The following is a 112,426-nucleotide window of genomic DNA, read 5'->3' on the forward strand; positions in this document are numbered from 1 at the left end:
TCAACGAGTCCGTCCAGCTGGGCGAACGGCTCGTCGATCAGAGTCTCAAGGGCTACGGCCTCGCGCTCTCCGATGTCACGCCGGAAGTGTGGGAAAAGCTCGTGCTCTGGACGGGCAACAAGACGCGCCAGGAAATCTTCGCGGATATCGGCCTCGGCCGTCGCGTGGCGGCGGTCATGGCGAAGCGCATCGAAGTATTGATGAACGGCATCGCCGACGACGACGAGCATTCGCATCGCGAGCATCACAACACCAATACCGCGCCGCCCGTGGTCATCACGGGCACGGAAGGCATGTCGGTGCAATTGTCGCCGTGCTGCCGCCCGATTCCCGGCGACAACATCATGGGCTACATCGGCATCGGGCTCGGCATGGCGATTCACACGACCGAATGCCGTGTCGCGCAGCGGATTCATCGGCGCGATCCGGGCCGCTGGATCGACGTCGCGTGGGCGCCGCAGCCGGGACGCCTCTTCGATGTCGCCGTGAAGGTGCTCGTGAAGAACACGAAGGGCGTATTCGCGCGCGTCGCGGCGGATATCACGTCGGCGGACGCGAATATCGTCCATATCGCAATGGATGAGGACGTGTCGCAGGAAGCGAAGCTCCTGCGCTTCGTGATCCAGGTGAGCGACCGCGTGCATCTGGCCAACGTCATGCGCCGCGTGCGCACCAATCCGGACGTGATGCGCATCGCGCGCGAGCGTCCGAGTGACGAACCGCATCACCGCAATCAGGACGGCGGCATGCGCATCGACCGCGAGCGCGCCGACTACTGACGCGGCGCGCGGGTACGCGGCGTGCATGCCTGTCGTCGTCCGACGAACAGGAGAGAGCGCCGCAATGAATACTTCCGATCTCGAAGGCTCCACGCTCGACTATTGGGTCGCGCGGGGGCTGCATGAATTCATCCGCGAGATTCACTTCACCGACAGTGGCGAGACGCTCTCCATCCGCGGCAACGACCGCGGCAAGCCCTGGGACGGCCGCTTCCTGCCCTCTACATCATGGGAGGCCGCATCGGTCGTGCTGGAGCGCGCCTGCAAGCTCGAGATGCACGATCAGGGGCGTGGCGAGGTGGTCTGCACCGTCACCTTCGGCACGGACGGCAAGCCGGTGGAAGGGCGGGGCGTGTCGCTGCGGATCGCATTGTTGCGCGCGTTCGTGCGGCATGCGTTCGGCGATACGGTCGAGGGGGAATATCTACGCCGCCCGCAGTCGCTGCTGGGCGCGCGCGCCGAGGCGATCGGGGAATCGAGCGCGGTGGCATCGGTGGAGGACGTGCCTTCGCCCGACAGGCATATCGGCGATATCAGTCCGGTGCCCCGCCCGTAGCTGGTACGCCGTGTTCGGACGCGGAAAAGCTCGATGAACCAAACAAAAAGGGCCTTCCGTGTGGAAGGCCCTTCGAAAAAATGGCGCGGCTGGCAGGATTCGAACCCACGACCCCTTGGTTCGTAGCCAAGTACTCTATCCAACTGAGCTACAGCCGCACGCAAAACGGTACTGCTTGTTACTTCCGCGCTTATGGTTAAGCGCTCGATGCTTTCGTTATTGACGCGACCGTCAAGGAGAAAACACCAAAATAGGTGGCGCGGCTGGCAGGATTCGAACCCACGACCCCTTGGTTCGTAGCCAAGTACTCTATCCAACTGAGCTACAGCCGCACGCAGAAGCGGAATTATAGCCAAGCCTGTTTTGAAATGGAAGGGGTATTGACCGAATTATCGATTTTTCTTCCACGAAAGGCATGCGAGGCGTGGTAAGTTGATGTTTCGTAAGCAAAGTACCTCTCGGAATTCGACATCGATTCGCATCATGAACAAGGCATTTGTCAAAGAGTCGGACGACACCGACGACGACCTCGAACTCGGCCATCCGGACGTCCCGGCGGGCACGAAGAACTACATCACGCCTGCGGGCCATCAGCGGCTGCGTGACGAGCTTCTGCAGCTTCTCGATACCGAGCGCCCGGAAGTGGTCAGGCTCGTCTCCTGGGCCGCATCGAACGGCGACCGCTCGGAGAACGGCGACTATATCTACGGCAAGCGGCGCCTGCGCGAGATCGACCGGCGCATCCGCTTTCTGGGCAAACGTCTGGATCTGGCGGAAGTGGTGGACAGCAGCAGGCAGGAGAACGTCGACCAGGTGTTCTTCGGCGCGACGGTGGACTACGCGGGCGACGACGGCGATGTGAAAACCGTCACGATCGTCGGCGTGGACGAGGTGGATCTGGAGCGCGGCTACGTGAGCTGGATCTCACCGGTGGCGCGGGCACTCCTGAAGGCGAAGATCGGCGATACGGTCGCGCTGCACACGCCCGCGGGCGTGCAGCAGATCGATATCCTGGACGTGCGATATCCGCATTGATCCGCGACGCTGCGCGGCAGGGACGAAAAAAAGCCGCTCCGAGGAGCGGCTTTTCTACAGCGGTACTGCCTGTGAAGCTTAGAAGCGGTGACGCATACCGACCGTCGCCGAAACCTGGTTCGAGTTCGACGACATGCCGACGCCGTTGATCACTGCACCGATAGGCAGGTTGTCCTTGTCGGTCATGTGCTGGTACTCGCCTTGCAGGTACACGTCGGTACGCTTCGACAGCGCGTACGCCGTCTGCAGGCTGACCTGGTGGAACTTCGGGCTTTCGCCGTCGATGCGGCTGTCGGTGTACGTGTAGGCACCCGCGAGCGACAGAGCCGGCGTCAGGTTGTAACGGCCGTTGACTTCGTAGTTCGTGAAGCGGACGTGACCGTCGGTCAGGTTGATGTTGCCCGCGCCTTGCGTGCCGACGTTCGTGATCGACGAAGCGTTGTCCAGCATCGTCTGCGTGAAGACGAAGCCGACCGTTGCGGGGCCGAACGCGTAGCTCAGGCCACCGCCGAAGATGCGCTGACGGCCTGCGACGAACGGCGTGTTGTCGGTCGTGATCGCGCCGGTGACGTTGTTCGTCGGCGAGCCGACGTTGTTCAGTTGCATGTACGCGGCAGCGACGTTCAACGGGCCGTAGTTGTACGACGCGCCGACGCTGTATGCGCGGTTATCCGCGAAGCCGCCTGCTTCGTTCGAGAAGCCGTACATCGCGCCCAGCTTGAAGCCGGCGTAGTTCGCGCTCGTGTACTTGACCGAGTTGTTGACGCGGAACGTGTTGTCGAGGTTGTCGTTGTCGAACGGGTGGGCGAACTGCGTGCCGCCGTATTGCGTGCCCGTCAGAGCCAGAGGCCCGAGGAAGTCGACCACGGAGTCATATTGACGACCGAGGGTCACCGAGCCGAACTGCGTGCTCGACAGACCGACGAATGCCTGACGGCCGAACTCGCGACCGCCCTGGCCGTTCGTGCCGTTCATGATGTTGAAGCCGTTCTCCAACGTGAAGATCGCCTTCAGGCCGCCGCCGAGGTCTTCAGCGCCGCGCAGGCCCCAACGGCTGCCGTTGACCGAACCGCTCGTCGCCTTCCAGTTGCTGTGGCCTTGCTGGTTATTCGTATAGGTGATGCCCGCGTCGATCAGGCCGTACAGCGTGACGCTGCTTTGCGCATGGGCGGCGGTGGCAAAAACGCCCGTCAGGGCGGCGACCATGAGAGTCTTTTTCATCTTTGTAACTCCGAGAGCAGATTGGGCCGGGGACCCAGGCTTTGAGGAAACCTCGCTCCGGCGCGCTGCGAGAGGCGCGGGCGGAGGAGCAATGCGTCAGCGGAGCGACACATTTGTTTCCGGACCAGACGAAGTGTAAAGACGGTGTTACAGACGGGACGTTCCAATTTCCGCAATAAACCATTGTTGATGCGGCAATGATCTCGCTAAAGCATATTTTTCTTTATATACAACGATTTATCGGCGAATAAAGTCGTAAGGGGAGAACTGTCAACCGAACGACGTTGCGCATGCGCGACATGAACCGGTGTGGAAATGCAACGGGAAAATCCGGAACACGGATTGTTGATGTATCTGAAATAGAAGTTTGCTGGTTTTGCAGGTAATTCATTCGAACCGCATCGCTATACTGCTGATTCTGCTTTCCGAAGCAGACTTTTTCGTTGACGGAAAAAGATCTCCAAACTTTGTCAGCGCGACTTCCCGGTCGCGCTTTTTTTTTGCGGTGTCCGTTCTAGTGGGAAGCTTTGCCTTCTTCGCCCTTCACCGGCTTGCCGTCAAGCGGCTTCCATCGCGTGCTGCCTTGCATCCTGGGCGATGACAGCAGGTTCTGCCAGCGATCGCCATGCCTCGCGGGATCGAAATCGAGCGATGTTGCGGACTCCGTCGCGGGCTTGATCGATGGCGCAGTTAGCGAGCGATTCGGTGGAGTTTAAACATCGTCACTAGCCTCGCATTACATTTAAGTCGGCGCCTGGTTTCCAGGTTGCTTAATTCCGGAGGATCGGGCAAGGCGAGTAAATTCTTGCGATTTGAATAATCCGATTGCCGGACGAATAATTTGTTTTATATTTGAATTAGAGAGACTATTTTCTTGCTGGCAGATACGATTATCAGGAAGTTGCGATCGCCTATTATTGATGCAATATGGAGTAGTTTCGCGTTCGAATCGAATGCGCGTCCGAAATGAAAATCGGGTTTTGGTGAATCGCGCTCAATTGAGTGGAGTGAATGAGGGTCTTTCGCGGCGGGCATCGCAAACGGGCCAACCCAAGCCGCGGAGACGCCTGCGCGGCGCATCGCGGCACGCGGTGGCGTGGGCTTGGATGACCGGACTGTCGCGACTCTCGGCATCGGCGCACACCCTGAAAAGCATTCTTTGTTAATCAGGGAATGCAATTACGGGTTGTCCGCTATTGCGAGTTGATCAGCTTAATGGTCCAGCGCCGGACATTCAAAAACAACCGTTCGACTTCCGAATAAAAGATTCGCGGGCGCAAAGCGCCTTGAGCATCGCCTAACGAATTCCGATGCGACATAAGCCAGCGATGCCCGGCAGCAAAAGCCCGCCGCCCTTTGCTGCGTTAGAATGGGCAATCCAGCAAATCTCCATTCCGGCCCATCGCGCCGCCTCGTTCGTCCATCCACGATGCATTCCGATCCGTCAGCCAGCTTTGCCTATCCCTCCGAACCCATCGCGTTCGTCGATCTCGAAACGACCGGCGCGACGTTCGGCGTGGACCGCATCACCGAGATCGGCATCGTGGAGATCGGTTCGTCGGGCGTGTCGCAATGGACGTCGCTCGTCAACCCGGAAAAGCGGATTCCCGCGTTCGTTCAGCAGTTGACCGGCATCACCGATGCGATGGTGCGCGATGCCCCGACGTTCGAGCAGCTCGCCTCCGGCTTGCTCGACCGAATGAATGGCCGCCTGTTCGTCGCACACAACGCGCACTTCGACCATGGCTTCCTGAAGGGCGAATTCAGACGCATGGGTCTTCGCTTCGCACCCGATGTTCTCTGCACGGTGCAGCTTTCGCGCGCGGTCTATCCATCCGAAAGCCGTCACGGCCTCGATGCGCTCGTCGCGCGGCACGCGCTCGTGCCTGCCGCGCGGCATCGCGCACTCGCCGATGCCGACCTGCTCTGGCAGTTCTGGCAGCACCTGCATCGCGCGCACGCGCCGGATGTCATGCGCGCGCATGTGGAACGCGTGACGCGCCGGTTCCAGCTCGCCGCGCACATCGATGAAGACACGATCGAGCAGATTCCCGCCGGCTGCGGCGCCTATATGTTTTATGGCGATGACGACGCGCCGCTCTACGCCGGCAGAAGCGTGCGACTGCGTCAGCGCGTGCGTTCGCATCTCGTGGGGCCGCGGCGTTCCGCGAAGGATCTACGCCTCGCCGCGCTCGTGCGCCGCGTCGAATGGAAGGCGACGTGCGGAGAAATCGGCGCGATGCTGGCCGAGGCGCAGTGGATCGCAAGTTCACGTCCGGCGCACAACCGCGCGGCGAAAACGCCTCCGGGCGATGTTCGCGGCGCGCCGTGGCCGCACGCAGGCGCGATCGCAATCGAGGAGCGCGACGAGGCTTCGGGACAACGCGCGTGGCACGTCATCGACCGCTGGTGCTATCTCGGCACGGCGGACACGCTTGCGCAGGCCGGCGCGCTGGGTGCGAACGCCGACACGCCCGCATTCGAACTGTCGACGTACCGCATTCTGAGCGAGCGTCTCGCGCGCGGACTCGCGGTGACGCCGCTCGCTGCCTCGAGGTTCGTGACCGCCGTTTAAGACAGCATCACCCGACCGCGCCGACGCCGCCCGTCGCGCAGACGTGGGACAGCGCGCGCATGAGCGGCGGGTTCATCGACGAGTTATAGCGCGTCAGATGCTTCCATCGCGCCACACTTTCAGCGAGACGAACCGGGCAGTCGTCCGCATGGCGAAGCGGCTCGACATGCGCGAGCGCCGATACGAGAGACTGTGTGAGCCGATCGAGCTTCGGACGCGTGTCCCTGGCGAGATCGGGCGGCGATTCTTCGGGCGCCGCCTTCAGCGCGCGCCAGTTGGCGAAGAGCGCGTTCTGCACGTCCTTGCTGGCATCGATCTGGTCGCGGAAAAACTGACGCGCGAACTCGGGATCGACCTGCGCGGCCGTGGCCTTTTCCTCGACGTGCTTGAGCAACGCCTCTTCGCGCGGGACGTCGGTGACCGGCTCGTGATGTGCCCACTTCCAGCGCGCGACCGGCTCCGCGAGCGCGAGCCGTTGCGAGACCAGGGCGATGAGGTTGGTGAACGCGGTGTCGTCGCCGTCAGCTTGCGCGGACGCGGGCGCGGCGAGCGCGAGCACGAGCACGCAGGCGACAGAGGCGAAGGCGAGGAGGGGAGACTTCGATCGACGGCGCATCGGTGTCCGGGAAAAAGCTCCAAGAATAGCGCACCGCACGGTCAATCCGAAACGATGGCAGCCAACTGAAGGGATCACATTCGACGGGGCGAGCCGAACCGCACGACTCGCCCGATTGCGGTCATGAACGCTGGGCGCGACGCGTCCTGGCGTGAGCCATGTGCGGACCATACGGTCCGCGTGCGCCGCGCGCGGCGGGCGTCGTTCTCACGACGACGGCGTGATCCAGCGTGTCCGCCTTATTTCGACTGCGCCGATTTGCGCTGTTCATCGAAGAACGCGCGCACGTGCTCGGGCAGTTCGGTCGCGAGAAATTCGACGGCAACCGGTTCCGGATCCGGACAATACACCTTGTCGGGCGTCGGGATTTTCGTCGGTTTCGCGTCCATGATTTCTCTCCTCTGTGACATCAACAATTGCGCCTACGGGCCGATGCGGTTTTTGCGCTGCCGCATGCGGCGGAAATACCAAATACGGTTTCCTCTGTAAATGCGTTATCGGATCGCGACCGCTCAGGCTTGAGCCATATGGCGCGCGTGACAACCAAACGCATGATCGTTCGTTCTGGGCGGGTTAAGCATGGGCAATGCTTTACCGACCCACAAATCCTTCGCTGCAAAAACTACGGTTTCATCGCTCCTTGATGGCTCTCCGGCGTGCCGCGCCCAGCCTGGCTCTGCACGAAACGCGATCATCGCGTACTTAAACTGTAGCTTTTCCTCTATGGATATAACGATACCGGGAAACCTGCGTTGACGCTCGATGGTGCAGGGCGGAAAATGGCTTGTTGTTGTATGAAACCGCACATATACGGCGAATCAGATGCGCGGCGAAGGGGAATGTGAAATTGGTGAGGGCGATTTCCGTCCGAAATCGCAAAGCTGTGTTCGATGTAAGCGATCGTTGCATCGGCGTGAACCATCCATCTCGCGGGATCGCTCATCGACTGCTGGCAGGATTGCTGTCCGAAAGAGCCAAATGCAAAAACCCGCGTCACTTTCGTGAACGCGGGTTTTTTGAATACTCGCTGGTGCCGGAAAGAGGAATCGAACCCCCGACCTTCGCATTACGAATGCGCTGCTCTACCGTCTGAGCTATTCCGGCTCCATTGTTGCTTTCGCTTAGTTCGTCAGCAACGAAGAAGTGAGATTATGCAGAGCATTCGGCATTTTGGCAATACCTGAGTCAATTTTTCTTTTCGAGATGGTAGCGGGTCACGCGATCCACTTCGCTCTTCGAGCCGAGGAACACCGCGACGCGCTGGTGCAGGCTCGTCGGCACGATATCGAGGATGCGCTCCTCGCCGTTCGTCGCAGCGCCACCGGCCTGCTCGACGATGAACGACATCGGGTTCGCTTCGTACATCAGGCGCAGCTTGCCGGGCTTCGACGGGTCGCGCTTGTCGGCCGGATACATGAAAATGCCGCCGCGGTTCAGGATGCGATGCACGTCGGCCACCATCGACGCGATCCAGCGCATGTTGAAGTCTTCCTTGCGCGCGCCGTCCTTGCCCGCGTTCAGCTCGCCGACGTAGCGCTGCACCGGCTCATACCAGTGACGCGTGTTCGACGCATTGATCGCGTACTCGCGCGTTTCGACCGGAATCTTCATGTCGCGCTGCGTGAGCACCCACGAGCCGAGTTCGCGATCAAGCGTGAAGCAGTTCACGCCGTGGCCGGTCGTCAGCACGAGCACCGTCTGCGGGCCATACACCGCATAGCCGGCCGCGACCTGCTGCGAACCCGGCTGCATGAACGCCGCTTCGCTCGGCTCGACACCGTCCGGGCAGCGCAGCACCGAGAAGATCGTGCCGATCGACACGTTCACGTCGATGTTCGACGAGCCGTCGAGCGGATCGAACGTCAGCAGGTAGTTGCCCTTCGGGTAGCGGTTCGGGATCGGGAAGATCTTTTCCATTTCTTCCGATGCCATCGCGGCGAGGTTGCCGCCCCATTCGTTGGCTTCGAGCAGAATTTCGTTCGAAAGTACGTCGAGCTTTTTCTGCACTTCACCCTGAACGTTCTCGCTGCCGGCCGAGCCGAGCGCCTCGCCCAGCGCGCCCTTGCTCACGTGATAGCTGATCTGCTTGCACGCGCGCGCGACGACTTCGATCAGGAGACGCAGGTCGGCCGGCAGATTCTGGTGTTCACGCTGCTGCTCGATCAGGTACTTCGAAAGCGTGGTGCGGCTGGAGATGGAGGACATGCTTAAGCTCCGTGAGCGTTAGACGAATGTTCACGATTCTAACCGCTCGACCCGGCTGCTCCATATGACAGCGACCGCGCGCATCCGCCATAAGCGAGAACGGCCGTCGCACGAAATCCCGCGCGACGGCCGTCGAACAGCAAAAATCCCCGACGAAACAGTGCTTAAGCGGCGAGCGCCTTCTCGACCACCTCGCGCACGTCTCGCGATTTCGCCTTCGACGCGACTTCGCTCAAAGCCGCGTGCATCTTCTCGCGGAGTTGCGGCGTGAAGCGGCGCCACAGTTCGAGCCCGCGCGCGAGACGCGCCGCGACTTGCGGATTGAGCGCGTCGAGCGCGATAACCTGCTCGGCCCAGAATGCGTAGCCGGAGCCGTCGGCGGCGTGGAATTGCGCCGGATTGCCGCTGCAGAAGCTGAAGATCAGCGAGCGGGCGCGATTCGGATTCTTGATGTTGAACGCCTGATGCTGCATCAGCTTGCGCACGATCTCGATCACCTTGCGGTCCGGCCCGCCGCGCTGCGTTGCCTGGAGCGCGAACCACTTGTCGATGACGAGCGCCTCGTTCTCGAAGCGGCGATAGAAGTCCGCCAGCGCCGCATCCGCGACGGTCGCATCCGCGCCCTTCGTCGCGCCGGCGAGCAGCAGCGCGGAGAGCGCTGCCGAGCGGTCCGTCATGTTGTTGGCGCCGTCGTACTGCGCCTGCGCGACCCTGACGGCCTCGCGCGGATCGTCGAGCTGGCTCAGATAGGCGAGGGCGAGATTCTTCAGGCCGCGTTTGCCGGCGTCTTCCGGCACCGGGCGATATTCGCCCGGCGTGCGGTTCGCTTCATAGGTTGCGAGCCACTTGTCGCGCAATTGCGACGCGAGGCGGCGGCTCATGAAGACGCGCGCCGCATGCACGGCGGCCGGATCGGACACGGTCATCTGCTCGGCGAGATAGCTTTCGGACGGCAGCATCAGCGCGAGTTCGCGGAACGCCGGCGTGAGCGTGGTGTCGTCGAGCACGCGGGCGAACGCGGCGATCACCTGATCGTCGATGGCGAGCGCGTCGCCCTGCGCGGCGCGCTCGGCGAGCGACAGCAGCTCGCGCGTGGCGAGACGCTGGCCGGCTTCCCAGCGGTTGAATGGATCGCTGTCGTGCGCGAGCAGGAACGCGAGTTCATCGTTCGTATAGTCGTATTCGACGATCACCGGCGCCGAGAAATTGCGCAACAGCGACGGCAGCGGCGTCTCGTTCACGTCGACGAAGGTGAACGATTGCTCGCGCCCGGTGAATTCGAGCACGCGCGTCGTGCCGTCCGGCTCCTTCTCGCCCTCGAGACGCAGCGGCAGATCCGCGCCGTTCTTGCCGATCAGGCCGACCGAGAACGGAATCAGGAGCGGTCCTTTCTGCGTTTCGCGCGCGGCCTCGGACGCTTCGCCGTAGCCCTGCGTGAGCGTCAGGGTATAGCGCTTGTTCGCGGCGTCGTAGTTTGCGCGCACGGAGACCCGCGGCGTGCCCGCCTGGCTGTACCAGCGCTCGAATTGCGCGAGATCGCGATGATTCGCGTCGGCGAGCGCCTGGCGGAAGTCGTCGCAGGTGACGGCCTGGCCGTCGAACCGCTGGAAGTAGAGGTCCATGCCGCGGCGGAAGCCGTCGCGGCCGAAAAGCGTCTGATACATCCGCACGACTTCCGAACCTTTCTCGTAGACGGTCATCGTGTAGAAGTTGTTGATCTCGACGTAGCTCTCGGGGCGCACCGGATGCGCCATCGGGCCGGCATCCTCGGCGAACTGCATCTGACGCAGCACGCGCACGTCCTCGATGCGCTTGGTCGCGCGCGCGGCGGCGCTCGCAGCGCCTTCGGCGTCGCCCGCGGCCATGTCGGCGGAGAATTCCTGATCGCGGAACACGGTCAGGCCTTCCTTCAGGCTCAACTGGAACCAGTCGCGGCAGGTCACGCGGTTGCCGGTCCAGTTATGGAAGTACTCATGGCCGACCACGGCCTCGATGTTCGAGAAATCCGTGTCCGTCGCGGTTTCGGGGTTCGCGAGGACATACTTCGTATTGAAGATGTTGAGGCCCTTGTTCTCCATCGCGCCCATGTTGAAATCGCTCACCGCGACGATCATGAAGCGGTCGAGATCCAGCTCCAGCCCGAAGCGCTTTTCGTCCCAGCGGATCGAGTTGATGAGCGAATCCATCGCGTGACGGGTTTTATCCAGATCATGCGGCTCGACCCAGACCTGCAGGAGCTTCTCCTTGCCCGAGCCAGACTTGATGCGCTCCTCGATGCACACCAGCTTGCCCGCGACCAGCGCGAACAGATAGCTCGGCTTTTTGAACGGGTCTTCCCATGTGGCGAAGTGACGGCCATCGGGCAGATCGCCTTCCGCGATCAGATTGCCGTTGGACAGCAGCACCGGATACGCGGTCTTGTCGGCGCGCAGCGTGACGGTGTAGGTGGCCATCACGTCGGGGCGATCGAGGAAGTAGGTGATGCGGCGAAAGCCCTCGGCCTCGCACTGCGTGAAGAAGTTGCCGCTGGAGACATAAAGTCCGGAGAGCGTCGTGTTCCCGGCCGGATCGCAGAGGCTCTCGATGCTGAGCTCGAAGACATCAGCCGGAATATTGCCGATGGACAGTCCGTTTTCATGGACACGGACATCCGCGTGCCCGACGCCGTCGATCGCCGCGCTCACGAATTCGAGCTGTTCGCCCATCAACTCGAGGCGCGATGCGTCGCCCTGGGCGTCGGGGTTGCGGCGCAGTTTCATCGTGTTCTTCACGACCGTGCGCGATGGCACGAGATCGAATTCGAGCGCGACGGAGTCGATCAGAAACGCGGGCGGCGTGTAGTCCTGGCGGCGAATCACTGCGGATGCGGTCGTGGTAGACATGGCAAGATCTTCAAAGTGAATGGGGCGGCGCGGACGCACGTCGTGGCCTTGTCGCTCGAGGCACGAATGCGGGCGCGGCATGTCGAACCATTGTACAAAACACCCGTCGATCGTGAGCGGCGCCATCGGCGGCTTTGCTGGCCGTGCGCGCGAGCGGCGCACGTGCGCGCAGCCTTCGCGCTATCTATAACTAAGAAAGGCAGTGTCCGAAGTGAGGATGACCATGAATTTCCCGATCAAAGCGCTCTTCAGATGGACGCTGGTACTGGCCGCGCTGTGGCTCGCGGGCTGCACGACCTACGTGCAGACGCAGGTGACCGCGTTCTCCGACTGGACCGGCAGCGATGCGACGCGCACCTACGCGTTCGCGCGTCAGGGCGAGCAGCAGAACAGCATCGAGCAGACGACCTACGAGACGCTCGTCGCCAACGAGCTGTCGAAGTACAACTTCCGGCAAGTCCCCGACGCGAGCGCGAACTATCAGGTGACGCTCGCCTATTCGGTGCGCGGCGATCTCGTGACCGTGCGTCAGCCGGTCTATTACGACCCCTGGCCGATGTACGGCCCCTATGGCCGTCCGTTCTGGGGGCCGTGGGGCGGCTGGGGTCCGTATGGCCCGTGGGGCCCGACGGGCTATGTCGATCAGAGCTATCCGGTGTACGTCCACGCGCTGCAGATCCGCATGACCGACCGCAAGACTGGCCGCGAAGTCTACAAGGTGATCGCGGTGAATTCGACGGGTGACGCGTCGCTCTATCAGGCGATGCCGTACCTCACGCGCAGCGCGCTCGCGAACTTCCCGCTCGGCAACGGCACGGTGCGCACGGTGACCTTGCCGGTGGACAAGGACGGCGGCGTCTCGAACGAAACGGCGGCGTCCCTCAACTCGAACGAGCGCAACGTCGCGCCCGCGCCGGCGTCCAAAACCGTGGACTGAGCGTGAAAAGAGGGCGGCTGCGCTCGTCGGAAATTATTGCCACGGCGCGCGCTCGCCGATTCGTTTCGCACCGCCGCGCAAGTTTCGAAAGCGTCCGGCGGCCTTGACTAAAAAGGGATTCATCGCCGCGGCGACGGGCCGCAATATATGCAGCTTCGATGAATTAGCGATATATTCGCGGGATGACAAAATCGTGTCCGCCCCGTCCTGAAGCCGTTCCCGAGCCCACCACATGGGATGCGCGGCTCGCCCGCCGCCTCGTCACGCCGCTGATCGGCACCCCGGTAACGCCCAATCACCTGACGACCCTGCGCCTCGTCATCGGTCTGGCCGGGGCGTACTATCTGTCGCTCGGTGAATTCTGGATGTGCACGCTCGGCGCGCTCCTCATCGCGCTGTCGAACCTCGTCGATCACACGGACGGCGAGCTCGCGCGCATCAGCGGGCAGTCGAGCAAGATCGGACACTTCTATGACCTCGCGTCCGATGCGCTCGTGACCGTGCTGCTGTTCCTCGGCATCGGCTTTTACGTGGCGGTGCATCACCCGTCGATGATCGTGCCGGCGCAATGGCTCGGCGGCATCGCGGGCGTGGCGGTCGCGCTGATTTTTTTCCTGCGCATGCGCATCGAGTCGATGGTCGGCAAGTCGGGCACGAAGCAGGCGTCGATGGCCGGATTCGAAACCGAAGACGTGTTGTATCTGCTGCCGGTCGTGACCATCCTGAACGGCATGACGCCGTTTCTAATTGCCGCGTCGATCGGCGCGCCGCTCTTCGCGGTGTATGTGGCGGTGGATTATCAGCGCGTCACCCGGCACCTGAGACAGCGCATGCAGGCGTCGCGCACAATAGACGGCAACGATTTCCAGGCGGTGAAATGAGCGATACGGCAACTCCGGACAACACGCTGACCCAGCCGGCGCAAGCTTCGGTTGCGCGCCCGTCGAAGCGCGACATCGACTCGACATTGAACGCGCGCCTCGCCGCGCTGCAAACGCCGAAGCTGCGCGACGAGTACGGTGAGCAGGGCGCGTTTCTGTACATCGAGGACTTTCTGCCGCGCGATTACACCGAGCGCCTGATCGCCGCCGTGCACGACGTGATGCCTGCCGTGAACCGCAACTATCTGCCGGGTCACAAGGCGGGCGGCAGCGTGAGCCGCCATACGCTCGACAAGCTCGCGCCGTTCATCGCCGATCTGTACCGCTCGGAAGCGCTGATCAAGTGGCTGGAGACGATCACCGGCGACAAGCTGCAACTCTCGCCCGAAGACGATCCGCATGCCTACGCGCTTTACTTCTACACGCGTCCGGGCGATCACATCGGCTGGCATTACGACACCTCGTATTACGAAGGCCGCCGCTATACGCTGCTGCTCGGCGTGATCGACGATTCCTCCTGCGCGCTCGAATACGAACTGCACACGCGCACGCCGGAGATTCCGGATCAGCCGGGCTCCGTGCAGTATCCGCCCGGCGCGTTCGTGCTGTTCGACGGCGACAAGCTGCGCCACCGCGTCACGCCGCTCGGCGAGAACGAAATGCGCGTGTCGCTCACGTTCGAGTACGTGACGAACCCCAACATGCGGCCGTTTCAGCGCTTCATCTCGAACATGAAGGACTCGATCGCTTATTTCGGCTTCAGGCAGGTCTTTCGCCGCAAGGGCGGCAAGAACGGACCGGCATGAGCCGCGCGGGCACATTTCTGCTTTCCGTCGGCGTGGTGTTGTTCATCGCGCTGCTCGGCTGGCAAGGCTTCGGTTCGGTGGCGTCCACCTTGGCCGCCGCGGGCTGGGGCTTGCTCGTGGTCGCGGCGTTCCACTTCGTGCCGCTCGTCGTCGATGCCGGCGCGATCAGCGTGCTCTTCTCCCGCAAGGAGCGCGACGTCTCCCTGCGCGACGCACTGCTCGCGCGCTGGGCCGGCGAATCGGTGAACAGCCTGATGCCCGCCGGCCAGATCGGCGGGCCGATGCTGATGGTCCGCTATCTCGCGCAGCGCGGCATGCGCGCGCGGGATGCCGCCGCCGTCATCACCATCAGCACGACGATGCAAACCGTCGCGCAACTGATCTTCGCGCTGATCGGCGTCGTGCTGCTGACGGGCTACGCGGCGGGCGGCTCGTCGTCGAGCGTGACGATCGCCGTGCTCGCGGTGATCGGCGTGATCGGCCTCATGATCTTCGGCTTCTATCTGGCGCAGCGGCGCGGTCTCTTCGGCCGCGCGATGCGCTTCGCGTCCGGCATCGCCGCGAAGTTTTCGGCGAAGCGCGACTGGTCGTCGCTGGTCACGCGCGCCGAAGCCGTCGATGCCGCCGTGCACGAGCTCTATCGCGAGCGCGGCAAGGTCGCGTCGAGCTTCGGCCTGAGCCTCATCGGCTGGATCGTCGGCACGGGGGAAGTGTGGCTCGCGCTGCATCTGCTCGGCCATCCGGTCGGCTGGACGGAAGCGCTCCTGCTCGAAAGCCTCGGGCAGGCGATTCGCGGCGCGGCCTTCGCCATTCCCGGCTCGCTCGGCGTGCAGGAAGGCGGCTATCTGCTGCTCGCGCGTCTCGTTGGCCTGCCGCCCGAGGCGGCGCTCGCGCTTTCGCTCGCGAAGCGCGCGCGCGAACTGCTGCTCGGCGTGCCGGGCATCGTTTATCTGCATTTCGTTGAAAAAGGCTGGCAGCGCCGCCGTCTCGCGCGCGTGCCGGATATCGACTGACCCACCCACGAAGGGAACACAACCATGCGCGCAATTATTCTTGCGGCCGGGATGGGCTTGCGCCTCGTTCAGCCCGAAGGCCAGCAAAAGCCGAAGTGCCTCCTGCGCTTTGGCGACGCATCGCTGCTCGAACGTCATCTGCACTTTTTGAAGGCCGCGGGCGTCGATGAAGTCGTCTTCGTGACCGGCTTCAAGAGCGAGCAGATCGAAGCGGAGCTCGCCTCCATCGACTGGAAGCCGAAGACGGAAATCGTCGTCAACGAAGAATTCACGCTCGGCAGCGTGCTGTCCGTGCACACCGCGCGCGATGCGATGACGCGCGGCGGCGATATCCTGCTGATGGACGCCGACGTGCTCTACGACGAGCGCATTGTCGAGCCGCTCGTCGCGGGTGGCAGCGTGAACCGTCTGTTGATCGACCGCGATTTCGAAGCCGGCGACGAGCCCGTGAAGCTGTGCGTCGAGAACGGCGTGCCGGTCGAATTGCGCAAGCAGGTCGCGGCGGGGCTGAACTATGACACCATCGGCGAATCGGTGGGCTTTTTCCGCTTCGATGAAAAAACCGCCACGCGCCTGGCCGAAATCTGCGCCGATTACGTCGCGACCGGCCGCGGGAAGATGCCGCACGAAGAAGCGGTGCGCGATCTGTTGCTGGAGAATTTGCAGAACCCGTCCCACGTGTTCGATATCGCCGATGTGACCGGCGCGCCGTGGATCGAAATCGATTTTCAGAACGACGTGAAGCGCGCGGCAGACGAAGTGCTGCCGCAATTGAACGCGCTGCGTCAGTTTGCAGGAGCCTCCCAACAATGAACGCACCCGGAAACATTCCCGTCGGCTACTCGCGCACGATGCGCCTGCGCGAAATGCTGCAGAGCAATCGCCTCGAATTCCTGATGGAAGCGCACAACGGCATCTCGGCGCGCATCGCGAAGGAGGCCGGCTTCAAGGCGATCTGGGGCTCGGGCCTGTCGATCTCCGCGCAATTCGGCGTGCGCGACAACAACGAGGCGAGCTGGACGCAGGTCGTCGACAACCTCGAGTTCATGGCGGACGCGAGCGATCTGCCCATTCTGCTCGACGGCGACACCGGCTACGGCAACTTCAACAACGTGCGCCGTCTCGTGAAGAAGCTGGAGCAGCGCGGCATCGCGGGCGTGTGCATCGAGGACAAGCAGTTTCCGAAGACCAACAGCTTCATCAATGGCGAAGCGCAGCCGCTCGCCGATATCGACGAGTTCTGCGGCAAGATCAAGGCCGGCAAGGACTCGCAAAGCGATCCGAACTTTTCGATCGTCGCGCGCGTCGAGGCGCTGATCGCGGGCTGGGGCATGGAAGAAGCGTTGAAGCGCGCCGAGGCGTATCGCCAGGCGGGCGCGGACGCGATCCTGATCCACAGCAAGCTCTCCAAGCCCGATGAAATTCTCACATTCGCGCGCGAATGGGCCGGGCGCGGCCCGCTCGTCATCGTGCCGACGAAGTACTACAGCACCCCGACCGACGCGTTCCGTCAGGCGGGCATCAGCTGCGTGATCTGGGCGAACCATCTGATCCGCGGCGCGGTTTCGGCGATGCAGGCGATCGCGAAGGAAATCCACGACAGCGAGACGCTCGTCAATGTGGAAGACCGCATCGCGTCGGTGAACGAGATCTTCCGTCTGCAGGATGCGGATGAGTACTCGGCCGCCGAGAACATCTATCTGACGGCGGCGAACGAAAAGCGCAGCGCGATCGTGCTCGCCGCGAGCCGTGGCGCGGGCCTCGAAGCGCTGACCGAAGAGCGCCCGAAAGTCATGCTGCCGGTCGCGGGCAAGCCGCTTCTGCGCCATCTGGTCGAAGCGTTCAAAAAGGAAAGCATCAACGACATCACGGTCGTCGGCGGTTATCGCGCCGATGCGATCGAGACGGGCGGGATTCGTGTCGTCGTCAACGAGAAGCATGAGTCGACGGGCGAGCTCGCGTCGCTCGCATGCGCCGTGAAGCACATGAACGGCGATACCGTGATTTCCTACGGCGACTTGCTGTTCCGCAGCTACATCCTGCGCGATCTGGTGGAATCGGACAGCGACTTCTGCATCGTCGTCGATTCTTCGCAGGCGCCGCAGGCGGGCGCTGCCGCAACCGACTTCGCCTATTGCTCGACCGCCGACGATCGCGCGCTCTTCGGCCAGAAAGTGTGGCTCGAAAGCGTGGTCGGCGCGGGTCAGAGCCTCTCCGATGACCGCGCGCCGCAAGGCCGCTGGATGGGCCTCGTCAAGGTGCGCGCCGGTGCGCGCGAACGCCTCGCCGCGACGCTCGGACAACTGCAGCAACGCGCCGACTTCGACCAGCTCGACACGGCCGCGCTGCTCAACGCGCTGATCGCCGCCGGCCAGAAGATCGAAGTGCAATACGTGCACGGCCACTGGCGCGGCGTGAACGATCTCGACGATTTCCGCCGCGCGGGCGATTTCGCGCACGGTCAGACGCCCATCGGTTCGGAAGGCACGGAGAACGCGCGTGATTGAGGCCGCCCAGTTCGTCGAGGCCGCGCGCGAGCGTGGTTTCGACTGGTATGCCGGCGTGCCGTGCTCGTTTCTGACGCCGTTCATCAACTACGTGCTGCAGGATGAGTCGCTGCATTACGTGTCGGCGGCGAACGAAGGCGATGCGGTCGCGCTGATCGCGGGCGTCGCGCTCGGCGGCGGCGTGAAAAGACGCGGCATCGCGATGATGCAGAACTCCGGTCTCGGCAACGCGGTGAGTCCGCTCACGTCGCTGACGTGGACATTCCGTCTGCCGCAATTGCTGATCGTCACGTGGCGCGGCCAGCCCGGCGTTCACGACGAGCCGCAGCACGCGCTGATGGGCCCGATCACGCCGCAGATGCTCGAGACGATGGAGATTCCGTGGGAGCTTTTCCCGACGGAAGGCGATCAGATCGGCCCGGCGCTCGATCGCGCGACGGAATATATGGACCGCACCGGCCGTCCATATGCGCTCGTCATGCAAAAGGGCAGCGTCGCGCCGTATGAGCTGAAGAAGACCGGTTTGTCGGGCGTGCGCGCCAACCGGCATCCCGCGCCTCAGCAGCGCTTCGAGGGCGAGCGCGTGACGCGTCACGATGCGCTTCGGAAAGTCATCGCGAACACCCCGAAGGATTCGACGGTCGTGCTCGCTTCGACGGGTTTCTGCGGCCGCGAGCTATACGCGATCGACGATCGCGAGAACCAGCTCTATCTCGTCGGCTCGATGGGCTGCGTGACGCCGATGGCGCTGGGCCTCGCGCTCTCGCGCCCGGACCTCACCGTCGTCGCGCTCGATGGCGACGGCGCCGCGCTCATGCGCATGGGCGTCTTCGCAACGCTCGGCGCCTACGGCCCGTCAAACCTGATTCACCTGCTGCTCGACAACGGCGCGCACGAGTCCACAGGCGGCCAGGCAACCGTTTCGCGCGAAGTCGATTTCGCGTCGATCGCTTCGGCGTGCGGCTACGCGCTCGCGCTCGATGGCGACGATATCGGCGTGATCGATCGTCTCTTCGAAACACGGAACGTGGATGGCGTGCGTTTCGCGCGCCTGTCGATCAGAACCGGCACGCCGTCCGATCTGCCGCGCCCGAAAATCACGCCCGAGGACGTGCGCGCGCGCTTGCAACAACACATAGGAGGCCGATGATGCTGCTGCTCAATCCGGGTCCTGTCACGCTGACCGAACGCGTGCGCAAGAGCCTGCTGCAAACCGACTTGTGCCATCGCGAGCCGGAGTTTTTCGATCTTCAGGATGAGGCGCGCAAGCGTCTCGTCGCCGCTTACGAGCTCGATCCCGCCGTGTGGAGCGCCGTGCTGATGACGGGCTCGGGCACCGCCGCGGTCGAAAGCATGATCGCCGGGCTGGTGCCGGAAGGCGGGCGTCTGCTCGTCGTGGAAAACGGCGTATATGGCGATCGCATCGTGCAGATCGCGAAGCAGTACGGCATCGACCACGAAATCGTGAAGTACGAGTGGATGCAGGCGCCGGACATCGACGCGATCATCGCGCTGCTCGACAGCAAGAAATTTACGAACGTCGCGATCATCCACCACGAAACGACAACGGGCCGCCTGAACACGATCGACAAGCTGTCGCGTGCGTGCGGCGAGCGCGGTATCGGTCTCTTGCTCGACGCGGTGAGCAGCTTCGGCGCGGAAGCGATCGACTTCGACGGCGGCGGCATCGCCGCAATCGCCGCGACGGCGAACAAGTGCCTGCACGGCGTGCCAGGCGCGGCCTTCGTCATCGCGAAGCGCGATGCGCTGGCGAAAGCCGCGAACCGCACGTATTACCTCGGTATCGCGCGGCTGGCAAAGCTGCAGGATGAGCGCAACACGCCGTTCACGCCGTCCGTGCACGCGTATTACGCGCTCGTCGAAGCGCTGCGCGAGTTCGAGGAAGAAGGCGGCTGGCGCGCGCGCCACAAGCGCTATGCCAAGCTCGCGGAGCAGGTTCACGCGGGATTGGCGAATCTGGGTATCGGGAGCGCGTTGTCGCCCGAGGAATCGTCGGTGGTGTTGCGGGCGTATCGGCTGCCTGCCGGCATGACCTACGAAAAGCTGCACGATGCGCTCAAGGCCAAGGGCTTCGTGATCTACGCGGGGCAGGGCGGGTTATCGAAGGAACTGTTCCGCATCTCGACGATGGGCGCGCTCGACGCGAACGACATGGACCGGCTGATTTCGTCGTTCGTCGAGTTGCTGCGCTGATCACAGCTTGCAAAAAATCGCCGTGATGAAGGGCGCGACGTGGCGCACGACCGCGTCGCTGCCCGCGGCGCGCACCTTCTGGGCGACTTCGTCGTCGCCGCCCCACACTACGGCGCCATACGCCGCATCCCCGATCGGTTCGCCCTTGCCTTCCTTGAAGAGCGGATCGTCCTTCTGATACGCCACCAGCGCGTACACCTTGAAGCCGTACGCTGTCAGCGTCGCGCCTTTGACCGGCCTGAACGCGTTGATCGAGTTGTTCTCGACGCGCATCGGTTTCGCTTCGAGAAGATGCTTGTCCTGCAGCGGCGCGATGAAGTCGTGCGGCGTCGATTTGCAGTCGAGCTGCCCCTCCAGCGCTTCGGCGTGGGCGAGCGCGGCCATCGACGCGAACGTTATCGGCAGAACAAAGCGAATGGAGCGGAAGGCGTTCATGGCGGCGCAAGGAACGTGACAGCCAGCACTTTAACGAGAATGCAACATTTGTGCTCGATCCGTCGAGCGAATCGTCGCGGCTTTCGTGGCTCGCCATACGAAAACGCCCTTCGGGCGAAGGGCGTCCGTCGTGCAACTTCAGGGGAACGTCAGGCCGCCAGCTCCAGCTTCGCCGTCTTGCGTTTGTCGCGCGAATGCACGCGCTTGCCCGCCGCGTAGGTCTCGAACACCGCGCGATCGTCGCCGAGCAGCGCGAACGCGAACAGCAGCTCTTCCAGCGATTCCGTGCGCGATGTGCGGCGCGCGAGCAGCGGCGTCGCGGCCGGATCGAGCACGACGAAGTCCGCTTCGCTGCCGGGCGCGAGCGTGCCGATCCTGTCATCGAGTTCGAGGACCTGCGCGGCGCCGGTCGTCGCGAGCCAGAACATGCGCGTCGCGGTCAGATGATGCCCTGTCAGGCGCGCGACCTTGTGCGCTTCGTTCATCGTTTGCAGCATCGAGAACGACGTGCCGCCGCCGACATCCGTCGCGAGCGCCACCGGCATGTTCGACGCGCCCGCCTTCTCGAAGTCGAACAATCCGCTGCCGAGGAACAGGTTCGACGTCGGGCAATGCGATGCCACCGCGCCCGTTTCCGCCATGCGCTCGCGGTCGCGGTCGTCGAGATAGATGCAGTGGCCGTACACCGCGCGGCGGCGCAGCAGACCGTAATGGTCATAGATGTCGAGATAGCTGCGATGCCCCGGAAACAGGCTCTCGACCCATTTGATCTCGTCGGTGTTTTCCGCGACGTGGCTCTGGATGAACACATCGCCATGTTTCTGCGCGAGCGCGCCGCACGCTTCGAGCTGCGCTTCCGTCGAGGTCGGCGCGAAACGCGGCGTCAGCGCGTAATGCTGCCGGCCGCGCCCGTGCCAGCGCGCGATGAGTTCGGCACTGTCGTCGTAGCCGGATTGCGCCGTGTCGCGCAAAAACTCGGGGCAATTGCGATCCATCAGCACCTTGCCCGCGATCATGCGCGTATTGCGCGCTTCGCTTTCGGTGAAGAACGCGTCCGCCGACTGCTTGTGCACCGTGCAGTAGACGAGCGCCGTGGTCGTGCCGCACGCGAGCAGTTCGTCGATGAAAAAGCTCGCCGTCTCGCGCGCGACAGCCGGGTTTTCGAAACCGCGCTCCGTGGGAAAGGTGTACGTGTTCAGCCACGGCAGCAGGCCCGGCGCGGGCGAAGCGATCATGTCCGTCTGCGGATAGTGAATGTGCGAGTCGATGAAACCCGGCACGATCAGCTTGTCGCGCATCGAGTGCACGGTCGTGTCGGCGGCGAGCCGGTCGCGGATGGACGCATACGCGCCTGCCGCGACCACCTTGCCGTCCTCGACGATCAGGAGGCCATCGGCCTCATACACCGCGCCATCGGCGGCATGCGCGGGGTCTTCGCGAAAGGTCAGCAACTGGGCGCGGTAGGCGGTCTGAGTCATGATGCAACGTCTCCGAATATAAGTATTTACAACTGCGAAAGCAGCACTAACGAAAAGGCCGCGATGATCCACATCGCCGGCTTGATTTCGCGCCCACGCCCGGTCGCCGACTTCAGCACGACGAACGCGAGAAAGCCGTACGCGACGCCATCGGTGATGGAGTAGGTCAGCGGGATCAGGATCATCGCGAGGAACGCGGGAATGGCTTCGTCGAAGCGATGCCATTCGATCTGCGTGATCGCTTCCATCATGAACACGCCGACGAGCACGAGCGCGGGCGCGGTCGCGATTGCCGGAACGAGCGACAAGAGCGGCGAAAGGAACAGGAACGGCAGGAAGCACAAGCCCGCGACGACCGCGACGAGACCCGTGCGTCCGCCCGCCGAAATGCCCGCCGCCGATTCGATGTACGCGTTCGCCGGGCTCGTGCCGAGCGGCGCGGACACGAGCGCGGAGAACGAATCGACCATCATCGACTGGCGGATGTTGCGCGGGTTGCCGTCACGGTCGTAGAGCTTGCCGGCTTCGGAAATCGCCATGAAGGTGGAGAGCGCGTCGAAGAACGAAGTGAACAGCATCACGAAGATGAACGGCCAGTAGATGACCTTGAGCGAGCCCATCAGGTCGAGCTGGCCGACCGCGGAAAAGTCCGGCGCGGCGAAGAGGCCGTTCCAGTTGACGAGCGTCTTCGTCGCGATGGCGGCGGGCCAGTACGCGGTGCCGTCGCCATAGAAGCGGCCGATCGGAATCGCGATGATCGTCGTGAACACGATGCCGAGCATCAAAGCGCCCGTGACCTTGCGCGCGACGAGCACCGTCGTGACGGCGAGGCCGACGAGAAACGTGATGACGACCGGATTCAGCGACGCCGAATGCACGATCGTGACCGGATCGCCGACGACGAATTTCGCGTTCACCAACCCGATCAGGCTGATGAACAGGCCGATGCCGCACGACACCGCGTGCCGCAGATTCGCGGGAATCGCATCGACGACGAGCTTGCGCGCGTTGAACGCCGCGAGCACCGCGAAGATCACGCCGGACCAGAACACGCAGCCGAGCGCGGTCTGCCACGGCATCTTGCCGCCGTGAACCATGACGAACGCGAAGAGCGCGTTCATGCCCATGCCGGGCGCGACGAGCACCGGATTGCGCGCGTAGAGGCCCATCGCGCAACTGCCGAGAAAGCTGACGATGACGGTCGCCGTCAGCGCGGCGGGAAAAGGCACGCCCGCTTGCGAAAGGATGCCCGGATTGACGACGATGATGTACATCGCCGTGAGGAACGTCGTGATACCGGCGACGATTTCGGTCTTGGTGCGGGAGCCCGCGGCGCGAATGCCGAAGAAGCGTTCGAGGGCGGTGTTGTCTTTTTGAAGTGTTGCGGTTGTTTCCATCTTGCTTGCTTACTGCTTCCAGTGCGTATCCAGGCGCGCGACCATCGCGGCGCGCTCTTCTTCGGTGACGAACGAGGCTTGGAGACTGTTCTTCAACAGCGTGTAGACCTCGTGATCCGTGAGCTTCAGCGCATCGACGATCGCGAAGTAGTTCGCGTTGACGTAGCCGCCGAAGTACGCGGGATCGTCGGAGTTGATCATCACCGCGACGCCCTGATCGAGCAGGTCCTTCAACGTGTGCTTCGTCATGTCGTCGAACACGCAGAGCTTGATGTTCGACAGCGGGCACACGGTCAATGCGATGCGCGCATCCGCGAGACGCGCGACGAGCGCCGCGTCCTCGATGCTGCGCACGCCGTGATCGACGCGATCCACTTTCAGCAGATCGAGCGCTTCGTACACATACGACGGCGGTCCTTCCTCGCCTGCATGCGCGACGAGCTTGAGACCGCGCTCACGCGCCTTCGCGAACACGCGCTCGAACTTCGACGGCGGATGACCGCGCTCCGACGAGTCCAGCCCGACGCCGATCAGGCGATGCTTGTACTTGTCGAAGAGGGGCAGCGCGGCATCGAAGGTGGCGAGCGCGTCTTCTTCGGAGAGATGCCGCAGGAAGCACAGGATCAGCCTGCTCGACAAACCGCGCTTTTCGCCTTCGAGCAAGGCGGCGTCGATGCCCGCGACGACCGTTTCGATCGATACGCCGCGTTCGGTATGCGTTTGCGGATCGAAGAAGATTTCCGCATGCGCGACATGGTCCGCGAGCGCGCGCTCGACGTAGGCCATCGTCATGTCGTAGAAGTCCTGCTCGGTCAGCAGCACGCTCGCGCCGGCGTAGTAGATGTCGAGGAAGGACTGCAGATCGGTGAATGCGTAAGCGGCGCGCAACGCCTCGATGGAGTCGTACGCGAGCTTCACGTTATTGCGTTTCGCGAGCGCGAAGATCAGCTCCGGCTCGAGCGACCCTTCGATATGGATATGCAGCTCGGCTTTCGGCGCGTGCGCAATCTTGTCGGCGAGTGTGGGGTTCATGGCTTTGTTGTGTTGGGGCTACGGTTTGCGCCTGTGGGTCAGGCGGTCTGTTGCGACGACGCGTGGCTCGAAGCGTTGGCTTCGACCGCCTGCAGCAGTTGGGCTGCCGCTGCAACGGCGATCACTTCGGGCGCCTTGTCGACGATGCCATCGATGCCGATCGGGCACACCATCCGCCCGATGCGCGCGGGGTCGATGCCGCGTGCCGCGAGCCGGTGCTCGAACTGCTTGCGCTTCGTGTGCGAGCCGATCATGCCGAAGAACGCGAAATCGCCGCGCACGAGAATGCGTTCGGCCAGCGCGAGATCCATCGTGTGGTTGTGCGTCATCACGATGAAGTACGTGTTGGGCGGCGCGTTGTCGACGGCTTCGTCGGGTGCGTCGTTCGGCTCGATCGTCACGTTATCCGGCACGAACTGCGGCGCCGGAAACGCCGCGTCGCGCGCGTCGACCCAGATCACGTGGCAGGGCAGCGTCGCGAGCACGCGCACGAGCGCCGCGCCCACGTGGCCCGCGCCGAACAGCACGACCTGGAAGTCGCGCGGCGCGATGGTTTCGGTGAGCAGCGCGCCGCTCTCGTCGAAACCGGCGCCGTCCCAGAGCAGGCAGTCGGCATCCGTCGCGCCTGGTTCGGGATCGGACAGCATCACGGCGTCGGGCATCGGCGCGAACGAGACGCTGCGCACGGTCGACAAACCCTGCGCGGTGCGTTTCGAGAGCGTGGTCACCCAGTTCAGGTCCGATACGTCGAGCCGCTCGAACGCCAGCACGACCGCGCCGCCGCAGCACTGGCCGAGGCTGGGCCCAAGCGCGAAACGCTCGAGCCTTCTCATGCGCGGGGAACGCATGCCGTCCTTCAGCACTTGCCGTGCGGTTTCGATGGCCTTCCATTCCAGATGGCCGCCGCCGATCGTGTAGCGCGCTTCTTCGCGCGTGACGATCATCTTCGTGCCCGGCTCGCGCGGCGCGGAGCCTTCGACACGCGCGACCGTCACGAGCACGACGGCGTCGCCATGCGCGAGCAGGTGTTGCAGGTCGTTCAGCCAAACTTGCATCGAGTGAGCTCCAAAGTCGATCGTGTTGCGGGGTTCTGCGTCGTCGCAGGGCGCTAGTTTACCGGGGCGGCTTCCTCGGCCTCGACCACGAGCGCGTCCAGGGCATCGAGAATCGCTTCGGGCGTCGCGGGCGCGCGCAGCTTCGGCGCGTCGGGCGCATCCGGCGCCGCGGCCGCAATCGCCGCGCGGATCGCGAGCAGCACCGAAAACGACAGCAGCAAGGGCGGCTCGCCCACCGCCTTCGAGCGGAAAACGGTCGGCTCGGCGTTGTCGTTGCCCGCTTTGCGATAAAGCGCGACGTTGAACCGCGCGGGCGTGTCGCTGACGGCGGGAATCTTGTACGTCGAAGGTGCGTGGGTCATCAGGCGTCCGTCGCGGTTCCACCACAGTTCTTCGGTCGTGAGCCAGCCCATGCCCTGGATATAGCCGCCTTCCACCTGTCCGATGTCGATGGCCGGGTTGATCGAGCGGCCCGCGTCGTGCAGCAGGTCGGCGCGCAGGAGCTTCCACTCGCCGGTGAGCGTATCGACGACGACTTCCGACACCGCCGCGCCATACGCGAAGTAATAGAACGGATGGCCCTGCAGCGTCTTCGCGTCCCAGTGGACTTTCGGCGTCGAGTAGAAGCCATCGGACCACAACTGCACGCGCGCGAGATACGCCGCCGCGACGAGCTGATCGAACGGCATCTGCCCGCCATTCGATTCGACGACACCGCCCTGAAAGCGCACATCGGCCGCGTTGCCGCCGAGCTGCTTCGCGGCGAGTTCGGCGAGCCGCGCGCGGATCGTGAGCGCCGCGGCTTCGGCCGCCTTGCCGTTCAGATCGCTGCCCGTCGATGCCGCCGTCGCCGACGTGTTCGCGACCTTCGATGTATCCGTCGCCGTCACGCGCACGCGCTGCAAGCCGATGCCGAGCACGCTCGCGACGATCTGCGCGACCTTCGTGTTGAGCCCCTGGCCCATCTCGGTGCCGCCATGATTGACGAGCACCGAGCCGTCTTTATAGACGTGCACGAGCGCGCCCGCCTGGTTCAGAAACGGCACGTTGAAGGAGATGCCGAACTTGACCGGCGTGAACGCAATGCCGCGTTTGAGCACCGCGCTCGTCGCGTTGAACGCGGCGATGCCCGCGCGGCGCGGTTGATAATCGCTCGACGCGACGAGTTCGTCCGTCAACGCCGCGATCACGTTGTCCGCGACCGGCTGGCCATAGGGCGTCACGTTGCGATCGCCAATGCCGTAATAGTTCGCGCGCCGCACATCGAGCGGATCGCGCTTCAGGCGATGCGCGATTTCATCGAGCATCACTTCCATCACGAGCGCGCCTTGCGGACCGCCGAAGCCGCGAAACGCCGTGTTCGACTGCGTGTTGGTCTTGCAGCACAGCGCGCGGATTTCGACATCGCTCAGATAATAGGCGTTGTCGAAATGGCAGACGGCGCGCGTCGCGACCGCGCCCGACAAGTCCGCCGAATAGCCGGCACGCAACGCGATCTCGACGCGCGCGCCCACGATGCGCCCGTCATCGTCGAAGCCGCATTCGTATTCGTAGACCGCGTCGTGGCGCTTGCCTGTGATCATGAAATCGTCGTCGCGATCGGCGCGCAGCTTCACGGGGCGCTTCAGCAGATGCGCCGCGAGCGACGCCACGCACGCGAACACCGCCGATTGCGATTCCTTGCCGCCGAAGCCGCCGCCCATGCGCCGGCACTCGCACAGCACCGCATGCGTCGGCCAGCCGAGCATATGCGCGACGACCTGCTGCATCTCGCTCGGATGCTGCGTCGAGCTATGCACGAGCATGCCGTTCTGCTCCTTCGGCACGGCATACGCGACTTGTCCTTCGAGATAGAACTGCTCCTGGCCGCCGACTTCGAACTCGCCCTTCAGACGATGCGCGGCGCCCGCGATGCGCCCCGCCGGATCGCCGCGCCGCAGATGCAGCGGCGGCAGCACGAACTGGTTGCGCGCCTTCGCCTCGCGCGGCGTGAGTACGGCTTCGAGCGGCTCGTAACGCACGACGTCCTCGCTCTTCGCGAGCGCGGCGGCGCGGCGCGCGAGATCGTGACTCTCGGCGATGACGGCGAATATCGGCTGGCCGAGGTATTGCACGACGCCGTCGGCGAGGATCGGATCGTCGTGCAGCACCGGGCCGCAGTTGTTTTCGCCGGGGATGTCGGCGGCGGTAAGCACTGCGACGACGCCGGGCGCGGCGCGCACCGCATCCAGATCCAGCGACACGATGCGCGCGTGCGCGTGGCGCGAGAGCCCGAGCGCCGCGTGCAGCGTGCCGCGCAGTTCGGGAATGTCGTCGGTGTAGATTGCTTCGCCGCTCACGTGCAGCGCCGCCGATTCGTGCGGCAGCGAGGCGCCGGCGGCATCGGCGGCGGCGTCGAGGGCGAGCGGTTCGGAAACCAGGTTCATGGCGCTTCCTCCACATGGGCGCCGTACGCGAACGCGTTGACTTCGGCGAGCGCGAGCGGGGCGTCGGGACGCGTTTCCAGATAGAAGCGCCGCAGCACGTTGCGCGCCACCTTCGCGCGATAGGCGCTCGATGCGCGCATGTCCGTGAGCGGCTGAAAATCGGTGTCGAGCGCGGCCATCGCGGCACGCACGCTGGCTTCGCTCCATTCGTGGCCGATGAGCGCGGCTTCGGCCTGCGTCGCGCGTTTGGGCGTCGCCGCCATGCCGCCGAACGCGATGCGCGCATCCGTCACGCGATTGTCGTCGTCGAGCCTGATCGCGAAGGCCGCGCACACGGCCGAAATATCCTGGTCGTAGCGCTTCGACACCTTGTAGGTGCGAAAGCGCATCGCCGCGACCGGGCGCGGCACGCGGATCGCCGCGACGAATTCGCCCGCATCGAGCGCGGTCTTCTGATAGCCGAGATAGAACGCGTCGAGCGGCATCGTGCGAAGCTTCTCGGCCTTTTGCAGCACGAGCTCCGCGTTCAGCGCGATGAGCGCGGGCATCGAATCGCCGATGGGCGAGCCGTTCGCGACATTGCCGCCGAGCGTGCCCGCGTTGCGGATCGGCCGCGATGCGAAGCGCGTCCACAGCTCGGCGAGCTCGGGGTAATCGGCGGCGAGCGCGGCGTACGCCTCTTCGAGCGATGCCGCCGCGCCGATCGTCAGCGTCTGCGCATCGCGCTCGATCATCTTCAGGTCATCGACATTGCCGATGTAGAGCACGTCGCCGAGATCGCGGAACTGCTTCGTCACCCACAGGCCGACGTCGGTGCTGCCCGCGAGCAGGCGCGCGTCCGGATGCGCGGCGCGCAGCCGGGCGAACTCGGCGCGCGTGACGGGCGCGTGGAAAGACGGCGTGCCGAAGGCCGCGCCGCGTGCATCGGGCGCGCGGTATTCGAAGGTTTGCGTGCGCTTCAATGCGGCGAGCTGGCGCTTGATCGCGTCGGCATCGAACGGCGGGCGCGGGTAATCGAACATGCGCTGCGCGGCATCGACTATCGGCCGATAACCCGTGCAGCGGCACAGATTGCCGGATAGCGCGGCGGCGATTTCATCGCGCGAGGGCGGTCCCGCATCGCGCGGATGACTGTGATAGAGCGCGAACAGCGACATCGCGAAGCCCGGCGTGCAGAAGCCGCACTGCGAGCCGTGACAGTCGACGAGCGCCTGTTGCACCGGATGCAGCGCGCCATCTTCGCCGCGCAGATCTTCGACGGTGAAGAGCGCGCGCGAATCGAGCGTCGGCAGAAACTGGATGCAGGCGTTGACGGCATTGAGCGCGAGCTCGCCGGAGGCGTCGAGTTCGCCGGTCACGACGGTGCACGCGCCGCAATCGCCTTCGGCGCAGCCTTCTTTCGTGCCGATGCAAAGCGCCGTCTCGCGCAGATGCTGGAGCACCGTGCGCGTGGCAGGAGCGTCGCCGATCTCGCGCACGGCGCCGCGCTGAAGGAAGCGGATGGTTTGCGTTGTCATGGTCAGGAAGACATTGCGGACCGGGCGCGCGTTACGCGGTTTCCGTCCGCTTCATGGGTTGCCGTGGAAAAAACCTCGAGCTGCCTTTGAGCGGAACGGACTGCGCGCACGTAGATCGCCATCCAGACACGAACATATCATCGCAATATCCCAAAAATATTGCGGCTCACGTATCAAGATTATGCGGATGCGCTGATGCGGGAAAGGGAAAGCGCGTCGAAAGAGGAGCGTGGGGAGAAGTGAGGCGGGAGGTGAGGCGGGAGGTGGGCGGCGCGGAACGGCCGCCCGGAATAAATTACCGTACCGTCGAGCGCAGCTTGCGCTTGAAACGCAGGCTCGCGACAACCAGCACGAAAATGAGCGCGAACGCGATCAGCGACCATTGCGGCAGCGAGAGGCCGAGAATCGGCGGATACGGTGTTTCGCACAGTCCCGCCACCTTGAAGACCTGCGGCAGCCAACTGGCGGGCGGCAGATTGTCGACGATCGGCTGAAGCGCATCGAACCCGCAACTGAAGCCGGGATGCGACTGCACGTACACATGGCGCGCCGCGGTGACGAGCCCGCCGAGCGCGGCAATGGCGACGAGCGTTTCAAGGAGCGCAATGCCGCGCCAGTTCCGGAAGGCTGCCCCGAGGAACGCGAAGATCGCGACCAGCACGAAGAAATAGCGCTGGATGATGCAAAGCGGGCAAGGATCCTCGTTATGGAAGAACTGAAGATACAGCGCGCCGCCGACGAGACCGAGACTCACGAAACCGAGCAGCACGAGCAGGCGTCGCTCGCGGCGCATCACCCGGTCGTCCTGATGCATCGTGAAGTGGTGTAAAGAGTTGTTCATTGTTCCGCAACGATTCGAGAAGGAAGCACCTGGGTTGCGCGGGTATGGCGGTGAATTCTAGCGCGAACACCCGCCGCAACCCATCGGACGCATTTTTTGACGTTCAGCGCGTGGTCGCCAGCACCGCTTCGACCGCGCGACCGATCGACAGCAGCGCGTCGTCCGCATGCGGCGCGCCCGCCAGCATCAGTCCGACGGGCGCCTCGCCGCGCGGATGGCAGGGCAGCGACAGCGCGCACGCGTCGAGAAAGTTGAACGCGGTCGGATTGCGCAGAATCAGCGCGTTGGTGCGCGTGAAGATGTCGTCGTCGGCTTCCAGCTCGGCGATGCGCGGCGGCAGCACCGGCACCGTCGGGCAGACGATGGCGTCGAAGCGTTGCCAGAGCGTCGTGCGGGCGTCCTCGATCATCGCGGCGCGCGCTTCGCACAGGTCGATGTAATCCGCCGCGCTCGCCGCTTCGGCGCGCGTGAGGCGCGCGAGCACGCGCGGATCGTACTCGCCGCCGCGCTCGGCCATCAGCTTCCGGTGCCACGCGTGCGCTTCGATCGCGACGAGCGGGAAGCGGCTGATCTCCGGCAGGCGGTCGAGCGGCGCGAAGCGCACGTCCTCCACGAGCGCGCCGGCCGCGGCGAGATGATTGACGGCCGCGGCGACCGCATTCGCGACCGGCGCCTCGACGCCGTCCGTCACGTAGTTCGTGAGCACGCCGAGGCGCACGCCGTCGAGCGGGCGCGTCGCGGGAACGCCGGGATCGCGGCCGGCGAGAATGCGGTCGACGAGCGCGCAGCACGCGACCGACACGCCGATCGGCCCGAAGGAATCGAGCGACTTCGAGAGCGGGATGCCGCCTTGTTTGGGGATGCGGCTCGCGGTCGGCTTGAAGCCGGTGAGGCCGCAGAGCGCGGCGGGAATGCGGATCGAGCCGCCGGTGTCGGTGCCGAGCGCGACGGCCGCCATGCCGTCCGCCACCGATGCCGCCGCGCCCGACGACGAGCCGCCCGCGATGCGCGCGTCGCCCGGAACGTCCGCGCGCCAGGGCGAGCGCGGCGTGCCGTAGTGCGGGTTCAGGCCGAGGCCGGAGAACGCGAACTCGCTCATGTTGGTGCGCCCGACGATCACGGCGCCCGCGCGGCGCAGGCGCGCGACGGTTGGCGCGTCGGCCTTGGCGGGCGCGGCGTCGTTCAGCACTTTCGAGCCGGCGCGCGTCACCTGGCCTTCGATATCGAAGAGATCCTTGATCGACACCGGAATGCCCGCGAGCGGCGACAGCACCGTGCCGGCGCGGCGCAGCGCGTCGTGCGCGTCGGCGGCGGCGCGGGCGTGATCGGCGTCGACATGGAGGAAGACGGTCGAGCCCTGGCCGGCCGGATCGGCGATGCGTTCCAGCGCGGCCTCGACGAGCGCGCGGCTCGTCGTGCGGCCGGCGCGGAGATCGGCGGCGAGTTGGGCGAGAGGGGCGAACTGCGGCGAAGTGGTCGGCATGGCGTCGGGCAGTGGCGTTGCCGTTGCGAGAAGCCGGGCATGTCCGGCGCTTCGCATCGGCAGTGAATGGACGGGCGCTCAAGTCTCAAACTCGGTCGCCCGAGGTGGCTGTCATTCTAAGCCACGGACGCCGATCGGGCGCCTGCCGAAACACCGCTCAGATGGTCCGCGAGAAACGCCGCAGCGTTGCCTGCCCGAGATAGCGGTCGAACACCGACGCGACGTTGCGCACCAGCATGCGCCCGGCGGGCAGCACGCGGATCGCGTCGCGCGAAAGATCGATGAGGCCGTCGCCGGCCATCGGCGCGAGGCGCGCGAGCTCGTCGGCGAAGGTCGAGGGGAATTCGATGCCGTGCGCATGCGCGACATCGTCGAAACGCAGTTCGCCGCCGCACATGAGGCGCATGATGACCTCGCGGCGGAGCTGGTCGTCAGCCGAAAGCCGCACGCCGCGCGCGATGGCGAGCTTGCCCGCGTCGATGGCCGCGGCGTACTCCGGCAGTTCGCGGGCGTTTTGCGCGTAGACATCGCCGATCTTGCCGATCGACGACGCGCCGATGCCGATCAGATCGCAATCCGCATGCGTGCTGTAGCCCTGGAAGTTGCGCTGCAGCGTGCCGGCTTCGAACGCGCGCGCGAGCTCGTCGCCGGGCAGCGCGAAATGATCCATGCCGATGTACACGTAGCCCGCCTCGCTCATGCGCGCGATCACGCGTTCGAGAATCGCGAGACGCACGGCGGGCGAGGGCAGTGCGCTTTCGTCGATCTGCCGCTGCATCTTGAAGAGCTGCGGCATGTGCGCGTAGCCGAACACGGAGACGCGGTCGGGCTTGAGACCGATGATCGCGTCGAGCGTGCGCGAAAAGCTTTCGACGCTCTGATGCGGCAGGCCGTAGATCAGATCGACGCTCACCGACTTGAAGCTATTCTTGCGCGCGGCGTCGAGCACGGTTTCGGTCATTTCGCGCGGCTGGATGCGGTTGACGGCGCGCTGCACGCGCTCGTCGAAGTCCTGCACGCCGAGGCTCAGGCGATTGAAACCGAGCTCGCGCAAGAGCGCGACCGTTTCCGCCGATGCCTCGCGGGGATCGACTTCGATCGAATATTCGGCGCGGTCGTCGGGAACGAGATCGAAGTGCTCGCGTGTCGCGGACATCAGCTCGGCCATCTCCGCGTGCGAAAGGAAGGTCGGCGTGCCGCCGCCCCAGTGAAGCTGCGTCACGGGCCGCGAGGTATCGAAGAGCGCGGCCTGCAGCGCCAGTTCTCGCTTCATGCGGTCGAGGTAGGGGCGCGCGTGCGCGCGGTTCTTCGTCGCGACTTTGTTGCAGCCGCAGTAGAAACATACGGTGTCGCAGAACGGGATATGGAAATAGAGCGAGAGATCGGCGTCTGCGCTGCCGTTTCGCGCCGCCTCGCGGTAGTGCGCGGGATCGAACGAGTCGGTGAACTGGACGGCGGTCGGATACGACGTGTAGCGTGGGCCTTGCGCGTCGTAGCGCGCGAGCAGGTCGGGGCGAAAGAGCGGGGCGGCGGGAGTCATGGCGGACCTTTGAGATTCGTCTGAGTTTAGTCCGGCGATGAGCGCGGTCATTGCGTGATAAGGTCGCAGCCCGATGGCGGCGATTTGACGAAGCGCAAACAAGAGGCATGGGACAATGCTGTTTTGGTTCGCATTATCTTGTCCCGTCATGTCGATTCATTCGCCTCACGCCTGTCGCGAGGGGTGCGGCGCCTGCTGCATCGCGCCGTCCATTTCCCGTCCGATCCCGGGCATGCCGCAGGGCAAGCGCGCGGGCGAGCGTTGCGTCCAGCTGGACGATGATCTGCGCTGCCGTATTTTCGGCGATCCGCGACGGCCGGCGTGTTGCGGCGGGTTGCAGCCTTCCGCGGAGATGTGCGGGGAGACGCGGGAGCATGCGCTGGTCTGGATCGAGCGGCTGGAAAGACAGACGCAGCCCACGCAACTGTCATGATGAATGGCGGTCCAATCCCCGGACCGCGCCACATGGCGCAGATTTGAAGAATAGGCATTGGAGGATCACGCATGACGGAACCCGTCGCGCCGCTGCGGCGCCGGTTCGTGCTCGCGGCGCTTTTATCGCTGCCCGCGCTCACACTCACCTCGAAGGCTCACGCCGCCTCGAATTCGATATTCCCCTTCATTCCGGATCACTACACATTCTCCACGCAGCAAGTCCAGGCCGCCGTGGCGCGCAAGTTTCCGCTGCAGCGCACGGCCTCGCAAATTTTCGACGTCGTCCTGAGCAATCCCGCCGTCGGCATGGCGCCGGATCGCAATCGTGTGACGGTGCGCGTCGATGCACGTCTGTCGACGCCCTTCATGCCGAACCCCGTGATCGGCGCGTTCACGCTCTCGACGCAACTCGGCTACGACGCGCCCAGCCGCTCGGTCATCCTCGTCTCACCGTCAGTTGACGACGCGCAGTTCAGCGGTGACGCCGCGCAGTACAACCAGCAGATCGCTTCGGTCGGCGCGCAGCTTGCAGCTCAATTACTCGACCGCTATCCGATCCACACCTTCAAGCCCGAAGAACTCCAGTTCGCCGGCGTGTCTTACGAACCCGGTACAATCACAGTCCTTACAAACGGCATACGTGTGCAGATCGTCGAAAAGTGAGTTGAAAACGCTGCGCAACGTGCTTCACAACCAACGGCGATAACGGCGAACAAGGGCTGACGGATGGACTGGATATTGATGGTGAAGGCGCTCATTCTGGGCGTCGTGGAGGGCTTGACCGAATTCCTGCCGGTCTCGAGCACGGGGCATCTGATCGTGGCGGGCAGTTTGCTGAATTTCACGGACGCGCAGTCGAAGACCTTCGACGTCGTCATCCAGTTCGGCGCGATTCTCGCGATCTGCTGGGAATATCGCGCGAAGATCAGCGCGGTGGTCACGGGCCTGCCCGCCCGCTCCGACGCGCGGCGCTTCACGCTGAACGTGATCATCGCGACGATCCCGGCCATCGTGCTCGGCCTGCTCTTCGAGAAGCACATCAAGTCGGTGCTGTTCTCGCCGGTACCGGTATCGGTGGCGCTGATCGTCGGCGGCATCGTGATCCTGTGGGCCGAGGCGCGCCAGCGCGAACGCGGCGCCCTGACGCGCGTGCATTCCGTCGATGATCTCTCCTACGGCGATGCCTTCAAGGTCGGCCTCGCGCAATGCTTCGCGCTGATTCCCGGCACGTCGCGTTCGGGCGCGACCATCATCGGCGGGATGCTGTTCGGGCTGGAGCGGCGTGTGGCCACGGAGTTTTCGTTCTTCCTCGCGATTCCGATCATCTTCGGCGCGACGCTCTACGAAATGGCGAAGTACTGGCGCGCGCTGACCGTGAGCGATATCGGCCTCTTCGCCATCGGGCTCGTGGCCGCGTTCGTGAGCGCCTTCGTGTGCGTGCGCTGGCTGCTGCGCTACGTCGCGTCGCACGATTTCACGGCGTTCGCGTGGTATCGCATCGGCTTCGGCCTGCTGATTCTGATCGTGGGCTACAGCGGCGGATTGAGCTGGGCCGACTGATTTCCTCCGCTCCATGAAAAAACGCCACGGCTTGCCGTGGCGTTTTCGTTTGGTTTGTCGACGCGCTCAGCGGCGGCGGAACATCAGGTCCCACACGCCGTGTCCGAGCCGCAATCCCCTTCGCTCGAACTTCGTGACCGGGCGGAATTCGGGGCGCGGCGCGTAGCCGTTGGCGGTGTTTTCGAGCGCGGATTCCGCCGACAGCACTTCGAGCATCTGCTCGGCGTAGTTTTGCCAGTCGGTCGCGAGGTGGATATAGCCGCCCGGCTTCAGGCGCGACACCAGCAGCGCGACGAATTTCGGCTGGATCAGACGGCGCTTGTGATGGCGCGCCTTGTGCCACGGATCGGGGAAGTAGATGTGCACGCCGTCGAGACTGTCCGGCGCGATCATGTGTTCGAGCACTTCCACGGCGTCGTGCTGCAGGATGCGAATGTTGCCGAGCGCCTGCTCGCCGATCAGCTTCAAAAGCGCGCCGACGCCCGGCTCATGCACTTCCACGCCGATGAAATCGTCGCCGCCGCGCGTCGCCGCGATCTCCGCCGTGGTCGCGCCCATGCCGAAGCCGATTTCCAGCACGCGCGGCGCCTTCCGGCCGAACACCGCGTCCCAGTCGGCGAGTTGCGGCGCGTAGGGCACCACATAGCGCGGGCCGAGTTCGTCGATCGCGCGTTGCTGGCCAGGCGACACGCGGCCCGCGCGCGTGACGAAACTGCGGATGCGGCGATGGTGCAGCGTGGAATCCTGGTTTGCTTCGGGTTGGCCGTCGTGCTCGACGCCGTCGGCGTCCTGGGGGTCGTGGTTCATGGCGAGGCGATGCTGAAAACTAAAAAGCCGCCCAAGCGTGACTTAGGCGGCTTTCGCGATGATTCTGGAGCGGGCGATGGGAATCGAACCCACGTCAGTAGCTTGGGAAGCTACGGTAATAGCCATTATACGACGCCCGCGTGAGCCGAGTATTGTAAGCGCAACGCGCCCGAAGGCGCAATTGCGCGGGATTCAGATGCCGAACAAGGTCATCGAAACGGCGACCCGCGTCACGACCATCAGCAAGACTTGCACGATCACGAAAAGCAGGATCGGCGAAAGATCGATGCCGCCGAGGCGCGGCAGAATGCGGCGCAGTGGATCGAGAAACGGCGCGGTGATCTGATACAGCAGCGGCATCGCCGGCGATTGCGGATTGAGCCACGAGAGCAGCGCCATCAGAATCGTCACCCAGATGATGAGGTTCAGCGCCCATTTCACGACGGTCAGCAGCGCGACGAGCAGCAGCATCGGCAGCATGAGCGTCGGATCGATGCCCGCGAGCACGACCATCAACGTGACATAGACGGCCGAGGCGATGATTGCGGCAACGATGCTCGCCCAGTCGATCTTCCCGCCGGGCAGGATCTTGCGCAGCGGCAGCACGATCCAGTTGGTCGCCTGCATCACGGCGTTCGAGACGGGGTTGTACGGCGGCATGCGCACGACCTGTATCCACGCGCGCAGCAGGAGCGCCGCGCCGAACAGGGTGAAAAGGGTATTGAGCAGAAAACGGGCGATCTCGCCGAACATCTCGGGTCCTCTAGGATGCGTGCAGTGCCGGAACGTGCGCCGGGTCGAATGAGCGAAAGGTTGAAGGAAGACGGCCGCGCTAGGGAGCGGCACGCCGGGCGCGTGTAATGCCGCTGATGGGGCCGTCCGCGCGGCGCGAATCGTGAATGCTGACCTTGATCATTGTTCGTTCTCTGAGCTTGAGTATCTTGTCGAAGCCATCCCGACGCGCGCAGCGAATGCCGATTCGCCCGTACGCGTGCCCGACGATAAAGCCTCGCGATTTTCTGACTACGGCGCCTGAATCCCCGCCCGCCAGGCTTGCCTGGTGGGGCGCCGGACGTCACCTTAACATGGCTTTAAGGCGGCTTGGGGTGTTGTCGCACGCGGTGCGAGCGTTCGACCGCTCAAGTGTATGAAGGACCAGTGAAAGCCATGTGCAAGCCTGCTTCGCTCGTGAACGCCAGCGTCGGAAAACCCTAGTGTTGTGATTTTGAGACGATCGCTAAAAGCATGTTTCACGCAAAACTGGCAGGATATAAATACGGAAAGTGAAAGAGCAAAAAAAAGTCGGGGCGCTGCGATTGTTTCTCTCCGGCGAATAAAGGAAATAAAAACGCTGGTTTTCAGCATGTCGAAAAGGCATGGTTTCTGCTGAATGTGGTTAAGCACACATCGGCGCGAAGACTTCGTTTCTTTGCGTACATCGATGAACGAACAGGGCGCTCGATACTAAAGAAAACACGGATTCAGCGGACAGAGCGTGCGGCGGCGAGCCGCCGGCTTGTCCTCAGGTTTCATTCGCTACGTTCGGAGGTTGCCATGAGCATTTTCTCTTATCGAAAGCATCTGCGATTCTTGAGCCAAGCCCAACGGCGCCGCTGGTGGGACCAGAAAAAGCGCCTGACGCCCCGCGTCGTGATCGGCGCGGCCTACGTGCCGCCCAATGTCACGCGTGAGTTCGCGTACGTGAAAGTGGGCTGAACCGCACCGCGTTCGAGTAATTCGCGTATTACATGAAAAGCCCCGCCGGGCGGATTGTCCGGCGGGGCTTTTGCGCTCATTTGTAATTAGACGTTACGCGCTTTTTTTCTTCATGCGCCGATGCCGTGCCGGACCGGTCGCACAGGTCCGCCGAACGGTCGATCGGAGGATGCTTGCCGGCGACGTCCGGCTTTCAATTTCGCGTGCACGTTAAGGAACTTGCAATTTGCAACAAATGGCCCCGCCGACCCCCAGGCTTTTTCGATAAATTCATCTCATACCGTCGCTCGTGAGCCGTAAAGACCGGCCAACACGCGAAGCGGCGAGGAGAACGAAAGTGAAAAAGCTCGGTGGTTTGTTGGTTGCTGGCGCGCTCGGCGTGGGTTTCGTCAGTGCCGCGCAAGCGCATGTTTCGGTTGGCGTGGGTATCGGGGTGCCGGCCTATCCGGTCTATGCCGCGCCGCCCGCGCCGGTTTATGTGGCGCCGCCGCAGCCGGTGTATGTCGCGCCTCCGCCCGTCGTGTACGCGCCGCCGCCCGCGGTGGTCTACGGCGGATACGGATATGGCGGATATGGCTACTACGGCCGGCCGTACTATCGACATCACGGCTACTATCGTCACGGCCCGGGCTACTGGCGTCACTGACCGGCCTCGCCGGCGAACGCGAAAGGCGATGCAAGCTGAACCGCATCGCCTTTTTCATGTGCGCGCCGCTTTTGAATTTCACGCCGGAACTGGGAGAATGATGGTCCTCCTCACCTCACGTTCCGACTCCGATGTCCTCACTTCCCGCCCCGACTTTCGATGACGTCGCCGATGCCGCCCGGCGCATCGAAGGCGTCGCCCATCGCACGCCCGTCCTCACGTCCCGCACCGCCGATTCCATCGCCGGCGCATCGCTCTTCTTCAAGTGCGAAAACTTCCAGCGCATGGGCGCATTCAAGTTCCGCGGCGCGTACAACGCGATTTCCCATTTCGACGACCGTCAGCGCGCCGCGGGCGTCATAACGTACTCGTCGGGCAATCATGCGCAGGCGATCGCGCTGTCCGCGAAGCTCGCCGGCATCCGCGCGACGATCGTCATGCCCGAGGACGCGCCCGCCGCGAAGATGGAAGCGACGCGCGGCTACGGCGGCGAAGTGATCACCTACGACCGCTACACGCAGAACCGCGAGGAAATCGGCCGCAAGCTCGCCGAGGAACGCGGCATGACGCTGATTCCGCCTTACGACCACCCGCACGTGATCGCGGGGCAGGGCACGGCGGCGAAGGAGCTGATCGAGGAAACCGGCCCGCTCGACTATCTTTTCGTGTGCCTGGGCGGCGGCGGGCTGATCGGCGGATGCGCGCTCGCGGCGGCGGCGCTGTCGCCCGAGTGCAAGGTGATCGGCGTCGAGCCCGAAGCGGGCAATGACGCGCAGCAGTCGCTCGCGCGCGGCGAGATCGTGCATATCGAGGTGCCGCGCACCATCGCCGACGGCGCTGCGTCGACGCACGTCGGCGAATACAACTTTCCGATCATTCAGCGTCACGTCGACCAGATCGTCACCGTGAGCGATGCGCAGCTCGTCGAGACGCTGCGTTTCTTCGCGCAGCGCATGAAGATGGTCGTCGAGCCGACCGGCTGTCTCGCGGCCGCCGCCGTGCTGCAAAAGGTCGTGCCGGTCGAGGGCAAGCGCGTCGGCGTGATCGTCTCGGGCGGCAACGTCGATCTGGCGAAGCTGGCCCAGTTCGTCGCCTGAGGACGATGAGCGCGGATGACTACGACGCCGCGTGCACGATCAGATCGCGGTAGCCGTTGACGATCACGCTGTACGAGAAGTACGCGAAGAGCACGGCGGACATCACATGGCAGGCGCGCAGGAGCTGGGTTCCGGCGCGCTTCCTGCCGTGGCTCGCGAGCGTGCAGATGAAGATCGTCCAGCCAAGCCCACCGCAGAAGAAGCCGGTCAGGAACACGGAGGCGCTCACGGGGCTCGTCGCGCCGGCCTTCGCGATGAGCGCGCCGCCCACAGCGGCGAACCACAGAATCGCGCTCGGCGACGACACCGCGAGCAGGCATCCGCGCACGAAGCTTTTCCAGTGCGTCGGGCGCGGCACGGAGAAATCCGCTTCGCCTTCGACGGGCGGCGCGGACGCCGGATTGAGCGCTTCACGCGCCATCTTCCACGTCAGAAAGAGCAGCACGATCGCGCCGCCGATCCACACGACCCATCGCACCGCTGAAAACTGCAAGAGCGCCGACATGCCCGCGAGCGCGAGCGCCGCATAGAACAGATCGCCGAAGCAGGTGCCGAGGCCGAGCACGAGCCCTGGCTTGAATCCATGGGAGAGCGCGAGCGAAATGATCGCGACGTTGGCGATTCCGATATCCAGACACAGCGACAGCGACAGAAAGAAACCGTCGGACAGCAACGACCACGAATGCATGTTTATTGATGGTTGTGAAGCGTGAAGCTCACGTCGAGACGGCCGGTGGGCACGCTCATCGTGTTGCGTGTCGGCGGGTTGCGGAAGGCGGCGAGCGCATCGCGTTGCTGCTCTGTGCCGATGCCGAGCAGATCGAGCACGTGAACGACGACCGCGTTGAGCACCGACGTGTTGCCGTCCTCGACCTTCACCGCGATGCCGAGCGCGCCTTGCTCGCGGCGCACGCCGATCGCGTAGCTCGCATCGGCGCCGGTTTTGCCGACGAGCGCGCCGCCGAACGCCTGCATCAGCAGCGTGCAGAAGCGTCCTTCGCCCGCGACGAGCTCGGGATACGACGTCATCGCGCGGTGGATGCGCGCGAGCGGCGAGCCATCGGGCGCGACGGCGATCTTCACGAAGAGGCGCGCGAGACGTTCGAGCGGGAAGGCGGGCGTCGGCAGATTGCATCCGTCGATGGCCCATTGCACTTCGTCGTCCGCGAGATCGACGGCATGCGCCACCGTGCGCTTCACGTGCATCTGCAGCGGATGATCGGGCAGGTGGTAATCGGCGAGCGGCACGTTCATCGCACGCGCGCCCGCGAGCATGCCCGCGTGCTTGCCGGAGCAGTTGCTGCACACGGCGGTCGGCGTGAAATCGCGCCTGATCCAGTCTTTATAGACTGCTTCGGAAATCGGCGGATGGCCGCCGCAACGCAGATCGCTTTCGCTCGCGTTAGATCGGGCGAGCATCGCGCGGGCGCGCTCGATATGACGCGGCTCGCTGCTGTGCGAGGCGCACATCAGCGCGAGATCCGCGTCGGTGAAGCCGAAGCGCTCGAGCGCGCCGGTTTCGATGACGGCAAGCGCCTGCGCGGGCTTCGCGGCGGATCGCGGCAGCGTCACGCGGTACGGATCGCCGAAGGAAAACACGAGGCGTCCGTGCGCATCGACGACGGCGACGTGCGCCGCATGCGTGTTCTCGATGACATCGCCTCGATAGAGCGTGGCCGCGATCATTTCTTGTCCAGTCCGATTTCAGTCCAGAGCGCGTCGACGCGCCGCTTCACGGCTTCATCCATCACGATGGGGCGGCCCCACTCGCGATTCGTTTCGCCGGGCCACTTGTTGGTCGCATCCAGTCCCATCTTCGAGCCGAGCCCCGCAACCGGCGACGCGAAATCGAGATAGTCGATCGGCGTGTTGTCGACCATCACGGTGTCGCGCGTGGGATCGACGCGGGTCGTGATCGCCCAGATGACTTCTTTCCAGTCGCGCACGTTGACGTCTTCATCGACCACAACGATGAACTTTGTATACATGAACTGCCGCAGGAAGCTCCACACGCCGAGCATCACGCGCTTCGCGTGGCCGGGATAGCTCTTCTTCATCTGCACGATCGCCATGCGATAGCTGCAACCTTCGGGCGGCAGATAGAAGTCGGTGATCTCGGTGAACTGCTTCTGCAGGAGCGGCACGAATACTTCATTCAGCGCGACGCCGAGCACGGCGGGCTCGTCGGGCGGCTTGCCCGTATAGGTGGAATGGAACAGGGCGTCGCGGCGCATCGTGATCTTCTCGACGGTGAACACCGGGAACCACTCCTGTTCGTTGTAGTAGCCGGTGTGATCGCCGTAAGGCCCTTCGAGCGCGTGCTCGTATTTCGCGGCTGCGCCCGTCGACGGACGCGGCGGCGCGCCCTCGGGCGCGGGCGGCGGCGTGCCGTCCTGCGGATAGATGAAGCCTTCCAGCACGATCTCCGCGCGCGCGGGCACCTGCAACGTATCGACACCCGGCGTGAGGCACTTCGCGAGCTCCGTGCGTGAGCCGCGCAGGAGGCCCGCGAACTGATACTCGGACAAGGTATCGGGCACCGGCGTCACGGCCCCGAGGATCGTCGCGGGATCGGCACCGAGCACGACCGCGACAGGATACGGCTTGCCGGGATTCGCGAGCGCGAACTCGCGGAAATCGAGCGCGCCGCCGCGATGCGCGAGCCAGCGCATGATGAGCTTGTTGCGTCCGATCAACTGCTGCCGGTAGATGCCGAGATTCTGGCGCGGCTTGTTCGGCCCGCGCGTGACCGTGAGGCCCCAGGTGAGCAGCGGACCGGCGTCGCCGGGCCAGCAGGTCTGGATCGGCAGGCGGCCGAGATCGACATCGTTGCCTTCCCACAAGACTTCCTGACAGGGCGGCGCGCTGACCGATTTCGGCGCCATGTCCCACACGGCCTTGGCTAGCGAGAGCAGCTTGCCCGCGTCCTTCAGTCCCTTCGGCGGCTCGGGTTCCTTGAGCGCGGAAAGCAGTCTGCCGACATCGCGCAGCGAACTCAGCGCGGCGACATCGCTGCCGAGGCTGACATCGGCGCCGCTGTGCGGCTCGGTCTCGATGCCCATGCCGAGTGCGACGCGCCGCGTCGTGCCGAACAGGTTCGCGAGCACGGGCATCGTGTGGCCGGTGGGCGCTTCGAAGAGCAGCGCCGGTCCGCCCGCGCGCAATACGCGATCCGAGACTTCGGTGATTTCGAGAACAGGGGAGACGGGCTGCCGAATGCGGCGCAGTTCACCGAGCGCTTCGAGGCGGGCGGTGAAGTCGCGCAGATCTTTGTATTTCATCGATGGTCGGATTTGGACTCGAAGGCGCCCGAAGCACGAGGCTTCGAGGGGCGGAACGGCTGCGCGCTAAGCGATTGTCGATTTTACCTGCGTCGACGTCCGTGCGTTGGGGGACATTCAGCAAATTCCAGTGTGAACGGCCCGCGAGACGTGCCTTTCGGGCGCTGAACGGTGTTCAATATAACTGTAAGTAATTGAAACGGATATTTATATCATTGACGGATCATTAAACCCTGTTAGAATCGCTTGGCATCAATTGCAGGTTTTGAAACTTTTTACCTTAGCCTCAGGTCTTTCAGACGCACATGCGTCGCCTGCGCCGCTCCTGCCCGGCGACTCGTGGCTGTTGGTTGTCATGGCCGGCGTTTCACACGCCGGTTTTTCGCGTGGAAAGCCACGTGCGCATTCAGGGCATGCAGTTCGTGCCGCGCAACCCGGTGGTGAGTTACCGGGGATCGGCTTTCCAGACGGCGCATGCCGTATCCCCGATGCCGCTTACGCTTGCCAAGAGCCGGCGGTGTCTGATTTGTGTGTCGAATATGTGCTTAATTCGTATTCATCTGCGCAAATCATGCAACATTGGGAGTATCGATGAACGCTTCAGTTTGGTGGGGTTCCGACACCCGCGCCGCGCAGATCGTGCGTATGGTGCTGCGTCGCGGACGCTGGTTGAGTCACCATCTCTTTGCCATGGTCGGTTGCGCGGCCGTTGTCAGCGCGCTCGCCCTTTGGCTGCTGCCTTCGTGGCGCACAACGTTTGCCGCAAGGATCATGCCCTTCGTGTCGGCCGCTGTTCAGGCCGGTCCGGCGCGCCTGCTCGCGGGCCAGCCGCTGCCGCCGTTCGCGGCGGTGCATCGCCAGCCGAGCGATCCTATGCTGCCGGTTAACCTCGCGGCCAACGCGGCGTCGGCCAAGCCGAAGGCGCCCGGCGCGCTCGTGCCGTCGCTCGGCGCGGCCGCTTCCGACGACGCCAGCACGCATCACCTGACCGGCGGCATCAGCCTCGCGGTTTCGCCGAACGGGCTCGATCCCCGCACGATGCCGTCCGTCGGCATGCTGGCGAGCATGATTCCGGCGCAGCGCGTCGTTGCCGATGCGCGGGACGACCGCGTGCTCGTCTCCACCCGCGAGCAGAAACTCGTCGCGAACTTCATCGCGCGCCGCTATCGCGTGGCGGAAGAGCCGGTCAGCGAGCTCGTGCGCGCCGCGTTCGACACGGGCCGCGAAGTCGGCCTTGATCCGCTCCTGTTGCTCTCCGTGATGGCGATCGAATCGGGCTTCAATCCGTACGCCGAAAGCGGCGTTGGCGCGCAAGGCCTCATGCAGGTGATGTCGAAGGTTCATTCCGACAAATTCCAGTACTTCGGCGGCTCGCACGCGGCGCTCGATCCGCTCGCGAACATCAAGGTCGGCGCGCTGGTGCTGAAGGACTGCATCGCGCGCGGCGGCTCGGTGGCGGGCGGTCTGCGTTATTACGTCGGCTCGACCACCCAGGACGACGGCGGCTACGGCGCGAAGGTGCTGGCCGAGCGTTCGCGTCTGCGCGATGTCGCGCGCGGCCGCAACGTGCCGCTCAACGCGCCGCAGGCGCCGGTTCAGGCCGCGCCGAAGCAGGTGCTGGCGTCGGCATCGGCGGACAACAAGCGCGTGCACGTGACGATCGATGCGGCGAAGAAGTCGGCGTCGCAGGACGATGGTGACGGCGAAACGAAGCACGTCGCTTCGGCGGAGCTGGGCGCGTAAGGCTTTTGTTGCCGGATGTAAAAGAGAAAGGGCACCCGAGGGTGCCCTTTTTTGTTGTGCTGCCGGTTGTGATTACCGGCTGAACAATGAGCCCAATCGCTGAACCGCTTCTTCCAGCTTCGAATACGCCGTCGCATACGAAAGACGGAGGTAGCGCTCCGGCGCGTGGAACCCGAAATCCGCGCCCGGCACGAGCACGACGCCCGCGTCGTGGAGCATCGAGTGCGAGAGCGCGTCGCTGTTGCCGGCGGCGGGATGATGGACCGTGGTCGTATCGGCGTAGACGTAGAACGCGCCGTCGGGCACGACCGGCACGCCGAAGCCGAGCGAGCGCAGCGCCGGCACGATATAGTCGCGCCGCCGCTTGAACTCCAGCCGGCGCCCCTCGTAGATCGCGAGTGTCTCCGGCTCGAAACAGGCGAGCGCCGCGTGTTGCGCGAGCGCCGATGCGCAGATGAACAGATTCTGCGACAGCTTTTCGACCGCGCCGACCATCGCGTGCGGCACGACGAGCCAGCCGAGCCGCCAGCCGGTCATGTTGAAGTATTTCGAGAAGCTGTTCACCGTGACGACGTCGTCGCCGAAGGAGAGGGCGGACACGGGCTTCGCGTCGTAGCTCAAACCCTGATAGATCTCGTCGACGATCGTGAAGCCGCCGCGCGCGCGCACCGTGTCGACGATGCGCCGCAACTCGTCCGGCTCGATCGACGTGCCCGTCGGGTTCGATGGCGAAGCGAGCAGCACGCCGCGCGTTTTATCGCTCCAGTTTTCCTCGACGTGTTCCGCCGTAAGCTGAAAGCGCTCGGCCGGGCCGCTCGCGATCAGCACCGGCTTGCCATCGGCCGCCGACACGAAGTGCCGGTTGCACGGATAGCACGGATCGGGCATCAGCACTTCGTCGCCGTTATCGACGAGCGCCATGCAGGCGAGCAAGAGCGCTGCCGACGCACCCGCCGTCACGACGATGCGCTCCGGATCGACGGTCAGGCCGAAGGTATCGCGATAGTGCCGCGCGATCGCCTCGCGCAGCGCGTGGATGCCGAGCGCGTTGGTGTACTGCGTGACGCCGCGCTTCAGCGCGTCTGCGGCGGCGCGGATCACCGGCTCGGGCGCGGTGAAATCCGGCTCGCCGATGCTCATATGGATGACGTCGCGGCCCGCGCGCTCGAGCGCCTGAGCCTCTTTCATCAGCTCCATCACATAGAAGGGCTCGATTGCATCGACGCGCGACGCGAGCCTGACGAGCGGTTCCGAAACGCCGGTCATTTACGCTCCGCGTCCGCGCGCCTGCGCTTCGGCGGGACGCATCACGACGGCGAGCTTGTCGAGCACGCCGTTCACGTACTTGTAGCCGTCCGAGCCGCCGAAGGTTTTCGTCAGTTCGACCGCTTCATTGATGACGACGCGATACGGCACGTCGATGTGATGCTTGAACTCGAACGCTGCCACGAGCAGCACCGCGCGCTCGACCGGCGACAACTGCTCGATCGGGCGGTCGAGGCACGGCTGCAACTGTTCGGAAAGCGCGTCGGCTTCCTTGATCACGCCGTGCAGGATCGCATCGAGATGGTCCTTGTCGGCCTTGTCGAAGCCTTGCGAATTGCGCAGTTGCGCGTCGATTTCGCCGGCGGGCGCGCCCGACAGCAGCCACTGATAAAGCCCTTGCGTCGCGAGTTCACGCGAGCGGCGTCGTGCGCTCTTCATGCGCGGTCCTCGTCTTCTTCGTCTTCGTCTTCTTCATCGCCGTCGAGCTGCTCGAGCGCGACGGAGAGATTCGCCATCTCGACCGCCACGCGCGCGGCGTCGCGGCCCTTTTCGGTCATGCGGGCGACGGCCTGCTCGTCGTTCTCGGTCGTCAGCACCGCGTTCGCGACCGGAATGCCGAAGTCGAGCGCGATGCGCGAAATGCCCGAGCCGCTTTCGTTCGACACCAGTTCGAAGTGATACGTCTCGCCGCGCACGACGGCGCCGAGCGCGATCAGCGCGTCGAACTGGCCGGATTCCGCGAGCTTTTGCAGCGCGAGCGGAATTTCCAACGCGCCGGGCACGGTGACGAGCAGCACGTCCTGGCCGATCACGCCGAGGCGCTCCAGTTCTTCGATGCAGGCATCGGCCAGGCCGTTGCACACCGGTTCGTTGAAGCGCGACTGCACGATGCCGATGCGCAAGCCGTCACCGTCGAGGTTCGGCTGGTATTGTCCGATTTCCATGAATTGGGTCCTTCGCTTGGAATTGTCTGGAATAGGGTTGTGCGGCCGGCGGTCTCAGGCCGAGCGCAACTGGGTAATGGCCGGTTCCACCGGCGCGGCCGTCGCGGGGCAGCCGGGCATCGGAATGAAGCCCGTCACTTCGAGCCCGTAGCCCGACATGCTGCCGAGCTTGCGCGGGTTGGCCAGCACTTCCATCTTGCCGACGCCCAGATCGCGCAGGATCTGCGCGCCGATGCCGTAAGTCTTGAAGTCGATCGGGCGGCGCTTGAGCTCGGCGGCCTTGTCCTGCTGGTCGAACGCGTGGAATACGTCGATGAGATGCTCCTTCGTGTCGCCGCAGTTGAGCATGACGATCGCGCCGAGATCGCGCGCGGCGATTTCTTTCATGGCGGCGTCGATGGTCCACGAGTGCGTCGACGAATCGATTTCGAGCAGATCGAGCACGGAGAGCGGCTCATGCACGCGCACCGGCGTCGCGCGATCGGGGCTCGGCGTGCCACGCACGAGCGCGATGTGAGGCGAGTGCGTCGGCTCGTCGCGGTACAGCACCGCGCGGAACGGGCCGTGCGCGGTGTGCATGGTGCGCTCGCAGACTTTCTCGATGATCGACTCGGTGCGGCTGCGATAGTGGATCAGATCGGCGATGGTGCCGATCTTGATGCCGTGCTGCTGGCCGAACTCGATGAGATCCGGCAGGCGCGCCATCTCGCCGTCGTCCTTGATGATCTCGCAGATCACCGCGGCGGGCGTGAGGCCCGCGAGGGCGGTCAGGTCGCAGCCGGCTTCCGTGTGGCCCGCGCGCACGAGCACGCCGCCCGGCTGCGCCATGATCGGGAACACGTGCCCAGGCTGCACGATGTGCTCGGCGCGCGCGTCGTGCGCAACCGCCGCGGCGATGGTCTTCGCGCGGTCGGCGGCGGAGATGCCCGTCGTCACGCCTTCGGCCGCCTCGATGCTCACCGTGAACGCCGTGCCGTACTGCGTGCCGTTGCGGTGCGTCATGAGCGGCAGGTTGAGCAGCTTGCAGCGTTCCTGCGTGAGCGTGAGACAAATGAGACCGCGGCCGTACTTCGCCATGAAATTGATGGCTTCGGGCGTGACGAATTCGGCGGCGACGACGAGATCGCCTTCATTCTCGCGATCTTCTTCGTCGACGAGAATCACCATCCGTCCGGCTTTCAGTTCAGCGATGATCTCAGGAGTGGAGGCGAGCGACATGATGACGTCCCGTACGGGTCCGGTTTGGGGAAAGCGCGTATTTTACGCCACGCTTGGGCGACATTCGGTGAAATCGGCGGGCAGATGACCGGGAAGTTTGCCTGTGCCTTTCGGACGATCCGCGCCGCGGCGAAGGCTGGCTTTCGCCTTCAGGCGCGCGTCACGACGCGCTCATCATCCGCTCGACATACCGCGCGATCAGGTCGATTTCCAGATTGACCTTCGTCCCGGCCCGAAGCGCCTTGAGTGTCGTGACTTCGACCGTATGCGGGATCAGGTTGATGGAGAACTCGCAGCCGTCCGCGCGGTCGCTGACCGAGTTCACCGTGAGGCTCACGCCGTTCACCGTGACCGAGCCCTTGTAAGCCAGATACTTGCCGATGTCCTTCGGCGCGACGATGCGCAACTCGTGCGATTCGCCCACCGGTTCGAACTTCGAGACGAGGCCGAGGCCGTCGACGTGGCCCGAGACGAGATGCCCGCCCAGCCGGTCGTGCGCGCGCAACGCCTTTTCCAGATTCACTTCGGCGCCGGCGTCGCCGAGGCCGACCGTCTTGTTCAGGCTTTCGCGCGACACGTCGACATCGAACGCATCGGCGGACTTCTGAACCACCGTCATGCACGCGCCCTGGATCGCGATGCTGTCGCCGAGCTCGACATCGGCGAGATCGAGACTGCCCGCGGCGACCGTCAGACGGACGCCCGCGTCCTCCGAGCCGAGCGGCGTGACTTTTTCGATGCGGCCCACCGCCGCGACAATTCCTGTAAACATCGGCTTCGTTTCCTTGATTCGGTGCGTGATCAGCTTGCGACGTTCGTCCCGGCGAAGCGCGCGAGAATGCGCAGATCGTCGCCGAGCCGGTCGATGCGATGAAACTTCAGATGCGGCCGCGCATCCAGCGTCGCGGGCGGCGCGAAGTCGAACATGCCGGGCGCGCTGCCGAGCAGGCTCGGCGCGAGATAGATCAGCAGTTCGTCGACGCAGCCCTCGCGCAGCAGCGAGCCGTTCAGCTTGTGGCCCGCTTCGACGTGCAGTTCGTTGATGCCGCGATCGGCGAGCGCGGTGAGCATCGCGGGGAGATCCACCTTGCCCTGCTCGTTCGACAGCTCGATCAGCTCCGCGCCTTTCGCGCGCAATGCGCCGATGCGCGCGGAATCGGCGTCGGCGCTATGGAAGATCCACGGCGGCGCGCCGTCGAGAATGCGCGCCTGCATGGGCACGTCGAGGCGGCTGTCGATCAGCACGCGTTGCGGCTGACGCGGCGTGTCGACCGCGCGCACCGTCAGTTGCGGGTCGTCCTCGCGCACCGTGCCGATGCCGGTAAGAATCGCGCAGGCGCGGGCGCGCCACGCGTGACCGTCGGCGCGCGCGTCTTCGCCGGTGATCCACTGGCTTTCGCCCGTGGGCAGACCGGTGCGGCCGTCGAGCGTGGCCGCGACCTTCATGCGCACCCACGGACGGCGGCGCGTCATGCGCGACACGAAGCCGATGTTCATCTCGTGCGCCTCGTTCGCGAGCAGGCCGCAGCGCACGTCGATGCCCGCGTCGCGCAGCATCGCGAGACCGCGCCCGGACACGGACGGGTTCGGGTCTTCCATCGCCGCGATCACCTTCTCGACGCGCGCGTCGATGAGCGCGTGCGCGCAAGGCGGCGTGCGCCCGAAATGGCTGCACGGCTCGAGCGACACATACGCCGTCGCGCCCCGCGGATCCTTGCCGCGCGAACGGGCGTCCTTGAGCGCCTGCACCTCGGCGTGGTCCTGGCCGGCGGGCTGCGTGAAGCCCATGCCGATCACTTCGCCGTTCTTGACGAGCACGCAGCCGACACGCGGATTCGGCGTCGTCGTGTACATGCCGCGCGAGGCGAGCGCCAGCGCGCGTTCCATATGAGTGAAGTCGGTTTGCGAGAACATCGGCGCGGCCCGGTAGCGTCAGGCGGCGAGCGTCGCGAACGCGCCGCGCGCGGCGTCGATCGTCGCGTCGATGACGGCGTCGTCGTGCGCGCTCGACACGAAGCCCGCCTCGAACGCCGACGGCGCGAAGTACACGCCCGCGTCGAGCATCGCGTGGAAGAACGCGTTGAAGCGCTTCGTGTCGCCCTGCTGGATCTGCGCGAAGCTGCCCGGCACCTGATCCATGAAATACAGGCCGAACATGCCGCCGATCGAATCGGCGGAGAAGGGCACTTTGGCGTCGCGCGCGGCGGCGGAAAGGCCGTCGACGAGCTTGCGCGTCTGCTTCGCGAGGTCGTCGTGGAAGCCGGGGCGCTGGATCAGTTGCAGCGTTTTCAGGCCCGCGGCCACCGCGATCGGGTTGCCCGACAGCGTGCCCGCCTGATAGACGCCGCCCAGCGGCGCGAGATGCGCCATGATGTCGCGTCGTCCGCCGAAAGCCGCCGCCGGCATGCCGCCGCCGATGACCTTGCCGAGACAGGTGAGGTCCGGCTTGATGCCGTAGACCTCCTGCGCGCCGCCGAGCGCGACGCGGAAACCGCACATCACTTCGTCGAAGATCAGCACCGAGCCGTACTCGCTGCAGCGCTCGCGCAGCGCGTTCAGAAACTCGGGTGTCGCGCGCACGAGATTCATGTTGCCCGCGACCGGCTCGACGATCACCGACGCGATTTCCGAGCCGAACGCCTGGAACGCCTCGTTCAATTGCTCGACGTTGTTGTATTCGAGCACGGTCGTGTGCTTCGCGATATCGGCCGGCACGCCCGCCGACGTGGGATTGCCGAACGTCAGCAGCCCGGAGCCCGCCTTGACGAGCAGGCTGTCCGCGTGACCGTGATAGCAGCCTTCGAACTTGATGATGCGGCTGCGGTTCGTGAAGCCGCGCGCGAGGCGCAGCGCGCTCATCGTCGCTTCGGTGCCGGAGGACACCATGCGCACCTGCTCGATCGACGGCACGAGCTTGCAGATTTCCTCGGCGATTTCGATCTCGGCTTCCGTCGGCGCGCCGAACGAAAAGCCGTGCGCGAGCACGCGCTGCACGGCTTCGAGCACCTCGGGATGGACGTGGCCAAGGATCATCGGGCCCCACGAGCCGATGTAGTCGATATAGCGCTCGCCTTCCGCGTCCCAGAAATACGGTCCTTCTGCGCGCTCGATGAAGCGCGGCGTGCCGCCGACCGAACGGAACGCCCGCACCGGCGAGTTCACGCCGCCGGGGATGGTTCGTTGTGCGCGTTCGAAGAGAGCTTGATTCTTGGACATGGATGGCGGCCTGCGCTGAAAGTGGATGCGGGAATCGCGAGGGATGGGCGCTCGGGCGGCGACACGCGCAGCGCGAAATACGCGCGTCCGACGCGAAAAACGTTGCTGAAATTGTACCGGAGTCGATGCGAACGGGCCGTGTCGCGCCTGGATCGGCGTCGAACGTTTTGCCGTTTTTCGCACGGCCTAGCCCGATGCGGCGGGCGCGGACGGCAGCGCGGGCGGCCGGGAACGCCTTCCGGTCCGTTCCGTCCAGAGCTTTTCGAGCGCGCCTTCGGCCATCGGCTTGATGAGCGTGCCGGACATCTGCGCGTCCCAGGTCTGCACCGAGAACGGATGCGCGCGCAACTCGTCGCGGCTGACGACGACTTTCTCGTGCGCGTCGACGAGCCAGTCGTACGCGAAGTCGATGCACAGCCGATAGCCGCACTTGCTGCCGGCATCGGGTACTTCATACGGCGCGCGCGTCACGTAACCCGACGCGAACACGCCCTTCGGTGCCTGCGACACGCGATGCACGAACACGCGATCGCCCGGCATGAGCCCGCGCGCGGTGCCGCAGCCCCAGACATCGGCGACGGCCTCGCCCGCGGCCACGCGCCGCGCGACATCGGGAAGTTCGGGCCACGGCCACTTTTTTGGGCTCCAGATCAGCAGAAAAGCGGTCATCGGTTCGACGCAACGAGATGAAAAGGAGCGGTGAGCTTAGCGCAACCCGCCGGTGAGGGCCGGATCGCGGCGAGGCGTCGCGTACAATGAGCGCTCGCTCGCGCGGCTGAAAGCCGCGCCGCTTTGCTCATCCCCGTCTTGCGAACTCCATGCCCGACACCACCCGGCGCCGGCCCGATGGCCGGCTGATCCTGTTGCTCGGCGCGCTCGCCGCGTGCGGCCCGCTGTCGATCGACATGTATCTGCCGAGCCTGCCCGCGCTCGCGGCTTCCTTCGGCACGAGTCCGGCCGCCGCGCAAACCACGCTCACGAGCTTCATGTTCGGCTTCTCCTTCGGCATGCTGCTCTACGGCCCCATGTCCGACGCGTACGGACGGCGGCCCGTGCTGCTCGGCGGCATCGTGCTGTACGCGCTTGCGAGCATTGGCTGCGCGGCGGCATTCTCCATCGATGCGCTCGTCTTCGTGCGCTTCCTGCAGGCGCTCGGCGCGGGCGCGGCATCGGTGCTCGCGCGCGCCATTGCCCGCGATGCCCACGCGCCGAGCGACGCCGCCCGCGTGCTGTCGATGCTGTCCATCGTCACGTCGATCGGACCGTTGCTCGCGCCTTTGATCGGCGGGCAATTGCTCCTGCTCGGCGGCTGGCGCATCGTCTTCGTCGCGCTGACGCTGTTCGGGCTGACGTGCGCGGTGACCGCCTTTTTGCGCGTGCCCGAGACCTGGCCGAAGGAGAAGCGCGCGAGCGCGGCGGTCGGCAAGTCGTTCGCCGCGTACGGACATCTGCTCACCGATCCCGTCACCTGGGGCCACATGATGTGCGGCGGCATGGCGTTCGCATCGATGTTCGCGTACATCACCGCGACACCGTTCGTCTATATCGATTACTTCCACGTGAAGCCGCAGCACTACGGGCTGCTGTTCGGGCTGAACATCATCGGCATCATCGCGGGCAATGTGCTGAACACGAAGTTCGTCGGACGCGTCGGCGCCATGAAGATGATTTCGGCGGCGTCCTTCGTGAGCGTCGCGGCGGCGCTCGCGGTCGCGCTCGTGTCGCTGACGGGCTGGGGCGGGCTGTGGTCCATCGTCGTGACGCTGTTTTTCGTCGTCGGCGTGGTCGGCTTGCTGTCGGCCAATTGCACGACTGAGCTGATGCACCGCTATCCGCACAACGCGGGCGCGGCCGCCGCCGTCTTCGGCGCGATGCAGCTCGCGCTCGGCGCGCTCGCGAGTCTCGCGGTCGGGCTCTTTCATGACGTGTCGCCGCACGGCATGGGCATCGTGATCGGCACGTGCGGTGTGCTGACCTTCGCGGGACGCACGCTGGTGCTGCGCTCGCATGCGGCGCCCGTCAGAGTTTGAGTGGTGCGTGCGCGCCGCGAGCGGCTGCATCCGTTCTGGCGAAAAAACCCCGCCGAAGGGCGAGGTCAGGTCGTGCCGGGTCAAAGGTGCTTCTGATCGTGGTTCGTTTCGGTTCAGTTCGGCCATTCCCTGTTTGCGGCGCCGTCGTTGTCGACCACGATGACGCTCTTCGCGCGGGTTCTGTCCACGCAACCCGCTTGCTGAACTTCGACAAGGAATGGGTGCAACTTCACGTAGCCACATGCCCGCGACCTACCGAACGAATTCGCATCGACGGCGGACGCGCGAGACCGGCTGAAACGGGCCGTTGCGCGTCCTGGAACGTGCGTTACGGGCGCGACGCGAGGTTTATCGCGAGAAACGTAAATGCCGCCGCTTCCGCCTGCGCAACCGCTTCCGGCTCGACGCCCGCGCCATGACCGCCTTCGCCCGTTTCCTGATACCAGACGTCCGCGTGCCCTTGCGCTTGCATCCTGGCGGCCATCTTGCGCGCGTGGCCGGGATGCACGCGGTCATCGCTCGTCGATGAGGTGAAGAGCACGGGCGGATAAGACACGTCCGCTTTCACGTTTTGATACGGCGAATACGCCATCAGATGACGCAGGTCATCGGCATCGTCGGGGTCGCCGTATTCGTCGATCCACGATGCGCCCTGCAGCAGCAGATGAAACCGCGCCATGTCGACGAGCGGCACTTCCGAGAGCACCGCCCCGAACAGATCCGGCCGCTGCGTCATGCATACGGCCGTCAGCAGGCCGCCGTTGCTGCCGCCGCGAATCGCGAGCTGTTTCGCCGTCGTGACGCCGCTATCGATGAGCGCCTGCGCCACCGCGATGAAGTCGTCGAACGACACCTGCCGTTTTTCGCGCAACGCGGCCTGATGCCACGCCGGTCCGAATTCGCCGCCGCCGCGAATGTTGGCGATCGCGTACAGTCCGCCGCGCTCCAGCCACGCGATGCCGGTGGTCGCGTCGTAATGCGGATCGAGCGCGACTTCGAAGCCGCCGTAGCCGTAGAGCAGGCAAGGGCGCGCATCGGTGTCGTGCCCGACATCATGGCCGATCAGCCAGTACGGGATGCGCTCGCCGTCCGGCGCGATTGCGTGACGGCGCACGGCGGACAGGCCGCTCGCATCGAACTGCGCGGGCAGGCTGGCGAGCAACGCCCAGGGCGCGTCGCTCGCAAGATCGGCGTGATATAGCGAAGGCGGCATCAGAAAGTGCTCGACGTGAATGAGCACGGTGTCGTCGCGCTCGCTGTCGATGGAATCGACCCAGGACTGGCTCGCGTCGGGCAGTACGAACTCGCGCGTTGGCCAGACGGCGTTTTCGTCGGCCGGCGGACGCATCAGGGTGACGCGCGGCGTGCCGTCGTCCATCTGCGAGACGATCAGCCAGTGCTTCGTGAAGTCGATGCCCGCGAGCACGAGACGTTCGGACGGCGTGAAGAGCGCGATGAAATGGCGCGAGCCCGCGAGAAAGGCGTCGCGGCGGATGACGGTCAGGGCGCCGGGCGCATGGCGGCGGCCGCCCGCGTTCCAGTATTTGCGCGGCGTGACAAAGAGCCAGCCGTTCCAGTGCTCGATTTCCGCATGTGTCGGCAGATCGTATTGACGCCATTCGTTGGCGCTTTCGTCGAGCCAGTAATTGAGCGTGTCGTAGAACGTCACCGCGCGCGATGCGAGATGCAGCTTTTCGAGCGGATCGTAGTCCGCGCCCGCCGATACGTCGCGCCGCTCGCCTCTGAACACGACGGGCGCATCGGCGAGCAGCGTGCCGCGCTTCCAGCGACGCGACTCGCGCGGAAAGCCCGAGGTCGTGAGCGCGGGGCTCGGGTTCGTCTTGCTGTCGTCCCAGCCGACATAGACCGTGTCGCGATCGATCCACGAGATATCGTGCTTGCCGACATCGGGCAGCGTGAAGCCATCCGCGACGAACGACTTCGACGCAATGTCGAACTCGCGCACCATGCACGCGTCCGAGCCGCCCGGCGACAGGCTCACCAGCGCGCGATCGTAAGCGGGGTAGAGCATGTCGAAATCGGCGAGCGCCCAGCGGGTGTCGTCTTTTTCGTTCGTGTTGAGGTCGAGCGCGTCGACGTCGAGGATAGTTTCCCAAACGGGTGCGCCCGCGAGCCATGCGCTCCACGGCGTGCGCCGCACGATGCCGAGCGGATGCGCCTCGTCCTGCCACGTGTTGTAGGCCCAGTCGCCATAGCGCGAGCACGTGACGATGCGGTCCTTCGAGGTGTACGCCTTTTCCAGACGCCCGGCGAGCGCGCGCGCGTCGGCGGTGTTGCCGAACGCGGCCTCGGTGCGGCGATTCTGGGCATCGACCCAGGCTTGCACGCGGGCGTCGTCGAGCGCTTCGAGGCCGATGTAGGGATCGGCGCTGTCGGAAGCTGGCCAGGCGAGGTCGGGATGCGAGGAAAGAAGAGTCATGCGGGTCGGGGTGGATCGAAGTGCAAAAGGTCGATTGTGCCTGTAATGGGGACGCGAAGGCATGAGCGGGGAGGTTTTGGTAACGTGACGGCGATGATGGCTCGTGAATCAGGCTGGCCAGGTGAAGGGTAGCCTAGCCTCGACGAGTTGAGCGGAGGGCATCGCCCGCTTCACGTCCTCGAGCGGGGAGAATATGGCACCCCGAGCGCTGGCACTGTCCCATATGAAGGCAAGTGCAATTCGGCACGGCTGACCAATGCCGATAGTCGCGTCATCACACCCGCCCCCTCCAGGCCGCTCTACGAGTTGCTCGGAATCGCAGTCTTCTGCTGTCAGTTGGTCGTTTGGGGTGAAAGCGCACTCCATGGGCTTCTCCTTTCTTCCGCGTCTGCGCTCTTTTTGGGCCAGGCGCTTGAGGTCATAGGGACGAAATCTCTGTCAACGCGAGCCATTCGATATCGGGGCCATGCAATGAAAAGCGCCAGGAGCGTCGCAGGAAGCGCTGGCTAAAAGAATTCACTACCTGGCAGCCCGGCATTGGAATCGGCGCGCAAAGCGTCGTCTACTTTCGCTTTTCCGCAGACGTACACAGCGCACGATGGTTTTGTCGTCGTAGCCGCAGATCGCCCGCATCTAGGACTTATCGAGTAGTTGGTTATCCGAAAGATCGCTATAAAACCTATTCCAAGGCGATTCGAGGACCCCGCTTCATGTCGATGCTGGCAGTCAACCACCTGACGCCGGTGGTCGGAATTGACGTCCACATGGTGATCGTGCCGCCGGCGCCCAGCCCCATTCCGCTGCCGCATCCGCACGTGGGCGTGGTGCTCGATCTGCGCGAATACGTCAATGCGGCGATGGCGGTCATCGGCAGCATCGTGTTCAGCTTCGTCGAGGAGCAGGCCGAGGCCTTCGTGCAGGCCCACGAGCAGCAGATCGAGCAGCTCATGCACAGCGATCTCGTGCAATCGGGCATGGGCGCGGTGAACGCCGTCATGAGCAACGACGCCGTGCAGGCCGGCATGGGCGCGATGAACAAGCTCAACGCGCTGCAGAACAAGCTCAACGACGCGCTGGGCGGCAACGTCGGCCAGGGCGGGGGCGGCGCGCCGATCTTCATCAACGGGATGTTGCGCGCGACCGCCGGCACCCACACGTTTCACGTGCCGGGCCTGCATTTCCCGCTGGGTGCGAGCTTCGCGGCATCCGATGCAAAGGGCCCGTCGCAGGATTCCGAATCCTTCATGGGCAGCCGCACGGTGCTGGCCAATGGCGACCCGATGTCGTTTCTCGCGCTGCCCGCGCTCAGTTGCTGGTGCGCGGGCATGCTGCCGATGTCGCACAACAGCGCGCACACCGACCGCAAGTACATGTCGCTGCCGACTTCGGTGATGCTGCCGATCCCGGCCGAGCGTCCGGTGCTCGTGGGCGGGCCGCCGGTGATGAACATGATGGCGGTGGCCGCTGCGCTCTTCAAGGCGTTTCGCGGCTCGAAGCTCGCGAAGAAGCTGTTCGCGAAGTTTCCGTCGGGCTTCATCAAGTGCGTGATCTTCGACGCGGAGCCGGTCAACTCGATCACCGGCGAAGTCGTGGTGCAGCAGAATGACTTCACGGTCGAGGGCCGATTGCCGCTGGTATGGGACCGCTACTACGCCAGCCACGACGATTTCGCGGGTGCGCTCGGTCACGGCTGGCGCAGCCCGGCCGACATTCGTCTCGAGCTGGTGCGAGAAGGCGCGCAGTTTGGCGCGGCGGTGTACTTCGCGGATCACGCCACGGCGTTCGACGAACTGCCTGCGCAGTCGGGCTGGACGGAGCGTGTCTACGATCGCCAGCATGGGCATGCCCTCTTTATTGAGGATGACGAAATTCGTATCCGCACCCGCGCCGGAATCGAGTACGCTTTCGCCTTGCCTCGGCAGTGGCGCGAGCGCGTGCCGAGCGTCGCGGAGGGCCGCACCTTCGGCGTGCCGCTCGCGCGCCTGTCGGATCTGAACGGCAACGCGTGGCACATCGAGCGGCGTGTCGAGCCGCGCGACGGCAGCCTGTCGATCCGCTTCATCGAGCATGGCGGCGAGCAGCCGACGGGTCGCGAAGTGCTCGCCGGCCCCGGCAGCGTGAGGGGCTGCATCGGCGCCGTGGTCTTGCGCGATGCGCAGGGCGGCACGCACCGCCTGGCGACGTATCGTCAGGACGAGCAGGGCAACCTGGGCGCGGTGCTCGACGCGCACGACGTGCCCTACAGCTTCGAGTACGCAGGCCCGCACCAGATGGTGCGTCACACGGACCGCAACGGCCTGTCGTTCTACTACAACCACACGCGCCATGTGGACGGCGTCTGGCGCGTCGATCACGCGTGGGGCGATGGCGGCCTGTACGACTATCGCTTCGAGTATGACCTCGCACATCTGGAGACGCGCTTCACCGACTCGCTCGGGCATGTGACGGTGCTGCAGTACAACGACCAGCAGTGGCCGGTGGCGCGCATCGACGGATTGGGCGGCGTGCGCAGCTACCAGTACGACAGCCAGGGGCGAACCATCGCGGAGGTCGATCCCGGCGGCCACACCACGCAGTGGGAATACGACGCGTACGGCAATCTGCTGACGCATCGGCTGGCGGACCGCACGGTGGTGCGCACGGAGTACGACGCGGATCATCGTCCGGTGTCGATCACCGATCCCGAAGGCGGCGAGTGGCAGCAGTCATGGGATGCGCAGGGCAATCTGATCGCGCAGACGACGCCCTCGGGTATCGCAACGGCCTTCGCCTACGATGCGCGCGGTCAACTCCGGCACGTCACCGATGCCGCGCAGCGCACCACGACGCTTGACTACGACGGCTGCGGCTATCTGTCGAGCCTGAGCGATGCGTTGGGCGGCATCACGCGCTTCACGCACGATGCGCGTGGCAATCTGCTGCGCCGTGAATCGCCGGGGGAAGAGTCCACGCGTTACGTGTGGGACGCGAAGGACCGCCTGGTGGCGTGCGAACTTCCAGGCGGGCGGCAGGTGCGCTGCGAGTACGACCGTGAGGACAATCTGATCCGCTACACGGATGAAGCGGGCCAGATCACGCGCTTTGGCTACTACGGGCAAGGGCAGTTGCAGACGCGCACGGACCCGGACGGCAGCCTCACGCGGTATCACTACGATACGGAAGAGCAGCTCATCGGCGTGAGCAATCCGCTGGGCCAGACCTGGCAGCTCAGGCGCGACGCGGCGGGGCGGCTGATCGAGGAGATCGACTACTACGGGCAGTCGCGGCGCTATGCGTATGATGCGTCGGGCCATCTGAGCCGCACGGTCGATCCGCTGGGCACGGTGCTGGTGATCGCGTGCGATCCGCTCGGGCGCATCACGCGTCGAAGCGCGGACAGCGGCGCGGTGGAGGAATATGCGTACAACCGTCGCGGGCAGTTGATCGAAGCGCGCAATGCGCACGGCGTGGTGGAGCGCGCGTATGACGTCGATGGCCGGATCACCTGCGAGACGCAGCAGCAAGACGGGACGCTCGGCACGGTGGAGTACGTGTACGACGCGGCCGGGGAACTGGGCACGCAGCGGCGTGAGTTGCGTTCATCGGCGAGCGAGGCGGCGTATCGTCAAACGCTGGCGTACGGTTACGACGCGTTGGGGCAGGTCCAAACGCTGAAGATCGGCGCGCACGAGCCGATTCGCTTCACGCATGACATGGCGGGTCGGCTGAGCGGGCTGCGGCTCAGCGCGCAACTCGATCAGCTGTACGAGTACGACGGCGCGGGACGGCTTGCACGGCAGACGGCAAGGGCGGCGGGGCAGCGCGATGCGCAGGTGGCGTACGAGTACGACCCGAGCGGCAATCTGGTGACGCGCAGCGATAGCCGGCTCGGGGTGGATCGGTATCGCTACGATCCCTTGGGGCGGATTGTCGCGCATACGGATCCGGCCGAGCGCGTGCGTCACTTCGTGTACGACGCGCAGGGCGATCGTTTCCGCACAGTGCGTGAGGATCGGGACGGGCGCGAACTGCGTCAGGCCGATGGTGCGCATTGGTGGATGGATGCGGCGGGGCAACTGACCGAGCGTCACGATCGCGAACTGGGCGTGCAGCGTTTCGAGCGGGATGAGTTTGGACGCTTGGCGCGGTTCGAGAACACGTCCAACGAGCGCTGGACGTATCGCTACGATGCGCTGGGGCGACGCATCGGCAAGCAGGCGGCGGAGGGGCGCATCGCGGGGAGGACGCATCGCGAGCAGGGTTCGTGCACGCACTTCCTGTGGGACGGCGATGTGATGGTGGGCGAAGTGCGCGAGGCCCCGGCCTGTGCTGGACAGGCGCGGTTCTATGCGTATCATGAAGGCAGCTTCGAGCCGCTGGCGATGCAGGGGTTGGAGCGGCAGGCGGATGGCGCGGGTGGTGGGCAGGTGGTTGAGACGGGGTTATTCTTTTACGAGAATGAACCCAATGGTGCGCCGAGCCGACTACGAAACGAAGCAGGCGAGATCGTCTGGGAGGCGCATTATGGTGTGACCGGTGGGGTGGATTGGGTCGAGGCGCGAGGCGTCGAGCAGCCGATTCGGCTACAGGGCCAGTACTTCGATCGGGAGTCGAGCCTCTGCTATAACCGACACAGATATTTCGATCCGCAGACCGGCATATTCATATCACAAGATCCGATCGGCCTCGCCGGCGGATTAAATCCGTATCAGTTCGCGCCTAATATCTTTGGTTGGGTCGATCCGCTTGGCCTAAGTGTTGAACCGGGCGATCTGCTCGTAAAGGGCGGCGGGAAATATACCGAAGTAAAACTTCCGCCCAAAGTAGTCGTAGAGCAAAGTGGCGTAACCATTGTTCATAATTATAAAAGCGGTGACCACGGCCCTGCACACTTACATGTTTCCGGTAATGGTCCGAAAACGAAGATTGGTCAAAACGGAAAACCAATAAAAGGGTCGCCTCCACTGAGCTCTCAGCAAGAGGCAGTTGTGTCTGCTAATAAATGTAAAATAAAGCGAGCTGTAGATAAAATTCAGCGGTGGTTTAGATTCCATAACAAATACTAAGTTCGAGGCGAAGGTCATGGATCTTGAAAAAATATGGGTTTTCTCCGGGTCTGGAGGAAGCTTTCCGTCGGGCGTATTTTTGAATTTTGAAGATGCAAAAAAATGGATAGGGCGCCACAAGTTAACTGGCGTGCTTACCCTTTATCCAATTAATGTTGGAGTTTATGATTGGGCCATTGAAAAGCAATTATTCAATCCAATAAAAGATGCGCAGAGAACGCCTGAGTTCATAGGGAGGTTTTCTTGCGCATCAATGGAACACTTTCACTTTGAGGATGGTGAAGAAGATTGAGGTTCTTCGGATGCGCGTTTTAAGAGTCAAGATCGAGAAGAGCCGGCCGCGTTCTGCAGCTTCTTTCGCTATTCAGCGGTAGTCACAAGTCTTCCGTGTTCAACGTTGATCTTGACGCGCTGCCCTGCGTGAAACCCCGCGTGCTCGATCCATCGTCCGGCGAGTTTCATCCACGGATAGAGCGGCGGTTTGGTGCGCAGATGGGCGGGCTTGTGCCAGTTGCGGTTGAATCGCTGTGATTGCTGAATGGTCACGAAGCGTTCCGTAACGGGTGGAGTGCTTTAATACGGTTACGACGGGCATGGGCAGGTACAAACACTGAAGATCGGCGCGCACGAGCCGATCCGCTTCACGCATGACATGGCGGGTCGGCTGAGCGGGCTGCGGCTGAGCTCGCAACTGGATCAGCTGTACGAGTACGACGGCGCGGGACGGCTTGCGGCGAGGTCGTTTGGGAGGCGCATTATGGTGTGACCGGTGGCGTTGACCATTTAGAGGCGAGAGGTGTTGAGCAGCGGTAGGCTCATGGGTCAATACTTTGATCGGGAGTCGAGCCTCTGCTACAACCGGTTCCGTTACCGTGATCCGAAGACGGACCAATTCATCTCGCAAGACCCGATAGAGCTAGCGGGCGGCATCAATCCGTATCAGTTCGCGCCTAACGACTTTCGGTGGATCGATACACTTGGGTTGGCGAACAAGGCTTTCCGTAATCAGCTGAGGCAGATAATGGAGAAGGCTCAGAAAAAGGAAGGGAATACTGGTTGCTCATTTGCTGTTGATCGTCGCGCGGCAGATCACTTAGGTAGGGTGTTTGTCGGTGAAGGCCATACGACGAGTAGAGGGAGAAATGGCGAGATAGGGTTTACTTCATCTGATCGGCTAAAGCTATATAGAAGCCCTTCCGATAAAGCGTCTGACTTTGCGAGGACAGGTAAGCAAGCGAATTTCCATATCTAGGGAAACCGCAACGATCGTTTCTTCGATACGCAGAAGTCATCCAATGTTCACATCCATATAAACTGAGATTATTTATTCATTCTGCTTACGCGGGCGATGGTGAAAATCTTCGGGTGTGGCTGCCAAAAAATGAACTCATTGTGTGCGAATTCATTTCTGTCTCGATTGGTGAGAAAGGTAGAAAAACGAAAGACGGATTCTCAATCAGAATTGCAACACCAGATGGCCTGCGGCAACTCGCTTCCGAAAGTGGTATCTTGGCGTCCCGCCCGTTGCTAGTGATGGAGCGATACAGTTTCGAGAATCTTTGGAGATGGTTGAATGATGTTGTTGTAGCCTGTGAAGCCGAAACGTGGATTAAGTGTGTTAAAAATTTAAAAGGATATTTTGATTGGGAGTTTGATGGCTATCAAGCTTGAGTCGACGCAATGGAAGGGCCGCGAAAGCGGCCCTTGTCTTGGGTTCCGACACAATAGAACATCCGCGAAATCCGGTAAGCTCGATGCGCATCGGATGCGCTGTCCCGGTTTGATAGAACCGCGCTTGATCGCCGAAGCTAGGCGAACTTACCCCTCGGCGTGGCATGCGAACGAATACTGACGCATTGAAAATGCATCCGCGGAATCCGGTTAAGGCAGGTGGTTGTGCGTGTGGCGCATGGGAACGTGTAAGGCCCGTTACAACCACTATCGGTACTTCGATCTCAATACTGGGTAGTTCATCAGTCAAGGTCCGATTGGATTAGATGGTAGTCAATCCATATGAGTTTGCGTCCAACCAGATGGATTTGCTATCGCTTGGGCTCCGAAAGCTGCGCCAGTCTTGCTTATCCTCCAACAAGAGATTTCAGGCGCCCTATCGATGATCTCGCATTCGATGACTCTACGTTTCTCAATAAAGAATCAGCGTGGTCACTAAAAAGTGTTTGCGACAAAGTCGTTGATGGAAAGTCAAGTGCGCGCAGAATGTATTTAATGCTCGCATGAAATCGTAGAAGACGAAAAATGTAGCCTTTTACCGGCATCGGCACTTCGATCCGCACATGGATTCATTAACTTGATCACCCAACAAAAAACGCCACGGCGAACCGTGGCGTCTCAAACTCGACCAACCCACACCCTCAAGCCAGCCGTTCCTCCGTCTGCAGATCGAACAACACGGCCTTCGACACATCGAACAGCAGCGTCATGTTCGACATCGGCTGCGGATTCGACGCCGGGTGCACGCGCGACACGACGCGCTTGCCGTTCACCTGCGCGAACACGAGCGTGTCCGGCCCGGTCGGCTCGATCACGTCGACGCGCACGTCGACCGGCTGCAAGCTGGCATCCGACACATCGTGCGCGCTGCGTGAATCCGTGATGCGCTCCGGACGCAAACCGAGAATCACGTCCTGACCGACCTTGCCGCGCAACCGGCCGGCATCGAACGGCAGATTCAGCACTTTCTGCGCGACGCCCGTATCCAGTTGCAACCCGACGCCCGAGCCCGCCTCGACGAGCTTGCCCGTGATGAAGTTCATCGGCGGCGCGCCGATAAAGCCCGCGACGAACAGGTTCGACGGCGAATCGTAGATTTCCTGCGGCGCGCCGAACTGCTGCACGATGCCGTCCTTCATCACCGCGATGCGGTCGCCGAGCGTCATCGCTTCGATCTGATCGTGCGTCACATAGACGATCGTCGTGCCGAGGCGCTGATGCAGCAGCTTGATCTCCGAACGCATCTCGATACGCAGCTTCGCGTCGAGGTTCGAGAGCGGCTCGTCGAACAGGAACATCACCGGATCGCGCGCGAGTGCACGGCCCATGGCGACGCGCTGACGCTGGCCGCCGGAAAGCTGCCCCGGCTTGCGATCGAGCAGATGACCGATCTGCAAGGTCTCCGACACGCGATCGACGATCTTCTTCTGCTCGTCCTTCGGCACCTTGCGGATATTGAGGCCGAACGAAATGTTGTCGCGCACGCTCATCGAAGGGTAGAGCGCGTAGGACTGGAACACCATCGCGATATCGCGATCCTTCGGCGACAGATTGTTGACCGTCTTGCCGTCGATCATGATGTCGCCGCGGGTCACGGTCTCCAGCCCCGCGATCATGTTCAGCAAGGTCGACTTGCCGCAGCCCGAGCCGCCGACGAGGATCAGGAACTGACCGTCCTCGATATCGATGTTGACGCCCTTGAGAACCGGCACCCCGTTCGGGTAGGTCTTGTACACGTCACGGATGGAAAGGCTTGCCATGTGAATCCTCTATATCTCTATCGGGCGATGCCCGATTAACCCTTCACCGCGCCGGCCGTCAGCCCGCGCACGAAATAACGTCCGGCGATCATGTAGACGAGAATCGTCGGCAATGCGGCGATGATCGCGCCCGCCATGTCGACGTTGTATTCCTTCACGCCCGTCGACGTGTTCACCAGGTTGTTCAGCGCCACCGTGATCGGCATGGAATCCACGCCCGAGAACACGATCCCGAACAGGAAGTCATTCCAGATCTGCGTGAACTGCCAGATCAGGCACACCATGAAGATCGGCAGCGACACCGGCAGAAGGATCTTCGTGAAGATCGTGAAGAAACCCGCGCCGTCGATACGCGCCGCCTTCACGAGCTCGGCCGGAATGCTCACGTAGAAGTTGCGGAAGAACATCGTCGTGAACGCGATGCCGTAGATCACGTGGACGAGCACGAGGCCGGTCGTCGTGTTCGAGAGGCCGAGATAGCCCTGCAGGCGCGCCATCGGAAGCAGAATGGCCTGGAAGGGGATGAAGCAGCCGACCAGCAACATCGTGAAGAAAGCGTCCGCGCCGCGAAAACGCCAGTGCGTCAGCACATAGCCATTGAACGCGCCGACGAACGACGAGATCAGCACGGCCGGAATCACCATGCGCACCGAGTTCATGAAGAACGGCTGCATGCCGTCGCAGCGCACGCCGGTACACGCTTCCTGCCACGCCTTCACCCACGGCGCGAAGGTGAAGTGCGAAGGCGGCGTCAGCAGGTTGCCCGTGCGAAGCTGGTCGAGATCCTTGAACGACGTCGACAGCATCACGTAGATCGGGAACAGGAAGTAGAGCGCGAAAAGTATCAGCACCGCGTAGATGACGGCGCGGCTCAAGGTCATCTTAGGCTGCATTGCGGGTGCTCCTCGATTCGAGATACATGAGCGGCACGAGCACCGCGACGACGGTGGCGAGCATCATCATCGACGATGCCGCGCCCACGCCGAGCTGTCCACGATTGAACGAGAACGTGTACATGAAGATCGCCGGCAGCGACGACGACGTTCCCGGACCGCCCGCCGTCAACGCGACGACCAGGTCGAAGGTCTTGATCGTGATGTGGCAGAGAATCAGCAGCACGGAGAAGAACACCGGCCGCATGCTGGGAATCACGATCTTGCGGTAGATGGTCGGCAAGGTTGCGCCATCGACTTGCGCGGCCTTGAAGATTTCGCTGTCCACGCCGCGCAAACCGGCGAGGAAGAGCGCCATCACGAAGCCGGTCGATTGCCACACCGCCGCGATCACGACGCAGAAGATCGCCTTGTCGGGATCGCCGAGCCAGTTGAACGAAAAGCTCGTCCAGCCCCAGTCGTGAAACACTTTCTCCAGGCCGAGGCTCGGATTCAGAATCCACTGCCACGCGGTGCCGGTCACGATGAACGAGAGCGCCATCGGGTAGAGGAAAACCGCGCGCAATGCGCCTTCGTTGCGGATCTTCTGATCGAGAAGGATCGCGAGGAAGAGGCCGAGCAACACGCAGATGCCGATGAACGGAATGCCGAACCAGCCGAGGTTGGCGGCGGATGTCCACCAGACGTCGTTGGCGAAGAGCTGCCTGTACCGGTCGAGACCGGCGAAGTCGTAGCGCGGCATGAGCCGCGATTCGGAAAGCGACAGATACCCGGTGATGGCGATGAAGCCGTACACGAAAACGAGCGCGATAACGATGCTGGGAGCGAGCACCAGCTTCGGAATCAGGCGATCGGCGAGCGCCGCCGTCGGTGAGGCGCGACGGGGCGGATTTTGCGGTTTCTTGTCCGCGGTGATGGAGGCAGTCACGACTCGACTCCTGGAAGTTGCGCCGGCGGTGCCGTGCGTTGGGCGGCACGGATGGGCGCGCATGCGGCGGATGGCTGCGGCGCTTGAATGGTGCGACGTTACTTTTGGCTCACGAACCGCCCGGCGCGTGCATGGGCACACGCACCGGGCGGACACTGGCCTTACTTCGTCTTGGCGGCGTTCGCGAGCGCCTGAACCGCGCTCTTCGAATCCTGCGACGAATTCATGAACTTCGTCACGACGTCCGTCATGGCGCCGGCGACGGCATCGCCCTGAGCCATGCCGTGCGCGAGCGACGGCACATAGCCGCCCGATTTGATCGCCGTCTGTTCATCAGCGTAGGACTTCTTGGCGCAGTCGTCGAACTTATCCATCGGGACGCCCAGACGCACCGGAATCGAGCCCTTGTTCAGGCTGAACTGCTCCTGGAATTCAGGCGACATGATGGTCTTCGCAAGCGCGAGCTGGCCCGGCGTTGCAGCCTTCTGGCCCTTCTGCTGGAAGAACACGAACGAATCGACGTTGAAGGTGTAGGCCTTTTCCGTGCCCGGCACCGGCGCGCAGATATAGTCCGTGCCCGCCTTCTTGTTCGCGCCGGCGAATTCGCCCTTCGCCCAGTCGCCCATGAACTGCATGCCGGCCTTGCCGTTGATGACCATGGCGGTCGCCAGGTTCCAGTCACGGCCCGTGCGGCCGCTGTCGAAGTAGCCCTGGATCTTGCGGACGGTGTCGAACACCTGAACCATCTTGTCCGAGGTCAGCGTCTTCTGGTCGAGCTCGACGATCGCCTTCTTGTAGAAGTCCGCGCCCTGCGACAGCACGACGTCTTCCCACAGCGTCAGGTCCTGCCACGGCTGGCCGCCCATCGCGATCGGCATGATGCCCGCGGCCTTCATCTTGTCGGCGACCTGGAAGAACTCGTTCCAGTTGGTCGGCACCTTGCCGCCCGCCTTGTCCAGCGCAGCCTTGTTGATGTACAGCCAGTTCACGCGGTGCACCGAGAAGGGCGCGGCGACGTAGTGGCCGTCGGCGTGGATGATCTTGTCGATCTCGGGCGGCAGGTTCTTCTTCCAGTCGCCGGCGACGGGATCGATCGGCACGAGCACGCCTTGCTCGGCCCATTCCTGGATCAGCGGGCCCTTGATCTGCGCCGCCGAAGGCGCGTTGCCCGAAATCACCTGTGTCTTCAGCGCGGTCATCGCGGCCGCGCCCGCGCCGCCCGCGACAGCGAAGTCCTTCCAGGTGTAGCCCTGCTTCGTCATGTCGTCCTTGAGCACGCCGACTGCCTTGGATTCGCCGCCGGACGTCCACCAGTGCAGCACGGAAACGGCTTCGGCAGCCTGAACCGCCGACGCCGTCGCGCCGCACAGAAGACCTGCGGCGCACAGCGCGCCCATGAGCTTACGGACTTTCATTGTTTATCTCCTCCAGACACCTGAACAAGAAACGATTGGCTCCCGATGCCGCCAGTAGCGTGCTAGGAAGCGGTGGTCAAAAAACGGCAAAGCTGAATGGCCGGAAATCGGCGGTGTCGGCGGGGAAGCGGCAGGCGCAAGTCACCACGAGCGCGGCGTGCCGGGCCGGCAGACCGATGTACGGCCGCACGGCTCTCAAGAGATGAGTGAGTTGAATCGCAACGGCTGTCTCCTCTTTTGATTTTTGCCCTGCCACGCAAACCCGCCTCGCAAAGGCGCGCCCGGTGGCGAGCGGGAGGCTCGAGCGCCCGCCGGGCCGGATGGGGCGCCTTCCGTGGAAAGCGGCGACCCGCAGGCTCCGTTAACATGCGCTCGGAACGTCTACTCTGAAAGAACCGCGCTGCCGGATTCAGCCGATTGACCGCGCGATTTTTCCGTCGATGACATTTCCTCTTGATTTGGATTGTAGTTAAACTACAATTCAGTGTCAAAAAAATTTTTATCGGACTACGGCCGCCTCGGCGCGTCCGATGGTCTCATGGGCAGTACGCCCCGATTCGACTCACATCCAGTTCTCGAACCCACGTAGAGACTCATGCAAAGCGACTCGAACTTCACCTTCGTACTTTTCGGCGGCACCGGCGACCTCTCCATGCGCAAGATTCTTCCCGCGCTCTTCGAGGCGCATCGCGCGGGCATGCTCAATCCGGCAGGCAGGATCGTCTCGGTCGCGCGCGAGGCCAAGGAACAGGGCGAATATCGCGCCTGGGTCGAGGATCATGTGAAGCCGCACGTGTCGAAGAACGGCGTCGACGAATCCGTGTGGCAGAGCTTTCTCGATCGCTTCCAGTACGTCGGGCTCGACCTTGGCCGCGCGGAGGATTTCGTCCTGCTGCGCGATGTCCTCGCGCAGTTCGACGGCACGCGCGTCTTCTATCTCGCGACGGGGCCGTCGCTGTTCGTGCCGATCTGCCGCGCGCTCGCCAATGTCGGGCTGAACCAGAACGCGCGCATCGTGCTGGAAAAGCCGCTCGGCTACGACCTGAAGTCGTCGAACGCGATCAACGACGCCGTCGGCGAAATCTTCCAGGAAGAGCAGATCTACCGGATCGATCACTATCTCGGCAAGGAGCCGGTGCAGAACCTGCTTGCGCTGCGCTTCGGCAATGCGCTTTTCGAGCCGCTGTGGCGCCGCGAATGGGTCGAGAGCATCCAGATCACGATCGCGGAAGAATTGGGCGTGGAAGCGCGGGGCGACTTCTACGACAATACGGGCGCGCTGCGCGACATGGTGCAGAACCACTTGCTGCAACTGCTTTCCATCGTGACGATGGAGCCGCCGCACTCGATGGACTCCGACTCCGTGCGCGACGAAAAGCTGCGCGTGCTGCGCGCGCTCAAGCCGGTCGACGAACGCGATATCAGCCGCGTCGCGGTGCGCGGGCAATATCATGCGGGGGTGATCCGCGGCGCGGCGGTGCCGGCGTACGCGACGGAGCCGGGCGTGCGCCCCGACAGCACGACGGAAACCTTCGTCGCGCTGAAGGTGGAGATCGAGAACTGGCGCTGGGCGGGCGTGCCGTTCTTCCTGCGCACGGGCAAGCGGCTCGCGGACCGCGTCGCCGAGATCGTCGTGAATTTCCGCGCGGTGCCGCACTCGGCGCTCGGCGCGAATGCGTTGCGCGCGGGCGTGAACCGGCTCGTGATCCGGCTGCAGCCCAACGAGTCGATTCGTCTCTACTGCCTGGCGAAGCAGCCCGGCGAAGGCATGAATCTCGCGAGCGTGTATCTGGACCTCGCGTTCGATCAGTTCTTCAAGGAAGGACAGATGGAGGCGTACCAGCGCCTGCTGCTCGACGTGATTCACGGGCGGCTCGCGCTTTTCGTGCGGCGCGACGAGCAGGAAGCGGCATGGCGCTGGGTCGAGCCGATCCTGAACGCGTGGGCGTCGTCCACCAACAAGCCGAAGCCGTACGCGGCGGGCACGTGGGGGCCGGCGGCGTCGAGCGCGATGCTCGCGCAGGCGGGCACGTGCTGGCGCGAAGAAGAGAATTGACGGCGTGACGCCGGAGCCGCCCGAAAGAGGCGCGCGGCGGACACGGGAAGACAGGAGACCGCTTTCGCGCACCATCGCGATGGTGCGAGCGGAACGCGGATCGATAAACCAGAACAAGCAGGAGGAGCAGTGATCGAGCTTCGCACTTTCGACGATCCACGCGCCCACTCGGACGCGCTGGCGAAAGCCGTGAGCGACGCGCTTAAGGCGTCCCTCGCGGCGAGGGGCGCGGCATCGGCCGACGCCACGGGACAAACCGCTCACGCGACGCTCGCGGTATCCGGCGGCACGAGCCCGAAGCCGTTCTTGCAGACGCTCTCGCGCGAGCCGCTCGACTGGGCGCACATCGACGTGACGCTCGTCGACGACCGCTGGGTGCCCGAGACGGATTCCGCGAGCAATGCGCAGCTCGTGCGCGACACGCTCCTGCAGAACGCGGGCGCGGCGGCGTACTTCCTGCCGCTCGTCGATACGGGCAAGCCGCTGGAATCACACATCGCCGAATTGAACGCCGATGCGCGCCGCCGTCTGCCGGATGTCGCCGTGCTCGGCATGGGCGAGGACGGCCACACGGCCTCGATCTTCGCCGATGCGCCGGAATGGGCATTCGCGATCTCGACGCCGGACCGTTTCATCTCCGTGCATCCGGGCGCGGCGCCGCATGCGCGCGTGAGCCTGTCGATGTCGGCGCTGAAGCAGGTCGGACAGCTGTATCTCTTCATCGCTGGTCAGAAGAAGCTCGACGTACTGAACGCGGCGCTCGCCGCGCCGCAAAAGAACGCCATCTCGACGTTGGCCCACGCTGAAGGAGTGAAGCTCGATGTCTACTGGTGTGCATAAGACAGCGACTCAGCACGCCGACGGGCCGCGGCTTCTGGCCGACATCGGCGGCACGAATGCGCGTTTCGCGCTGGAGACGGCGCCCGGCGAGATCGGGCAGATCCGCGTGTATCCGGGCGCCGATTACCCCGGCATCGCGGAGGTGATGCAGCAGTATCTGAAGGACACGAAGGTCGGCCGTGTGAATCATGCGGCGATCGCGATCGCGAATCCTGTCGACGGCGATCACGTGCAGATGACCAATCACGACTGGAGCTTTTCGATCGAGGCCACGCGCCGCGCGCTCGGCTTCGACACGCTGCTCGTCGTGAACGATTTCACCGCGCTCGCGATGGCGCTGCCCGGTCTGACCGACGCGCAGCGCGAGCAGGTGGGCGGCGGCTCGCGCCGGCAGAACAGCGTGATCGGGTTGCTCGGGCCGGGCACGGGTCTGGGCGTATCGGGCCTGATTCCGGCCGATGACCGCTGGATCGCGCTCGGCAGCGAAGGCGGCCACGCCACGTTCTCGCCGTTCGACGAGCGCGAAGACCTCGTACTGCGCTATGCGCGCCGCAAGTTTGCGCACGTGTCGTTCGAGCGCGTGTGCGCGGGGCAGGGGCTCGAGCTGATCTATCGGGCGCTGGCGGAGCGCGACAACGTCGCCGTCGCCGACAAGTTCAACGCCGCGGACGTCACGACCCGCGCCCTGGACGGCGAAGCGCTCGCGCTCGAAGCGGTGAACTGCTTCTGTGCGATCCTCGGCACGTTTTCCGGCAATATCGCGGTGACGCTGGGCGCGCTGGGCGGCATCTATATCGGCGGGGGCATCGTGCTCAAGCTGGGCGAGCTGTTTCACAAGTCGCCGTTTCGCGAGCGCTTCGAGGCGAAAGGGCGCTTCCAGCAATATCTGTCGGGCATTCCCACGTACATCATCACGGCCGAATATCCGGCGTTTCTCGGCGTGTCCGCGATTCTCTCGGAGCAGTTGTCGAACCGCGCGAACAGCGGCTCATCGGCGGTGTTCGAGCGCATTCGCCAGATGCGCGATGCGTTGACGCCCGCCGAGCGGCGCGTCGCCGATCTCGCGCTGAATCATCCGCGCTCGATCATCAACGATCCGATCATCGACATCGCGCGCAAGGCCGATGTGAGCCAGCCGACCGTGATCCGCTTCTGCCGCTCGCTCGGCTGCCAGGGCTTGTCCGACTTCAAGCTGAAGCTCGCGACGGGCCTGACCGGCACGATTCCGGTGAGCCACAGCCAGGTGCATCTTGGCGACACCGCCACCGATTTCGGCGCGAAGGTGCTCGACAACACCGTGTCCGCGATTCTGCAGTTGCGCGAGCATCTGAACTTCGACAACGTCGAGCGCGCGATTGACATTCTCAACGGCGCGCGGCGCATCGAGTTCTACGGGCTCGGGAATTCGAACATCGTCGCGCAGGACGCGCACTACAAGTTCTTCCGCTTCGGCATTCCGACGATCGCTTATGGCGACCTCTACATGCAGGCCGCCTCCGCCGCGCTGCTCGGCAAGGGCGACGTGATCGTGGCGGTATCGAAATCGGGCAGGGCGCCGGAGCTGCTGCGCGTGCTCGAAGTGGCGATGCAGCAGGGCGCGACGGTCATCGCGATCACGTCGAGCAACACGCCGCTCGCCAAGCGCGCGACGGTCGCGCTCGAAACCGATCACATCGAGATCCGCGAGTCGCAGTTGTCGATGATCTCGCGCATTCTGCATCTCGTGATCATCGACATTCTCGCGGTCGGCGTGGCGATTCGGCGGGCCGCGCCGAAGCCGGGCGGGAAGATAAGCGAGACGGTCGCGCAGAAGCGCCAGTCGAGCGACGATGACGCCGCCGCGGTGCTCGACTGGCTGAGCCACGGAGCGTCGGGCATGGCGCGGGACTGAGCGCGTTCGGGCATCAAACGCGAAGGCCGCCGATGTGAAATCGGCGGCCTTTTTATTTGCATGCGCGTTCGCGGAACGAAAAAACGGTGCGATATCGATATGGACATCGCACCGGACACGCCTCTCGCAGTGACGTGAAAACCTTCTACAAAGCTATGGTTCGCCGGGAATCGCCGATCAGAACGAGTGCTGGAGACCGGCGTACACACCCGTCTGGCTATGGCCCGGGAGCGGGTTGTCGGTCGCGGCGGACGAGCCGAAGTTGTTGGCGTTCAGGCCGTAGTTCGCGGTCTTGCTGTTCTGCACCGTCGCGATCTGCAGATCCAGCAGCGTGCGCTTCGACAGGTTGTACGAGCCGCCGATCGAATACAAGGTCGCGTTGCCCGCGCCGTTGTTGCCGTTTACGTGATAAACCGCCGCGATCAGCGCGGCCGCCGGCGTCGCCTGCCATGTCACGCCGCCCCACTCGTGATCGAGCGTGGTCGGCTGGCCGGGCAACTGGCCGGTCATGCCGGACGTGCGGATGGCCTGATAGCCGCCCTGAAGCTTGAACTGGCCGAGGAACACGTTGAGCATCGCCGTGTATTCGCGCGAGTACGCGTAGGCGCCGTTGCTCGTGCCATAGCTGCCGCCGAGCGAGCCGTTGGCGGGATTGCGAATCTCGTCATAGATGCCGCGGACCTGGAAGACCGGCGCGGTGTACGTGATCTGGGCGCCCGCCTCGCGGCCTTGATTGGTCGTGCCGTTACCGTTCCAGCTCGTCGCATTCGAGAGCGCGTACTGGCCGTAGAAATCGAAGCCCGCGACCTTTGGCGACTGATAGGAGACGTTGTTGCTCGACTGCGGCCAGTTGCGGCCGCGCACCAGCGACGCCGACGACCAGTTCGACTGCCCGAACGGATCGAAGTCCCACACGCCGTTCGAGATGAACAATTCGCGGCCCAGCAGCACGGTGCCGAACTGATTGTTCGCGATACCGACCGTCGCCCAGCGATTGAAGAGGCCGCCGTTGCCCGGACCCTGGCCGTTCATCGTATTGAAGCTGCCTTCCAGCTGGAACACGGCGCGATTGCCGCCGCCCAGATCCTCGGCGCCCTTCATGCCCCAGAGGCTCGTGCCCCAGTCGCCGCTTTCCGCCCTGAAGCGGTTCGTGCTGCCGGTCGCCGCGCCGTTCGGGCCCGCGCCGGTCGGTACGCCGGTCATGTATTCGAGGCCCGCATCCAGGCGGCCGTATAGCGTGACGCTGCTCTGAGCATGTGCCGCTGCGCTGAACGCCAGCAGTGCCGCCGACGCGAGCAAGACCTTCTTCATCATCTCCTCCAAACCCTGTCAAAAAATTGAAGTCGTGGTTGCTGCCTGCGACGCGATGCGAGGACATCGCGCCGGAACCGTTATCGAAGGAAGAACACGTGCAGCGGGCGTATCGCCACCGGCATTCCCCGATTTTTCGACAGGATTTTGAAGTAGAACTACCTATTTGAGCCCGCGCTTTTGTAGTTTTGCTTGCCGCTTTGACAAATGTCGTCAGATCGCGCGGGACACGATGCCGATAACCACGCGCCCAAATAAAAAACGGTGCGATACCCTTTCGGGCACCGCACCGATACGCGCCTCTCGCAGCAGCGTGAAAACTCTCGAAGCTATGTTCTGTTCAGGACTCGTCGATTAGAACGAGTGCTGGATACCTGCGTACACGCCCGTCTGGCTGTGGCCCGGGAACGGGTTGTCCGTCGAAGCAGCCGTGCCGAAGTTGTTGGCATTCAGGCCGTAGTTCGCGGTCTTGCTGTTCTGCACCGTCGCGACCTGCAGGTCGAGCAGGGTGCGCTTGGACAGGTTGTACGAGCCGCCGACCGTGTAGATGGTCGCGTTACCCGCGCCATTGTTGCCATTCACGTGGTACACCGCGGCGATCAGTGCCGCCGCCGGCGTCGCTTGCCACGTCACACCGCCCCACTCGTGATCGAGCGTGGTCGGCTGGCCGGGCAACTGGCCCGTCATGCCCGAGGAGCGGATCGCCTGGTAAGCGCCCTGAACCTTGAACTGGCCGAGGAACAGGTTGAACATCGCCGTGTACTCGCGCGAATACGCGTATGCGCCGTTGCCACCGTTGCCGCCGTCGATCGGGTTGTACACGCCGCCGAGCGTACCGTTCGACGGGTTGCGGATTTCATCGTACATACCGCGGATCTGGAACAGCGGCGACGTGTAGGTGATATACGCGCCGGCCTCGCGGCCTTGCGGGGTCGTACCGTTACCGTTCCAGTTCGTCGCGTTGGAGAGCGAGTACTGGCCGTAGAAGTCGAAGCCCGCGACCTTCGGCGACTGGTACGAAATGTTGTTGCTCGATTGCGGCCAGTTGCGGCCACGCACCAGCGATGCCGACGACCAGTTCGACTGGCCGAACGGATCGAAGTCCCACACGCCGTTCGCGATGAAGAGCATGCGGCCCATCAACAGGGTACCGAACTGGTTGTTCGCCATACCGACCGTTGCCCAGCGATTGAAGAGACCGCCGCCGCCCGGGCCTTGACCCGTCATGGTGTTGAAGCTGCCTTCCAACTGGAACACGGCGCGATAGCCGCCGCCCAGATCTTCGACACCCTTCATACCCCACAAGCTCGTGCCCCAGTCGCCGCTTTCCGCCTTGAAGCGGTGCGAGCTGCCGGTGGCGGGCGCGCCGGCCGGACCGGTCGGCACACCGTTCATATATTCCAGCCCGGCGTCCAGGCGGCCATACAGCGTCACGCTGCTTTGAGCGTGCGCCACCGCGCTGAACGTCAGCAGTGCTGCCGACGCGAGCAAAGCTTTCTTCATCATCTCCTCCAACCCTGTCAGAAAATGGAACCCAAGTGCTGCTGTGTGGTTCGATGCGAGCGCACCCAACCGAAAATTGTTTTCAGAGGAAGGACACGCGCGGGCTGTGGTGCTGTGGCGATTCGCGCGTCGTGGGCACGAACCCGACGCCGATCCGTCGATCGGTGTCGTTCCTCCGTTTCTTTTGGACTTTTGAAGTAAAACTACTTTTTGGGTACTTCGTTTTGGTACTTTCGTTACCAATTTAACAAAATACGTTATAGCCGCCAAAGAAAATCGACTCTCCCCGGATGTTTGTGTCAAAAATGCAATGCCCATGTGGTAGGAAAGCTACCCACAGGATGGGAAACGCCCCGCAAAGCCTTACGCCATCAGGGCTTCAGCGCCTTGTAAGTTTCAGGGTCAGGTTTGTCGCCTATTGACGCGAACGTAGCGCGGCGCTAGGTGGAAGAGGCGCGGGAAAGAGATCGGCAGGCCCGCGCGCGGACGCAAAAAAAGCGCCTCGCGGGCGCCTTTTCTGGAGTGGAAGGTTGCTCTTGTTGCCGCTTCTTACTTCAGGCTGCCCGACAGGAACTGCCTGAGGCGCTCGCTCTTCGTATTGCCGAAGACGGCATCCGGATGGCCTTCTTCCTCGATGCGCCCCTGATGCAGGAACACCACGTGATTCGACACGTTGCGCGCGAACGCCATCTCGTGCGTGACGACGATCATCGTGCGGCCTTCCTCGGCGAGCGTCTGCATCACTTTCAGCACTTCGCCGACGAGTTCGGGATCGAGCGCGGAGGTCGGCTCGTCGAAGAGCATGACGTCGGGATGCATCGCGAGGGCGCGGGCGATCGCCACGCGCTGCTGCTGTCCGCCCGACAGATGCGACGGATACTGCTTTTCCACACGCGGCGCCAGGCCAACCTTCTCCAGATACGTGCGCGCGCGCTCCTCGGCTTCCTTCTTCGAGAGCCCGAGCACGTTCACGGGCGCCTCGATCACGTTCTCGAGCACGTTCATGTGCGACCAGAGATTGAAGTGCTGGAACACCATCGAGAGCTTCGAGCGGACCTGGCGCAACTGCTTCTGGTCAGCTACTTTCAACGCGCCGTTCTTGTCCTTCATCGTGCGGACTTCGTCGCCATCGACAAAGATGCGCCCCTGATTCGGCTGCTCCAGGAAGTTGATACAGCGCAACATCGTGCTCTTGCCCGAGCCCGACGAGCCGATGATGCTGATCACGTCGCCGGCGTTCGCCTTGAGCGAGACGCCCTTCAAAACTTCGTTGCTGCCGTACTGCTTGTGAATGTCGTCGACGACAAGCTTGTGCTTCTGGGAATTCATGAGCGGTCCTTGGCCTCGCGCGATGGACTTTTATTTGCCTTGCGGCCGCAAATACGCGAGCCAGCGATGCTCGGCGCGGCGGAACAGCCACACGAGCGCGAACGAAATGCAGAGATAGAGCAGGGCGGCGATGCCGAACGCCTCGAACGACTGATACGTCGCCGAATTCACATCGCGCGCGATCTTGAGGATGTCCGGCACGGTCGCCGTGAATGCGACGGTCGTCGCGTGCAGCATGAGGATCACCTCGTTGCTGTAGTAGGGCAAGGCACGCCGCAGCGCCGACGGCAGAATCACCCGACGATAAAGCGTGAAGCCCGACATGCCGTACGCCCGCGCCGCTTCGATCTCGCCATACGGCGTCGCCTTGATCGCGCCCGCGAAGATCTCGGTCGTGTACGCGCACGTGTTCAGCGTGAACGCGAGCAGCGTGCAGTTCATGCCGCTCCTGAAGAACTCGGCGAGCAGCATGTGATCGCGCACAACCTGCAGGCTATACAAACCGGTATAGCAGAGCAGCAGTTGCACATAGAGTGGCGTTCCGCGAAACACGTAGGTATAGAGCCACACCGCGCGCGAGAGCAGCCTGTTCTTCGACACGCGCGCGACCGCGAGCGGCACCGAAAGACAGAAGCCGAGGCCGATGGAAATGACCAGCAGCCACATCGTGATCGCGAGACCGGTGATGCGGTAGCCGTCGGTGAAGAGGTAGTTCTTCCAGTATTCCTGGATGATTTCGATCATGATCCCTGCCGCTCTTGAATGGACCGATTAGAGGTCAGCCTTGCGCACGCCGATGGAATAGCGCCGCTCCAGCCAGATCAGCACGAGATTCGAGATCGTGGTGATCGCGAGATAGATCGCGCCCGCGATCAGCGTGAAGAAGAAGAAGCGCAGCGTGCCCTTGCCGGCGTCCTGCGAGGCCTTGACGACGTCCGCGAGACCGATGATCGACACGAGCGCGGTCGCCTTGACCATCACCTGCCAGTTGTTGCCGATGCCGGGCAGCGCGAAACGCATCATCTGCGGAAACATGATGCGCGAGAAGGTCTGCCACGACGTCATGCCGTAGGCCACGCCCGCTTCGAGCTGGCCGCGCGGCACCGAGAGAAAGGCGCCGCGGAACGTCTCGGTGAAATACGCGCCGTAGATGAAGCCCAGCACCAGAATGCCGGCGAGGAACGGATCGATGTCGATCTGGTCCCAGCCCATCGCGTCGGTGAAGAGGTTCAGCCAGATTTGTATGCTGTAAAAGAGCAGCAGCATCAGCACGAGATCGGGCACGCCGCGGATGAGCGTCGTGTAGACGGTGCCGACGCCCGACGCCACGCGGCTTTTCGAGAGCTTCGCCGCCGCGCCGATCAGGCCGATCACGAAGGCGAACGCGAGCGACAGCACCGCCAGCTTGACGGTCTGCCAGGTGCCCGCGAGGATCAGCGGACCGTAGCCTTGCAACATGGTGATTCCTTGGTAAGGTGCCTTGCGTGCATGGAGTGCGATGGGCGCGGCGCGCGGTGGTCGTCCGCGCGGGATGTTCCGCAGGCCCACGCCCTGGCCGCAGCGCCCGTGGATGACGGCGTTGCGCGCAATGCCAAACTATTCATGTTTCTCCTCAGCCGGTGGCGCATGCCCCGCGCGACCCGGCTGTCCCTTCATCGGCCTTCTCCGGCTTCGTGGCCGGCGGTCGGTATTCTAGATGGTCAAAATTGCGCGCCGCCGTTGCTGCTAACCCTGCCGTCGCGCGGTTTTCGCGCCGGCTTTCCCGTATCCGAGCGCCCGGCGCGGGCGGCTCGCGGGCGATCGCCATCCGTTGCCATGCCGAAAAGCGCGGTATTTTACCCGAACGCGGCCGACGCGCGGGTGCGAAGCCGGAGCTGTCCGATTACATGCACCAGCGGAACAATGTAGTGCCGCCGCGCGCGTTGTTTTGAAGGGGCGGCGCCCTTACATTCTCTCCATCGCAAAACAACGCCTTGGGCGGGAGCCAACATCATGATCGAGATTCGCCGCAGCAACGAACGGGGTCACGCCAACCACGGCTGGCTGGACTCGTATCACAGCTTCTCCTTCGCCGATTACTACGATCCGGAGCACATGCACTTCGGTGCGCTGCGCGTGATCAACGAAGACCGCGTCGCGGGCGGGCAGGGCTTCGGCGCGCACGGGCATCGCGACATGGAAATCGTGAGCTACGTGCTCGACGGCGCGCTCGCGCATAAAGACAGCATGGGCAACGGTTCGACGATCCGTCCTGGCGATGTGCAGCGGATGAGCGCGGGCACCGGCGTGCGCCATAGCGAGTTCAATGGCTCGCCGACGGACACAGCCCACTTCCTGCAGATCTGGATCATTCCGGATGCGCCGGGCGGCGCACCGGGCTACGAGGAAAAGCGCTTCACGGACGAGGACAAGCGCGGCCGCCTGCGCGTGATCGCATCGCCGGAAGGCGCGGACGGCTCGGTGAAGATCGGTGCGGACACGCGCATCTTCGCAGGCCTCTTCAATGGCGAAGAGCGCGCGGACTTCGACGTGCCGGCCGGCCGCCGCGTCTATGTGCACGTGGCGCGCGGCGCGGTGACGGTAAACGGCGAGGCGCTCGGCGCGGGCGATGCCGCCAAGCTCGAGAACGTGTCGAAAGTCACGGTGGAAAAGGGCGAGAGCGCGGAAGTGCTGCTGTTCGATCTCGCCTGATCGTTGTCCGAATGTGACGAAGGCCGCGGAGCGTTTGCCCCGCGGCCTTTTTCATGCGCAGGCCAGCTTACGGCTTCGCGGTGGCCGATGCGCCCGCTGCCGCACCCGGAGCGCCGTCCGGGGCGCCGCGGTGCTTGCCCCAGCGCTCGTGCATCTTCTGCTGATGCTCGTGCATCTTCGCGAAGTGCTTCTTGAGCGCGGTGCTGACGGTGGTCTTCTGCTGATCGTTCAGCGCGTTATAGAAGTTGAGCCACGCGGTCGCCGTCTGCTCGCGCAGTTGCGCGTTCTGCGCCTCGATCTTCTGATGCGCGGCGTGCATCGCGTTCAGATCGAGGATCGGCTGGTTTTCCATCGACTTGAACTGGTCGTGCATCTGCTTGTGGCTTTCACGCATCGCCTGATGGTTCTGCTTCATCGTCGTGAGCGCGGTCTGCCACAGCTTTTCCTGATCCGCATTCAGCTTCAACTGGCCGTGCAGTTCGTCCAGTTGCTTCTGCATGCGCATTTCCATGCGATGTCCGCCGTGGCCGCCGTGGCCGTCCATCATCGCCGGGCCGCCGGGGGCCGGCGCGGGCGGCGCGTCGTTCGTGGCGGCGTAGGCCGTGCCGAAGGTCAGCGCGATTGCAGCGGCGGCGGCAGTGAGGATGCGGTATTGCTTGGCCATCTTGATACTCCCTTGATTGTGGTCGTTGCCGAAGCCGCGAGGCCTTGATCGAAGCGTCAGGTGGTGCGTCGAGGTCTTGCGCTTGTCGGTGAGACACAGCGTAGGGCTTCCCGGCGGTGTCCGTGTTACGGCATCGTTCAGGCTTGTTACGCCGGTTTACGCCCCGCTTTCGTCGTAACACCCCGTAACCCTTATGGCACGGCTGTCATCAATCGAGGTCTGACTCACGCGCTAAACTCCATCCCATGACTACGCAAATACTTGTCGTCGACGACGACGCCGAACTGCGCGACCTTCTGCGCGACTATCTGGTCCGGCAGGGCATCGAGGTATCGGTGCTGCATGACGCCGCCGGTCTCGAACGCCGCATCGAGCGCGAGCGGCCTGATCTCATCGTGCTCGATCTGATGATGCCGGGCGTCGACGGCCTCACCGCGCTCAAACACTTGCGCGCCTCCGGCGACGATATCCCCGTCATCATGCTCACCGCGCGCGCGGACGACGTGGACCGCATCGTCGGGCTGGAGCTCGGTGCGGACGATTACCTCGGCAAGCCCTTCAATCCGCGCGAACTGCTTGCGCGCGTGCAGGCCGTGCTGCGCCGCCGCCGCACCATTCCCTCCGCCGCGCCCGAGCAGCGCGAGCCGTATTCGTTCGGCCGCTTCCGGCTGGATTTCCAGTCGCGCACGCTGCAACAGGACGACAAGCCGCTCACGCTGTCCGGCAGCGAGTTCGCGCTTCTCAAGATCTTCGTGAACAACCCGATGCGCACGCTCACGCGCGAGCGCCTGCTCGAACTGCTGCACGGCCCGGAATACGACGGCACCGACCGCGGCATCGACGTGCAGGTGTGGCGTCTGCGCCGCATCCTGGAGACCGATCCGTCGGCGCCGCGCTTCATCCAGACGGTGCGGGGACGCGGTTACGTGTTCGTGCCGGACGGCGAGCAAAATGCGCCGGGCAATTGACACGCTGTTCGGGCGGCTGGTCGTCATCGTCATCGGCATGCTGGTGCTGTCCCATGTCGCGTGGTTCGCGATCATCCGCTTCGAGCGCGACAGCGTGCAGACGCGCTTCGCCGTCGAGGAGGCCGTGTTCCTCGTCGAGGCGGTGCGCCAGCACATCGCCAATACGCCGGATCAGCCGTTGCCGCCGCGCGTGCGCACGGTGCCGCTCGATAGCGCGGACGTGCCGAAGCCGCCCGGCGAGGACATCCCGCCGCCGCTGCAGCGCTTCGTCGAAGACCTGAAAGACCGTCTGCCCGACGGCACCGAAGTGCGCCTGAACGAGCCTGGCGGCCCGCCGAGCGTGTGGGTGCACGGCGCGAAGGACGCGGGATGGATCGTCGTGCCGGTGCAGCCGTTGCGTCCGCCGCGCTCCCGCGACCGCATGCTGGTGTGGCTCGCGCTGATCTTCTCGACCGCCGTGCTCGCCGCGCTGTTCGCCGCGTGGCAGCTGCAATCTCCGCTGCGCTCGCTCGCGCAGGCGGTCGCGCGCTTCGGACGCGGCCAGCCGACGCCGCCCGTGCCCGAGCGCGGCCCGCGCGAATTGCGCCAGCTCACGCACGGCTTCAACCAGATGGTGCGCGAAGTCTCGCAGACCGAGAACGACCGCGCCGTGATGCTCGCCGGCGTCGCGCACGATCTGAAAACGCCGCTCGCGCGCCTGCGTCTGCGCGCCGAAATGATGGACGACGAGAAAATGCGCGACGGCGTCGTGCGCGACGTCGATTCGATGGCGCATATCGTCGATCAGTTCCTCGTGTTCGCGCACGACCGTCCGGACGGCAGCGAGCCGGTTTCCGTCGACGAGCAATGCGAGCGGATCACGCGGGCGTATCGCGCGATGTCGCCGGGCGCGCAGCCGGTCCGCCTGAATCTCGAAGCGGGCCCGTCCTTCGTGCTGCCCGCGGCCACGCTGGACCGGCTGCTGTCGAATCTGCTCGACAATGCGCATGCGTATGGCGCGCCGCCTGTCGTCATCGAGACGCGGCGGGATGCGAAGGGCTGGGTGTTGTCGGTGTCCGATCACGGCAAGGGCATCGCGCCGGACGATCTCGTCAAGGCGAGCCGGCCGTTCGTGCGGCTCGATCCGGCGCGCGGCGGCAGCGGTCACAGCGGGCTCGGGCTCGCTATCGTGGAGCGGCTCGCAAGGCGCGCGGGCGGCGAGTGCGAGATCGGCAATCGTGCCGAGGGCGGCCTGCGGGTCGCGATGATCTTTCCGTTCGACATCGCTTCGCGGACCGTGGAAGAGCGCCGCGAAGAGCGCGCGCTATAACGGCGCGCTGAATCACCGAGCGGCGCGGCGTCAGTCGAACAGTGTTTCGAGCGCCGACGCCGCCTCGCTGTCCACCGTGTTGTATGTCACCGTCGACGCCTCGAAGATGTAGTGCGTCGTGTACTTGCCGAGGCGCGAGAGGATCTCTTCCTGAATCACTTCGGGCGCGAGATCGATCTTCAGGAACCACGCCGTCGACGAAAGCCGCGTCTGAAACGAGCCGTATTCGGCGAGCAGGTGGTCGAACGTTTCAGCGTCCTGATCCCGGCACACGATGACCAGATTTCCCTTCATGTAATCCTCCCGATTGGGGCCAGCGGCATTCGATATCGAATATCGATGATACCTGCGGGATGCGTGCGCGTCGCGACAGGCACGTGACCGTGCGATGACGCGACGCCGCGGTGAAGGGCCGCGCGCTATTTACCCGCGAGCGTGTTCTCCGCCTGCCGGGAGGACGAGCCGGGATCGGCGGGGCGCACTTCGCTGCGGTCGCGCCCGCGCGACTTCGCCTCGTAGAGCGCGAGGTCGGCGCGGGAGAGGATCCATTCGAGGGCGTCGTCGGGTGCGAGTTCGGTGATGCCGATAGACACCGACAGCGCGGCATCGTCCGGCAAGTGCGCACAGTGCTCGTGATGGAAGCGCTTTCTCAGACGCTCCAGCACGGCTTGCGCATCCGCGAGCGAGGTCTGCGGCAGCAGAATGCCGAACTCCTCGCCGCCGAGCCGGCCGATCGCATCGCTCGGGCGCAGCTGCGCGCGGCACACTTCGACGAAATGCTCCAGCGCGCGGTCGCCCGAGGCGTGGCCGAAGCGGTCGTTGATCTGCTTGAAATGGTCGAGATCCGCGATCGCGACCGACAGCGGCGTGCCGACCGAGCGCGCGAGCTCCACTTCGTGACGTAGCGTGTCGAGGAAATAGCGCCGGGAGAGGGCGCCGGTCAGCGCATCGTGGCGGGCCTCGGCCGACAGCAGCGTATTGGCCGACTGCAACTGCTCGGCGAGATCGCGCGTCGCTCGGTGCAGGCGCCGCTCGCGCGAGTACGAGGTCGCGATCACGATGGCGAGCGTCACGACACCGGCCATCGTCAGGAACACGAGCAGGCGGTCGCGGCTATGGTTGCGGCTGATTTCCGGCCAGCTCGTGAGCGGATGGACGATGTGCGCCGAGAGGCCCGAATTGAGGCCGGTGCGCTCGTCGTAGAGCGAAGGCACGTTGCTGCCGTTCGCGGCGTAGAAGGTCTGGGCGAGCGCGGGCGCGAGCCAGTGCTCGGAGGCGCGCATCTGCTCGCCGATGTGCGACACGCGCAGTTCCGGGAACGACTCCCGCCGGTAATGCTCGATGCGCTCGCGCGGGGTCATGCGCTCGACGGGCGCGTTGGGCATCGCTTCGTATTCGAGCCGGCCGTCGTGCGCCATCACCACGACGCCGTTCTCGTCGGTCACGAAGGTGCCGGCGCGCGACACCCAGTGCCGCAGCCGGTCGATGCTCACCTTCGCGATCACCGCGCCGACGAGAAAGCCGTCCTCGTAGGCGGGCGCCGCGATGAAGATGCCCGGCTCGCCGGACAGACGCCCGACGCCGTACATCTCGACGAAGCCGCCGAGCAGCGCCCGCACGACATACCCGCGCCCGCTCATGTCGTAGCCGATGAAGCTGTCTTCGTCGGCCGCATTGCTCGACGCGATGCAAAAGCCCTTGTCATTGACGAGCCAGATGGAATCGAGGCCGGAGAAGCCCTGGGCGTCGTGCAGGAAGAGGTTGACCTTTGCGAGCGCGGGGCGCGCGCTCCAGTCCTTGCGGCGTTCGAGTTCCGTCGCGGCCGGGTTCAAGGCATAATTCCGCGACTCCGCCAGCGCCCGCTGCGTGAGGTCCATCTGCGCGAGGGTGGCGGGAATGGCGCGCGACATTGCCAGATCGCTCGCGATGATCTGCGCCATGTTGTCGACGATCGAGGCCGCCATCTGACGCTCGGTGCGCACCGTCGCCGTCATCTCCTGTTGTACCATTCGGTCCGACAACAAGCCGGCGGCGATCCAGCACGCGAATGCCAGCGCCGCGATGCCGAGCGTCGCGATCACACGGTGCAGGATGAGCTTGTTCATCGATCTCGGGCGGGCTGAAGAGTCACGCCGCGCGCGGGCAGCGCGCGCCGGGCCGCCGGGCCGGTTTGCACGAAGCGGGCAGGGCGGGCGCGCGGTTTGCAGCGCGTGATGTCCGCTGCTCTATGGCTCACGCCCGAAACGGGGCGACTGGCGTGGCACAGGCGGTCTTCCGGCTCGAATCTGGCGTCTCGCATCGCATCGGCGCTCAATTTATTGTTCGTAATAGCCAAGATTGGACGATGTTTTTGGCCGCCTATCAAGCGCCTTGTTACGGCGGGCGGCGTGCGTCCAACACAACGGACGCGCGCCGCGCTCGAGCGCTCTGCGCCTCGCCACCCGGCTGGCGCGACCGCAGCCGGACTGAAAGGAAGCGAAAGCACGCGGGCGCCGGGGCGCAACAGACGCGGGCGGCCCTTCATTTTGCCCGTGCCGTGCCGAAGAGCAACAGAAACATCGCACGATTCGCGCGCCGGACCGCATGAAGGTTGTGCCTGTCATATCGGTTGGTGTAGTGTCGCTCGGTTCAGCGCGGGGATCTTCCGACGCGGCGACTGCCTGGCGCCGCCGATCGCGCGCTGCGTGTCGTCGTTTTGACGGCTGCATGCGTTGAGCATGAGGCCGTCCCGGGCAGAAGGCTTCTTGCCCGCCGGACGGCTCGCGTGCCGTCTCAAGCAACATCCCGCGCTCGCGCGGTCGGAACAAAGCCTTACGGGGAGGGCCTTGCATGGAATTTGGTTTCAATCTGAATCGCACGGCGAATGCGTCGGCGTGGCGGCTCCTGCCCAACCGCTGGGATTTCGTGGCGTTCCCGATGATCATCTGCATGATCGCGCTCGCCGCCGTGGGCTTTCACGAAACCCTGGCGCCGATCTCGACACTGCAGACGCAGGCGATCTCTCTCGACCCCGCGAACCTTCCCGAATACGCACTGCGCACGACGCTGCGCATGCTCGCCGCGATGGTGGCATCGCTCGTCTTCACGCTGGTCTACGGCACGCTCGCGGCGAAGAGCCGGCGCGCGTCGCTCGTGCTCGTGCCGATTCTCGACATCCTCCAGTCGGTGCCGGTGCTCGGCTACATCTCGTTTACGGTGACCTTCTTCCTCGCGATGTTCCCGGGGCGCGTCATCGGCGCGGAGTGCGCAGCGATCTTCGCGATCTTCACGAGCCAGGCCTGGAACATGACCTTCAGCTTCTACCAGTCGTTGCGCACGGTGCCGCGCGATCTGGACGAAGTCTCGCGCGGTTTTCACCTCACGAACTGGCAGCGCTTCTGGAAGCTGGAAGTGCCGTTCTCGATGCCCGGCCTCATCTGGAACATGATGATGTCGATGTCCGGCGGCTGGTTCTTCGTGGTCGCGTCCGAGGCGATCACGGTCGGCAACCGCACGATCGTGCTGCCTGGCATCGGCGCGTATCTGGCCGCGGCCATCGGCGAGCGCAATCTCTCCGCGATCGGCTGGGTGATTCTCGCGATGATCATCGTGATCCTCGCCTACGACCAGCTGATGTTCCGTCCGCTCGTCGCGTGGGCCGACAAATTCCGCATGGAGTTCACGAGCTCGGGCAACGAGCCGTCTTCGTGGCTGCTTGACCTGATCCGGCGCACGCGCCTGATTCACCGTCTGCTCGTGCCGGCGGGCTGGATCCTCGCGAGGCTGGCGCGCGTGCCGATCCGGCTGCCCTCGCTGCAGGGCGCGCTCGAGAACGTCGGGCTGCCGCTGCGCGCAAAAGCGCCGTCCACGCGCACGGGCGATATCGCGTGGGGCACGGCCGTGCTGCTGATCACGGTGTTCGTCGTGTGGAAGGTCGCGTCGTTCGTTGCGACGGGCGTCACGTGGGGCGAAGTCGGCCACGTGTTCCTGATGGGCTTCGTCACGCTGTTGCGCGTCGTGGTGCTGATCGCGATCGCATCGGTGATCTGGGTGCCTATCGGCGTGCTGATCGGCCTGCGTCCGTCGCTCGCGGAGAAGATGCAGCCGCTCGCGCAGTTCCTCGCGGCGTTTCCGGCGAACCTGCTGTTTCCGGTGTTCGTCGTCGTGATCGTGCGCTGGAACCTGAACCCGGATATCTGGCTGTCGCCGCTTATCGTGCTCGGGACGCAGTGGTATATCCTCTTCAACGTGATCGCGGGGGCGTCCGCCTATCCGAACGATTATCGCGAGGCCGCGACCAACTTCCAGATCCGCGGCTGGCAGTGGTGGAAGAAGGCCATGCTGCCGGGCATCTTTCCTTATTACATCACCGGGGCGATCACCGCTTCGGGCGGCGCGTGGAACGCGAGCATCGTCGCGGAGGCCGTGTCGTGGGGCAACACGAAAGTCGTCGCGCACGGCCTCGGCGCCTACATCGCCCAGACGACCGCCGACGGCGATTACCCGAAAATCATTCTCGGCATTGCCGTGATGTCGCTGTTCGTCACGCTGTTCAACCGACTGTTGTGGCGCCCGCTATACGCCTACGCCGAAGCAAGACTCCGGCTGGATTGAGGACGAGTTCCGATGCAGAACCTGAAAAACACGCAGACGTCCGCGGCGCCGGGCTTCCAGCGCCCGCAAGGCGCGCCGCCGCGCCTCGGCGAGGAAATCCTGCGCGTCTCGAACGTGAGCCGCGGCTTCAACAAGACGCAAGGCGAACTGCTCGTGCTCGACGATGCGAACCTCGCGCTGCGCGAAGGCGAGATCGTCGGCCTGCTCGGGCGTTCGGGCTCGGGCAAATCGACGCTGTTGCGCATCATCGCCGGGCTGATCGAGCCCACGGCCGGTGAAGTCACGTATCTGAACGAGCCGTTGCGCGGACCCGCGAAGGGCGTCGCGATGGTGTTCCAGACCTTCGCGCTGTTTCCGTGGCTCACCGTGCTGCAGAACGTGGAAGCCGGGCTGGAAGCGCAAGGCGTGGGCGCGCGCGAGCGGCGTGAGCGGGCGTTGGCCGCGATCGACCTGATCGGTCTCGACGGCTTCGAGAACGCGTATCCGCGCGAGCTGTCGGGCGGCATGCGCCAGCGCGTCGGTTTCGCGCGGGCGCTGGTCGTCGATCCCACGCTGCTGCTGATGGACGAGCCATTCTCCGCACTCGACGTGCTGACCGCCGAGAATCTGCGCACCGACCTGCTCGATCTGTGGACGCAAGGGCGCATGCCGATCAAGTCGGTGCTGATCGTCACGCACAACATCGAGGAAGCGGTGTTCATGTGCGACCGGATTCTCGTGCTGTCGTCGAATCCGGGCCGCGTGATGGCCGAGATCAAGGTGCCGTTCAAGCATCCGCGCAATCGTCTGGACCCGGCGTTCCGGCGTCTCGTCGACGATATCTACGCGAAGATGACCGCGCGCCAGATGGACGAAACGAAGAAGAAGGGGCTGGAGCTGGGAACCTGGCTGCCGGACGTGTCGACGAACCTGATGGCGGGTCTCATCGAAACGCTCGCGGCCGCGCCGTATCACGGCCGCGCGGACATGCCGGAAATCGCGCGCACGCTGCATCTCGAAGTGGACGACCTGTTTCCGGTCGCGGAAGTGCTGCAGCACCTCGGCTTCGCGGATGTCCGCGAGGGCGATATCTTCCTGACGCCGCAGGCGCGCGTGTTCGCGGAATTCGGCACGCAGGAGCGCAAGATGATGTTCGCCGAGCATCTGCTGCGGCACGTGCCGCTGGCGGCGCGGATCAAGAAGGTGCTCAACGAGCGGCCGGGGCATCGCGCGCCGCGCTTGCGCTTCGAGCAGGAACTGGAGGATTTTCTCTCCGACAAGGCCGCGCAGGAGACGCTCGATGCCGTGATCGACTGGGGACGGTATGGGGAGATTTTCTCGTATAACGATCAGACGGAGATGCTGAGCCTGGAGGATGTGGAGGCTTGAGGCTTCGCGGTTGATTCAGCAAAAAGCGCGGTTTTCCGAAGAGGGGAACCGCGCTTTTTCATTTAGCGTTGGCCGTTTAACTGACTGCCGCCGCAATCCGGCGCGACGTAACTTTCTCGTCTTGAACATCATCGCCGTGTGTGTAAGACTACACACGCGGCATTCGGAGACGAGATGGATTCATCGCGGTTGATACGAATGCTTTTGGACGATGGCTGGGAGCTCGTGCGGATCAGGGGCAGTCATCATCATTTCAAACATCGAAGCGGGAACAGGCGTGTGACGGTCACTCATCCCAGAAAGGACGTGCCGATCGGAACGGTCAGAGCTGTCCTGAAGGGCGCCGGGATGCTGAACCGGCTTTATTCGTCGTAACGGAGCATCGGACATGGAATTTGCCATTGCCATTCATAAAGATCCTGAAAGCGTGTACGGCGTGACCGTGCCGGACGTGCCCGGCGTATTCTCCGCCGGAGAAACGATCGATGACGCGATTCGGAACACAAAAGAAGCGATCTTTTTCCACGTTTCATCGATCATTGAAGACGGGGAGGAAGTCACCGTCCATTCGTCGAAGATCGAAGACCTCATCGCCAACCCCGACTACGAAGGCGCCATCTGGGCCTTCGTCGAAGTCGACCTGTCGAAGCTCGATTCGCGCCCGGAGCGCATCAACATCAGCCTGCCGCGTTTCGTGCTGCACAAGATCGACAGCTATGTGGAAGCGCGCCACGAGACGCGCAGCGGCTTTCTCGCGCGCGTCGCGCTGGAAGCGATCGCGAACGGCTGAAAGCGACAAAACAAAAGCGCGGTGTCCGCAATGGAGACCGCGCTTTCGCACGCACTAGCCAGCGAAGCCCTACTGCAGATTCCCCCATCGCTCGACCGCCGGCTCCGCCGACGCCCACTTCCAGCCCTCCGACTGCTGGCAAGCCGTCGCGATGAACCACTCGGCGGGCGCTTTCGCGTCGTCGCCATCGATCACGGAGAAGGCGAACTCCTTGCACGTCGCGAGCGCGCTGCTGAATTCGCGCAGCACGCGCACTTCGCCATGGCCGTTTTCCACCGGCAATGTGTGCTTGACCTTCCACGGCCGCGTCTCGCCAACCTGGGAGACGCCCGCCGTTACCGCGATCATGACTTGCTGGTCCTGGTGCAGCGATTTGGTCACGCGCTTGACCGCTTCGTCCGTGGCGGCCTGCACCGCGACGCCCACGCCGAAACCGACGGCCGGGTTCGTGGTGAACGCGCCCGTCGCGATGCCCGCCACCGCGCCCGTCGCCGCGCCGATCGAGGCGCAGCCGCTCATCGTCACGCAAGCGGCTGCGCCCGCCACGACAAGACAAAGACGCAAGCCGATGAGTCCGTCGACACGCACGGTCATTGCAGCGAGCCCCAACGCGGCGTCGCCGGCTCGGCCGACGCCCACTTCCACTTGTTGCCGTCACGGCATACCGACGCAACATAGAACGCGCTGTCGGCGGGGCGGTCCTTCGTCGCGTCGCGATCGACGGAGAACACGATCTCCTTGCAGTCGAGCACGCCGCTGCTGATGGTGCGGCTCACCGTCACGCGGCCTTTTCCGTCTTCTTCGATCGGCACCGAGTGCACGATCTTCCACGGCGCGACCGCGCCTACCGCGAGCGGGCCGGCAACCGAGGCGATCTCGTCCTGCGTGTTGGTATGGATGACGCGCTGCGTGTATTGCACGCCCGCGCGCGCCGCGGCCACCGCGCCGAGGCCGATGCCCGTCGCCACCGCCGCATTGCTGGTGACGCTGTTCGCCACCGCCGCGCCCGCGATACCGGCGCCGGCCGTCGCACCTTCGCTATAGAGCGAGTTGCATCCGCTGAGGCTCACGCAAGCAATGGCGCCCGAGATGATCGCGGCGAGCGCGGCGGCGCGCGGGCCGCGCCGATGGACCCTGATCTGCATGTTGCTTTTTCCTTCGTCTACCGTTTCCCGACGCTTGCCATCGGTTTTGGGGAAACTCGAATCTTCTTGAGGTTTCGGCTTGAGGCCGCCGCCCGACAACGCACAGAGACAGCGCGATGCGCGGGCTTCGCGCATTCTGAAGCATGCTTCTAATTACCGGCTCGAGAAAATTGCAAGAAATTGCAAGCGAGCAGAGCACACGGCGATCCAGGTCCCGAATGCGGGCAAAAAAAAGCGAGCGCGCCTATGCGCGCTCGCCATTGGTCATGCAGATGCAAGACCGTTGCTTCGGCTCAGTTTTCGCTGTTCGAAGCCGTATCGCCCGCTTCGGTGTCCTCGTTCTCGTACGCGCCGAGGCGGTTGTACAGGGTCTTCAGGCTCACGCCGAGCGCCTTCGCCGCGCGCCGCTTATCGCCGCCGCAGTGCTTCAGCGTGCCGAGGATGATCTGCTTCTGCGCATCGGCGAGCGGCGTGCCGACCCACACGTTCATCGCGTCGCCTTGCGTGACCGGCTTCTTCACGCGCGACGCCAGATGCGGATGCGCGATCTCGACCGTCTTCTCCGCGAGAATGAACGCGCGATAGACCGTGTTCTTCAACTCGCGCACATTGCCGGGCCACGAGTAAGTGCGCAGCACGTCGAGCGCGCGCTTGCTGAAGACCTTGTTCGTGCCTTCCTGCGCGTTCATCTCGGCGAGGAAGTGCTGCGCGAGCAGTTCGCGGTCGGAATCGCGCTCGCGCAAGGGCGGCGCGCGCAGCGGGAAGACGGCGAGGCGATACATCAGATCCTCGCGCAGGCCGTTTTCCTTCACGGCCGCGACGGGATCGCGGTTGGTCGCCGCGATCACGCGCACGTCCGAACTGATGAGATCGTTGCCGCCGACGCGAAAGAACGTGCCCGTCTCCAGCGCGCGCAGGAGCTTCACCTGCCGCACCGGCGACATCTCGGTGACTTCGTCGAGGAACAGCGTGCCGCCGTTCGCGTGCTCGAAGTAGCCGATGCGCCCCTGCACCGCGCCCGTGAAGCTGCCTTTCTCGTGACCGAAGAGTTCGGCTTCGATGAGGTTGTCGGGAATCGCGCCGCAGTTCACGGCGATGAAGGGCGCGTCCTTGCGCGCGCTGCGGTCGTGAATCGTCCGTGCGACGAGCTCCTTGCCGGTGCCCGACTCGCCGATGATGAGCGCGGTCGCATCGGTGGCGGCGACGCGCTCGATCTGCGCGTACAACTCCTGCATCACGGGCGAAGAGCCGTAGAGCAGTCCATAAGACTTCAAGCCCGGCACTTCCCCCATGCTGCGCCTTTTCTGCGCGGGTGTATCGCCGACCGCGATGGGCGGCGGATCCAGATCGGTTGACGCCATGTGTCCTGATCGTTCCTGAGTTCTGCGAGTGTGATGGCGGGCGCGGCTGGCCGCATGCGCTGGCGCCTCCGGTCGGAGCCGAGTCGGCGCGGTTCGGCGCGCGCGAGCGGCGCAACCGTGGATGACCGCGCGCATCGGCATCGCATTGGCACGTACCGCGCCCGTGCGCGCTGCCCGTCGTGCTCACGCTAGCCGTGAGCCGCTTTTCCTGGTCGTGCGTCGGTCCAGGCACGTGTGCGCCGGAGGCGTTCGTTGTCCCCGGCTGCTTGCAAACGAGCCTATCTCATAAACGCTATTTAACCATTCGCAACGACCTTGCGGCAATGCGCGGACTGAGGTGCCGCGCATTTTGTCGGGGCAGGCGGGCACGTCAGAAGCACTTCCGGAAAGGTTCTCCTTTACCCGCTGAGAAATTACAACGCGACGGCGTAATTGTTACCCGGTCGCGGGCTGATCCGGCTTCGCGCATGGGGTCACTGGATGCTCCATGGGTCATGGCATGAAAGCTGCGTGAGCAAGGTCGTCGTGATTCTTATTCGAAAGAGCGCCGACGAGCACCGCGTCCGAGGCGCACACACGAGGATGGGCGAGAGAGGCAAAGCATCATGGAAGAGTTCTTCAATTTCGACACAGCCGCGCACGAGCGCGCGAGCCCCGCACGACAGACCCGCACGCGGCGCGCTGGCGGCGCGCCCGGCAATCGGCAGGAACTCGCGGCGGGCGAGCCGATCGACATCTATCACTGGGCTGCCGTCGCGCTCGTGACCGCGCTGATGTGCGCGGTGCTAGGCTATGCAGCGGGCACGCCGGCGCTCGCGCGGGCCGCGAACGTGACGAGCCTCGTGTTCGGCGCGATGGGCGGCGCGCTCATGGCAAGCGGCGTCGTGCGCAGCCTGCGCGCCCGCGTTACTGCGGGCGGGCGCCTTTCCGTGCATCGCGTGCCGGTCGCCGAATCGCGCTAGCCTCGCGCCGATCTGCGCCGGCTCCATATAGTTCCACTTGGGCGAGGACTTCATTCCATGAGTCAGACGACTGTCCAGCTTGCGTTGGGCAAGCAAAAGATCATCGAAGACATCAAGGTGCTGCTGAACGACGCCGAGGAATTGCTGCGGCTTTCGGCGACGCTGCCCGGCGAAGGCGTCGACGCGCTGCGCTCGCGTTTGCGCGAACATGTCGATGCGGCGCGCGTCACCCTGGAAGATGCGCAGGCGAGCGCGCAAAGCCGCTATCGCGCGGGCATCGACTGCACCGAGAAATACGTGAAGGACAACCCTTGGCAGTCGCTCGGCATCGCCGCCGGCGTCGGCTTTCTGGTGGGGCTTCTGGTTTCGCGCTGATCCGCCGCGCATTTACGAGGTATCGCGCTGGCGGCGGCATCGGATTTTCTTGACGACGGGAGAGAACACAAATGGCACGGCCTTCGATCGGAATCTTCGGCGCGCTGTTCGCAGTGGGCAGCGTTCTCGCATGGAAATGGGTGCAATCGCAGGATGCCGCCGGGCGGCGCACGGCGCGTGACCTGAACCGCTGGGAAGACGAGGGCGGCAAGGTGCTCACGCCGGCGAGCGGCGGCGCGCCCGGCGTGAACGGCCACGGCGCGGTTGGCGGCACCGCCGATGCGTGGCATTTTCCGCGCAGCTGAATGGCTCGCGGACGGCCGGGCGCAAAGCGACCGTAATTGTTTTAACCGCCGAAATATTAATGGTGCGACCAATGAAACGCACGCTGACTCAGCGTGCGTTTTTATCTTGATAAACGCTTATAATCGTCAAAACTCCGGCCATAAGTTGCCTAAATGGAAAAACTTACGGTGAGTTTGAGCCAAGCGTGCAGAAAATCGGAAATTATTTTATTTTTCGCGCATTTCGCGTCGCGCCAATTATCTGAATTGCGCTGACCGTGAAACGCACCGGCCCGAGCGGCGCCCCATGCCGCATGGAGAAGACCACGCCATCACCCGGCGTGTGACCCTGAAACGCTTTGGAAGAATTCGAGACGCAATGCCACACGTATTGATTGTCGATGACGATCCCAGTACCCGCGAGGCGCTAGCCGCGATCATCGGCGAAGACGGATTGACGACGGCCACCGCCAGCGATTTGCGCGAAGCGCGCATTCAGCTTGTGCGTCAGACGCCGGACGTCGTATTCACCGATCTGAAACTGCCCGACGGCACCGGTGTAGATCTCTTCGAGGATCTCGACCCGCGCTCGGGCGTCGAGTTCGTCGTCATCACCGGTCACGCGACCGTGGAATCCGCCGTCAGCGCGCTCAAGATGGGCGCCGCCGACTATCTCGTCAAACCGATCAACATGCAACGCGTGAAGGCGATTCTTTCGCGCCTGCCGCGCGCCGGCGATCTGAAAGCGGAAATCGGCACCTTGCGCGGCGAGCTGCGCCGCATGGGCCGTTTCGGTCTGATGCTCGGCAACTCGCCCGCGATGCAGACCGTGTATGACCAGATCGGCCGCGTCGCGCCGACGGCCGCGTCCGTCCTGCTGATCGGCGAGTCCGGCACCGGCAAGGAAGTCGCCGCGCAGACGCTTCACGAGCTGAGCCTGCGCCGCAAGCACTCGTTCATCGCGGTGAACTGCGGCGCGATCTCGCCGAACCTGATCGAATCGGAAATGTTCGGCCACGAGCGCGGCTCGTTCACTGGCGCGGATCGTCAGCACAAGGGCTATTTCGAGCGCGCGAACGGCGGCACGCTGTTCCTCGACGAAATCACCGAAATGCCCATCGAGCTTCAGGTGAAGCTGCTGCGCGTGCTGGAGACGGGCATGTTCATGCGCGTCGGCACGACCAAGGAGATCGAGACGGACGTGCGCCTCATCGCCGCGACCAACCGCGATCCCGAGCAGGCCGTGCTCGAAGGCAAGCTGCGCCTCGACCTCTATCACCGGCTGAACGTGTTCCCGATCAACCTGCCGCCGCTGCGCGAGCGCGGCAAGGACGTCGAACTGCTCGGGCAGGCCTTCCTCGACGAACTGAATGCCCGCTACGGCACGAAGAAGGACTTCCCGCCCGCCGTGCGCGAAATGCTGGCCTCGTACAACTGGCCCGGCAATGTGCGCGAGCTGAAGAACTACGTGCAGCGCGCGTACATCATGTCGGCGTCGGATTCGGACAGCACCGCGACCGTGCCGCTGCAGATTTCGTTGTCGAAGCCCTCGGCGGGCACGGCGGTGACGATTCCCTTCGGCACGTCGCTCGCGCAGGCCGACCGTCAGCTCATTCTCGCGACGCTCGACCAGTGCGGCGGCGTGAAGACGCGCGCCGCGGAAATCTTGGGCATCAGCCTCAAAACGCTTTATAACCGGCTCGTCGAGTACGGCGAGGATGCGAACAAGGCGGCTGTCGGCGAGGGTGGCGACGGCAACGAGCCGGACAGCGAAAATCACTGATCTTCGCTTATCTTTAGACGAAAACACCGCCTGCGGCTTTTAAAACCGCAGGCGTTTTTCATTGGCAGGCGCGTTTTCTACGCCGATAATGTGACCGGAGGAAGCGAGCCGGACGCATTCGAGGGGCATGCCCCTTGCTGCCGATCGAATGACATCCGCACGCGCCGCGCGAAGGGCGCCTGAGCCGGATGGGAAAGTACGATCACAAGACCGCAAGGAGCCCGTCATGTCCCTCAGTGTTCCCGATCGCGCCCATGCAAGTACCCGTATCGAAGCACAGACGCCGCAGCCGCCGGACCCGCCGGTGACGCCGCCCGACCAGCCTCCGCCGACGCCGATTCCGCCCGACACGAATCCGGACCCGACGCGCGAGCCGCCGGAACCGCCGTCGCAGCCGATCGGCGATCCGCCACCGGGGCCGGGCGAAACGCCGCACGTGTACTGATGTAGAAGGATGCTGGACTGCCGACGTTGGACAATGCCCAGAATTCGTGCAAGGTTTGAATAAGTTTCCATCCCGAACGTAGGGATTACAACGGATGACGCAATAATGACCGGCGACACGCGTTGTCGCCGGTCGTTTTTTCTGAAGCTGCGCTTGCCAAAGCGCATCGGTCCGACGCCGCCGACGTCACTATCGCGACGGCCTTCTTCTCTGGAGGGCATCATGAGGCATCCCGCACTTCGACGCTCCGCGCGTCACTCTTCCAAGCGCGAAGCGCGCGCCGAAGCCGCCAAGGCAGCCGGCGCGCAAGGCGCGTCCGCGCCCCCGGCGGAGCACGATCCCGCCGGTCAGAACCGCCCCGCGCCTGGCGCTCCGCCGGATGGCGATCACAACCAGGGCGGCGTGCGACGCGAGGGCATCGACTATCAGCGCGATCTGGGCTCCGAGCAGGACGCGTGATTCCGGCCGGCGGCAGCACCCGGCAAAAGAATAAAAAATTTCTACGCGGCGGGCTTTCGCCGCGTGTTTTTGTTCGTCCGTAACATATTCATACAAACTTTTATTTACGAAAATCAACAAAACGGTACGGATTTTGCATACGCTTAAATCGCCAATTCGAGCATGCAACGACAACTGATGAGGTGATGCTGTAATGAGCAGATTGATCGTGGTATCGAATCGCGTCGCGCCGACCCAGGAAGGCAAGCCCAGCGCGGGCGGTCTCGCAATCGGCGTTCTGGATGCGCTCAAGGAGACGGGGGGCGTGTGGTTCGGGTGGAGCGGCGAGATCGTCGGCGAGGCGGGCGCTCCTGTCCTGGAGAAGGGCGGCAAGGTGACCTACGCGACCGTCGGGCTCACGCGCCGCGATTACGACCAGTACTATCGAGGGTTCTCGAACGCCACGCTGTGGCCGACCTTCCACTATCGAAACGACCTTTCGCGCTTCGATCGCGAGGAATACGCGGGCTACATGCGCGTCAACGCGAATCTCGCCGCGAAGCTGAAGACGCTTCTCAAGCCCGACGACATCATCTGGGTGCACGACTATCACATGCTCCCGTTCGCGCACGAGCTGAGAAAGCTCGGCGTCGCGAATCCGATCGGCTTCTTTTTGCACATTCCGTTTCCGGTGCCCGAGATGATGCGCACGGTGCCGCCGCACGAGGAACTGATCGAGGCGATGTGCCAGTACGACGTCGTCGGCTTCCAGACGGACGCCGACAAGCAGTCGTTCATCGATTACGTGGAGCGCACCGGCCGCGGCCATTACAGCGACGACGGCATGCTGCAGGCGTTCGGCCGCATGTTGAAAGTGGGCGCGTATCCGATCGGCATCTATCCCGAAGCGATCGCCAAGGCCGCCGAGCAGTTCTCGAACCGCAAGCAGGTGAAGAGCCTGCGCGACAGCATGCGCGGCCGCAAGCTCATCATGAGTGTCGACCGCCTCGATTATTCGAAGGGTCTCGTCGAGCGCTTCCAGGCGTTCGAGCGGCTGCTGCTCAACGCGCCGGGCTGGCACGGGCGCGTCTCGCTCGTGCAGATCGCGCCGCCTACGCGCTCGGACGTGCAGACCTATCAGCGCATCCGCCAGAATCTGGAGGGCGAGGCTGGGCGCATCAACGGACGCTTCGCGCAGCTCGACTGGACGCCGATCCAGTATCTCAATCGCAAGTACGAGCGCAATCTGCTGATGGCGCTGTTCAGGCTCTCGCAGGTCGGCTATGTGACGCCGTTGCGCGACGGCATGAATCTCGTCGCGAAGGAATACGTGGCGTCGCAGGACCCGGCGGATCCGGGCGCGCTCGTGCTATCGCAGTTCGCGGGCGCGGCGGATCAGTTGCCGGGCGCGCTCGTCGTCAATCCGTTCGATCTGTCGCAGATGTCCGAGGCGCTGGAGCGCGCATTGTCGATGCCGCTCGCCGAACGTCAGGCGCGCCACGCCGACATGATGGCGCCATTGCGCGAGAACAATCTCTCGGTCTGGCGCGATTCGTTCCTGTCGGATTTGCGCAGCGTCGCGACCGCCACGTCGGTCACGGAAAAGACGGTCAAGACGGTGAAGCAGGGCGCGAGCGAAGCGAAGCGTCCGGCGGCGAAGGCCTGAACCCGCGCTAGATGTTGTCTTGCTCTCACGGCCCCGCGTTTCGAAAGAAGCGCGGGGTTTTTCATTTTCACGCCCGAAGCCGCGCCGTTCGCGGAACGGGATTTGCGGACTCGTCATGGACACGATCGAAGGAGGTCATGATGAGTGGAAGCACATTGAATCCGCCTGAAGACGACGGCGTGGAATACGGCAAGGGACACGGCACCGGCGCGCTCGGCCCGAGCGATTCGTCGGACAGCGGCTCGGACGTGCAGGGCGAAAAGCGCTATCCGGGCGACATCGAGGACGAACTCGACGCGCACGCGCTTGGCCAGTCGGACGCCGAACTCAACAGCGACACGGACCGCTTCGGCACGGGCGAAGCGGCATCGGCGGATGGCGACAACAACCTGGAAGCCGATGCCGATATCCTGCCCGACGAAATCGAAGACGAAACGCGCGGCCTTCCCGACGAGGACGCCGACCCTGCCGCCGATCGGCCCTGACCCACGGCAGCCATCCCGCAGTCCGAACGCGGCGCGCTCCCACGGAGCGCGCCGTTTTTTACACGCGCTTCGCATCGCCGGTCTAACATCGTCGGTTGATACTTCTTGCCGCGCTCACGATGGATCAGGACGTCTCCGCCAATCAATCCGCGCCCGTCGCTGCCGGCCGCACGTCGCGTTTCGGCTGGCTCTCGTGGATCGTCGATCCCATCACGCAATGGACGCAGGACCACTGCCTGATGTTCTCCGCGGCGATCGCGTTCTTCGCCGCGTTCTCGCTCGCGCCCACGCTCGTGATCGTGATCGCGGTGGCGAGCGTCTTCTTCGGCGCCGATGCCGTGCAAGGCCGGCTCTTCGATGAAATCAGCGGCGTCGTCGGCGTCGATGCGGCGCATGCGCTGGAGGCGATCGTCGCGAACGCGTGGCATGCGGATATCGCGCGCAGCACCGCGATACTCTCGCTCGCGGGCGTGCTGATCGGCGCGTCGGCGACGTTTTCCTCGCTGCATAGCGCGCTCAACGTAATCTGGCCGACGCCCGCCGTGAGCACGCGCGAGAGCATCGTCACGCTGCTGCGCGTGCGGCTGATGTCCTTCGGGCTCGTGGTCGGCGCGGGCCTGCTGGTCGCCGTGCTGCTCGTGCTCGATGCGCTCGTCGAATTGCTCGGCCACTGGGCGCTCGGCGACGGCAGTCCGTTCGTCGTGCTGTCGGGGCTCACGCGGCGTGCGATATCCCTCGGCGTGCTGATGATCGCATTCACCGTGCTGCTCAAGTTCCTGCCGACGACGCGCATGCTCTGGCGCGATGCCGCGCTCGGCGCAGCCGCAGCCGCGCTGCTCTTCGAAGGCGGCAAGCGCCTTTTCGCGTTCTATCTCGCGCACGCGGGCACCGTGAACATGTTTGGCGCGGCGGGGTCGCTCGCGATCATCCTCATGTGGCTTTATTACTCGGCGGCGGTGTTTCTGCTCGGCGCGGAGCTTGCGGCCACGGCGGCGAGAAAGCGCACGCATCGCGCATCGGGCTGGCGCTGATGCCTATGTTGACGTTGACGCGGACGTTGACGCGCCGGCCATCGGCGAAAAAAAGGCCGTCCGCGAACGGACGGCCTGTCGGCTACGCTCCTGTCACTCAGGCGCCTCGCTTGACCGGGTCGTCGCCGAGTGCTCGAGAGCGTGAAAAACGTTGCGCGCGCCGCATCACGCCTGACGGCGCAGCTCGGCCGGCGGCACCTTCATCAGATGGCGATACTTCGCCACCGTGCGGCGCGCGACGATCACGCCCTGATCCGCGAGCATCTTCGCGAGGCTCACGTCCGATAGCGGATCGCGCGTGTTCTCCTTCGCGATCATTTCCTTCAGCAGCGCGCGCACCGCGGCCGCCGAACACGTGCCGCCGCTTTCCGTGCTGAGCTCGCGCGGGAAGAAGTGCTTGAACTCGAAGATGCCGCGCGGCGTGGACATGTACTTGTTGCCCGTCGCGCGCGAGATGGTCGATTCGTGCAGGCCGAGCTCGTCGGCGACATCGCGCAGCACGAGCGGCTTCAACGCGATTTCGCCGTAGTCGAAGAACGCCTTCTGATGCGAGACGATGCATTCGGCCACGCGCTGAATCGTCGTGAAGCGCTGCTGCGCGTTGCGGATCAGCCAGCGCGCTTCCTGCAACTGCTGCGCGAGCGGCGAACGGCTCGCGCCCGCCGACTGCGCGAAAAGCTCCGCATACATGCGATGGATGCGCGCGCGCGGCAGCACCGCCGGGTTGATCGTCACGACCCATTGCTTCTTGACCTGACGCACGATGACATCGGGGACCACGTAGTTGTCCTCGCTCTGGCCGTAGTTCTCGCCCGGCTTCGGATCGAGGCGGCGCACGAGCGCGCACGCGATGCGCAGTTCATCCGCGCTGCAGCCGATCTTCTTCTGCAACTCGGCCTGCTCGCGCCGCGCGAGACGCTCCAGATGATGTGCGACGATTTCGAGCGCGACCGCGCGCCCCTGCGTGTCGTCGTCGAGCGCTTCGAGCTGCAGCGTCAGGCATTCCGAGAGATTGCGCGCGCCGAGGCCCGGTTTGTCGAGCGATTGCACGAGCTTCAGCGCGATATTGAGCTCGTCTTCATTCAGCGCCGGCTCGATGTCGACTACGTTCGCGAGCTCGCTCAGTTCCTGCCGCAGATAGCCGTCGTCGTCGAGCGCTTCGATAATGAGCTGCGCAACCGCGCGATCGCGTTCGTTCAGCTGATAGAGCCGCAAGGCATCGTGCAGCGTCTCGTGCAGCGACGGCTCGATGCGCACCCAGTCGGCGGGATCGGAGCCTTCGCCGTCGCCGTTGTTGCGCGCGGCGCCGCGGCCGAAGGGATCGGAGGAGAATTCGCTGATCGAATCGTCGCGCGAGGCGGTGTCGGCGCTCGGTTCGGCTTCCATGCCGGTTTCGGACGCGAGCGGGGCCTCGGCGGCGACATCGGCTGTCGTCGACAAGGTCGACTCGCTCATCGAGTTGCCGTTGTCCGCGCCGAGCGCGTTGTCCTCGGTTTGCGACTCGTCGTATTCGAGAAAGGGATTGGTGTCGAGGGCGTTTCGCAGTTCCTGCTGGAACTCCAGCGAAGAGAGTTGCAGAAGACGGACCGACTGCTGAAGGCGCGGCGTGAGCGCGAGCGTTTGCTTCGCGCGGAGTTCGAGTGTAGGCGGCATTGCTTGCTAGTCCTCGATTGTTCTAGACGTGATGGGCAGGTTTGCGACTACTCAAGCAACGGTCGTGCCATCTCTCGGTAAGCTCGCGCCACGACTACGTTTTTCGCGATCGGCTCGTTTCTTTATGAAGCGTTCGCGGGCCTCTTTCACGCAGTTTTTACACGGGCTCAGACAAAAGCGCCGCGCGTTTCACGATTCGCCGAGCGCGCTGCGGCGGGCGTCCGGACGAACGTCGACGATTTGTTCGCAGATCCGGCATGGCCTTGATGGGCGGTGTCCCGGACGCGTTTGCCGGCCTGTTCGGTGGCGCTCACTCACGATCCGGCATGCAAGTTGCGGAGCAAGGGCACGATCCGCGCGCCACGGTCGCGGACGTGATCGAAGAGCCGCCTCGCGCACGATCGGGCGAACGGGGCGCCAGACCAAAATCGAAAATGGGAGCAATGCCATGAAGACGAAGACGACTCAAATCCTGAAGGCAGCCGGCGGTATCGCGTGTGTCGTGTTCGCGCTGAACGTAGGCGCGCAAACCAACTCGGCGTCGTCGACGAAGGGTTCCGACACGTCGATGGGCCAGAAGGTCGACGACAGCGCGATCACGACCAAGGTGAAGGCCGAGCTGCTCGGCGCGAAGAACGTCAAGTCCACGCACATCCACGTGAAGACGCACGGGGGCGTCGTTTCGCTGACGGGCACGGTGCCGTCGGCCGAGGACAAGACCGCCGCGGAGGACGTCGTCTCGAACGTCTCGGGTGTTGCTTCCGTGAAGAATCATCTTAAAATCGCCGCCAAGTAATGGCATAGTTCGTATGCCCGGCTCGCCAAGGCGGGCCGCGGTCGAGTGCCAGCAGCATGGAACCCGCGCGGGGTTCGACGATTCGCCGCGAGCGGCGAGGAATCGGACGAAGCGCGGGTTCGCGCATCAGGGCATCGTGGCTCCGGTTGCATCGGAGGCGGTGTCAGTCGCAGTCGCAACATCGAGCAGCTTCACGCAGTGCGCATCACCTCGCAGCACTTCGAAACCTAAAAAACGAAGTACGACCGTTCAGGACGGTACTCACACAGGAGGCTCACGAGCGCGCAGCAGCCCGGCGTTCAGAGGCCCCGACAAAGGAGCTCTTCATGAAGACGAAAAAGATGGCATTGATCGGCGCGCTGGCGCTGGCATTCTCGACGACGGCGTTCGCGCAGGCAGCATCCGATGCGACCGCGGCGGGCGCGAACGGGCAGGCGAAACCGCAGAAGGGCACGACGCTGCATCAGCAGAACAAGGCGCACAAGCTGAAGGGCGCTTCGGCGGCGGCGGCGGCTTCGGCGCTCGGCACCAACGACAAGGGCGCGCCGCAGTAAGGAGCGCTGCTCACCCTCGTTTCTCGTCCTCGGGACGAACGAACGGCCGCATTGCGCGGCCGTTTGTTTTTGCGCGGCCCTCGCTGCTCAGCGGGCCGCGTCATGCCTCGCGTCAGGACTTCGCGGCGGCGTACTGATCGCGCAGATCGCGGATGCGGTCGTGATTCTCCAGCACGCCCTGATACTGGCGCTCGACCACCGCGCGGATATCGGCGGGCAGTTCCTTGTCCAGCGCTTCACGATAGTTCTTCTTCGCGGCGTCTTCCCCGCGCTCGCATTCGGCGAGAATCGCGTGATCGCTATGGCCGCTCACGGCCGACTTCACGTCCACCCAGCCGCGATGCAGCGCGCCGGCCATCGAGCCGCCGGTCTCCGGCTTGCCGCCCAGGCGTGCAACGATGTCCTGCAGCTCGCGCGCGCCGTCCGCGCACTTCTGCGCGCGGTTCTGAAACAGCAGCTTGAGGCTTGGATCACGCGTGTCCTCGGCGGCCTTGAGAAAACCCTTTTCGCCGTCCTTCGAGGTTTCGACGAGATCATTGAGTACCGATACGACGTTCGTGCTCATGAAACACCTCCTTTTAGTTTCGACGTTGCCACTGCGCAGCCCATGCGGGATGCGGCTCGCCGATTCATTGCGCACGCCGCGTGCCAGCGTGTCCGGACGCCGGGGCACGTCGTTTGCTGCCGTCACGGGATTACAGCGCGCGCCCGAATCGAGACGCGCGCACGAGCACGGCAACAGGAGAGCGTAGTGAAATCTTTCAATCGACTCGCGAATCGCGAGTTTCTGATACTCGTGGCGATCGCCGCATCGGCGCTGAGCCTGCATGTCCGCCAGCAGACCATCGAGACGCACGCGCAGACCGCGCAGGCGCCGCGCGAGGACTATGGCCGCATCTGCGAGCCGCCCGCCGCGAACGCCGGCAAGGCGCGCATGATGCCCGCCGACTGCGGCATTCGGGCCGACGCGCGGCGCGATAGGCCGCATGCGCCGTGGGTCTGAATCGGCTCACCGGGCGAGCCACGCAAAAACGCCCGCGCGAGGCGGGCGTGGTCGCCGATACAGCCTGACGCAGCAGTCACACGCGCGTTTGCGCGAATTCGCCCACCGGATGCGGTGGCTGCAGCGGATCGAAGTCGCTCCAGCGGCCTTGCTTCCAGCGCCCCGACGCGCGCTCGATATCCATGCCGCCCGCTTCGCGCAGCGCCATCGCGGCCTGCTCCTGCGTCTCCGGCGATACATGGACCGCGACGAGCACGCCCGCATGGCGCGAGGGTTCCTCGGCATGCGCGGCCGTCGCGGGCTTCGTCTTCGTGTGCGACATCGCGCCGACGAGCGACCCCACGTACGCGCCGACGCCCGCCGCGATCACCGAAACCAGCAGTGGCGACTTGAAGATCGCGAATATCGCCGCGCCCACGATCGCGCCGATGACCGCGCCGATCGTCACGCCCTTGCTGGCGCCCTTTGGCGCGCCGCTCGCGCCCGCATCCGTGCCGACGTCGCCGCCGACCGGAAAGCGCGCGTGCTGGCCGCTCGGATTGACGAAGAAGAGCGTCACGTCTTCTTCCAGGAAGCCGCGCGCGAAGAGCTTCTGGGATGCCGTTTCGGCGGCGCGAAAGGTCTGAAATCGGCCCGCAATGATCAGGGACATGTTCCCTCCTTGTTGGCTGCGTTACGTGAGTCGGGTCGCATTGCGCGGCAAGCGGTTCAGTCGGGCTCCATGCCGGCCACGCGGAACAATCCGCTTCTCAACACGGCGGGCTGGCCGCCGTTGTCATCGAGCACTTCGGCGCATACCGCGCGGATGCGCGCCGAGCCGCGCGCGAAGGCGTCGAGCAGATCGTCCTCGCGCGGAGACTTCGCGCCAAAGTGATCCTCGAGCGCCTCGGCGGTGATCGAACATACGACCGGCTCGCCGTCGATGAGCGCGGCGAAGTGGACCGCGAGGTCATCGCCGTCATAAACGGGGGCTTCGTCTGCAAATGTGATGTGCATGGTGGAGTCCTCATAGGCGGGACGAGAGGCGCAACGGGGCGCCTCGGCGCATCCGGCGGCATTCGCGATGCTCATGACGCCGCCTTCGCTTTCGCGAGCTGCTGCGCCATCTCGTAGTGATGGCTGATGACCGGCAGCGCCTTCGTCGCTGCTGCCTTCAACGCGGTGTCGTTGCCGCTTTCGCTCTCCTTCCTGAACAGCTCGACGGCCTTCTGATGCCCGCTCACGGCTACCTGTTCAATATAGGCCTTGTCGAACTCCGCGCCCTGAAGATTTTGCAGGCTGCCGATCACGGCCGTATCGGCGGCTGGCGGCGCGGTGATGCCGTGGCGTTTCGCGAGCACATCGAGATTGCGCGCGAGTTTGGTGTGATCGACGATCATTCGCTGTGCGAACTCGCGCACCTGCCGGTCGCTTGCGTGCGTGAGCGCGAGCTTGCTTGCCGCGAGCTCCGTCGCGCCCGCCTGGCCGGCGTCCTGAAGAAACTGCTGATCGATAGGCGAGAGCTTCTGGTTTTGCGCGGCGCCCGCGCTCGCCGCGCCTTGAGTCTGCGCCTGTGCAGGCGGCGCGACCGCGGCAACGGCGGCGAGCGACAACGCGATCACGCGCGTGTACGACTTGAGCGATCTCGACATCGGTTCGTGTCCTGTGCAATGAGCCGTGCAAAGCTGTGCAATGAGCCGTGCGGTGGATCAGGCGCGATCAGGCGGCGCGCGTCTTGCCGAGCGCCTCGATCAATGCCTTGTTGAACGCCGGAAGATCGTCGGGCTTGCGGCTCGTGATGAGATTGCCGTCGATCTTCACTTCCTGGTCGACCCACGTGCCGCCCGCGTTGCGCACGTCGTCCTGAAGGCTCGGCCAGCTCGTCATCGTGCGGCCCGCAACAATGCCCGCCGAGATCGGCAGCCAGCCGCCGTGGCAGATCACCGCGATCGGCTTCTTCGCCTTGTCCGCTTCCTTCACGAAGCTCTGCGCCTTCGCATCGAGCCGGATCGCGTCGCCGTTCACGACGCCGCCCGGCAGCACGAGCGCGTCGTAGTCGGCGGCGTTCGCGGCGTCGAAGGTCACGTCGACGTTCACCTTGTCGCCCTTGTCGACGTGCCTGAAACCCTGAATCTGTCCAGGCTTCTGCGACACGACATGCACTTGCGCGCCGGCTTCCTTTAGCGCGCGCCGAGGCTCGACGAGCTCGGCCTCTTCGAAGCCGTCGACGGCGAGAATCGCGACCTTGCGGCCGTTGAGGGAATTGGGCATGTACACACTCCTTGTTGCTGATTTCGAACGCTCCGCGTGTGCGGAATCCATGCCCGAAGTTTCAGCAAAGGCTGTGCCCAGCGCGGCGGCCGGGCGGGAGCGTGTATCAGGCCGGTTCTGCGCTGCGCTTGCCCGTGAGGCGGAACATGCTGACCACGGCGGCGGCCGCCGCGAACACCGCCGCGACGGCGAGCGCGATCACGGGGCCTTGCATTGGCGCGAACCCAAAGATCAGCGCGACGAGCGCCGCGCCCAGCGTCTGCCCGGTGAGACGCGCGGTGCCGAGCATGCCGCTCGCGCCGCCGCTGCGATGCCGCGGCGCGGACGCGAGCATCTGACGATTGTTGGGCGACTGGAAGAGCCCGAAGCCGAATCCGCACACGGCCATGCGCCACGCGATGTCGAACGCGGACGGATGCGCGCCGACGCTCGCGAGCAGCACGAGTCCGACGGTGAGGATCGCGAGACCGATGCCGCCGAGCAGCCCCGCCGAATAGCGGTCTGCGAGCACGCCCGCCAACGGCGCGACGAACACGATGACGAGCGGCCACGGCGTCATCAGAAAGCCGGTCTCGACCTGGCTCATGCCGAAATTGTTCTGGAGCAGGAAGGGCAGCGAAACGAACGCGAGCATCTGCGCGCAGAACGAACACACCGAGGTGCCGACCGAGAGCGCGAACACCGGAATGCGCAGCAGGTCGACAGGCAAGAGCGGCGCGCTTTGCGTCAGTTGACGCTTGACGAAGAAGTAGCCGATGACCGCCGTCACGATGATCTCGCCCACGAGATACGGCCGATGCTCGCCGTGCCCGAAGCCATCGACCGCGACGATCGCGATGCCGAAGAACAGCGCGTTCATGATCGCGCTGATGTAGTCGTAAGGCTGCCGATGCCCCTGCGTGCGCGGCAGCGACTTCCATCCGATCGCGAGCGCCGCGACGCCGATCGGCACGTTGATCGCGAAGAGCCACGGCCAGGTCGCGACGGAGAGCACGCCCGAGGCGACGGTCGGTCCGATCACCGACGAGATCGCGACGACCGTCGCGTTGATCGACACGCCGCGCCCCAGTTGATCGTGCGGATAGATGATGCGCACGAGCGCGGTGTTCACGCTCATGATGCCCGCCGCGCCGAAGCCCTGAATGACGCGCGCCAGGGTGAGCGCGGCGAGCGATCCCGACAGCGCGCACGCGAACGACGACACCGTGAAGAGCGCGAGTCCCGCCATATACACGCGCCGGTAGCCGATGCGATCGCCGAGCGAGGCGAGCGGCAGCAGCGAAATGGTGATGGCGAGCTGATACGCGTTGACGACCCAGATGGAATCGGCGGGAGAAGCATTCAGATTGCGCGCGATGGTCGGCAGCGCGACATTGGCGATGGCGCCGTCGAGCACCGCGAGCGTGATGCCGAGCGCGACGACGGCAATGGCCCAGTATCGCTGGGGCAGCGGCAGACCTTGTTCGGAGTCCATCGATGGGCGGGAAGTGGCGGGCGGCGCATTGTATGACGCGCCGTTTTCAAATGGCTTGTAGGCGAGGCGCGGCCGAATCGGCGCCGCGCCTGGCGCCCGCGCTCACTTCAGTTCGTAGAGGCCGGTGTAGATCGCCGAATCGATCTCGTTCAGATGCGTCATGAAACGCGCGACTGCGTTGGTCGTGTTCATGTCGAGCGGCAGGCTCTCCGCCGAAAGCGCATGGATGCGGAAGATATAGCGATGCGGCTTGTCTCCGCGCGGCGGCGCGGCGCCGCCGAAGCCGACCGTGCCGTAGTCGTTGCGCAGTTGCAGCGCGCCTTGCGGCAGCAGACTGCCGTCGGCCTTGCCCGCGTTGCGCGGCAGCGAGCGCGCATCGGGCGGAATGTTGACGACGATCCAGTGCCAGAAGCCGCTGCCCGTGGGCGCGTCGGGATCGTACACGGTGAGCGCGAGGCTGCGCGTTTCGGCGGGCGGATCTTCCCATTGCAGCGCCGGGGAAATGTTCTCGCCCGAGCCGCCGAAGGCTTGCTGGTCGAATTCCTGCGCGTGCGTCATGAAGCCGTTCGCCGGAAACTCGTCGGACCAGATGCGGAAATCAGCCATGAGAGTCGTGCCTCCTTCTTCTTGCGATGTGGATGGATGCGGCACAGCGCATCGCGCCGCGTGGTGTCGCGGTCATGCGAGCGCGTGCAGCAAACGTGCCCGCGCGTTGCGCCGCGAGAAGCCCGAGCGCAGCGGCGGCGAAGCCAATCGAGTGTAGCATCCGCCCCCGATATCCCGCTGGCGCAAAGGTCGCGCTTTGGGCGTGCTCAAGACGCCGATTCGGCCCCGGAAATATGGCGCGATACAATAATGAGATGAATTCAGCCGGCGCGAGCCGAAAGGATGACCATGCCTAACGACCCGCGCCGCGCTGCCGGTCAATTCATGCCGGCGGCCGTGCCGGAGGACGATGCCGACATGTTCGACCTCGCGCCCGTTTCGCTCTGGCTCGAGGACTTCAGCGCCGTGCGCGAGCAGTTCGAGCGCTGGCGCGCGGCGGGCGTCACGGATCTGCGCGCGTTTCTCGCCGAGGATCCGGCGCGCATCGCGGAATGCTCGTCGCGCATTCGCGTCGTGAAGGTCAATCAGCGCACGCTGTCGCTCTTTCATGCGAAGGACGTCGATGATCTCGTGCAGAACCTCGATCGCGTGTTTCGCGACGACATGCTCACCACGCACGTCGACGAACTGGAGCAATTGTGGTCCGGCAAGCCGCGCTTCGTGAGCCAGACGGTCAACTACACGCTCGACGGCAAGCGCCTCGACGTGCTGTTGAAGGCGGTCATCTTGCCGGGGCACGAGGACACGTGGAGCCGCGTGCTCGTCACCATCGAGGACATCACCGAACTCGAAGCGATGCGGCGCGCGGCCGCCGCGAGCGAGCTTTACGCGCGCGGCTTGTTCGAGCATTCGCCGGTGTCGCTGTGGGTGGAAGATTTCAGTGCCGTGAAGGCGCTGCTCGACGATGTGCGCGAGCGCGGCATCGTCGACTTTCGCACGTTCACGAACGTGCATCCGGAGTTCGTCGAACGATGCATGCAGGAGATTCACGTGCTCGACGTGAATCAGCACACGTTGCGCATGTTCGCCGCACCCGACAAGGCGACGCTCCTCTCGCGCCTGCCCGACGTGTTCCGCGACGACATGCAGCAGCACTTCCAGGAACAGCTGATCGAACTGTGGGACGGCAAGCTCTTTCATCAGCGCGAAGTGCTCAACTATTCGCTCGAAGGCAACGAGGTGCACGTGCATCTGCAGTTCTCGGTGTTTCCGGGGCACGAGGCGCGCTGGGATCTCGTGCTCGTCGCGCTGACGGACATCACCGCGCGCAAGAAAGCCGAGGCGTATCTTGAGTTCCTCGGCAAACATGATGTGCTGACGAAGCTGAAGAACCGCTCGTTTTACATCGACGAGATCAATCGCCTGGAGCGCAAGGGTCCGTTCCCGGTGACGGCGATCGCGGTGGACGTGAATGGCCTGAAAGCCGTCAACGATCAGCTCGGCCACGCCGCTGGCGATGCGCTCCTGCGCCGCGCGGGCGAAGTGCTCGGCAAGGCGGTGGAGAAGCCGTTCCAGGCGGCGCGCATCGGCGGCGACGAGTTCATGGTGCTGCTGCCCGGCACCGACGAGCGCGGCGGCGAGACGGTGATCGACAGCATTCGCCAGTTGCTCGAAGTGAACAACCAGTTCTACTCGGGCATGCCGCTATGCTTCGCGATGGGCGCGGCCACCGCGCACGAAGGCGAGCGCCTCGAACCGATGCTGCAACGCGCCGACGCCGCGATGTACGCCGAGAAGCGCGCGCACTACGACGGCAAGAACGAGTGACTACTTCGGCTGCGTGACTTCGTCGATGCCGCGGTTGAGCGCGGGGCATGCCTCGCCGATCTCCTTCTGATACTCCGCGGGATTGCTCGTCTTCAGCTTCTCGAAGCGGTCCACGGCGGGCTGCGCCTGCGCGAGTCCGAGCTTCCATTCGCCGTCGAAATCCGGGGCGTCGGGATAGCTCGTGCGGACGGCTTCCTTGAAGCGCGCGACTTTCGCGGCATCGATATGACAGACGTCCGCCGCGCCGCGCGCGATGTTCGCGCTCGTCATCACGCCTTCGGCGGCCATCTGCTGCTTCGGTGACGGATGGCCCGGAGGCGGGGCGGTCTGCGCGGTCGCGCAATGGCAGCATGCCGCGAGAAACGAGGCGGCGAGAAGGTTAGAACGCTTCATGCGGATAGGAATTTCGAGTTGTATGCGGGGTTAAAAAATTATAGGTGAAGCCCTCTGTATCGAACGCCTGTTATGGCAAAGATGCGTCGATAGCGCGTGCTAGAATCGATTTTCAACGCCGTTCTCAGACAGAAAAATGAAAAAAGGAAGCAAGGCCGCCAGTGCTGCGCCCTCGTCGACCACAGCAGAAGGGCGGCGCAAGTACGATCCTGAGGAGACCAAGCGGAACATTCTGGACATCGCCACGCAGGAGTTCTCGGCGATGGGCCTGGCCGGCGCGCGCGTCGACGCTATCGCGGAGCGCACCAACACCACGAAGCGCATGCTGTACTACTACTTTGGCAGCAAGGAAGGGCTGTACGAAGCGGTATTGGAGCAGGTCTATGGCGATATCCGCGCGCTCGAGCAGGAATTGCAGCTCGCGGAGATGGAGCCGGAAGAAGCGCTGCGCGAGTTCGTCGGCTTCACGTTCGACTATCACGACAAACATCGCGATTTCGTGCGGCTCGTGACAATCGAAAACATTCACGCTGCGAAGTACATCGAACAATCGAAGACCTTCAAGGCGCGCAATTCGACGGTCGTGAAGACCATCGAGGATCTCATCGCGCGCGGTGTCGCGGCGGGCAAGTTCCGCGACGACATCGATCCCATCGATCTCCATCTGATGATCAGCTCGTTCTGCTTTCATCGCGTCGCGAACCGTCATACGTGGGGCGCGGCGTTCGGGCGCGATCCGTCGGGAGCGCGTTCGCGCGCGCGTCATCGCGAGATGATCGTCGATGCGATGCTGCGTTTCATGCGGCGCGACGCATGATCTTTTCATCGCGCGAATGACAAAACGGCGACGCTCTCACGAGGTCGCCGTTTTTCATTGCCGTCGATGAATCAGCGTTCCAGCAGGCTCTGGAAGTGCGCGAACATGCGCGCCGCATCCGGCTCGCGCCCGGTGAAGATGCGCAGCGCATCGACCGCCTGACACACGGCCATGCCGCCGCCGCTCACAGTGCGGCAGCCGAGCGCCTTCGCCGCTTTCAGCAGTTCCGTTTCGAGCGGGAAGTAGACGATTTCCGCGACCCACAATTCCTTGTGCAGATAGTCCGCCGGCAGCGGCAGGCCGGGCAGCTTCGCCATGCCGGTCGGCGTCGCGTGGATGAGGCCGCTCGCCGCCGCGAGCGTCTCGCGCAAGTCGCCGCCGCTTTTCACGGTGCGATCCGGAAAGCGCGCCGCGAGCTCGGCGGCCAGCGACGCGGCACGCGTATCGTCGGAATCGAACAGCGTGAGCGCGCGCGCTCCCATCGTGAGCGCCGCATGCGCGACGGCCGCGCCCGCGCCGCCCGCGCCGAGCTGCACGACGCGTTCGAGCGGCGCGCCGGGCAGCCCGCGCTGGAATGCGCGCGCGAAGCCCGACCAGTCCGTGTTGTAGCCGATGCGCTTGCCGTCCTTCAGCACCACGGTGTTGACGGCGCCGAGCGCGCGGGCGTCGGGGTCGAGGTCATCGAGCAACGGGATCACGCTTTGCTTGCACGGATACGTGATGTTCAGGCCGTCGTAGCCCATGCGCTCGGCCGCGTCGAGCAGATCGGGCAGGGCGGACGGCGCAAGTTCCAGCGCCTGCAGGTCGATGCGCCGATACACGTAATTCAGCCCGAGATTGCTGCCTTCCTTTTCGTGCATGGCGGGCGTGAGCGAGCCGCCGATGCCCGATCCGATCAGGCCGATGAGATACGAAGTCTTGTTGGTCATGCGAGCGCTCCGGCATGGATGAGCACTGCATGCTGCAGTGCGAAATTGAGTACGTCGCAGTGTGAACCCACGCGCGAGCCTTGTCGGTTCGTGTTTTCACTAATTTGTACGGTCTAGTTAGTTTGTTATTATCTCGCAGAATGACATGGATTGCGCGCCGCGGTTTTTCCGTCCCGGTGTGGACGGCCTACACTGGAAGGCATCGCGTTCGATCCATCCCGCATTCACTGAATTGCAACGAGGAGGCAGCGATGCTGCGTTCAATCCGGACATCCATCGCGACGGTATCCATCAGCGGCACGCTTCCCGAGAAGCTGCAGGCCATCAAGGCGGCCGGTTTCGACGGCGTCGAGATCTTCGAGAACGATCTCGTTTATTTCGACGGCACGCCCGCCGACGTGCGCCGCATGTGCGCCGACCTCGGCCTCGAGATCTACCTGTTCCAGCCGTTCCGCGATTTCGACGGCGTGAGCGCCGAGCGTCTCGCCAGAAACGTCGAGCGCGCGAAGCGCAAGTTCGAGCTGATGCACGAGCTCGGCACGGACCGCATTCTCGTGTGCAGCAACGTGTCGCCGGACACCATCCGCGACGACGCCCTGATCACCGACCAGCTCGGCGTGCTCGCGAACATCGCGCAGGAAGCGGGCGTGATCGTCGCGTACGAAGCGCTCGCGTGGGGCCGCTACGTGAATTCGTACAAGCACGCGTGGAAGCTCGTCGACGCGGTGAATCATCCGAGCCTGGGCCTCGCGCTCGACACGTTCCATACGCTGTCGATTCGCGATTCCGTCGACGAGATCGCGTCGATTCCGGGCGAGCGCATTGCGTTCGTGCAGATTGCCGACGCGCCGTTGCTCGCGATGGACGTGCTCGAATGGAGCCGTCATTACCGCTGCTTTCCGGGGCAGGGCGCGTTCGATGTCGCGGGTTTCACGGCGCGCGTGCTCGAAGCGGGCTACAAGGGCCCGCTGTCGCTCGAAATCTTCAACGACGGCTTTCGCGCCGCCCCGACCACGATCACGGCGGCGGACGGCTATCGTTCGCTGCGTTTCCTCGAAGAGCAGACGCGTGAGCTAATGGGCGACAAGGCGCCGCCCGAACTCTTCAACCCGCCGGCGCCGCCCGAGCACATCGGCTTCCAGTTCCTCGAATTCGCCGTCGACGACACCACGCGCGAGCACGTCGCGCAATGGCTCGGCAGGCTCGGCTTCCGGCTCGCGGGCAGGCATCGCTCGAAGGATGTCGCGCTGTATCGGCATGGCGCGGGCTCGATCGTGCTCAACGCCGAAGCCGA

104 protein-coding genes and 4 tRNA genes (2 of these 108 running past the window's edge) are annotated in these 112,426 nt (G+C 64.2%); 49 read left to right on the forward strand and 59 right to left on the reverse strand.

What is annotated here, in order from left to right; genetic code table 11:
• A protein-coding gene (locus AC1Z32_RS17640) for a RelA/SpoT family protein (RefSeq protein ID WP_062602540.1) crosses the window boundary here: on the forward strand, positions 1 to 779 show its final stretch. It extends 1,618 nt beyond the left edge of the window; the window shows 779 of its 2,397 coding nt (coding positions 1,619-2,397); the start codon falls outside the window, past its left edge; it ends in the stop codon at positions 777 to 779.
• A 64-nt stretch (positions 780 to 843) separates the two neighbouring features.
• Positions 844 to 1,335, forward strand: coding sequence for a phage protein NinX family protein (locus AC1Z32_RS17645; protein ID WP_483479836.1), 492 nt, complete (start codon positions 844 to 846; stop codon positions 1,333 to 1,335).
• Between the two features lie 81 nt (positions 1,336 to 1,416).
• Here AC1Z32_RS17645 and AC1Z32_RS17650 read toward each other — a convergent pair.
• Positions 1,417 to 1,493, reverse strand: a tRNA-Arg gene (locus AC1Z32_RS17650).
• Between the two features lie 97 nt (positions 1,494 to 1,590).
• Positions 1,591 to 1,667, reverse strand: a tRNA-Arg gene (locus AC1Z32_RS17655).
• 151 nt (positions 1,668 to 1,818) lie between these two features.
• On the opposite strand from AC1Z32_RS17655, the gene greB reads away from it, so the two are divergent.
• Positions 1,819 to 2,370 carry a transcription elongation factor GreB gene (gene greB, locus AC1Z32_RS17660; protein ID WP_483479837.1) on the forward strand — a complete coding sequence of 184 codons (552 nt, stop codon included), beginning with the start codon at positions 1,819 to 1,821 and terminating at the stop codon, positions 2,368 to 2,370.
• 78 nt (positions 2,371 to 2,448) lie between these two features.
• Here the strand turns inward: greB and AC1Z32_RS17665 are convergent, their stop codons facing one another.
• Complete coding sequence (locus AC1Z32_RS17665; RefSeq protein ID WP_483479838.1) at positions 2,449 to 3,591, reverse strand: porin; 1,143 nt, start codon at positions 3,589 to 3,591, stop codon at positions 2,449 to 2,451.
• A gap of 1,429 nt (positions 3,592 to 5,020) precedes the next feature.
• Between AC1Z32_RS17665 and AC1Z32_RS17670 the strand changes: the two genes are divergently transcribed.
• The gene (locus AC1Z32_RS17670; protein ID WP_483479839.1) at positions 5,021 to 6,166 is read left to right on the forward strand and encodes an exonuclease domain-containing protein; all 1,146 of its coding nucleotides are present in this window, start codon (positions 5,021 to 5,023) and stop codon (positions 6,164 to 6,166) included.
• A 7-nt stretch (positions 6,167 to 6,173) separates the two neighbouring features.
• Here the strand turns inward: AC1Z32_RS17670 and AC1Z32_RS17675 are convergent, their stop codons facing one another.
• From AC1Z32_RS17675 to pepN, 5 genes are all read right to left on the reverse strand, one after another.
• Entirely contained in the window at positions 6,174 to 6,782 is a 609-nt protein-coding gene (locus AC1Z32_RS17675; RefSeq protein ID WP_483479840.1) for a chorismate mutase, read from the reverse strand.
• A gap of 239 nt (positions 6,783 to 7,021) precedes the next feature.
• A complete protein-coding gene (locus tag AC1Z32_RS17680; protein ID WP_483479841.1) occupies positions 7,022 to 7,171 on the reverse strand; it encodes a hypothetical protein in 150 nt (49 codons plus the stop codon).
• A gap of 639 nt (positions 7,172 to 7,810) precedes the next feature.
• A tRNA-Thr gene (locus AC1Z32_RS17685) sits at positions 7,811 to 7,886 on the reverse strand.
• 81 nt (positions 7,887 to 7,967) lie between these two features.
• Positions 7,968 to 8,987 (reverse strand): class 1 fructose-bisphosphatase, encoded by a 1,020-nt coding sequence (locus AC1Z32_RS17690; protein WP_483479842.1) that lies wholly within the window; start codon positions 8,985 to 8,987, stop codon positions 7,968 to 7,970.
• Between the two features lie 164 nt (positions 8,988 to 9,151).
• A complete protein-coding gene (gene pepN / locus AC1Z32_RS17695) occupies positions 9,152 to 11,869 on the reverse strand; it encodes an aminopeptidase N (RefSeq protein WP_483479843.1) in 2,718 nt (905 codons plus the stop codon).
• Between the two features lie 223 nt (positions 11,870 to 12,092).
• Between pepN and AC1Z32_RS17700 the strand changes: the two genes are divergently transcribed.
• The 8 genes from AC1Z32_RS17700 (at position 12,093) to AC1Z32_RS17735 (ending at position 20,227) form a co-directional block, all read left to right on the forward strand.
• Positions 12,093 to 12,806, forward strand: coding sequence for a DUF4136 domain-containing protein (locus AC1Z32_RS17700; RefSeq protein WP_483479844.1), 714 nt, complete (start codon positions 12,093 to 12,095; stop codon positions 12,804 to 12,806).
• Between the two features lie 182 nt (positions 12,807 to 12,988).
• Complete coding sequence (locus AC1Z32_RS17705; RefSeq protein ID WP_483479845.1) at positions 12,989 to 13,687, forward strand: CDP-alcohol phosphatidyltransferase family protein; 699 nt, start codon at positions 12,989 to 12,991, stop codon at positions 13,685 to 13,687.
• Positions 13,684 to 14,493: a HalD/BesD family halogenase gene (locus tag AC1Z32_RS17710; RefSeq protein WP_483479846.1), complete on the forward strand. Its 810-nt coding sequence runs from the start codon at positions 13,684 to 13,686 to the stop codon at positions 14,491 to 14,493. Before AC1Z32_RS17705 ends, AC1Z32_RS17710 begins: the two co-directional genes overlap by 4 nt.
• Complete coding sequence (locus AC1Z32_RS17715; protein ID WP_483479847.1) at positions 14,490 to 15,506, forward strand: flippase-like domain-containing protein; 1,017 nt, start codon at positions 14,490 to 14,492, stop codon at positions 15,504 to 15,506. Before AC1Z32_RS17710 ends, AC1Z32_RS17715 begins: the two co-directional genes overlap by 4 nt.
• A 24-nt stretch (positions 15,507 to 15,530) precedes the next feature.
• Positions 15,531 to 16,319 (forward strand): phosphocholine cytidylyltransferase family protein, encoded by a 789-nt coding sequence (locus AC1Z32_RS17720; RefSeq protein ID WP_483479848.1) that lies wholly within the window; start codon positions 15,531 to 15,533, stop codon positions 16,317 to 16,319.
• Positions 16,316 to 18,013, forward strand: coding sequence for a phosphoenolpyruvate mutase (gene aepX / locus AC1Z32_RS17725; RefSeq protein WP_483479849.1), 1,698 nt, complete (start codon positions 16,316 to 16,318; stop codon positions 18,011 to 18,013). Before AC1Z32_RS17720 ends, aepX begins: the two co-directional genes overlap by 4 nt.
• Positions 18,006 to 19,163 (forward strand): phosphonopyruvate decarboxylase, encoded by a 1,158-nt coding sequence (gene aepY, locus AC1Z32_RS17730; protein ID WP_483479850.1) that lies wholly within the window; start codon positions 18,006 to 18,008, stop codon positions 19,161 to 19,163. The genes aepX and aepY overlap by 8 nt, the downstream gene beginning before the upstream one ends.
• A complete protein-coding gene (locus AC1Z32_RS17735) occupies positions 19,163 to 20,227 on the forward strand; it encodes a 2-aminoethylphosphonate aminotransferase (protein ID WP_483481668.1) in 1,065 nt (354 codons plus the stop codon). Before aepY ends, AC1Z32_RS17735 begins: the two co-directional genes overlap by 1 nt.
• Here AC1Z32_RS17735 and AC1Z32_RS17740 read toward each other — a convergent pair whose 3' ends face one another.
• The 10 genes from AC1Z32_RS17740 to hemN all read right to left on the reverse strand — a co-directional run bounded on the left by AC1Z32_RS17740 (position 20,228) and on the right by hemN (position 33,431).
• On the reverse strand, positions 20,228 to 20,662 hold the full coding sequence (locus tag AC1Z32_RS17740) for a hypothetical protein (protein WP_483479851.1): 435 nt from the start codon (positions 20,660 to 20,662) through the stop codon (positions 20,228 to 20,230).
• A gap of 149 nt (positions 20,663 to 20,811) precedes the next feature.
• Positions 20,812 to 22,140, reverse strand: coding sequence for a guanine deaminase (gene guaD / locus AC1Z32_RS17745; protein ID WP_483479852.1), 1,329 nt, complete (start codon positions 22,138 to 22,140; stop codon positions 20,812 to 20,814).
• A gap of 26 nt (positions 22,141 to 22,166) precedes the next feature.
• Positions 22,167 to 23,537, reverse strand: coding sequence for an NCS2 family permease (locus AC1Z32_RS17750; protein ID WP_483479853.1), 1,371 nt, complete (start codon positions 23,535 to 23,537; stop codon positions 22,167 to 22,169).
• A gap of 9 nt (positions 23,538 to 23,546) precedes the next feature.
• Complete coding sequence (locus AC1Z32_RS17755; protein ID WP_483479854.1) at positions 23,547 to 24,569, reverse strand: adenosine deaminase; 1,023 nt, start codon at positions 24,567 to 24,569, stop codon at positions 23,547 to 23,549.
• A gap of 38 nt (positions 24,570 to 24,607) precedes the next feature.
• Positions 24,608 to 25,624, reverse strand: a complete 1,017-nt coding sequence (xdhC, locus tag AC1Z32_RS17760) for a xanthine dehydrogenase accessory protein XdhC (RefSeq protein ID WP_483479855.1) — start codon at positions 25,622 to 25,624, stop codon at positions 24,608 to 24,610.
• A gap of 53 nt (positions 25,625 to 25,677) precedes the next feature.
• Entirely contained in the window at positions 25,678 to 28,050 is a 2,373-nt protein-coding gene (gene xdhB / locus AC1Z32_RS17765; RefSeq protein WP_483479856.1) for a xanthine dehydrogenase molybdopterin binding subunit, read from the reverse strand.
• Positions 28,047 to 29,567 carry a xanthine dehydrogenase small subunit gene (gene xdhA / locus AC1Z32_RS17770; RefSeq protein WP_483479857.1) on the reverse strand — a complete coding sequence of 507 codons (1,521 nt, stop codon included), beginning with the start codon at positions 29,565 to 29,567 and terminating at the stop codon, positions 28,047 to 28,049. The genes xdhB and xdhA overlap by 4 nt, the downstream gene beginning before the upstream one ends.
• Before the next feature lie 295 nt (positions 29,568 to 29,862).
• Positions 29,863 to 30,381 (reverse strand): disulfide bond formation protein B, encoded by a 519-nt coding sequence (locus AC1Z32_RS17775; protein WP_483481669.1) that lies wholly within the window; start codon positions 30,379 to 30,381, stop codon positions 29,863 to 29,865.
• Between the two features lie 130 nt (positions 30,382 to 30,511).
• Positions 30,512 to 31,891: an amidase gene (locus AC1Z32_RS17780; RefSeq protein ID WP_483479858.1), complete on the reverse strand. Its 1,380-nt coding sequence runs from the start codon at positions 31,889 to 31,891 to the stop codon at positions 30,512 to 30,514.
• Between the two features lie 157 nt (positions 31,892 to 32,048).
• The gene (gene hemN / locus AC1Z32_RS17785) at positions 32,049 to 33,431 is read right to left on the reverse strand and encodes an oxygen-independent coproporphyrinogen III oxidase (RefSeq protein WP_483479859.1); all 1,383 of its coding nucleotides are present in this window, start codon (positions 33,429 to 33,431) and stop codon (positions 32,049 to 32,051) included.
• A 115-nt stretch (positions 33,432 to 33,546) separates the two neighbouring features.
• On the opposite strand from hemN, the gene AC1Z32_RS17790 reads away from it, so the two are divergent.
• The 3 genes from AC1Z32_RS17790 (at position 33,547) to AC1Z32_RS17800 (ending at position 35,426) form a co-directional block, all read left to right on the forward strand.
• The gene (locus tag AC1Z32_RS17790; protein WP_483479860.1) at positions 33,547 to 33,864 is read left to right on the forward strand and encodes a YkgJ family cysteine cluster protein; all 318 of its coding nucleotides are present in this window, start codon (positions 33,547 to 33,549) and stop codon (positions 33,862 to 33,864) included.
• Between the two features lie 71 nt (positions 33,865 to 33,935).
• On the forward strand, positions 33,936 to 34,529 hold the full coding sequence (locus AC1Z32_RS17795; RefSeq protein WP_483479861.1) for a DUF1439 domain-containing protein: 594 nt from the start codon (positions 33,936 to 33,938) through the stop codon (positions 34,527 to 34,529).
• Positions 34,530 to 34,592: 63 nt separating this feature from the next.
• Positions 34,593 to 35,426, forward strand: coding sequence for an undecaprenyl-diphosphate phosphatase (locus tag AC1Z32_RS17800; RefSeq protein ID WP_483479862.1), 834 nt, complete (start codon positions 34,593 to 34,595; stop codon positions 35,424 to 35,426).
• 66 nt (positions 35,427 to 35,492) lie between these two features.
• Here AC1Z32_RS17800 and trmB read toward each other — a convergent pair whose 3' ends face one another.
• The 3 genes from trmB to AC1Z32_RS17815 all read right to left on the reverse strand — a co-directional run bounded on the left by trmB (position 35,493) and on the right by AC1Z32_RS17815 (position 36,986).
• Positions 35,493 to 36,233 carry a tRNA (guanosine(46)-N7)-methyltransferase TrmB gene (gene trmB / locus AC1Z32_RS17805; protein WP_483479863.1) on the reverse strand — a complete coding sequence of 247 codons (741 nt, stop codon included), beginning with the start codon at positions 36,231 to 36,233 and terminating at the stop codon, positions 35,493 to 35,495.
• Positions 36,234 to 36,298: 65 nt separating this feature from the next.
• Positions 36,299 to 36,373 (reverse strand) — tRNA-Gly (locus tag AC1Z32_RS17810).
• Positions 36,374 to 36,425: 52 nt separating this feature from the next.
• A complete protein-coding gene (locus AC1Z32_RS17815) occupies positions 36,426 to 36,986 on the reverse strand; it encodes a YggT family protein (RefSeq protein WP_483479864.1) in 561 nt (186 codons plus the stop codon).
• Positions 36,987 to 37,823: 837 nt separating this feature from the next.
• On the opposite strand from AC1Z32_RS17815, the gene AC1Z32_RS17820 reads away from it, so the two are divergent.
• The 3 genes from AC1Z32_RS17820 to AC1Z32_RS17830 all read left to right on the forward strand — a co-directional run bounded on the left by AC1Z32_RS17820 (position 37,824) and on the right by AC1Z32_RS17830 (position 39,692).
• Positions 37,824 to 37,949, forward strand: coding sequence for a hypothetical protein (locus AC1Z32_RS17820; protein WP_269768918.1), 126 nt, complete (start codon positions 37,824 to 37,826; stop codon positions 37,947 to 37,949).
• A gap of 337 nt (positions 37,950 to 38,286) precedes the next feature.
• Positions 38,287 to 38,595, forward strand: coding sequence for a hypothetical protein (locus tag AC1Z32_RS17825; protein WP_483479865.1), 309 nt, complete (start codon positions 38,287 to 38,289; stop codon positions 38,593 to 38,595).
• Positions 38,596 to 38,726: 131 nt separating this feature from the next.
• Positions 38,727 to 39,692 carry a threo-3-hydroxy-L-aspartate ammonia-lyase gene (locus tag AC1Z32_RS17830; protein ID WP_483479866.1) on the forward strand — a complete coding sequence of 322 codons (966 nt, stop codon included), beginning with the start codon at positions 38,727 to 38,729 and terminating at the stop codon, positions 39,690 to 39,692.
• Positions 39,693 to 39,711: 19 nt separating this feature from the next.
• On the opposite strand, the gene AC1Z32_RS17835 is transcribed toward AC1Z32_RS17830, so the two are convergent.
• The 3 genes from AC1Z32_RS17835 to AC1Z32_RS17845 are packed head-to-tail and all read right to left on the reverse strand — an operon-like array spanning position 39,712 to position 42,973.
• A complete protein-coding gene (locus AC1Z32_RS17835; RefSeq protein WP_483479867.1) occupies positions 39,712 to 40,380 on the reverse strand; it encodes a LysE family translocator in 669 nt (222 codons plus the stop codon).
• Between the two features lie 2 nt (positions 40,381 to 40,382).
• Positions 40,383 to 41,378, reverse strand: a complete 996-nt coding sequence (locus AC1Z32_RS17840; protein ID WP_483479868.1) for an asparaginase — start codon at positions 41,376 to 41,378, stop codon at positions 40,383 to 40,385.
• Positions 41,375 to 42,973, reverse strand: coding sequence for a UbiD family decarboxylase (locus tag AC1Z32_RS17845; protein ID WP_483479869.1), 1,599 nt, complete (start codon positions 42,971 to 42,973; stop codon positions 41,375 to 41,377). Before AC1Z32_RS17845 ends, AC1Z32_RS17840 begins: the two co-directional genes overlap by 4 nt.
• A gap of 591 nt (positions 42,974 to 43,564) precedes the next feature.
• Here AC1Z32_RS17845 and AC1Z32_RS17850 point away from each other — a divergent pair.
• Positions 43,565 to 44,716, forward strand: coding sequence for a transglycosylase SLT domain-containing protein (locus AC1Z32_RS17850; protein WP_483479870.1), 1,152 nt, complete (start codon positions 43,565 to 43,567; stop codon positions 44,714 to 44,716).
• A 72-nt stretch (positions 44,717 to 44,788) separates the two neighbouring features.
• Here AC1Z32_RS17850 and AC1Z32_RS17855 read toward each other — a convergent pair whose 3' ends face one another.
• From AC1Z32_RS17855 to AC1Z32_RS17890, 8 genes are all read right to left on the reverse strand, one after another.
• Positions 44,789 to 45,982 carry a pyridoxal phosphate-dependent aminotransferase gene (locus AC1Z32_RS17855; protein WP_483479871.1) on the reverse strand — a complete coding sequence of 398 codons (1,194 nt, stop codon included), beginning with the start codon at positions 45,980 to 45,982 and terminating at the stop codon, positions 44,789 to 44,791.
• Positions 45,983 to 46,420 (reverse strand): transcription antitermination factor NusB, encoded by a 438-nt coding sequence (gene nusB, locus AC1Z32_RS17860; RefSeq protein WP_483479872.1) that lies wholly within the window; start codon positions 46,418 to 46,420, stop codon positions 45,983 to 45,985.
• Complete coding sequence (gene ribH, locus AC1Z32_RS17865; protein WP_062254302.1) at positions 46,417 to 46,926, reverse strand: 6,7-dimethyl-8-ribityllumazine synthase; 510 nt, start codon at positions 46,924 to 46,926, stop codon at positions 46,417 to 46,419. Before ribH ends, nusB begins: the two co-directional genes overlap by 4 nt.
• Before the next feature lie 54 nt (positions 46,927 to 46,980).
• Positions 46,981 to 48,144 (reverse strand): bifunctional 3,4-dihydroxy-2-butanone-4-phosphate synthase/GTP cyclohydrolase II, encoded by a 1,164-nt coding sequence (gene ribBA / locus AC1Z32_RS17870; RefSeq protein WP_483479873.1) that lies wholly within the window; start codon positions 48,142 to 48,144, stop codon positions 46,981 to 46,983.
• 160 nt (positions 48,145 to 48,304) lie between these two features.
• The gene (locus AC1Z32_RS17875; protein WP_483479874.1) at positions 48,305 to 48,916 is read right to left on the reverse strand and encodes a riboflavin synthase; all 612 of its coding nucleotides are present in this window, start codon (positions 48,914 to 48,916) and stop codon (positions 48,305 to 48,307) included.
• A 29-nt stretch (positions 48,917 to 48,945) separates the two neighbouring features.
• Entirely contained in the window at positions 48,946 to 50,058 is a 1,113-nt protein-coding gene (ribD, locus tag AC1Z32_RS17880; RefSeq protein ID WP_483479875.1) for a bifunctional diaminohydroxyphosphoribosylaminopyrimidine deaminase/5-amino-6-(5-phosphoribosylamino)uracil reductase RibD, read from the reverse strand.
• A gap of 18 nt (positions 50,059 to 50,076) precedes the next feature.
• Complete coding sequence (hemL, locus tag AC1Z32_RS17885) at positions 50,077 to 51,360, reverse strand: glutamate-1-semialdehyde 2,1-aminomutase (protein WP_483479876.1); 1,284 nt, start codon at positions 51,358 to 51,360, stop codon at positions 50,077 to 50,079.
• Between the two features lie 186 nt (positions 51,361 to 51,546).
• On the reverse strand, positions 51,547 to 52,029 hold the full coding sequence (locus AC1Z32_RS17890) for a hypothetical protein (RefSeq protein WP_483479877.1): 483 nt from the start codon (positions 52,027 to 52,029) through the stop codon (positions 51,547 to 51,549).
• Positions 52,030 to 52,178: 149 nt separating this feature from the next.
• On the opposite strand from AC1Z32_RS17890, the gene AC1Z32_RS17895 reads away from it, so the two are divergent.
• On the forward strand, positions 52,179 to 53,390 hold the full coding sequence (locus tag AC1Z32_RS17895) for a Bcr/CflA family multidrug efflux MFS transporter (protein ID WP_483479878.1): 1,212 nt from the start codon (positions 52,179 to 52,181) through the stop codon (positions 53,388 to 53,390).
• Positions 53,391 to 53,718: 328 nt separating this feature from the next.
• Here AC1Z32_RS17895 and AC1Z32_RS17900 read toward each other — a convergent pair whose 3' ends face one another.
• Positions 53,719 to 55,830 (reverse strand): prolyl oligopeptidase family serine peptidase, encoded by a 2,112-nt coding sequence (locus AC1Z32_RS17900; protein WP_483479879.1) that lies wholly within the window; start codon positions 55,828 to 55,830, stop codon positions 53,719 to 53,721.
• A gap of 710 nt (positions 55,831 to 56,540) precedes the next feature.
• Between AC1Z32_RS17900 and AC1Z32_RS17905 the strand changes: the two genes are divergently transcribed.
• Entirely contained in the window at positions 56,541 to 60,875 is a 4,335-nt protein-coding gene (locus tag AC1Z32_RS17905; RefSeq protein WP_483479880.1) for an RHS repeat-associated core domain-containing protein, read from the forward strand.
• 16 nt (positions 60,876 to 60,891) lie between these two features.
• The gene (locus tag AC1Z32_RS17910; protein WP_483479881.1) at positions 60,892 to 61,167 is read left to right on the forward strand and encodes a DUF7710 domain-containing protein; all 276 of its coding nucleotides are present in this window, start codon (positions 60,892 to 60,894) and stop codon (positions 61,165 to 61,167) included.
• Between the two features lie 68 nt (positions 61,168 to 61,235).
• On the opposite strand, the gene AC1Z32_RS17915 is transcribed toward AC1Z32_RS17910, so the two are convergent.
• The gene (locus tag AC1Z32_RS17915; RefSeq protein ID WP_483479882.1) at positions 61,236 to 61,421 is read right to left on the reverse strand and encodes a SymE family type I addiction module toxin; all 186 of its coding nucleotides are present in this window, start codon (positions 61,419 to 61,421) and stop codon (positions 61,236 to 61,238) included.
• Positions 61,422 to 61,692: 271 nt separating this feature from the next.
• Between AC1Z32_RS17915 and AC1Z32_RS17920 the strand changes: the two genes are divergently transcribed.
• Positions 61,693 to 62,127 carry an RHS repeat-associated core domain-containing protein gene (locus tag AC1Z32_RS17920; RefSeq protein ID WP_483479883.1) on the forward strand — a complete coding sequence of 145 codons (435 nt, stop codon included), beginning with the start codon at positions 61,693 to 61,695 and terminating at the stop codon, positions 62,125 to 62,127.
• Positions 62,128 to 62,201: 74 nt separating this feature from the next.
• The gene (locus AC1Z32_RS17925) at positions 62,202 to 62,546 is read left to right on the forward strand and encodes an Imm8 family immunity protein (RefSeq protein WP_483481670.1); all 345 of its coding nucleotides are present in this window, start codon (positions 62,202 to 62,204) and stop codon (positions 62,544 to 62,546) included.
• Between the two features lie 701 nt (positions 62,547 to 63,247).
• Here the strand turns inward: AC1Z32_RS17925 and AC1Z32_RS17930 are convergent.
• The 4 genes from AC1Z32_RS17930 to AC1Z32_RS17945 form a co-directional block, all read right to left on the reverse strand.
• Complete coding sequence (locus tag AC1Z32_RS17930) at positions 63,248 to 64,366, reverse strand: ABC transporter ATP-binding protein (protein WP_483479884.1); 1,119 nt, start codon at positions 64,364 to 64,366, stop codon at positions 63,248 to 63,250.
• Between the two features lie 35 nt (positions 64,367 to 64,401).
• Positions 64,402 to 65,259 carry a carbohydrate ABC transporter permease gene (locus tag AC1Z32_RS17935; protein ID WP_041730209.1) on the reverse strand — a complete coding sequence of 286 codons (858 nt, stop codon included), beginning with the start codon at positions 65,257 to 65,259 and terminating at the stop codon, positions 64,402 to 64,404.
• Complete coding sequence (locus tag AC1Z32_RS17940) at positions 65,249 to 66,187, reverse strand: carbohydrate ABC transporter permease (protein ID WP_483479885.1); 939 nt, start codon at positions 66,185 to 66,187, stop codon at positions 65,249 to 65,251. Before AC1Z32_RS17940 ends, AC1Z32_RS17935 begins: the two co-directional genes overlap by 11 nt.
• 161 nt (positions 66,188 to 66,348) lie before the next feature.
• Complete coding sequence (locus AC1Z32_RS17945) at positions 66,349 to 67,602, reverse strand: ABC transporter substrate-binding protein (protein ID WP_483479886.1); 1,254 nt, start codon at positions 67,600 to 67,602, stop codon at positions 66,349 to 66,351.
• Positions 67,603 to 68,197: 595 nt separating this feature from the next.
• Here AC1Z32_RS17945 and zwf point away from each other — a divergent pair.
• From zwf to AC1Z32_RS17960, 3 genes are all read left to right on the forward strand, one after another.
• Positions 68,198 to 69,658, forward strand: coding sequence for a glucose-6-phosphate dehydrogenase (zwf, locus tag AC1Z32_RS17950; protein WP_483479887.1), 1,461 nt, complete (start codon positions 68,198 to 68,200; stop codon positions 69,656 to 69,658).
• A 129-nt stretch (positions 69,659 to 69,787) separates the two neighbouring features.
• Positions 69,788 to 70,498: a 6-phosphogluconolactonase gene (pgl, locus tag AC1Z32_RS17955; protein ID WP_483479888.1), complete on the forward strand. Its 711-nt coding sequence runs from the start codon at positions 69,788 to 69,790 to the stop codon at positions 70,496 to 70,498.
• Positions 70,479 to 72,389, forward strand: coding sequence for a bifunctional transcriptional regulator/glucokinase (locus tag AC1Z32_RS17960; RefSeq protein ID WP_483479889.1), 1,911 nt, complete (start codon positions 70,479 to 70,481; stop codon positions 72,387 to 72,389). Before pgl ends, AC1Z32_RS17960 begins: the two co-directional genes overlap by 20 nt.
• A 177-nt stretch (positions 72,390 to 72,566) precedes the next feature.
• Here the strand turns inward: AC1Z32_RS17960 and AC1Z32_RS17965 are convergent, their stop codons facing one another.
• The 5 genes from AC1Z32_RS17965 to AC1Z32_RS17985 form a co-directional block, all read right to left on the reverse strand.
• The gene (locus tag AC1Z32_RS17965; protein WP_483479890.1) at positions 72,567 to 73,700 is read right to left on the reverse strand and encodes a porin; all 1,134 of its coding nucleotides are present in this window, start codon (positions 73,698 to 73,700) and stop codon (positions 72,567 to 72,569) included.
• 354 nt (positions 73,701 to 74,054) lie between these two features.
• Positions 74,055 to 75,203 (reverse strand): porin, encoded by a 1,149-nt coding sequence (locus AC1Z32_RS17970; protein ID WP_483479891.1) that lies wholly within the window; start codon positions 75,201 to 75,203, stop codon positions 74,055 to 74,057.
• 549 nt (positions 75,204 to 75,752) lie between these two features.
• Positions 75,753 to 76,532, reverse strand: a complete 780-nt coding sequence (locus AC1Z32_RS17975) for an ABC transporter ATP-binding protein (RefSeq protein ID WP_483479892.1) — start codon at positions 76,530 to 76,532, stop codon at positions 75,753 to 75,755.
• 30 nt (positions 76,533 to 76,562) lie between these two features.
• Positions 76,563 to 77,276, reverse strand: a complete 714-nt coding sequence (locus AC1Z32_RS17980; RefSeq protein ID WP_062602648.1) for an ABC transporter permease — start codon at positions 77,274 to 77,276, stop codon at positions 76,563 to 76,565.
• Between the two features lie 27 nt (positions 77,277 to 77,303).
• Positions 77,304 to 77,990 carry an ABC transporter permease gene (locus AC1Z32_RS17985; protein ID WP_483479893.1) on the reverse strand — a complete coding sequence of 229 codons (687 nt, stop codon included), beginning with the start codon at positions 77,988 to 77,990 and terminating at the stop codon, positions 77,304 to 77,306.
• Positions 77,991 to 78,524: 534 nt separating this feature from the next.
• Between AC1Z32_RS17985 and AC1Z32_RS17990 the strand changes: the two genes are divergently transcribed.
• On the forward strand, positions 78,525 to 79,223 hold the full coding sequence (locus AC1Z32_RS17990) for a pirin family protein (protein ID WP_483479894.1): 699 nt from the start codon (positions 78,525 to 78,527) through the stop codon (positions 79,221 to 79,223).
• Between the two features lie 67 nt (positions 79,224 to 79,290).
• On the opposite strand, the gene AC1Z32_RS17995 is transcribed toward AC1Z32_RS17990, so the two are convergent.
• Entirely contained in the window at positions 79,291 to 79,887 is a 597-nt protein-coding gene (locus tag AC1Z32_RS17995) for a Spy/CpxP family protein refolding chaperone (protein WP_483479895.1), read from the reverse strand.
• 245 nt (positions 79,888 to 80,132) lie between these two features.
• Between AC1Z32_RS17995 and AC1Z32_RS18000 the strand changes: the two genes are divergently transcribed.
• Positions 80,133 to 80,855: a response regulator gene (locus AC1Z32_RS18000; RefSeq protein ID WP_483479896.1), complete on the forward strand. Its 723-nt coding sequence runs from the start codon at positions 80,133 to 80,135 to the stop codon at positions 80,853 to 80,855.
• Entirely contained in the window at positions 80,839 to 82,164 is a 1,326-nt protein-coding gene (locus AC1Z32_RS18005) for an ATP-binding protein (protein WP_483479897.1), read from the forward strand. Before AC1Z32_RS18000 ends, AC1Z32_RS18005 begins: the two co-directional genes overlap by 17 nt.
• A gap of 30 nt (positions 82,165 to 82,194) precedes the next feature.
• On the opposite strand, the gene AC1Z32_RS18010 is transcribed toward AC1Z32_RS18005, so the two are convergent.
• Together AC1Z32_RS18010 and AC1Z32_RS18015 are read right to left on the reverse strand one after the other, a co-directional pair.
• Complete coding sequence (locus AC1Z32_RS18010) at positions 82,195 to 82,458, reverse strand: double-stranded DNA-specific endonuclease (protein ID WP_014190806.1); 264 nt, start codon at positions 82,456 to 82,458, stop codon at positions 82,195 to 82,197.
• A gap of 125 nt (positions 82,459 to 82,583) precedes the next feature.
• Entirely contained in the window at positions 82,584 to 84,269 is a 1,686-nt protein-coding gene (locus tag AC1Z32_RS18015) for a diguanylate cyclase (protein WP_483479898.1), read from the reverse strand.
• Positions 84,270 to 84,993: 724 nt separating this feature from the next.
• Here AC1Z32_RS18015 and AC1Z32_RS18020 point away from each other — a divergent pair.
• The 4 genes from AC1Z32_RS18020 (at position 84,994) to AC1Z32_RS18035 (ending at position 88,915) form a co-directional block, all read left to right on the forward strand.
• Entirely contained in the window at positions 84,994 to 86,757 is a 1,764-nt protein-coding gene (locus AC1Z32_RS18020; RefSeq protein WP_483479899.1) for an ABC transporter permease, read from the forward strand.
• A 12-nt stretch (positions 86,758 to 86,769) separates the two neighbouring features.
• Positions 86,770 to 88,125: an ABC transporter ATP-binding protein gene (locus tag AC1Z32_RS18025; RefSeq protein WP_483479900.1), complete on the forward strand. Its 1,356-nt coding sequence runs from the start codon at positions 86,770 to 86,772 to the stop codon at positions 88,123 to 88,125.
• Between the two features lie 174 nt (positions 88,126 to 88,299).
• Complete coding sequence (locus tag AC1Z32_RS18030; protein ID WP_062602663.1) at positions 88,300 to 88,500, forward strand: type II toxin-antitoxin system HicA family toxin; 201 nt, start codon at positions 88,300 to 88,302, stop codon at positions 88,498 to 88,500.
• A gap of 13 nt (positions 88,501 to 88,513) precedes the next feature.
• The gene (locus AC1Z32_RS18035; RefSeq protein ID WP_062602665.1) at positions 88,514 to 88,915 is read left to right on the forward strand and encodes a type II toxin-antitoxin system HicB family antitoxin; all 402 of its coding nucleotides are present in this window, start codon (positions 88,514 to 88,516) and stop codon (positions 88,913 to 88,915) included.
• 69 nt (positions 88,916 to 88,984) lie between these two features.
• On the opposite strand, the gene AC1Z32_RS18040 is transcribed toward AC1Z32_RS18035, so the two are convergent.
• The 3 genes from AC1Z32_RS18040 to AC1Z32_RS18050 all read right to left on the reverse strand — a co-directional run bounded on the left by AC1Z32_RS18040 (position 88,985) and on the right by AC1Z32_RS18050 (position 91,421).
• The gene (locus tag AC1Z32_RS18040; RefSeq protein WP_483479901.1) at positions 88,985 to 89,509 is read right to left on the reverse strand and encodes a hypothetical protein; all 525 of its coding nucleotides are present in this window, start codon (positions 89,507 to 89,509) and stop codon (positions 88,985 to 88,987) included.
• Positions 89,506 to 90,060, reverse strand: a complete 555-nt coding sequence (locus AC1Z32_RS18045) for a hypothetical protein (protein WP_483479902.1) — start codon at positions 90,058 to 90,060, stop codon at positions 89,506 to 89,508. Before AC1Z32_RS18045 ends, AC1Z32_RS18040 begins: the two co-directional genes overlap by 4 nt.
• A 293-nt stretch (positions 90,061 to 90,353) precedes the next feature.
• Positions 90,354 to 91,421: a sigma-54 interaction domain-containing protein gene (locus AC1Z32_RS18050; protein ID WP_483479903.1), complete on the reverse strand. Its 1,068-nt coding sequence runs from the start codon at positions 91,419 to 91,421 to the stop codon at positions 90,354 to 90,356.
• A 605-nt stretch (positions 91,422 to 92,026) separates the two neighbouring features.
• On the opposite strand from AC1Z32_RS18050, the gene AC1Z32_RS18055 reads away from it, so the two are divergent.
• The 9 genes from AC1Z32_RS18055 to AC1Z32_RS18095 all read left to right on the forward strand — a co-directional run bounded on the left by AC1Z32_RS18055 (position 92,027) and on the right by AC1Z32_RS18095 (position 98,890).
• Positions 92,027 to 92,383 (forward strand): hypothetical protein, encoded by a 357-nt coding sequence (locus AC1Z32_RS18055; protein ID WP_483479904.1) that lies wholly within the window; start codon positions 92,027 to 92,029, stop codon positions 92,381 to 92,383.
• 57 nt (positions 92,384 to 92,440) lie between these two features.
• On the forward strand, positions 92,441 to 92,758 hold the full coding sequence (locus AC1Z32_RS18060; protein ID WP_483479905.1) for an ElaB/YgaM/YqjD family protein: 318 nt from the start codon (positions 92,441 to 92,443) through the stop codon (positions 92,756 to 92,758).
• Positions 92,759 to 92,829: 71 nt separating this feature from the next.
• Positions 92,830 to 93,063, forward strand: coding sequence for a hypothetical protein (locus AC1Z32_RS18065; RefSeq protein ID WP_483479906.1), 234 nt, complete (start codon positions 92,830 to 92,832; stop codon positions 93,061 to 93,063).
• Between the two features lie 358 nt (positions 93,064 to 93,421).
• Positions 93,422 to 94,825: a sigma-54-dependent transcriptional regulator gene (locus AC1Z32_RS18070; RefSeq protein ID WP_483479907.1), complete on the forward strand. Its 1,404-nt coding sequence runs from the start codon at positions 93,422 to 93,424 to the stop codon at positions 94,823 to 94,825.
• Between the two features lie 226 nt (positions 94,826 to 95,051).
• Positions 95,052 to 95,270 (forward strand): hypothetical protein, encoded by a 219-nt coding sequence (locus tag AC1Z32_RS18075; protein ID WP_483479908.1) that lies wholly within the window; start codon positions 95,052 to 95,054, stop codon positions 95,268 to 95,270.
• Between the two features lie 222 nt (positions 95,271 to 95,492).
• Positions 95,493 to 95,729 carry a hypothetical protein gene (locus AC1Z32_RS18080; RefSeq protein WP_483479909.1) on the forward strand — a complete coding sequence of 79 codons (237 nt, stop codon included), beginning with the start codon at positions 95,493 to 95,495 and terminating at the stop codon, positions 95,727 to 95,729.
• Positions 95,730 to 95,922: 193 nt separating this feature from the next.
• Positions 95,923 to 97,374 carry an alpha,alpha-trehalose-phosphate synthase (UDP-forming) gene (gene otsA, locus AC1Z32_RS18085; protein WP_483479910.1) on the forward strand — a complete coding sequence of 484 codons (1,452 nt, stop codon included), beginning with the start codon at positions 95,923 to 95,925 and terminating at the stop codon, positions 97,372 to 97,374.
• A gap of 137 nt (positions 97,375 to 97,511) precedes the next feature.
• Positions 97,512 to 97,859 (forward strand): chemotaxis protein, encoded by a 348-nt coding sequence (locus tag AC1Z32_RS18090; RefSeq protein ID WP_483479911.1) that lies wholly within the window; start codon positions 97,512 to 97,514, stop codon positions 97,857 to 97,859.
• A 119-nt stretch (positions 97,860 to 97,978) separates the two neighbouring features.
• On the forward strand, positions 97,979 to 98,890 hold the full coding sequence (locus AC1Z32_RS18095; RefSeq protein WP_483479912.1) for a YihY/virulence factor BrkB family protein: 912 nt from the start codon (positions 97,979 to 97,981) through the stop codon (positions 98,888 to 98,890).
• 165 nt (positions 98,891 to 99,055) lie between these two features.
• Here AC1Z32_RS18095 and AC1Z32_RS18100 read toward each other — a convergent pair whose 3' ends face one another.
• Entirely contained in the window at positions 99,056 to 100,543 is a 1,488-nt protein-coding gene (locus AC1Z32_RS18100; protein WP_483479913.1) for an RNA polymerase factor sigma-54, read from the reverse strand.
• 448 nt (positions 100,544 to 100,991) lie between these two features.
• Here AC1Z32_RS18100 and AC1Z32_RS18105 point away from each other — a divergent pair, with 448 nt between their 5' ends.
• The gene (locus AC1Z32_RS18105) at positions 100,992 to 101,339 is read left to right on the forward strand and encodes a BON domain-containing protein (RefSeq protein ID WP_483479914.1); all 348 of its coding nucleotides are present in this window, start codon (positions 100,992 to 100,994) and stop codon (positions 101,337 to 101,339) included.
• A gap of 326 nt (positions 101,340 to 101,665) precedes the next feature.
• Positions 101,666 to 101,893, forward strand: coding sequence for a hypothetical protein (locus tag AC1Z32_RS18110; RefSeq protein WP_483479915.1), 228 nt, complete (start codon positions 101,666 to 101,668; stop codon positions 101,891 to 101,893).
• A 112-nt stretch (positions 101,894 to 102,005) separates the two neighbouring features.
• Here AC1Z32_RS18110 and AC1Z32_RS18115 read toward each other — a convergent pair whose 3' ends face one another.
• Positions 102,006 to 102,458: a PA2169 family four-helix-bundle protein gene (locus AC1Z32_RS18115; RefSeq protein ID WP_483479916.1), complete on the reverse strand. Its 453-nt coding sequence runs from the start codon at positions 102,456 to 102,458 to the stop codon at positions 102,006 to 102,008.
• Between the two features lie 186 nt (positions 102,459 to 102,644).
• Between AC1Z32_RS18115 and AC1Z32_RS18120 the strand changes: the two genes are divergently transcribed.
• The gene (locus tag AC1Z32_RS18120) at positions 102,645 to 102,896 is read left to right on the forward strand and encodes a hypothetical protein (protein ID WP_483479917.1); all 252 of its coding nucleotides are present in this window, start codon (positions 102,645 to 102,647) and stop codon (positions 102,894 to 102,896) included.
• Between the two features lie 76 nt (positions 102,897 to 102,972).
• Here AC1Z32_RS18120 and AC1Z32_RS18125 read toward each other — a convergent pair whose 3' ends face one another.
• The 6 genes from AC1Z32_RS18125 to AC1Z32_RS18150 all read right to left on the reverse strand — a co-directional run bounded on the left by AC1Z32_RS18125 (position 102,973) and on the right by AC1Z32_RS18150 (position 107,226).
• Complete coding sequence (locus AC1Z32_RS18125) at positions 102,973 to 103,548, reverse strand: glycine zipper domain-containing protein (protein ID WP_483479918.1); 576 nt, start codon at positions 103,546 to 103,548, stop codon at positions 102,973 to 102,975.
• A gap of 56 nt (positions 103,549 to 103,604) precedes the next feature.
• On the reverse strand, positions 103,605 to 103,892 hold the full coding sequence (locus AC1Z32_RS18130) for a DUF1488 family protein (RefSeq protein ID WP_483479919.1): 288 nt from the start codon (positions 103,890 to 103,892) through the stop codon (positions 103,605 to 103,607).
• Positions 103,893 to 103,963: 71 nt separating this feature from the next.
• Entirely contained in the window at positions 103,964 to 104,527 is a 564-nt protein-coding gene (locus AC1Z32_RS18135) for a DUF4142 domain-containing protein (protein ID WP_483479920.1), read from the reverse strand.
• A 67-nt stretch (positions 104,528 to 104,594) separates the two neighbouring features.
• Positions 104,595 to 105,146 (reverse strand): type 1 glutamine amidotransferase domain-containing protein, encoded by a 552-nt coding sequence (locus tag AC1Z32_RS18140; RefSeq protein ID WP_483479921.1) that lies wholly within the window; start codon positions 105,144 to 105,146, stop codon positions 104,595 to 104,597.
• Positions 105,147 to 105,252: 106 nt separating this feature from the next.
• The gene (locus AC1Z32_RS18145; RefSeq protein WP_483479922.1) at positions 105,253 to 106,620 is read right to left on the reverse strand and encodes an MFS transporter; all 1,368 of its coding nucleotides are present in this window, start codon (positions 106,618 to 106,620) and stop codon (positions 105,253 to 105,255) included.
• Between the two features lie 102 nt (positions 106,621 to 106,722).
• Positions 106,723 to 107,226, reverse strand: a complete 504-nt coding sequence (locus AC1Z32_RS18150) for a YbhB/YbcL family Raf kinase inhibitor-like protein (protein ID WP_483479923.1) — start codon at positions 107,224 to 107,226, stop codon at positions 106,723 to 106,725.
• Positions 107,227 to 107,514: 288 nt separating this feature from the next.
• Between AC1Z32_RS18150 and AC1Z32_RS18155 the strand changes: the two genes are divergently transcribed.
• Positions 107,515 to 108,993, forward strand: a complete 1,479-nt coding sequence (locus AC1Z32_RS18155; protein ID WP_483479924.1) for a sensor domain-containing diguanylate cyclase — start codon at positions 107,515 to 107,517, stop codon at positions 108,991 to 108,993.
• On the opposite strand, the gene AC1Z32_RS18160 is transcribed toward AC1Z32_RS18155, so the two are convergent.
• Complete coding sequence (locus AC1Z32_RS18160; RefSeq protein WP_483479925.1) at positions 108,994 to 109,386, reverse strand: hypothetical protein; 393 nt, start codon at positions 109,384 to 109,386, stop codon at positions 108,994 to 108,996.
• Between the two features lie 136 nt (positions 109,387 to 109,522).
• Between AC1Z32_RS18160 and AC1Z32_RS18165 the strand changes: the two genes are divergently transcribed.
• A complete protein-coding gene (locus AC1Z32_RS18165) occupies positions 109,523 to 110,203 on the forward strand; it encodes a TetR/AcrR family transcriptional regulator (RefSeq protein ID WP_062602710.1) in 681 nt (226 codons plus the stop codon).
• Positions 110,204 to 110,274: 71 nt separating this feature from the next.
• Here the strand turns inward: AC1Z32_RS18165 and AC1Z32_RS18170 are convergent, their stop codons facing one another.
• Positions 110,275 to 111,132, reverse strand: a complete 858-nt coding sequence (locus AC1Z32_RS18170) for a shikimate dehydrogenase (RefSeq protein WP_483479926.1) — start codon at positions 111,130 to 111,132, stop codon at positions 110,275 to 110,277.
• Positions 111,133 to 111,395: 263 nt separating this feature from the next.
• Between AC1Z32_RS18170 and AC1Z32_RS18175 the strand changes: the two genes are divergently transcribed.
• Positions 111,396 to 112,426 carry the 5' portion of a bifunctional sugar phosphate isomerase/epimerase/4-hydroxyphenylpyruvate dioxygenase family protein gene (locus tag AC1Z32_RS18175; protein WP_483481671.1) on the forward strand. Its footprint extends 865 nt past the window's final position, so 1,031 of the gene's 1,896 nt are visible here — the first part of the coding sequence; its start codon is at positions 111,396 to 111,398; the stop codon falls past the right edge of the window.

This window comes from Caballeronia sp. 11_S32 (genome assembly GCF_056930355.1).

Bases quoted from the DNA above. Each gene is read 5' to 3' on its own strand.
- AC1Z32_RS17645 (WP_483479836.1), top strand. From the start codon at position 844: ATGAATACTTCCGATCTCGAAGGCTCCACGCTCGACTATTGGGTCGCG.
- greB (WP_483479837.1), top strand. From the start codon at position 1,819: ATGAACAAGGCATTTGTCAAAGAGTCGGACGACACCGACGACGACCTC.
- AC1Z32_RS17665 (WP_483479838.1), bottom strand. From the start codon at position 3,591: ATGAAAAAGACTCTCATGGTCGCCGCCCTGACGGGCGTTTTTGCCACC.
- AC1Z32_RS17670 (WP_483479839.1), top strand. From the start codon at position 5,021: ATGCATTCCGATCCGTCAGCCAGCTTTGCCTATCCCTCCGAACCCATC.
- AC1Z32_RS17675 (WP_483479840.1), bottom strand. From the start codon at position 6,782: ATGCGCCGTCGATCGAAGTCTCCCCTCCTCGCCTTCGCCTCTGTCGCC.
- AC1Z32_RS17680 (WP_483479841.1), bottom strand. From the start codon at position 7,171: ATGGACGCGAAACCGACGAAAATCCCGACGCCCGACAAGGTGTATTGT.
- AC1Z32_RS17690 (WP_483479842.1), bottom strand. From the start codon at position 8,987: ATGTCCTCCATCTCCAGCCGCACCACGCTTTCGAAGTACCTGATCGAG.
- pepN (WP_483479843.1), bottom strand. From the start codon at position 11,869: ATGTCTACCACGACCGCATCCGCAGTGATTCGCCGCCAGGACTACACG.
- AC1Z32_RS17700 (WP_483479844.1), top strand. From the start codon at position 12,093: ATGAATTTCCCGATCAAAGCGCTCTTCAGATGGACGCTGGTACTGGCC.
- AC1Z32_RS17705 (WP_483479845.1), top strand. From the start codon at position 12,989: ATGACAAAATCGTGTCCGCCCCGTCCTGAAGCCGTTCCCGAGCCCACC.
- AC1Z32_RS17710 (WP_483479846.1), top strand. From the start codon at position 13,684: ATGAGCGATACGGCAACTCCGGACAACACGCTGACCCAGCCGGCGCAA.
- AC1Z32_RS17715 (WP_483479847.1), top strand. From the start codon at position 14,490: ATGAGCCGCGCGGGCACATTTCTGCTTTCCGTCGGCGTGGTGTTGTTC.
- AC1Z32_RS17720 (WP_483479848.1), top strand. From the start codon at position 15,531: ATGCGCGCAATTATTCTTGCGGCCGGGATGGGCTTGCGCCTCGTTCAG.
- aepX (WP_483479849.1), top strand. From the start codon at position 16,316: ATGAACGCACCCGGAAACATTCCCGTCGGCTACTCGCGCACGATGCGC.
- AC1Z32_RS17735 (WP_483481668.1), top strand. From the start codon at position 19,163: ATGCTGCTGCTCAATCCGGGTCCTGTCACGCTGACCGAACGCGTGCGC.
- AC1Z32_RS17740 (WP_483479851.1), bottom strand. From the start codon at position 20,662: ATGAACGCCTTCCGCTCCATTCGCTTTGTTCTGCCGATAACGTTCGCG.
- guaD (WP_483479852.1), bottom strand. From the start codon at position 22,140: ATGACTCAGACCGCCTACCGCGCCCAGTTGCTGACCTTTCGCGAAGAC.
- AC1Z32_RS17750 (WP_483479853.1), bottom strand. From the start codon at position 23,537: ATGGAAACAACCGCAACACTTCAAAAAGACAACACCGCCCTCGAACGC.
- AC1Z32_RS17755 (WP_483479854.1), bottom strand. From the start codon at position 24,569: ATGAACCCCACACTCGCCGACAAGATTGCGCACGCGCCGAAAGCCGAG.
- xdhC (WP_483479855.1), bottom strand. From the start codon at position 25,624: ATGCAAGTTTGGCTGAACGACCTGCAACACCTGCTCGCGCATGGCGAC.
- xdhB (WP_483479856.1), bottom strand. From the start codon at position 28,050: ATGAACCTGGTTTCCGAACCGCTCGCCCTCGACGCCGCCGCCGATGCC.
- xdhA (WP_483479857.1), bottom strand. From the start codon at position 29,567: ATGACAACGCAAACCATCCGCTTCCTTCAGCGCGGCGCCGTGCGCGAG.
- AC1Z32_RS17775 (WP_483481669.1), bottom strand. From the start codon at position 30,381: ATGCATCAGGACGACCGGGTGATGCGCCGCGAGCGACGCCTGCTCGTG.
- AC1Z32_RS17780 (WP_483479858.1), bottom strand. From the start codon at position 31,891: ATGCCGACCACTTCGCCGCAGTTCGCCCCTCTCGCCCAACTCGCCGCC.
- hemN (WP_483479859.1), bottom strand. From the start codon at position 33,431: ATGACTCCCGCCGCCCCGCTCTTTCGCCCCGACCTGCTCGCGCGCTAC.
- AC1Z32_RS17790 (WP_483479860.1), top strand. From the start codon at position 33,547: ATGCTGTTTTGGTTCGCATTATCTTGTCCCGTCATGTCGATTCATTCG.
- AC1Z32_RS17795 (WP_483479861.1), top strand. From the start codon at position 33,936: ATGACGGAACCCGTCGCGCCGCTGCGGCGCCGGTTCGTGCTCGCGGCG.
- AC1Z32_RS17800 (WP_483479862.1), top strand. From the start codon at position 34,593: ATGGACTGGATATTGATGGTGAAGGCGCTCATTCTGGGCGTCGTGGAG.
- trmB (WP_483479863.1), bottom strand. From the start codon at position 36,233: ATGAACCACGACCCCCAGGACGCCGACGGCGTCGAGCACGACGGCCAA.
- AC1Z32_RS17815 (WP_483479864.1), bottom strand. From the start codon at position 36,986: ATGTTCGGCGAGATCGCCCGTTTTCTGCTCAATACCCTTTTCACCCTG.
- AC1Z32_RS17830 (WP_483479866.1), top strand. From the start codon at position 38,727: ATGTCCTCACTTCCCGCCCCGACTTTCGATGACGTCGCCGATGCCGCC.
- AC1Z32_RS17835 (WP_483479867.1), bottom strand. From the start codon at position 40,380: ATGCATTCGTGGTCGTTGCTGTCCGACGGTTTCTTTCTGTCGCTGTCG.
- AC1Z32_RS17840 (WP_483479868.1), bottom strand. From the start codon at position 41,378: ATGATCGCGGCCACGCTCTATCGAGGCGATGTCATCGAGAACACGCAT.
- AC1Z32_RS17845 (WP_483479869.1), bottom strand. From the start codon at position 42,973: ATGAAATACAAAGATCTGCGCGACTTCACCGCCCGCCTCGAAGCGCTC.
- AC1Z32_RS17850 (WP_483479870.1), top strand. From the start codon at position 43,565: ATGAACGCTTCAGTTTGGTGGGGTTCCGACACCCGCGCCGCGCAGATC.
- AC1Z32_RS17855 (WP_483479871.1), bottom strand. From the start codon at position 45,982: ATGACCGGCGTTTCGGAACCGCTCGTCAGGCTCGCGTCGCGCGTCGAT.
- nusB (WP_483479872.1), bottom strand. From the start codon at position 46,420: ATGAAGAGCGCACGACGCCGCTCGCGTGAACTCGCGACGCAAGGGCTT.
- ribH (WP_062254302.1), bottom strand. From the start codon at position 46,926: ATGGAAATCGGACAATACCAGCCGAACCTCGACGGTGACGGCTTGCGC.
- ribBA (WP_483479873.1), bottom strand. From the start codon at position 48,144: ATGTCGCTCGCCTCCACTCCTGAGATCATCGCTGAACTGAAAGCCGGA.
- AC1Z32_RS17875 (WP_483479874.1), bottom strand. From the start codon at position 48,916: ATGTTTACAGGAATTGTCGCGGCGGTGGGCCGCATCGAAAAAGTCACG.
- ribD (WP_483479875.1), bottom strand. From the start codon at position 50,058: ATGTTCTCGCAAACCGACTTCACTCATATGGAACGCGCGCTGGCGCTC.
- hemL (WP_483479876.1), bottom strand. From the start codon at position 51,360: ATGTCCAAGAATCAAGCTCTCTTCGAACGCGCACAACGAACCATCCCC.
- AC1Z32_RS17890 (WP_483479877.1), bottom strand. From the start codon at position 52,029: ATGACCGCTTTTCTGCTGATCTGGAGCCCAAAAAAGTGGCCGTGGCCC.
- AC1Z32_RS17895 (WP_483479878.1), top strand. From the start codon at position 52,179: ATGCCCGACACCACCCGGCGCCGGCCCGATGGCCGGCTGATCCTGTTG.
- AC1Z32_RS17900 (WP_483479879.1), bottom strand. From the start codon at position 55,830: ATGACTCTTCTTTCCTCGCATCCCGACCTCGCCTGGCCAGCTTCCGAC.
- AC1Z32_RS17905 (WP_483479880.1), top strand. From the start codon at position 56,541: ATGTCGATGCTGGCAGTCAACCACCTGACGCCGGTGGTCGGAATTGAC.
- AC1Z32_RS17910 (WP_483479881.1), top strand. From the start codon at position 60,892: ATGGATCTTGAAAAAATATGGGTTTTCTCCGGGTCTGGAGGAAGCTTT.
- AC1Z32_RS17920 (WP_483479883.1), top strand. From the start codon at position 61,693: ATGGGTCAATACTTTGATCGGGAGTCGAGCCTCTGCTACAACCGGTTC.
- AC1Z32_RS17930 (WP_483479884.1), bottom strand. From the start codon at position 64,366: ATGGCAAGCCTTTCCATCCGTGACGTGTACAAGACCTACCCGAACGGG.
- AC1Z32_RS17935 (WP_041730209.1), bottom strand. From the start codon at position 65,259: ATGCAGCCTAAGATGACCTTGAGCCGCGCCGTCATCTACGCGGTGCTG.
- AC1Z32_RS17945 (WP_483479886.1), bottom strand. From the start codon at position 67,602: ATGAAAGTCCGTAAGCTCATGGGCGCGCTGTGCGCCGCAGGTCTTCTG.
- zwf (WP_483479887.1), top strand. From the start codon at position 68,198: ATGCAAAGCGACTCGAACTTCACCTTCGTACTTTTCGGCGGCACCGGC.
- AC1Z32_RS17960 (WP_483479889.1), top strand. From the start codon at position 70,479: ATGTCTACTGGTGTGCATAAGACAGCGACTCAGCACGCCGACGGGCCG.
- AC1Z32_RS17965 (WP_483479890.1), bottom strand. From the start codon at position 73,700: ATGAAGAAGGTCTTGCTCGCGTCGGCGGCACTGCTGGCGTTCAGCGCA.
- AC1Z32_RS17970 (WP_483479891.1), bottom strand. From the start codon at position 75,203: ATGAAGAAAGCTTTGCTCGCGTCGGCAGCACTGCTGACGTTCAGCGCG.
- AC1Z32_RS17975 (WP_483479892.1), bottom strand. From the start codon at position 76,532: ATGAATTCCCAGAAGCACAAGCTTGTCGTCGACGACATTCACAAGCAG.
- AC1Z32_RS17980 (WP_062602648.1), bottom strand. From the start codon at position 77,276: ATGATCGAAATCATCCAGGAATACTGGAAGAACTACCTCTTCACCGAC.
- AC1Z32_RS17985 (WP_483479893.1), bottom strand. From the start codon at position 77,990: ATGTTGCAAGGCTACGGTCCGCTGATCCTCGCGGGCACCTGGCAGACC.
- AC1Z32_RS17990 (WP_483479894.1), top strand. From the start codon at position 78,525: ATGATCGAGATTCGCCGCAGCAACGAACGGGGTCACGCCAACCACGGC.
- AC1Z32_RS17995 (WP_483479895.1), bottom strand. From the start codon at position 79,887: ATGGCCAAGCAATACCGCATCCTCACTGCCGCCGCCGCTGCAATCGCG.
- AC1Z32_RS18000 (WP_483479896.1), top strand. From the start codon at position 80,133: ATGACTACGCAAATACTTGTCGTCGACGACGACGCCGAACTGCGCGAC.
- AC1Z32_RS18005 (WP_483479897.1), top strand. From the start codon at position 80,839: ATGCGCCGGGCAATTGACACGCTGTTCGGGCGGCTGGTCGTCATCGTC.
- AC1Z32_RS18010 (WP_014190806.1), bottom strand. From the start codon at position 82,458: ATGAAGGGAAATCTGGTCATCGTGTGCCGGGATCAGGACGCTGAAACG.
- AC1Z32_RS18015 (WP_483479898.1), bottom strand. From the start codon at position 84,269: ATGAACAAGCTCATCCTGCACCGTGTGATCGCGACGCTCGGCATCGCG.
- AC1Z32_RS18020 (WP_483479899.1), top strand. From the start codon at position 84,994: ATGGAATTTGGTTTCAATCTGAATCGCACGGCGAATGCGTCGGCGTGG.
- AC1Z32_RS18025 (WP_483479900.1), top strand. From the start codon at position 86,770: ATGCAGAACCTGAAAAACACGCAGACGTCCGCGGCGCCGGGCTTCCAG.
- AC1Z32_RS18030 (WP_062602663.1), top strand. From the start codon at position 88,300: ATGGATTCATCGCGGTTGATACGAATGCTTTTGGACGATGGCTGGGAG.
- AC1Z32_RS18035 (WP_062602665.1), top strand. From the start codon at position 88,514: ATGGAATTTGCCATTGCCATTCATAAAGATCCTGAAAGCGTGTACGGC.
- AC1Z32_RS18040 (WP_483479901.1), bottom strand. From the start codon at position 89,509: ATGACCGTGCGTGTCGACGGACTCATCGGCTTGCGTCTTTGTCTTGTC.
- AC1Z32_RS18045 (WP_483479902.1), bottom strand. From the start codon at position 90,060: ATGCAGATCAGGGTCCATCGGCGCGGCCCGCGCGCCGCCGCGCTCGCC.
- AC1Z32_RS18050 (WP_483479903.1), bottom strand. From the start codon at position 91,421: ATGGCGTCAACCGATCTGGATCCGCCGCCCATCGCGGTCGGCGATACA.
- AC1Z32_RS18055 (WP_483479904.1), top strand. From the start codon at position 92,027: ATGGAAGAGTTCTTCAATTTCGACACAGCCGCGCACGAGCGCGCGAGC.
- AC1Z32_RS18060 (WP_483479905.1), top strand. From the start codon at position 92,441: ATGAGTCAGACGACTGTCCAGCTTGCGTTGGGCAAGCAAAAGATCATC.
- AC1Z32_RS18065 (WP_483479906.1), top strand. From the start codon at position 92,830: ATGGCACGGCCTTCGATCGGAATCTTCGGCGCGCTGTTCGCAGTGGGC.
- AC1Z32_RS18070 (WP_483479907.1), top strand. From the start codon at position 93,422: ATGCCACACGTATTGATTGTCGATGACGATCCCAGTACCCGCGAGGCG.
- AC1Z32_RS18075 (WP_483479908.1), top strand. From the start codon at position 95,052: ATGTCCCTCAGTGTTCCCGATCGCGCCCATGCAAGTACCCGTATCGAA.
- AC1Z32_RS18080 (WP_483479909.1), top strand. From the start codon at position 95,493: ATGAGGCATCCCGCACTTCGACGCTCCGCGCGTCACTCTTCCAAGCGC.
- otsA (WP_483479910.1), top strand. From the start codon at position 95,923: ATGAGCAGATTGATCGTGGTATCGAATCGCGTCGCGCCGACCCAGGAA.
- AC1Z32_RS18090 (WP_483479911.1), top strand. From the start codon at position 97,512: ATGATGAGTGGAAGCACATTGAATCCGCCTGAAGACGACGGCGTGGAA.
- AC1Z32_RS18095 (WP_483479912.1), top strand. From the start codon at position 97,979: ATGGATCAGGACGTCTCCGCCAATCAATCCGCGCCCGTCGCTGCCGGC.
- AC1Z32_RS18100 (WP_483479913.1), bottom strand. From the start codon at position 100,543: ATGCCGCCTACACTCGAACTCCGCGCGAAGCAAACGCTCGCGCTCACG.
- AC1Z32_RS18105 (WP_483479914.1), top strand. From the start codon at position 100,992: ATGAAGACGAAGACGACTCAAATCCTGAAGGCAGCCGGCGGTATCGCG.
- AC1Z32_RS18110 (WP_483479915.1), top strand. From the start codon at position 101,666: ATGAAGACGAAAAAGATGGCATTGATCGGCGCGCTGGCGCTGGCATTC.
- AC1Z32_RS18115 (WP_483479916.1), bottom strand. From the start codon at position 102,458: ATGAGCACGAACGTCGTATCGGTACTCAATGATCTCGTCGAAACCTCG.
- AC1Z32_RS18125 (WP_483479918.1), bottom strand. From the start codon at position 103,548: ATGTCCCTGATCATTGCGGGCCGATTTCAGACCTTTCGCGCCGCCGAA.
- AC1Z32_RS18130 (WP_483479919.1), bottom strand. From the start codon at position 103,892: ATGCACATCACATTTGCAGACGAAGCCCCCGTTTATGACGGCGATGAC.
- AC1Z32_RS18135 (WP_483479920.1), bottom strand. From the start codon at position 104,527: ATGTCGAGATCGCTCAAGTCGTACACGCGCGTGATCGCGTTGTCGCTC.
- AC1Z32_RS18140 (WP_483479921.1), bottom strand. From the start codon at position 105,146: ATGCCCAATTCCCTCAACGGCCGCAAGGTCGCGATTCTCGCCGTCGAC.
- AC1Z32_RS18145 (WP_483479922.1), bottom strand. From the start codon at position 106,620: ATGGACTCCGAACAAGGTCTGCCGCTGCCCCAGCGATACTGGGCCATT.
- AC1Z32_RS18150 (WP_483479923.1), bottom strand. From the start codon at position 107,226: ATGGCTGATTTCCGCATCTGGTCCGACGAGTTTCCGGCGAACGGCTTC.
- AC1Z32_RS18155 (WP_483479924.1), top strand. From the start codon at position 107,515: ATGCCTAACGACCCGCGCCGCGCTGCCGGTCAATTCATGCCGGCGGCC.
- AC1Z32_RS18160 (WP_483479925.1), bottom strand. From the start codon at position 109,386: ATGAAGCGTTCTAACCTTCTCGCCGCCTCGTTTCTCGCGGCATGCTGC.
- AC1Z32_RS18165 (WP_062602710.1), top strand. From the start codon at position 109,523: ATGAAAAAAGGAAGCAAGGCCGCCAGTGCTGCGCCCTCGTCGACCACA.
- AC1Z32_RS18170 (WP_483479926.1), bottom strand. From the start codon at position 111,132: ATGACCAACAAGACTTCGTATCTCATCGGCCTGATCGGATCGGGCATC.